Source organism: Pseudomonas sp. FW305-7 (genome assembly GCF_058786735.1).
The window spans coordinates 345,321-455,796 of sequence record NZ_JBYSZA010000001.1 but is presented as its reverse complement, the minus strand read 5'-3'; the positions used below and the strand labels follow the sequence as shown (position 1 = coordinate 455,796).

Genomic DNA, 110,476 nt, shown 5'->3' with positions numbered 1-110,476 from the left:
GCCAATTGTTCGCCACAGCCGACCGCGACAGCGCCGGCGTGCTGCTGCACAGCGTCGATCTGGCCGCGATGCGCGAAGAGCGTTTGAACTGGGGCATCTACCGCGATCGTCGCCCGGACATGTACGGGCCGCTGCTGAGTCTGGACGGTCGTCACCTCCATGCACGCTGGAACACTCAAGGGGTTTGATTATGGTTACCCACCACAAACGCTGGCTCGGCGCGATAGGCCTGGCACTGACCTGCTTCATGCCGTCACTGCATGCCGAAGACAAGACCCTGCGGCTGTACAACTGGGCCGATTATTTCGCCGAAGACACCCTGAGCCGTTTCACCGCCGAAACCGGGATCAAGGTGATCTACGACGTTCTCGATGGCAGCGAAACGCTAGAGGCGAAGATGCTGTCCGGCGGCAGCGGTTACGACCTGATCTTCCCCGGCGACACCGTGGCCGAGCGCCTCGTGCGCGCCGGCAGCCTGATGCCGCTGGATCAAGCGAAGCTGACGGCAATGGATGACATCGAGCCCGGTTTGCAGAAACTGCGCAGCCACTACGAGCACTCGCAAAAAGCCACGGTGCCGTACACCTGGGGCACCATCGGCCTGACCTACAACGAGGCGCAGATCAAACAGCGCATGGCCGATGCGCCGGTCAACAGTCTGGACATGCTGTTCAAACCGGAACTGGCGGCCAAATTCGCCAACTGCGGGATCTCGGTGATCGACTCGCCGGACGAAGTGCTCGCCGTCGTGCTCAATTACCTAGGCCGCGATCCGCGCAGCGCCAAACCGGCGGATCTGGCGGCAGCGAGTGATTTGCTGATGAAACTGCGGCCGTACATTCGCAAGTTCCAGTCGCAACCGGTGACCGATCTGGTCAATGGCAATCTGTGCCTGTCCCTCGGTTACAGCGGCGACATGACCCAGGCGCAACGCACCTCGGACAGCGCCGGCAAGCACACCAAATTTCAGTATCGAGTGCCGCGTGAGGGCACGACGATCTGGATGGACACCATGGCCATTCCCGTGGACGCCCGACACCCGGAATACGCCTATGCGTTCATCAATTTCGTCATGCGCCCGGAGAACATGGCGGCGATTAGCAATGCCACCGGTTACCCGACATCCAGCGCCAAGGCGCGGGCAAGTGTCGATGCGGTGATGCGCGACAACCCGGACATCTACCTCGACGAAGCGACCTATGCTCGGTTGATTACCGGCATGGACATTTCCCAGGCCGACATGCGAGCGCGTATGCGCACCTGGACCAAATTCAAAACCGCCACCCGCCAATGATTCACGGCCGGCGAGCAAGCGCCGGCCTTCACCGATATTCAGGAAACGTGCACATGACGACTCGTCGCGATTTCATCAAACAGGCCTCGGTGGTTGCCGGTGTCAGTGCAGTAGTGATGGGCCTCGGCCTGTCGCCACGCACCGTACTCGCGGCTGAGCAGGGCCGCTGGTTCATGCCCGACGAGGGCGATAAACACGAGCGCGCCTACATCGCCTTCGGCGCACAGGATGCAATCTGGGAGGACTTCACCGAGGATGTCCAGGAAGCCCTCGGCCGCGTCGCCCGCGCCATCGCCCGGTTTGAACCGGTCACCGTGTTCTGCCGCAAGAACGAGCGCAGCCTCGCCGAAGAATTCTGCGGCACACGCAACATCACTTATGTCACCGCTGCACTCGATGACATCTGGATGCGCGACATCAGCGCCAATTTCGTCATCGACGACAAGGGCGGGCTCGGTGCCGTGGATTTCAACTTCAGCGGCTGGGGCAACAAACAGCAGCACAGCAAAGACGCGAAAATCGCCCGACTTGTGGCCGACGATGCGCAAGCGACCTATCAGCGCAGCGAACTGGTGGCCGAGGGCGGCGGCATCGAAGTCGATGGCCACGGCACCGGGATCATGACCGAGAGCAGCTGGATCAACAGCAACCGTAACCCGGACTGGAGCAAGGCTGACGTCGAGGCTGAATTGAAGGAACGTCTGGGCCTGCGCAAAATCATCTGGCTGCCGGGGATCAAGAACAAAGACATCACCGATGCCCACGTCGATTTCTATGCGCGCTTTATAAAGCCCGGCGTGGTGCTCGCCAACCTCGACACCGACCCTGAATCCTATGATCGCAAGGTCACTGAGGCGCACCTGGAAATCCTCAAGAACGCCACCGATGCTGACGGGCGCAAATTGCAGATTCATACGATTTCGCCGCCACTCAAGCCGCGCAAAAGCAAGTTCAACAAGGACAATGCGGATTTCGCCGCCGGGTACATCAATTACTTCGTGATCAATGGCGCGATCATCGCGCCGGAATTCGGCGACAAAGCGGCGGACAAAAAGGCGTTTGACCTGTTGTCCGAGCTGTATCCGCAGCGTGAAATTGTCCAACTCAACATCGATGCAATCGCGGCTGGAGGCGGCGGAATTCACTGCGTGACCAGCCATCAACCGCAGGCGTGATTGACTCTTTGTTCGATCAGGCCAACTATCGGCGGATAACAACATGACCGATGGACCCGACCTTGATCGAACGACGCCAATTCAGCGGAGGCATGAAGGGGAAAAACCTCCGCTATCTGAATGAGCAATCCGCTGACACCCGCATGACCCGCACCGGTTTCCTGCTGCTCGAACACTTTTCGCTGCCGGCCTTTACTCAGGCGCTGGACACGATCATCACCGCCAATCTGTTGCGGGCAGAGCTGTTTGCTTCGCGTACGTTCGGATTGGGTGAGGGTGAGGTGGTCAGTGATCTGGGTTTGGTCATTCGCCCGGATGCACGGATTGATCTGGCGGCGCTGGATAATCTGGATTTGCTGGTGGTGTGCGGTGGTTATCGAACCGAGCTGAAGGCAACGGATGAGTTGACCAGCCTGTTGCGGGCGGCAGCGGAGCGGGGCGTTTCCCTCGCCGGTTTGTGGAACGGCGCGTGGTTTCTCGGACGCGCCGGATTGCTTGACGGTTACCGCTGCGCGATTCACCCGGAACATCGCCCGGCCCTGACTGAAATTGCCAAGTCCACTCAGGTCAGCAGCGAGCCTTACGTGATCGATCGCGACCGGCTCACGGCCTCGAGTCCGTCCGGGGCGTTCCACATGGCGCTCGACTGGATCAAGAGCTTGCACGGCAAGGCGTTGGTCGAAGGTATCGAAGACATTCTGGCGTTTGAAGAGTCGCGGTATCGGCGGATCAAACCGGATGAAAACATCTGCGTCAGTGCGCCGTTGCGTGAAGTGGTGAAGTTGATGGATGCCAACCTTGAGGAGCCGCTGGAGCTGGAGCAACTGGCGGTTTACGCCGGCCGATCCCGCCGGCAGTTGGAGCGTCTGTTCAAGGAGCAACTCGGCACTACACCGCAGCGCTATTACCTGGAGCTGCGCATCACTGAAGCGCGGCGGTTGCTGCAACACACTGAGCTTTCACAAGTGGAAGTGCTAGTAGCGTGCGGCTTTGTTTCTCCAAGCCATTTCAGCAAATGCTACAGCTCATATTTCGGCTACCGACCCTCCAAAGAAAAACGACTAGTCAAATAACACCAGCCGTTTTTTCTAACCTGAGTTCCACCCGATATCACACGTCGGCGTACCTCCCCCATACACCACGGTCAGTCCCCTCTCCCTCTGGGAGAGGGCTAGGGTGAGGGGCTCTCCATTACGCACCACAGAATTCAGGCTCAACCAAATAGTGGCCTCACACCAATGTGCGCAACTTCTTGCGCACTCGAATGTGGATAACCATGTGGACACATCTCTCCAGGCCACGTAATCCGTTCTGTACAGACGAGTGCGCAACTTCTTGCACACCACTGCGCAAGAAGTTGCGCACTTTTCTTTGTTTATTTTGGTTTAAACGACGTAGGAATGCGCTGGGTCTAGCTCAAAGCATTGATCCGAAAGGGGTTCGAAATATCTGGCATGAAGTTTGATAGCTCATCGCCACTCTGACCGGCAATGGTGCCTGTCGAGTAAGTCTTTTTGAGCAAGGAGAGCACCCCCATGGCAACACCAGCGTACATGTCGGTTACCGGCGAAAAACAAGGCCTGATCACTGCCGGCGCCTTCACCGCCGACTCCGTTGGCAACACCTACCAGGAAGGCCACGAAGACCAGGTCATGGTTCAGGCATTCACCCACGACGTGATCATCCCGCGTGACCCGCAATCCGGTCAGCCAACCGGTCAACGCGTGCACAAACCAGTCGTGATCACCAAAGTCTACGACAAGGCTTCGCCTCTGCTGCAAGCCGCTCTGACCTCGGGCGAGCGCATGAGCGAAATCGTTATTCAGTGGTACCGCACTTCGGCTCAAGGCACCCAAGAGCACTACTACACCACCAAACTGGAAGACGCGATCATCGTCGCCATCAACAACAAAATGCACAACTGCCAGGACCCGGGCAACTCGCACTTCACCCACCTGGAAGAAGTGCAGTTCACCTACCGCAAAATCACCTGGACCCACGAAGTATCTGGTACTTCGGGTTCCGATGACTGGCGTGCTCCAGTCGTTTAATTACGGCTGATTGTTGTACCGCCCCGGGCCGGCATGACCGGTCGGGGCGGACTCACTACTAAAGAATTTTTGCCAATAGCCCTTCAACGGGCTGTTGCGCGTCGCAGCACTGCGCGAGGGACAAGGGAATGTTCTCACCGGCCAATCAGCCTCATTTCAATCTGACCGTCGATGGCATCGACAGCGATTTTCAGGTGCTGTCCTTCACCGGTCGTGAGGCACTCAACACGCCGTTCGAATTCGAGCTGGAACTGGTCAGCGAAAAGGCTTCGATCAACCTCGAAAGCGTGCTGCACAAACTGGCGTTTCTTCAGCTGTCGCCGAGCGGCACGGGTATTCACGGGCTGGTCTACAGCATCGCCCAGGGCGAGGCGGGCAAGCGCCTGACGCGCTACAAGATCTCCCTGCGCCCGCAACTGGCGTACCTCGCGCACCGGGTCAACCAGCGCATTTTCCAGCAGATGACCGTGCAGCAGATCATCAGTCAGGTGCTGGAAGAGCACGGCATCCTCGCCAGCGATTACCATTTCCAGCTGAGCGCGATTTACCCCGAGCGTATCTACTGCGTGCAATACGACGAGTCGGACCTCGACTTCATCCAGCGTCTGTGCGAGGAGGAGGGGATTCACTACCACTTCCAGCACACCGCCAGCGGCCACAAACTGACCTTCGGCGATGACCAGACGGTGTTCCCGAAACTGGCGCCGGTGGCTTATCAGCAGGACTCCGGACTGGTCGCCGACAAACCGGTGGTCAAGCGTTTCGGGCTGCGTCTGGCGACCCGTACCAGTCGCACCACGCGGCGCGATTACGACTTCGTCAAACCGAAGATCGAGCTGGAAAGCGACGCCAAAAGCAGCGCCCAACCGGACCTCGAAGATTACGATTACCCGGGCCGTTTCGTCGACCGCGAGCGTGGCAAGCACCTGGCCAATCGCGCACTGGAACGCCATCGCAGCGACTATCGTCTGGCCGAGGGCAACAGCGACCAGCCGATCCTCGTCAGCGGGCATTTCCTCGCCCTGACCGAGCACGCCAACCCGACGTGGAACGACCTCTGGCTGCTCACCGAAATCTTCCACGAAGGCAAACAGCCGCAGGTGCTGGAAGAGTCGGTGACCAGCGACACCACCGACAACAAGGACGATTTCCACCAGGGCTACCGCAACCGTTTCAGCGCGATCCCGTGGGACGTGCCTTACCGTCCGCCGCTCGATCACCCGAAACCGAAAGTCCTCGGCACGCAAAGCGCCGTGGTCTGCGGCCCCGAAGGTGAAGAGATCTACTGCGACCAGTATGGCCGGGTGAAGGTGCAGTTCTTCTGGGACCGCGAAGGCAAGCACGACGACATGACCAGTTGCTGGATGCGCGTGGCGTCGAGCTGGGCGGCCGAGACCTTCGGTTCCATCAACATTCCGCGAGTCGGCATGGAAGTGTTGATCACCTTCCTGGAAGGAGATCCCGACCAGCCGCTGATCACCGGTTGCCTGTACCACGGCGCCAACCTGCCGCCGTACAAACTGCCGGACTTCAAGACCTTGGCCACGGTCAAGAGCAAGGAATACAAGGGCAGCCGCGCCAACGAATTACGCATCGACGACACCACCAGCGAGATCAGTATTGCGCTGCGCAGTGACCACGGTGCGAGCGCGATCAACCTTGGTTACCTGACCCATCCGCGCCCGAGCGGTGGTCAGCCGCGCGGCGAGGGGTTTGAGTTAAGAACCGACCGCCATGGTGCGGTGCGTGCCGGTGCCGGTCTGCTGATCACCACCGAGCCGCGCCCGAACGAATCCAAACACCACAAGGACTTGCCGGAAACCGCAGAGCGTCTCGCCACGGCCAGCGATCAGCAGGACGGTTTTGCGGTGCAAGCCAAGGAGCTTCAAGCTCAGGAAGCCGGCGATCAGGACGACGTGGCCAAGGCGCTGCACGCCCAGCATCAAGGCGTGCTCGGCTCAGGTCCTGCGAACATGACCGCCAACGAATTCCCCGAATTCACCGAGCCGCATCTAGTCCTCGCCAGCCCGGCCGGCATCGCCCTGACCACGCCGCGTTCCAGCCACATCGCCACCGGCGAACACTTGGCGCTGAGCAGCACCGGCCACACCAGTCTGTCGATCGGCAAACGCCTGCTCGCCAGTGCCAGCCGTGGCATGCGCCTGTTCGTGCAGAGCATGGGCTGGCGGCTGGTCGCAGCCTCCGGCGACATCGATGTGCGGGCACTCAAGGACAGCATCAACCTGCTGGCCAAGCTCAACATCACCGCTAACGCCGACCGCATCACCATCACCGCGAAAACCGAACTGGTGATTCAGGGCGGCGGCAGCGCCACGACCTACAACGCCGGCGGCATCACCCACGCCACCAGCGGTCCGTACACCGCGCATGCGGCGAACTTCGCCTACACCGGGGCGAAAAGTCTGGCCGGGGTATTCCCGGAACCGCCGAAACCGGGCAAGGGCAATCTGGAGTTATTCAACCAGTACGCCGGGCGTCAGGGCATCAAGGAAGGCGATTACGAAGTCATCGACGCACTGGGCAAAAGCATCAAGGGCAAGCTCGACGGCAAAGGTTTCGCCAGCGTCGCCGGTGCCGCACCGGGACCGGCGCGCGTGCTGTTCGGCAAGGACCCGGCGGACACCTGGAGCGATGGCAGCTACATCGGCAAGCCGGAATGGCCGTTGAACCCGCTGGGGCCTGAAGAGGTGCCGAGTCAGGTCCAGGCGATGGTCGCGCAAGTGTTGCCGAGCAAGAGTTGGGACCTGTTGGAGAAGGGCAAAGACATGGCGCAAACAGGGATGAGCGCAATGCAGACGGCGCAAGGTGCGATGCAAACGGCACAGCAAGTGAAAGGTGCGGTGCAGGGCGGGGTGGCGGGGTTGCCGAAACTGGCAAGCGCTGCCATGCCGAGCGCTTCGGGGATTTTGGGGGCGGCGAGCAAGGCGGGCAAGTTGCCGAGTCTGCCATCGGTATCGTTACCCAAAACCTCGATAAAAACGCCGGACCTGGGCTCGGTCTCCAGTCTGCTGCCAGGTGAGGTGCTGTCATGACCACACCCACGCCTGCTGTCGAGAAAAAGCGCGAACCGCAAGTGGCGGTGGTACCGCTCAACACCATCGATATCAAGGATGTCGGGCGTGGTGCGGCAAAATTCGATGCCTGGCTGCAATCCATCAGTGGCGGCGTCGTGACGCTTGATCGAGTCAAGAATGTTGCGGGTGCCTTGCCGGTGGTGGGCAACATCATGGCGTTGGTCGATGCGCTCGGCGACATTGTCACTTTGGCCAAAAGCAAACAGCGTCAGGTACTGGACTGGGTCAGTCTGGGCATTAACCTGATCGGTGTGCTACCGGCACCGCCGACGATGGCTTCAGCGCGAATGACCTTGCGCCCGACACTGTCCCTGGTCCGTCAGGAGTTGCGTAACAGCGCCAAGATGTTGCTGGGGGACTCGCTGATTGAAGTCCTGATCGGGCACTTGAATGCGACCATCGTTGGTACGATCGATGACTTCGTGGAAAAGGCCAAGCCCAAGCTGGCGAGCATACTTGACGACGCCGGCGAGCTTGGCCAAAGAGCCGTAAACGAGATTGCCAAGGGTCTGGAAACCGTGGTCAACGGCAAGCTCGATGCCAAAGGCGACATGAAGGCTGCGAGTGCCAAAATGAGTGCCGCCGGTGGACAATTGCTGCATGACCCGAAGGCCGCCATCGGCAATATATTTGGTGCGGCGTTCAGCGCCTATAAGGCCGCGGGTAAAGGCGTCGCCAACAGTGCCGCGAAGAATCTGCTGCCGGACAGTGCCAAGGCTTTAGTACTGAGCAACACCTCCATGCTGCGCACGCTGGGCGTGGAGTTGCGCACGCAAATGAAAAAGCTCGGTGATCCCGGCGTCCAGCATTCCATCGGCTGGTTGCTGCAGATGTTGGCGGGCGCCGTGGTCACCTGGCGCAAGCGTCGAGCTCACGGTCAGGGCACTTCAGTCAAACCGAACGCGACCAGTCAGGCGCGGCATCAGGCGGGTGAGGGGCGACTGGAGTCGACCAGCCTTCAGGCGCCCGCCACCGCGCACTGCAACGCCTGTAAGAATGGCGTCGCCGCGACCACCACTCGCAGTATCAGTTTTGCCTTGGGTTCGGAAACGTTCAGTCATACCGATTTCAGCCTGCCTGGCCCATTCCCGATTGAATGGATTCGCACCTATAGCTCCCGACTCGACGCTTACGATCAAAGCGAGTTGGGCGCGCGCTGGGTCACCGAGTTCACTGCGCGTTTCGATTGTGTCGATGACGGCCTTGCCTACCACGCCGCTGACGGTCGGATTCACGCATACCCGCTCCCCAAACCGGGGGAATTTCACCATGACGCCATCGAAGACGTTACCGTCGTTCGCGCGTCTGAAAACCAGATCGTCTTGTGCCGTGGTATCGAACGCCGGGAAACCTACGTGCGGCGAGGTCAGCGATACCTGTTGAGCGGTGTGGTGTTGCGCAACGGCGCGGGGATCATGCTGCACTACGAACACCGGCACGGCGACTTGTCAGTGTTGTCGGACCTGATCACTTATCAAGATGACATCACCAAAGTCCATCGGCATCTGGGCACCATGATCGATGACCAGGGCCGTTTGTCCGGGCTATGGGAAATTTGTGAGGGTGTGCCGCAGCGTCAGCTTTGCGCCTACCAATATGACGCCAATGGCGATCTTACTCAGGCGCAGGACGAGAACGGCGCGATCAGATCGTACGAGTACCAGTCTCACCTCATTACACGATATGCCGACCGCACCGGTCGCGGCATGAATCTGCAGTGGAACGGCCACGGTGCGGACGCCAAAGCAATTCGCGAGTGGGCGGATGACGGTAGCTTCGATACACGCCTTGAGTGGGACGAAAACATTCGTCTGACCTATGTGACCGATGCGCTTGGCAACGAGACGTGGCACTACTACGACATTCTTGGCTACACGTATCGCATTCGCCATCCGGACGAGCGTTCGGAGTGGTTCTTCCGTGATGAAGCCAAGAATGTCTTGCGCCACGTTCACCCTGACGGAACCGCCGATCTTTACAGTTACGACGAGCGTGGCAACCGGGTTGAACATATCCGCCCGGATGATTCGGTGGAGCATTACGCCTACGACGATCAAGACCAACTGATCAAGATCATGGACGCGGAAGGCGGAGTCTGGCTGCGTGCCTATGACGATCGCGGCAATCTTGTCGAAGCGGTCGATCCGCTGGGTAACAAGACGGAATACGCCTACAGCCCGTCCGGCCAACCCGTTGCCATCAAGGACGCAATCGGCAATGAAAAAACCCTTGAATACAACGACGCCGATCAACTGATCAAGTACACCGACTGCTCCGGGAAAACCAGTACCTGGGATTACAACGAGCGCGGTCAGATGTGCTGCTTTACCGATGCGGCCGGACAAAGCACCGAGTATTTCTACCAGGCCGGGCAGTTGGTGCTGATCAAGCATCCGGACCAGACCGAAGAGCGTTTTGAGCGTGATGCCGAAGGGCGCTTGCTGGCCCATGTCGATGCGCTGGAGCGTTGCACAACCTGGCAATACACCGCCGCCGGCCTGATTGCGCAAAGAGTGGATGCGGCCGAGCAGACGTTACGATATCGCTGGGATCGCATGGGCCGCTTGCTGACCCTGGAAAACGAGAATGAGCGGGGCGCCCATTTTCGCTATGACCCGATCGGTCGGCTGCTTGAGGAAAGCGGCTTTGACGGGCGCGTGACGCGCTACCGCTATGACCCGGAAACGGGGCGGCTGGCGGACATCATCAACGGCAGTCGACGCATTGGTGTCAGTTTCGACCCGATGGGGCGTCTGATCGAGCGCAGTGCCTATCTGGGGGATCAGTCTCAGAGCGAATCGTACGCGTATGACGGTAACGGCAATTTGACCATGGCCTGTAATGACCAGAGTCGCTTGCAGTGGTTCTACGACCCGGCTACCAATCTGGTGCGTGAGCACCAGCATTACCTGGGGCTGGAAACTTCGGCGGTTGCGCTCTGGCAGCATGAATACGATGCCCTCAACCAGCGTATTGCCACGGTTCGCCCGGACGGGCATCGGGTCAGTTGGTTAACCTACGGCAGCGGCCATCTGCTCGGGATGCGGGTGGATGAGCAGGAACTGGTCGGGTACGAACGCGACGACTTGCATCGCGAGGTCGCCCGTCATCAGGGCAACCGGCTGCTGCAAACGCAGAAATGGGACCCGGTCGGACGGTTGCAGGAGCAATTGCTCGTGCGCTCTGATGACAAGTCCACGCTGCTCAAGCGCCAGTACACCTTTGATGCCGTCGGCCAACTGACCGACATCAATGACAGTCGCCGTGGTGCGTTGAGCTACCGATATGACCCTGTCGGCAGACTGCTGGTCGCTGCCAGTCGTCTGGGCATCGAAACCTTTGCCTTTGATCCGGCCGGTAACCTGCTGGACGAACAGGTCAACGAAATACGCCGGCCGCTTGATCAGGACGCCTCGCGCCACAAGGTGCTGGATAACCTGCTGCGCGAATACGCCGGAACGCATTATGAATACGACGAGCGTGGTAACCAGACAGTGCGCTGGCACGATGGCAATCGCGCCTGTTTGCAATGGGACCTCTTCGACCGGTTAGTGCATTTCGAAGATAAACATCTGGCGGTGGATTTCGCCTATGACGCATTGGGAAGGCGTCTGCATAAAAACTCCCGGGCGCATTACACCGCGCGTCCGGAAGCCGGCTCGCAGTGGAACCGTCACGAACAGGCGCGTAAACAACGCGAGTTCGACTGTGGATTCACGCTTTACGGCTGGGACGGTGACAACCTCGCCTGGGAAAGCAGCCCCGCCGACCTTGAGGGCGGCACCGGGCGCACGGTGCACTATATCTACGAGCCGGGCTCCTTTGTTCCAGTGGCACAGGCCCTTCGACACGCCCCCATCAACCTCATGGAGGTGCCTGAGTACCATGGCGATTACAGCCTAGACGAGGATCCGTTGTGGAATCATCAGCCGCGCGTAGAACCCTTCGATGCGGTGCTCTGGTACCAGTGTGATCACTTGGGTACACCGCAGGAGTTGACCGACGAGAGCGGCAATATTGCCTGGAGTGCTCAGTACAAAGCGTGGGGTGTGGCAAGCGAAGAGTACTCGCCATGGGCGCAGCGGCAAGGTGTGCGCAATCCCATTCGTTTTCAAGGGCAGTACCACGACGTTGAAACCGGGCTGCATTACAACCGCTATCGATATTACGATCCGGGCATTGGACGGTTCATCAGTCAGGATCCGATCGGCTATCGCGGTGGGGTCAATCTCTATTGCTACGCGCCGAACCCGGTGGGATGGACGGACCCTTTCGGGCTCAAGAAACAACCGATACGAGTCGTTAACGGTTGTCCAATCGTCGGCACTGGGCAAAAGACCGGCGGCGTCGGTCATGCCGAACAATCCGAGGCCATTGCCGAGGAGATGGCGAAAAGCGGTGACTATCAGAAAGTCGGTGTTGATGTCGCCGTTAAAACGGTGACGGGTGTGCCGACAGATCCTCGAACACGTCCTGACGTGACGGGCTTGCGTCATGACGGTACGGTGGACATAGTTGAAGTGCCGTCACCAACTGACAACTCCGACAAACTCAAAGCCAAAGGTCAAAAGACCCTGGCTGCGCTGGGATCTCGTGCCGGTGGATACTCAGCAACTCCAAAAACCAAGAGAGCCTCGAAATGAGTCAACCGTACAACTTCCTCGTAGCCCATCTGAAAAAGGATGGTCTGGTACAACTGCCTGCCGTCAGCGCCTCGTTAAGGGAGTGGTTTGGGCAGTTGGGAGTGGACGTTGATCGCTTCGGCAGCAACAAGTCCGGGAAGGTCGTCAAGTTCTCCGAGAAAAGTTATGAAAAGAGCCTGCTGGCCTCCGAGTCCGGAGGAGTAATGCTTTATTCCGAGCGAATCTGGCCAAAGGATGAATGCGACGAATCGATGAATTGTAATGTCAGTGCCATTTTCCTGCGCAGCAATGGTTTGCTCTTGAGCGTCGCTGACGAGGTCATGAGTCTCGATCAACTGATCGAATCGTTCTGGCGACTGGAGGGCTTTGCCGAGCTCTTTGAATACCTGTATGCCTATCAGGAAACCCAGGGTTACGGAACCGGGTTTGGCCTGGGTTTTTACACCCCGGACGAGTCGCATCCTTTGATGTGGAAGGGACGCAGCCAGGTCGGCAAATGGGCAGCGGCCACTCGAAACGCAGTCGATGTTCACTACATCAGGGATGTTTTTGAATACAACGCGTTCAGTGAGGAAAAACTCAATGCCTTGCCGGCGCAAAAGCAAAGCGCACTGGAATCGGTGATGGATCGATTCGGTGAGCGCCAACTGCAAAACGGTTGGAATGTGTGGCGCGTGACTGGCGCCGATCAGCAAGACGCCAGAAAAGAGCTGATTGCCAGCGATGTACTTGCCGCCTTCGTTTCTTGATGTTGATGTCGCAGTAGCGGCAACCAGCTTGCCCGTCAAAGGAGTGACACCATGAAAGACGCAATTCGCCTCGGCGACTCCACCACCCACGGTGGCAAAGTCCTCGAAGCCTTCTCCCGGACCGACCTCAACGGCAAGCCGATTGCCGGGGTCGGTCACAAGGTCAGTTGCCCGTTGTGCAAAGGGATATTCCCGATTGCCGAGGGCAGCAGCACCTACACCGTCGATGGCACGCCCATCGCCCTCGACGGCATGAAAACCGCTTGCGGGGCCGCGTTGATTGCCAGTGGCCCGAAAGGGGCTGTCGTCAGCTAATCCGGATTTTTTCTTTGATGCGTGCCTCAGAGAGGCGGCTTTTTGTCGCCTCTCGTTGAAGCCTTGACCTTGTTTCCTCCAGACCCGGGCCTTTTTTTTTTGGCGGGTGAGATGCTGTGAATGACCACTGAAACTGCTGTCGCAAAACGTGAGCCCCAAGTCGCCATCGTTCCACTCAATGCCATCGATATTCAGGACGTCGCCAGCAGTGCGGCGACCTTCGATGCCTGGCTGCAATCGGCCACGGATGGTGTGGTCACGCTTGACCGAATCAAAAATTACGCGGGCTTCGTGCCGGTGGTGGGCAACATCATGGCGCTGGTCGATGCGCTGGGTGACATCGTCACCTTGTCGAACGCCAAGCAACGCGACTTGCTCGCGTGGGCCAGCCTTGGCATCAACCTGATCGGCGTTTTGCCGTTGCCGCCGGCGATGGCAGCGGCGCGCATGACCCTGCGCCCGACGCTGTTTCTGGTACGCCAGGAGATGAAGGCCACCAGCAAATTGTTGCTCAGCACCTCCGTCATTGAGGTGCTTGTCGGACACCTTAACGCTTCGATTGTCGGCACGCTGGACGATTTTGTTGAACAGGCCAAAGGCAAGTTGCCCGGCATCCTCGCGGACGCTGGCAAGCTCGGTGAAGACGTCATCAACGAGATTGCCAAAGGCATCGAAGCGGTGGCTTTCGGCAATCTGGATGCCAAAGGTGATTTGAATGCGGCGAGCGCTCAGGCGAGCGCTGCAGTCGACCAATTCAAGAATGATCCGCTGGCCTCATTCAGCAATGTATTCGGGGCTGCCGCGAGTGCTTATAAAGCGGCTGGCAAGGGCCTGGCCAACAGCGTGGCGCAGAACCTGGTGCCCGACGACTTCAAAAAAACCGTTTCCGACGAAACCAAAAAACTGCGTGCGATGGGGCCTGAGCTGCGCACCCAACTGAGCAAGCTCGACGATGAATCGGTGCAGAACTCCATCGGCTGGCTGCTGCTGATCCTCTCCAGTGCCGTGACCCTGTGGCGCAAGCGCAATGCTCATGGCCAGAGCACCGCGGTCCATCCAGATAAAACCGGTCAGGCAAAGCACACGGCGTCCGATGGTCAATTGGGATCCAGTGGTCAACAGGCTCCGGCGAAAGGCGCGCCCGAGCCGAAGAAAAACTGCGCCTGTTCCAGTACCGATCACAGCATTAATTTCGCCTTGGGTTCGGAAAGCCTCAGCCATACCGATTTCAGCCTGCCCGGCCCATTTCCGGTCGAGTGGACACGCACTTACAACTCACGCCTCGATGCCTACGATCAGAGCGAACTCGGCGCTCGCTGGATCAACGAATTCACCACGCGTTTCGACTGCGTGGACGATGGCCTGACGTTCTACGGCGCCGATGGTCGCGACCACAGCTATCCGCTGCCAAAGGTCGGTCTGTTCCATTACGACGCCATTGAAAACATCACCCTGGTTCGCAGTAGTGAAGACCAGCTGCTGTTATGCCGTGGTTTCGAGCGCAAGGAAACCTACGTCCGCCGTGGCCAGCGTTATGTGCTGACCAACATTTCCCTGCGAAACGGCGCCGGGATCATGTTGCATTACGAGCATCGCCACGGCGAACACTCGGTGCTCTCTGACCTGATCACCTATCAGGAAAACGACTTCAGCAAAGTGCATCTGCACCTCGGCACGATGATCGACGATCACGGCCGGCTGATCGGCTTGTGGGAAATCGTTGACGGCGAGCCGCTGCGACAGCTTTGCGCCTACCAGTACGACGCCTATGGCGATCTGATTCAGGCACAAGACGAGAACGGCGCAGTCTGGTCGTATCAGTACCAACATCACCTGATCACCCGTTACACCGACCGCACCGGACGCGGCATGAATCTGCAGTGGGATGGCTCGGGCGCCAAGGCCAAAGCCGTGCGCGAATGGGCGGACGACGGCAGCTTCGACACGCGTCTGGAATGGGATGAAAACATTCGTCTGACCTACGTCACCGATGCGCTCGGTAACGAGACCTGGCACTACTACGACATCCTTGGCTACACCTATCGCATTCGCTACGCCGATGAACGTTCGGAATGGTTCTTCCGCGACGACGCGAAAAACATCGTGCGCCGCGTCAATGCCGACGGCAGCACCGATCGTTACAGCTACGACGAGCGCAGCAACCTGCTCGAGCACATCCGCGCCGATCACACGGCGATGCACTACGCCTACGACGATCAGGATCTGCTGATCAAAATCCGCGATGCCGAGGGTGGTCAGTGGCAGCGTGCCTATGACGACCAGGGCAATCTGGTCGAAGCGCTCGATCCGCTCGGCAACAAAACCGAATACGCCTACAACAAATCCGGCCAGCCCACCGCGATCAAGGACGCCAACGGCAACGAAAAAACTCTCGACTACAACGACGCTGGGCAACTGGTCGAGTACGTCGATTGCTCGGGCAAGACCAGCGCCTGGCAATACAACGAACTGGGGCAGATGGTCTGCTTCACCGACGCTGCCGGCAACGCCACCGAATACGAATACAAGGCTGGCCACCTGGTGCTGATCAAGCACCCGGACAAGACCGAAGAGCGCTTTGATCGTGACGCCGAAGGTCGCTTGTTGGCCCATGTCGATGGTCTTGATCGCTGCACCACGTGGAGCTACAGCGCAGCCGGCATGATCGCCGAACGCGTCGATGCCGCCGAGCAGACCCTGCGCTATCGCTGGGACCGCCTCGGGCGGTTAACAGCCCTGGAAAACGAAAACGAACAACGCGCGCACTTCCACTACGACCCGGTCGGACGCCTGCTGGAAGAAAGCGGCTTTGATGGTCGCAGCACACGTTATCAGTACGACCCTTTAACGGGGCGCTTGGCCCAATCGATCAATGGCCAGCGCGTCATCTCGGTAAGTTTCGACCCGATGGGCCGTTTGACTGAGCGTCGCGCCACCTTGGGCGACCAGTCGCAAAGCGAAACCTTCGCTTACGACGGCAACGGCAACATGGTGCTCGCGGACAACGCCGACAGCCGCCTGCAATGGTTCCACGACCCGGCCGGCAATCTGCTGCGCGAACACCAGCATTACCTCGGACTGGAAAAACCTACGGTCGCGATCTGGCAGCACGAGTACGACGTGCTCAACCAACGAGTTGCCACCGTGCGCCCCGACGGCCACCGCGTCAGTTGGCTAACCTACGGCAGCGGTCACCTGCTCGGCCTGCGCCTGGACGACCACGAACTGATCGGCTACGAACGCGATGACCTGCACCGCGAGGTCGCCCGCCATCAAGGCAACCACCTGCTGCAAACTCAAAGCTGGGACCCGGCCGGGCGCCTCCAAGAGCAACTGCTGGGCCGCAGCGACGACAAATCCACACTGCTCAAACGCGAATACACCTACGACGCCGCGGGCCAACTCACCGACATCAACGACAGCCGTCGTGGCCCACTCGCCTATCGCTACGATCCCGTCGGCCGATTGCTCAGCGCCACCACACGCCAAGGCGTGGAAACCTTCGCCTTCGACCCGGCCGGCAACCTGCTCGACGACAAAGCGACAGAGATTCGCCGCCCACTGGACCTGACCCCACCGCGCAGCAAACTGGTCGACAACCTGCTGCGCGAATACGCCGGCACGCATTACGACTACGACGAACGCGGCAATCAGATCCAGCGCTGGCACAACGGCCAACGCAGCGATCTGCGTTGGGACCTGTTTGATCGACTGGTGCATTTCGAAGACCCGCGCCTGAGCGTGGATTTCGCCTACGACGCACTGGGACGCCGCCTGCACAAAAACTCCCGTGCGCACTACAAACAGCGGCCTGAAGCAGGTTCCCTCTGGAACAGAAACGAACACGCGCGCAAACAGCGGGAGCTGGGCTGCGGCTTCACCTTATACGGCTGGGATGGCGATAAACTCGCCTGGGAAAGCAGCCCGGCGCAGAGCGATGGCGAGCCGGGCCGCACGGTGCACTACGTCTTCGAATCGGGGACTTTTGTCCCTGTCGCTCAGGCTGTACGGCATGCGCCGATCAATCTGATTGGGCTGCCGGATTACAGCGGTGAATACAGTCTTGATGAAGATCCAGTCTGGAATCACAAGGCAACGGCATTACCGTTTGATGCGTTGGCCTGGTATCAGTGCGATCACCTCGGCACGCCGCAGGAACTGACGGATTCACAAGGCAATATGGCGTGGACCGCGCAGTACAAGGCGTGGGGGCGGGTGACGGAGCGGCACTCTGAATGGGCGCGGCAGCATGGGGTGGTGAACCCGATCAGATTCCAGGGGCAGTATCACGATCATGAGACAGGGCTGCATTACAACCGGTATCGGTACTATGATCCGGCTGTGGGGCGGTTTATCAGCCACGACCCGATACGTTATGAGGGCGGGCTAAACCTTTATCGATATGCACCTAATCCGGTAGAGTGGATCGATCCGCTCGGTTTGAATACAGTCATTGCTACGAATAACCGTAGGAGTGCAATGAAGAAAGCACAACAACATGCTCAGGTTCCTAGAGTGAGTAAGGGCGGAGAAGATATTCCAATTAGTCGGCTAAATGATGATAGTCGTGGAGTGAATTACGCCTGCCTGAAAAAACGAGGTGTTACTACTCTCGGTCGCGTGAGTAGCGATGGGAAGTCAGAGGTGTTTGACCACCCAGATGGTCACCCTGAGATGATCGGAGATGGTCACCCGGAGCATCATGAGAGCCCGCATGTTCATGCTACGAACAAAAAGGGAGAAAAAATAGTATTTACCTATCCAGCAGGACGTTCAGGACGCTAGCATGAAGCACTATAAAATTTTATGTTACAAATCAGAATTTCATGAATTTAAAAAGAAATCAAATGATTACATAAGAGAAATGCCTGCAAAAGAGCATGATCAGTTTTCGCTATTGATGGCCATCGGCCCAGAAGGTGCTGTTGGTTTTGATACAACGCCCCAAGGTTGTACTGCGATAAGCTCTCTTGTCTCCAAATGCTATATGGTTGACCTGTGCAGGCTAAATATCCAGGCACCACAAGAAAAATATACAGGCCACATGCCTCGACTCCTATTTCGAGATAAGAATGGCGAGTTTGAGAAGCTGCGTAACGAACACATAAAATATGAAAATGACGTCAAGAAATATAAAATACTTTCAAGACATGGGTGCGCGGACAAACCTACCGCTTCGACACTAGCCAGTCTTTTACAAGACAAGAGCCTATCGATAATAAATAAGGACCTATACGACGCCTTACAAGAAGCCTGCCATTATATACTGACCCCGGTTGTATCTGGCGAGCATGGGCGTGACGCATTCATTGTTTTTTCAAACAATCTAGATTTTTTCTTCAACGAATTCCAATCAATAGTTGGTGATTCTGGCGAAATCACTTTCGTTGACAGCACATCTAAGCTTGTATATGACTAAAAACTACCGTAAGACTTAGACGTTTGAGGCAGGCGCGTGTCTGACATTTCAGATTCAGTCTCGGCGGAGCGAGGTGTTGACGTTCATATATGATCCAACGCCTGATACTTCTCTCTTGATTCATGTCGTCAAGTCTCTTGCTTGATTTGCTGTTGCAAGAAAGACTTTCTTCAAGGCACTGAAGTGAAAGTTTTTCGGAACGTTGGGCTAAACCACAACCTCATTCGTGCGATTGTTAATCGGAGCGTTTAATGTCACCTAGTGAGCGATTACAAGATTTTCTTCTGAAGATGTATGAGTGGGAGGTTGGGTTTCATGCCGAGAAGCGAAGCGATGCATATAGGGCTGATTCGGAATACCGAACTAATGCGAATGAAGTAGCAAGGAAGCGGCTAGTAGCGATATTCTCCAAAAGTCTGAGTATGAAAGCTTCAGTCGCGCTTGGATCAGCAAGGCTCGATACATTAGGTGCCGGACAGCCTCCGGAGTATGAGCAGACCATTTTGACCGATACCGAAGAACAGCTGGATAAGGCAACGAATATTCAGGCAGTCAGGAAAAAAGGACTGAAACAACGTTATCGATACACGGTGATTGTAGAGCGTGATGAACCGAAAATTGATGAGGTTAGCGTTTGGCGCGCTAGCAGTGAAAAGTGGGAACGTCGCCATGCGATTTAGCAATCATCCCGTATCCGAAGAAAATCACTTGTACACGAGATGAAGTAGGTTGGTGCTTGGTGAAAATAGGATCTTCGTTAACCAGGTAGTTGCCGAAACATATATATTTTAGGTCGCCAACCCTCTATTGCGCTTTCTCGGGCTAGAGCAAAGAATAAAGGTAAAAGGTTTCTTTGCTGGCTGTCCTTGTCCATGCAATTAAAGAAGAATTATCGATGTTCAATGAGCTGGTTTTTTCGAATGGTAACACTGACAAAATGTGTCCATTTTTTGGCGGTAACCCTTACCTGCCCGAGTCGATCGCTTGGCCGACCGACTCAACTGGCGCACCTTTGTTACATTTAGCGAGTCTTCCGGCAGTGTTTATCAACCGCTACATTCCGCAGGTGCAAATAAGCAAAGAAATCGTGATTTCGATTTTTACACCGTACTCGGTATCCTCGGACTCCTACATCAACATGGCGATGAACGAAGGCGGCAGAGTTCTAGCGTACAGACCTTCCGATCGCCAAGTGGATGGTTATGGGAAACCAATTTCTCCCTCACTACTAATTACTGCAATCGAAAATGCAGGTGAAGATAGCGATGAAAATGGAGTCGCTAAGATCGCCGGCATTCCTGCATGGATTCAAGATGATGAGAGTCGAGATAACTTGACTTATGTTCTTCAGATCAATAATTCTCGGCTTAATAAAGCGGCACCTAGCCATAAGAGTATTTTTGTCGGTGGTGTGGGGTATCTTTTATTGAAGAGCAATATTGTCGGTGAAGATTTGTTGGCGGGAGAGTTTGTAATTCAAACCTCGTGAAAGGACTGTCTCTGTTAGCTTTTAAATGGCGTCGTATTTATTGTTGACGTTATTAGTGGATTAGGCTTTTCAGGTTCTGTCTTGAGTTCGGATGGTCCGCTGATGGTCATGGGCTTACCATCCCGAACTTTTAATATAATGGGTTTCCCGGACCGCGCGAGTCGAAAAGAGGTTCTCGACAATTATTCGGCGGGCGTCATTCTAAAATGCCCATTCTGCAACCGCAGAGAAGGAAATCGAAAATGAGCATTGTTGAGCACATTGAGAAAAATTTTGGAAAAATTTCAAAAGGATGGAGTTTTTCTGAAGATGCGCATCCCTATCAAATCGTTGAGTGTCGGGATGGGAGTGTAGAGGGTGTCGTATCATTCTGCACATTAGGACTTTCGAATGTAGGACTTAAGTCCGCCGTTTCCCCACAAATAATATTTCATGAGCTATTGCTATCTGTTGATCAGCATGAGGTTCCAAAGAACGCGGTAGCAATAGTGAAACAGTTTGCAGACGATGCACTTGCTTCGAATTATGCATTATTGAATAATCAATTGGTCCAAAGGGAAGGAGTTGTTTTTGAGAATCACCTTTTTTCCGCCGTATGGGTCAAGCCCCCAGTTTTTTTTGGAGATGAATCTTTTTCTCATGAAGGTGTTGGCAGGGATGATGTCAGCTGTATTTTTGCGTGGCTTGTTCCGATATTTGATTCTGAGCTTGGTTATATAAAAGATAACGGGGCTGATGCCTTTGAGGCGCTACTTGAGAATTCGTCTGTCGATGTGTTTTCTCTAAGTCGAAAAAGTGTTGTGGATTAGCTCTGCGAGGGAGGTGTGAATGCTTTATCAGTTGTTATCAACACCAGGAAGGCTCGGCTCCTATGTGTTCAGCAGGTCGCTAAATGAATTTTGATCACGTTATATTTATTGCAAGCACGGACTGTTTTTCTGGAGAACTACTTGGTGAACGGTTTGCTGCAAATCTAGATGATATAAAATATGCCGCAAGAGCAGAAACCCTTGAGATAATGAAGGGAGGGTCAGATTATTATTATGATGCAGACTTTTCTGAAGTTAGAGTCGCCAAGACGAAAAACGATTTTCTTCAGAGGCTTGCAGTTCTGAAGGATTCCGGTTTTATCCTCAGTAAATTTTCCGAGCTTTACGAAGTTACCAGTAAACAAATATTAAACGAAAACGCCAATTCGATTAGGCTTATAAAGAATGTATCTATTCGGCTGTATTGGTTGAACGTCGATGAATTTCAGATTGAAGTATCTGACGCTCTGATCGAAGCAGTGATGCAGGTCCAAAATCTGGAGTTGCCTCTCGAGGCAGAAACAGATCTTGATTGGGACGACATTGATGAGTTGTGGAAGGAGGCTTCAACTGATTGGGATAAGTATATGAAGGGCATAATGTCGGATGTTCCTGATGCGCTTTGTGGGAGTTTCAATGAGCTTTATAACTCTCCGCTGTCTTTAAGTCATTTATATCTGTGGAGGGATAAATTGCCGTCAAATCAATTCTTGACCTTGATTCAGGCTATTGAAGATGAAGCTTTTCTGGAAATGGAGAAAATAAACAAGGATTACGCACTGCTGGTCAGGCCTGCCATGAAGCAATTTTACGAATGATGTATCTGGTGGAGTTTTTAAGGGGCAGATCACGTTTTTAATACTATTTAAATCCAGTCTGTCTTTGATAGATTCCAGTATTCCACATGTTCATGCAAAGAACAGAAAAAGTGAGTTGAGAATATTCATTTGTCCGGGGGGTAGTGTGAAGAACTACAAAATTATTTGTTATCGGGCAAAATTCGATACTTTCAAAAAGTTCACTAGCAGTCGTATTAGGAGTATCCCGGGAGGAATTGATGACGATTTCGCACTGCTAGCCTCTGTAGATCAAAATGGTTCCATTGGTTTCGATAAAACTACACAGGGCGTCGCGGCGATTAAGTCGTTAATTGCCAAATGTTACTACATTGATATTAATGGAAAACTGCAATCGCCATCAAATAAAGAGCTTCCTTATATGCCGCTCTTTATGTTTAGAGATAAAGAAGGGGAGCTCGAGCGCGCAGTGAATGCGCATAGACGATACGAAATAGATGTCAAAAAATATGAAATACTCTCAAGGCATCGAAGCGTGGAAAAACCTACGCCTCCTATACTGACTGTTTTTTTGCAGAATGATGAGTTGTCCATATGCCAAGATGTATACAGTTTTTTCAAAAATACCTGCCAATATGTCGCGATCGCGAAAATTTCAGGCGAATATGGACATGGCGCGTTTGATGTTTTTTCTGGTGACTTAAGTTGTTTTTTTGACGAGTTTGGCGGTATTGCTGGAGAGTTCGCAGAGTGGATAATGGTTGATGATCCATCTAAACTTCCAATTTATTAATTTGAAAAAAATCTTTTTCTCGAAGTCGCCTTCTGAAATTCGGGCAAGTAGTCGCAGAATACGATTTTTGCTTCCTGTCCTTTTTATTTTTGCATCATTTTTCATTATATAAATCTGTCACCTTTAACGAAGTGGAAGAGCTGGAGTGAAGGTAAAAACAGACGGCGCAGGACATATATTTCATGAGTAAGAATAAATATCAAATAGATGAAGATGTCTATCCGATCGCCTGGCGTTTCAATGCTCTGGACTGCCTATTATCTGATAGTGATAAGAAAAGGATAGTCTTGTTTGGGACTCTGGAATCACAACGACTGTGGGATACGTTCATTCCAGTTAAAGACTTGATGGGGCTGGATAACAATGCTTTCAAACTGCAAGAGAAGGTTGCTTTGGACTTTGAATGTAAGTCTGAGCCTTTAAAATTCTTTGTGGAACGACTGAGCTTTCCTGATTTCATATGGTTTTTTTGGGGGCGGTCCTCGGCAGGAATTGTCCCGCGTGAAGTTTTTTTAAAATCCTGGAATGATTTTTTTTACCCTTCTGATGAAAATTCATTACTGCTAATTCCCAAGAGTTCGAAAGTCATTTTCTCATTTGATGATATGTTTTTTTACGGTGACCTACTCAAAATCTGATCAGCTATGGTGCTGCCCCTCGTGTAGATCTAGCCGAGCCTACAGTTCCAAAGTCATGCAAGGGAAAAGGAGAAAAGGTTGATCCCGACTCTAAACTGAAAGAGTGGGCGAGTACCAGAGAGAATCCCCCACTGACCAATGGCGTACTGAAATCGATTATCCACAGGGTGACAAAATAATGAGTGAGCGACAGGAAATACTTGACGTTCTTGATAAGTTTTTAGGCGATATTCACGAAGAGGCTTCGAGACGTCTAGGCATAGTACTAAAAAGAAATTATGGTCACTACGAGTATTCGGGCGATAAATTCAGCGCCTATGTCACGTTTCTTCCTGGTGAAGTAGAACTTGTATTCGATGGAGAGGAGATTGATGCCGGGAATTTTATTGTTTACTTGGATTTGTGTACTTCCGGTGGAGAAGTGCTTGGTAGGGGCATAGTGTCTGCTAGTGGAAGTTCTGCCGAGATTAGGGTGGTATTGGCCTCTTCTCGTGAATCCGTGATTACACAGTTACTAACGTTCTTGGATAACTGACGTTAATGCTGCAACGGATAAACCCTCTAAACGGCAAATGGACGTTTGGCAACGAGCCGTCCGTCAGTCTCGAATGTCGGCTTCGCAGGCCAGGCGCCTGCGCAAACGCTCTGGCCAATATGTAAATTCGCTTAACTGCTGCTGTGATCAATAAATTAGCGGAGAGATACAGATGTTTAATGAGTTGTTTTTTACCCAAGAAGTGCCTACGAAAGCCGACGCCTATGCTGGCGGAGGAGTCTATCTGCCGAGCGATGTAGTTTGGCCTCACTCGACAGATGGACAGCCACTTACACATCTAATCTCCTTTCCTGGTTCATGGTTTGCAGATGCGCTAATGAATGAAGGTTATTGGATCTCGATTTTTATACCGTACCTGCCGGGAGAGGTGGGCCATTACAGGAAGCTAAGAGCTCTGAATGGAGTGTCTGAAGCTGTTGTTATAGGATATGTCCGATCCAGCGAAGAACGAAAAGGAGCGTCCAATAATTTATTGGATTGTGGAAGAGTTCTACTTTCGTCGAATCCTGACTCTGATGATGATGAAAATTTGGCGTCTAAACTTGATGGCATAGACGCGTGGTTGCAGCCATCCATGTCATCAAATATAGGACGCAGACGGTTATCTATTTATGGTGGGGATATAGACATCTCTCTGCCCAATAACAAAGGTATATTGTCCGATGGTATGGGATATCTTTTTCTGGATGATAATTTTTCAGATAAGAAAGGAACCGGGTGTGGTGCGTTTTTTCTCCAGTTAGGTTAGTTGAAAAGTTTTTAATACAACCATAACGGGTAGCCGTTGCTGCACAACGAGTAACCCGGACTCGGTGAAGCAGGCTGATGATAGCCTGAGCGAGTTGTCGCAGGTGGCAGTGTTGGTTGCATGCGGGTTCGTTTCGCCAAGCCATTTCAGCAAATGCCACAGCTCTTACTTCGGCTATCGCCCATCAAAAGAAAAACGCCTCGTCAAATAACCCTCGCCGTTGCCAGCCCGAGCTCACTTCGGTATTTCCAGGCGGTCGACTGATCTGATGCGAATTGGGTGGCTTGCCTGACATTCGGTAAAGAAATAGTCCAAACTTGACGCCTTCCAAGGGAAGATAATCCCGGGCTCAGATCCCTCCCCAAAATGGTTGTAAGAATTCATGCTGACCGCTTTTTTGCAGTACCCGATTTCATTTGGTGACCCAGCCGCAAATTTCAATAAAATTCGCGATGCGGTTGGCTCGGCACAATTTGATCTCTTGGTAATGCCCGAGCTTTGCACCATCGGCTACTTTCACGACTCGCGTGAGGCATTGTTTCTTCATTCTGAATCGCCGCTCGATGGGCCGACGGCGCAATTCTTACTGCAACTTTCGGCGGAGAAGAATGCAACGCTGATTGCGGGTATCGCCGAGCGTGACGGCGATCAAATCTACAATACGGCGATTGTCGTATCGCGAGGACGCTGGCTGGGCAAGCAACGCAAGTGCCACCTGTCTCGTATAGAAAAGCTGATCTTCACCCCAGGCGATTCATTGGAGTGTTTCGATGACGGATTCTGCCGTTTCGGTGTTCTGACCTGTTTCGACCTTTGGATGCCAGAAGCCGCTCGCCTGTTGGTACGTCAGGGCGCGCAGTTACTGTGTTGTCCAGCCAACTATGGTGGGCCTTGGACAACTCAGCTTGCGCGCATTCGCGCCATGGAAAACGCCACTCCGCTTATCTGTGCCAATCGTACGGGTGTGGAAATGTATGCGGGCGCAGAGGCGACATTCCGAGGTGAAAGCCAGATTGTCGGGCCTATGGGAGAAGTCTGGACTTGCGCCACAGAAGAGACGTCGCTGGGTTTGTCGATAATCGACCCGGCTGCACACGTCCTCAAGGCGAATCCTATGTGCGATGACTTGATGGCAGAGGCAAGCCGCTACGCTTTATCAGGCCCACACTTAAAATGAACTGATGGCAATAACGCGCTCTGGCCCAACTCTGCCAAGGCATCCCAGCACCAGGGCATGCAGGCAGCTTAAACACCATTTCGCGCAGACGTTTAACTTACACGCACTGTTACGCCATAACGGCTACAACACCTTGCGCCGTTGCCTACGCGTACGCCAGAATCCGCCGGCTTACGCGCCTTGAGGCGGGCTGTATCGTTTCCCTGTCACTGCAAAAAAACAGTGATCGGGTTTGGTAGCCCGTTTTCTTGATAGTTGTACCGCGTCACCTTATTGCAGTCTCTTTTTTGAGGCGCAGTTTTATATGGTGGCCATGCGTGGGGCCCTTTCGAGGGCGCCGGGGTTCTCTCTATCTTGACCGGTCTACCAACCCACTCGTGGCCGCCACCCTTCGTTTGGTAGCGAAAGTGACGGCTCCTCAATCTTTAAAGATGGAATGCCAGCTATGTTCAAAGTCACGCCAAACCCGCCAGAAACCGATCCAATCCCCTACGACGCCGCGCTCGAACCTCAAAACATCAAAGAGGCCACAGAACGCGCCATCAACTTCTACCTCAATCCCTCAGCACTGAAGACCTCAATCCCCACCCGCAAAACCGGCAGGATCTACCTCATCGACCCGACGGTGGATGACGAAACGCTGCTCGTCGAGGCGACTGAAACCTTGTCCTCCGCCAGTGACATGGCGCGTGAACTTGCCGACTCGATCGACAGTTCGCAACGCCGAAAGATGCTGATCCTGCAACAGGTGATCATGCTCAGCGAACTGGTGGTCGGTCGAGTCCTGGATAACCAGAGCTTGCCGAACTAGTCGCAACGCAGATGGGTGAGGGGGCTTGCGCCCTCATTGCACAGAAGCGTCCGCGATCGCGACGCTTCACGCCTTCTATCAAAGAACCTCAAACGGTTCTTGTTGGAGTTTCAGCTGATGTCCAAGACACCCGAACCACCGATCACCGATCCGGCGTCGCCGTACGCATCGCCCAATTCACGAAAGCTCCACGAAGCGGCTGAGCGTGCGCTTGATCATTACCTGTTGCCTGCCGCGATCGTGGCCACACCCTATACGCCCAATGCGCTGTTCATGGCCAACCCGCAAGCAGACACTGAGTCGTTGCTGACTAACGCGTGCGGGTCCCTGGCGTCCGCCTCGGTCATGCTCGGCAATTTTGCCGGGGTGCTAGAGGGATCAAATCGCCATACGCTGCTGGGCATTGCGCAAGTGGTCATGTTGGGGGAGCTGGCAGTGAACAAGGCGTTGGATCTTGTTGTGCCGATCGAGTGATCGCGCACGTTAGTCGGGGTTGATGGTGTCTGGCCGGGCGTCATCGCGAGCAGGCTCACTCCTACAGGGGGAACGCATTTCAAATGTAGGCCTTCGCCTGCTCGCGATAACGCTAGTTCAGGCAAAGAATCTGCAAAACGTGACCATCCCTCAGGCCTCAATCCCGCCCTCAAATAATCAAGCAGTCAGCCCTTGCGGCTGACTGCTTTTTTTCTACAGGTGATCGGCGTCGATCACAGCTTTCGCAAACGCCTGCGGATCTTCCTGCGGCAAGTTGTGGCCAATCCCACCGTTGATCAAACGGAACTGGTATTTGCCAGTAAAGCGTTTGGCGTAATCCTCGGGCGCCGGGTGCGGTGCGCCGTTGGCGTCGCCTTCAAGGGTGATGGTTGGCACGCTGATCGAGGGCGCGGTGGCCAGTTTTTGTTCCAGTGCTGCGTATTTCGCTTCGCCCTGCACCAGGCCCAGACGCCAGCGATAGTTGAACACGGTGATGTCGACGTGATCCGGGTTCTCCAGCGCTTTGGCAGAGCGGTCGAAGGTGGCGTCGTCGAATTTCCACTGCGGTGACGCCAGTTGCCAGATCAGCTTGGCGAAGTCGTGGGTGTTTTTCTTGTAGCCGTCGCGGCCACGGTCGGTGGCGAAGTAGAACTGATACCACCACTGCAATTCAGCCTTGGGCGGCAGCGGATTCTTGCCGGCGGCTTGATTGCCGATCAGATAACCACTGACCGAGACCAGCGCCTTCACGCGTTCCGGCCATAGCGCCGAGACGATGTCCGCCGAACGTGCGCCCCAGTCATAACCGCCGAGCACCGCCTGCTTGATCTTCAGTGCGTCCATGAAATCGATGACGTCACTGGCCAGCGCTGCCGGTTGACCGTTGCGCAGGGTGTCTTTGGAGAGGAACTGCGTATCGCCATAACCCCGCGCATATGGCATCAGCACGCGGTAACCCTTGGCTGCCAGCAACGGCGCGACCTCGTCGTAGCTGTGAATGTCGTAGGGCCAGCCGTGCAGCAGAATCACCACCGGGCCATCGGCCGGGCCGGTTTCGGCGTAGGCCACGTCGAGCACGCCGGCCTTCACATGTTTCAACGCGCCAAAGGGCGAGGGCGCCGAATAGCTGACCGCTGCAGGTTCAGTGGTTTGTGCCTGAGCCGTGCCAAAAGCGCCGAACAGCGACAGCGCCAGCATCGAAATTCCGAAAGCGGTTTTGCGGGTGTGCAGTACCATCTTCATGGTGACGTCTCCTGTGCGAGCCTTTGGCCAAGGGTTCTGAATGAATCCTTCAAACCTTGGTTGTATTTCAGCGCGGGGACGTATCTGGGCTGTGTCGAAGAGGGGCGTAGTTGAATGGCGATGTATCGCGGCGGGGTTCGTACACAGTGTGATACACACCGCGAAACAGGCTGATCATTGACCTGAATCGGTCAAAAATAATAAGTCGCTGTTTTAAAACAAAAAATATTTCACTTCGCGCTTCACAAAGTAAAAAAACCTTGGTAAATTGCGCCCCGTTCTCACAGCGAACCTCAACGAGGCGCTGGAAAGAGCAGTAGGGGCGTCGCCAAGCGGTAAGGCAGCAGGTTTTGATCCTGCCATGCGTTGGTTCGAATCCAGCCGCCCCTGCCATATTCGAAAAAAACGCCAACTTCGCAAGAAGTTGGCGTTTTTTTATGCCTGCGATTTGGCCAGGCAAAGCGGGGCAAGCGGGTACGGCGCCGAAGCACCGTACCCGCCAACCACTCAGTGCGGTGCGCGCGGGATGGTTTTCATCAGGTCTTCGGGGCTGATGTGGCCGACCACGCTGCCCGGTTGGGGCAGGTTGAGGATGTGGCCTTTCATCTTGCCGATGATGTGCATCTCGCACGGCTTGCAATCGAACTTCAGCGTCAGCACTTCATCGCCGTGAATCAACTGCATCGGCGCCACTTTGGTGCGCACGCCAGTCACGCCTTTGGCTTGTTTCGGGCACAGGTTGAAGGAGAAACGCAGGCAGTGCTTGGTGATCATCACCGGCACTTCGCCTGGCTCTTCGTGCGCTTCGTACGCGGCGTCGATCAGCTTCACGCCGTGACGGTGATAGAAATCGCGCGCCTTCTGGTTGTACACGTTGGCGAGGAACGTCAGGTGCGAATCCGGGTACACCGGCGGCGGGCTGGTTTCAGCTTTACGGCTGCCACGCGGATGCGCGGCAACACGGGCGGCAGTCAGGGCTTCGATCACTTCACGGCGCAGGGATTTAAGCTGCGAGTTGGGGATGAAGAACGCCTGTGGCGCATCGAGTTTGATGTCGGTGGCGTGGTACTGCGTGGTGCCGAGCTGACCAAGCAGATCGCGCAATTGCTCCAGCGCTTGCTCAGGCTTGTTGGCCACACCGAACGGACCGGCGAGGGTGACGCTGGCGCTGATGCCTTCTTCGCTCGTAGCGGTGATTTCCAGCTGTTCTTCGCGCAGACGGGCGAACCAGCTCAGGGCCACACGACGCTCGGAAGAGGTCTTTTGCAGCGCCTGTTGCCAGTTGTGGTCGAGGTTGCGATTGAGCGGGTGGCTCGGACGCAGCTTGAACAGGCCTTCGGGCATTTCGTTCGGCTCGACGCGGTAGCGATAGCGCTTCTCGCCGTCTTCCTCGAACTCGCCTTTTGGCTCGGCGATGTTGGCGCGGAAACCGACCACTTCACGCTTGACCAGCACGTTCAGGCCATCGCCGTTGGACAGCGGTTCGTGGGTCACGACCTGCATGTCACGCTTGCCGACTTTCTCGACGGTGCCCACCGGCAGACCGGTGAAGGTCGGCGAGTCGAAGGCGCCGATGTCGATCTTGCGATCAGTGACGAAGTAGTCGGTGCTGCCACGGTGGAACGTCTTTTCCGGGTCCGGCAGGAAGAAGTGTGCGGTGCGGCCGCTGGAGGCGCGGGCCAGGTCCGGACGATCTTCGAGCACGTCGTCGAGGCGCTGGCGGTAATAGGCCGTGATGTTCTTCACATAGCCCATGTCTTTGTAGCGACCTTCGATCTTGAACGAGCGCACACCGGCTTCGACCAGGGCACGGATGTTGGCGCTCTGGTTGTTGTCTTTCATCGACAGCAGGTGTTTTTCGTAGGCGATCACGCCACCCTTTTCGTCTTTGAGGGTGTACGGCAAACGGCAGGCCTGCGAGCAGTCGCCACGGTTGGCGCTGCGCCCGGTCTGCGCGTGGGAAATGTTGCACTGGCCGGAGAACGCCACGCACAACGCGCCATGAATGAAGAATTCGATGGCGGCGTCGGTTTCGTCGGCGATGGCGCGGATTTCTTGCAGGTTCAGCTCACGGGCCAAAACCAACTGCGAGAAACCGGCCTGATCGAGGAACTTCGCTCGCTCCAGAGTGCGGATGTCGGTCTGCGTCGAGGCGTGCAGCTCGATCGGCGGAATGTCCAGCTCCATCACGCCCAGGTCCTGGACGATCAGCGCGTCGACCCCGGCGTCGTACAACTGATGGATCAGCTTGCGCGCCGGCTCCAGTTCGTTGTCGTGGAGGATGGTATTGATGGTGGTGAAGATGCGCGCGTGATACTTGCGGGCGAATTCCACCAGATCGGCTATCTCGCTCACTTCGTTGCAGGCGTTGTGGCGGGCGCCGAAGCTCGGGCCACCGATGTACACGGCGTCGGCGCCGTGCAGGATCGCCTCACGGGCGATGGCGACATCGCGGGCAGGGCTGAGCAATTCCAGATGATGCTTGGGCAAGGACATAGTTTTTTTAGTCAGGCTGTCACGGTTAGGCGCGCATTGTAGCCGCGAAACGCGCGCCCGGCACGCCTGCGCTGCCCGATGGCCATTGCAGGCCTGATCCTGCTGCTCCTGCCGTGTCTTGTGCCAAGCACAGATGCAATGGACGACACCAAAACCTGTGGGAGCTGGCTTGCCAGCGAAAGCGGAGTATCAGGCGACATCAATGTGTGATGTGCCGACGCCATCGCTGGCAAGCCAGCTCCCACAATGTTTGTACCGCCACAAAACCTTGCGTACGACACCAAAACCTGTGGGAGCTGGCTTGCCAGCGATAGCGGAGTATCAGGCGACATCAATGTGTGATGTGCCTACGCCGTCGCTGGCAAGCCAGCTCCCACAGCGGTTTACAACATCGGGTCAGGCCTTGGCGGCCATTGCGGTGACTTCCACGCGCATGCCGTCAACGGCCAGGGAGGCAACGCCGACCGCCGCACGCACAGGCCACGGCTTGGCGAAGAAGCGCTTGTACACCTCGTTGAATGCCGCGCGGTCAGCCATGTCGGTCAGGTAGATGGTCAGATGCATGACCCGATCCATCGAACTGCCGGCGCGTTCCAGCGCAACCTTCAGTGCTTGCAGGGTGCATTCGCTTTGCTCGGTGATGCCGCCCAGTTCCAGGCTGCCATCAGCCCGGGTCGGGATCTGGGTGGAGACCATGATCCCACCGAAGGTCGCGACGTCGGAGGAAATGGAGTCGGCGTCCGGATCGGGGGTAAAGGTGATGTCTTGGTTAGCCATGCTGATCTCTTGTTCGAGTGAGTAAGGATCGCGCCAGTTTACAGATTCACGGGCGACATGGCCCGTTAAGGCAAACGGCACAGATCAGATCGGCAGTGTGGCTTCTTCTGCTGCAATGGCCGCGCGCACGCTCGGGCGTTCGGCAATGCGCTTGATGTAGGCAGCGAGCGTCGGCCACTGCTCGATGTTGATCTTGAACACCGGCAGCCATTGCAGCACGGTAAACAGATAAGCATCGGCGACACCGAATGTGCCCATCAGGTAATCCTGCGTCGCAAGCGTCTGGCTCAGGTAGTCCAGACGCTTGAACAGGGTGTGTTTGAAGATCGCCTTGACCGCCTGCGGGATCTCGCTGTTAAACAGCGGCGCGCTGCCGCCATGGATTTCACTACTGATGAAATTCAGGTGTTCCTGCAAACGAGTGCGCTCCCAAGTGCCCTGAGCCGGCGCCAATGCGTTCCCGGGAACCTGGTCGGCGAGAAACTGCACAATCGCCGGCCCCTCCGTCAGCACCTCACCGTTATCCAGCGCCAGCGCAGCAACATAGCCCTTGGGATTGATCTCGCGAAAATCGCGGCCATCGGCTGTGCGTTTGCTCTGGTTGTTCACGCGAATCAGTTCAAAGGGCAGGTCGAGTTCCCGCAGCACAATGTGCGGTGACAACGAGCAGGTCATCGGCGCGAAATACAGTTTCATGGCGGTTCCTTGCTGAAAGAAGGCGCCAGAATCCACCGTCGCCGAAGCTTTCGCAAAGGTCATTTCGAGTGGTAGCGTATGACAAAATCTCATGAGCATGGAGCGTCACATGGTGGTCAGGTTGCCTTCTCTCAATGGTTTGAGAGCCTTCGAATGTGCCGCTCGCCATATGAGCTTTACCAAGGCTGCGCAAGAGCTGAACGTCACCCAGACCGCCATCAGTCACCAGATCCGCCGCCTCGAAGAAGAGCTGGGTGTGCCGCTGTTTCTGCGACTCAAGGACGGCCTGGCGCTGAGTGAAAGCGGGCACGCCTACTTGCCGGGTGTACGCTCGGCGTTCCATGAATTGCGCTATTCGACGGAGCAGTTGCTGGCGTCGCGCAACAACGATGTGCTGACCATCAGTACGTTGGTGTCAGTGGCGTCCAAATGGCTATTGCCGCGCCTGCCGGCGTTTCAAAAAGCCTTCCCGGATATCGATGTGCGGGTCAGTGCATCCACCGATCTGGTGGATTTTCGTCAAGGCGGTATTGATGCGGCGATTCGCTATGGTCGAGGTGACTGGAAGGGCTTGCGCGCTGATTTCCTGATGTCCGATGAGGTCTTTCCGGTGTGCAGTCCGGCATTGCTCAGCGGCGCGAAGGCACTGAACACACCCACCGACTTGATCAACCACACGATGCTGCAAGTCAGTGGCATGACCGCCGGCGACTGGAACCTCTGGTTGCGCGCGGCAGGGCAGCCACCTCGACTGGCCGAAGCACCACGGCTGACCTTCGATCTGGCAATGATGGCGGTGCAGGCCGCCGTCGACGGGCAGGGCGTATGCATCGGGCGCTCAACCTATGTGGATGATGATCTGCGGGCGGGCCGACTGGTGGCGCCGTTTGATCTGCGTCTGCAAGACGATCTGGGTTTCTATCTGGTGACGCCGCATGAAACAGCGGACTCGAAGAAAATCGTCGCCCTGAGAACATGGCTGCTGGCAATGCAGCAAAGCAGCGAAACGTTTGTATAAGCGTGTATCAATCCCGGCCGGGGACACACGCCAATAACAAACGGCAGGTTTACGACACATAACCCTTACATGCCTTGCGCAAAGTAGCGGTCACACCACCACTACGTTCGAGAGGGCAACATCATGCGCCGTCCATTATTTCTGGCAACCGCTGCAATACTCGCGTCCCTTACCGGCGTCGCACATGCCGCTCACACACCACCCAAGAGTTGGCAGCAAGGCCTGAGCCGTACGGATCTGGTACGCCAGGACCTCGGCGCCGCCGATCGCGAAGTGATTCAGGCACGGGTCGATTTCGAACCGGGCGTGACCTCGCCACGGCATGCGCATCCCGGTGTCGAGGTGGCGTTCGTGATCAACGGCACCTTCGAATATCAACTGGAGGGCAGGGCGCCCGTGACACTGAAGGCTGGGGATTCGTTGTTTATCCCGGAGGGTGTTGCGCATATCGCCAGAAACATAGGCACTGACAAGGGCTCAGAGTTGGCGACGTATATTGTGAAGAAAGGCGAGCCGTTGTTGATTCTCAAGCCGTAGCACTGCGCTTTTGCGGCGTTTCAATGGAGTGTCGCTGCTCGGCGGCTTTCGCCAATTCTGATCCGGTCGAGCGCCCGGTTTAACGCATCAAGCGCGTCGAGCAGCGCTTTGGCTTCCGCTTCTCGACCATCGCCCCACAGGCGTTCGGCCATTTTGTTCAAGGCCTGGATAGAACGCTCGATGTCAGCGGCGCTTGCGGCCTCTCGGGTGGCTGGCTGTTTCTTGGGCATTCAGAGACTTTCCTGTACGACTGGAGGCTGGCGTTTTAGCACGATGGCGGATTGCGGTGCAGTTGAAAGCATAGTTGCACCATCCGCTATTTAACTTTTTCAACGCTATTTTTAACAAAGGTTTACTTCAGTCTTACAGGGCGCCGCATATAGTTTGTTGTAACGAATGTCCTGTAGAGAATCGCCAATGCCGTCGACTTGTAATCGGGTAGACCCTCAACTGATAAAGATTCGTCGACTGTTCACAACGCCGCTGGCAAGTATTCAGTATCCGGATGCAGAAAAGCTCAACGACGAGCTGAAAACCCTGATCACCCGTCGAATGGCCAAAGATCGCAACGGTGCACAGCGCAGCAATGACGGCGGCTGGCAATCCTCGAGTGATTTCCCGGCGTGGGGTGGGGATGCTTGCAATGCTCTGGTCAGATTTGCCACGGAGTTTGCCGTTCAACTGACAGCGGTGCACAGCGATCAATACGGACTGACCGAGCCCGCTTTTGAATGGAAGCTCAATGCCTGGGCCAACGTCAACGAGGCTGGCCACAGCAATGCACTCCACGGCCATCCCGGTGCGTTCTGGTCAGGGGTGTACTGGGTCGACGATGGCGGCCGCGAGGACGATCCGGACGTTGGCGGTGATCTTGAGTTTATAGATCCACGCGGCATGGTTGCATCGACTTACAATCCTGCGTTGCGCATGAGAGTCGAAGGCTGCATCACTGCGGGTTTCAGCACGACATGTGCGGCCAAAAGCGGGACATTCCTCATGTTCCCGTCGTGGCTGATGCATTCGGTCCAGCGATTTCAAGGGGCCAGACCGCGAATCTCCATTGCGTTCAACTTCGGCGCCTGAGCGGTCAGCCAAAAGTCACGAACACACTCCAGTGGTCTCTCATCAGACGCTTTGAACCTATTTCGAGATCGCTCGCTCAACCGGGAAATATCAGGGGTGAGTGAAATGAATGCCTTCAAGAATCAACTGACGCCAGCGCAAGCCTCACGGTTGCTCGCCTTCGATGCCTGGCATCGTGCGCTGGAGAACAGGCAGCTGCGCATGGACTGCCCGGACGCCTATCACGACGAACTGCTGCGTCAGTCAGATGAGATGGATCGGCTGGGCATGGTGAGTTGGGCTGAATGGCGCGATCTGCGCAGGGAGGCCGATGATGCCTACCAGCGCGCAGTCGCCGGAGAGGATTACCACTGACGCATGTTCATCTGGCCACCTCGATCCCTTGGATTTTCAGTGGTTTCTATTGCGGCTGACCCGAAAAGTACCGACTCGGAACCTCGCCCAGTACCTGTTTGAAAACCGTCGCAAATGCACTTGAGCTGCTGTAACCCAAGACCATGGCGACCTCTGTGATCGACTGACCTTCCCCCAACAAAATGATCGCCGCGAGCAGGCACGCCTGTTGGCGCCATTCGACGTAACTGATACCGGTGTGCAGCCGAAAATGGCGGGTGAAGCTGCGGCGGCTCATTCCCGTGCGTCGCGCCATGTCATCGATCCCCACCTCCAGCGAAGGCCGGGCGAGGAACTCGCGGCAGACCAACGCCAGACGTGGCTCGGCCGGCAGCGGGGCATTGAGTGACAGGGCGGGCATTGCGGCAATTTCATGCAGCAACAATCCCATCAGAAAGCCATCTCGGCCCTTGGCGGAGTATCCCGCAGGGACTTCGATTGCCTTCAACAGCAACTGCCGCAGCAACGGCGACACCTCCAAGACCTGACAATGCGCCGACAAACCGAGTCGCTGTGCGGCAGCAGTGTCGATATAGGTATTGTGCAGGGTCACTGGGCCACGCATCTGCATCGCGTGCGACAGTTGCGCCGGAACCCATATGCCGCGTTGGGGCGGTACCACCCAGTTGCCCTGCTCGGTGAACACGGTGATGACTCCCTTAGCCGCGTACGCGAACTGCCCACGCGGATGATCGTGGGTCGGGAACAGTGTTCCGTCGGCATATTCCCGCGCAGTCACGACTGCATCGTGCGATGTGTTTTCGTAGGGAGGCAGGGTTATTTTGCGCATGGCCCGATTCTAATGAAGTCTGGCCCGCAGTTGAAAGCGGGCCAGGCTGATTGTCGGCATATTTCTTCAGGCACGAGCAATGACGCTCGACTCTGGAAATGCCTGACCATGCAGAAGAAACATCTTTTACTCGCCGTGCTGGTGACGGCCGTTTGGGGAATTAACTTCCCCGTGACCCGCCTCGGTCTTGCCGACATCGACCCACTGTTGCTGACGGCATTGCGTTTCGCACTGGCTGCCTTGCCTTGGGTTTTTATCGTCGAGCGACCCCGTGTAGCCTTTCGTTGGGTGGCCGCTTACGGACTGATTTTTGGCGTCGCCATGTGGGCCATGATCAACCAGGGGATTGCATGGGGCGTGCCGCCCGGTACGGCATCGCTGCTGATCCAGCTCAGTGCATTTTTCACTCTGGGCTGGGGTGTTCTGTTGTTCGGCGAGCGCGTGGGACGACTGCAATGGCTGGCGAGTGGGCTGGCTGCCGCAGGGTTGATGGGGATTGTGCTGTGCAGGCCCGGCGACGCATCGACGGCAGGTTTTGCGCTGGTCATTGGCAGCGCCGTGGCATGGAGCATCGGCAACATCATTATCAAAGTGTCGAAGGTGCGTGAGATCTTCGCCTTCGTGGTCTGGGCGAGTCTGTTTCCACCCATTCCCCTGTTGCTGATGACATGGCTGTTACATGGCTCAGCGCCGTTTACCGCGTTACCCGCGCAGCTCAATGCGATGACGCTGTTTTCACTGGCGTTCCAGGTCTATGCCGCGACGCACTTCAGTTACTGGGGCTGGAATCTGTTGTTGCGGGAATATCCGGTGTCACGGGTGGCACCACTGTCATTGTTGATTCCGGTATTTGGCATCGCCAGTTCAATGGTCATTCTTGGTCAAAAACCGAGTCCGTCCAATTGGGCCTTGATCTGGGTGGTCCTGCTGGCACTTGCCTTGGGTTCCGGCAGCGCTCAGGCAGTGTGGGGACGTCTCCGCACACACGGGCGCACGTTGAACGATCAGATCAGGGGCGTGCACAAATAGGCAAAATCACCCGGAAGATCGTGCCTTGCTCCAATCGTGTCCATAGTCGAAGCGAAACCCAATGACTAGAGTGTTTAGAACCCTTATTCAGGAGCCGGGCGAACTTTTGGGTATCACTCGATTTCCGGATCATTGGTTCGTGTCGACCTTTGAAGGTTGGTCTTCGTGATTGGATATGTGCGGCGTGATGTCAAATTGGTTACACTTCGGTTACAACGGAAATGTTTTAATTTTTTCGGTTAAAACGGACTCAATCGGAGCTGGCGCAGTGGAATTCATGCAGGACCCTAGTTTCTTTCTTCGTAACATCTCAACCGTTAACAGGGATTGGACTCGTGCTTCCGCTCATATCCTTGATCAGGTTGGGCATTGGCAAGATTTGTCGACTCATCATTTTATGGGCATGACTTCTGTCATTGCGAAAGAACGCAGCATCGAGGGTGAGGTGCTGGGCAAACAGTTTTCGATTGAGCTCAATCCGATTTCTTGCGAGAAAGCCGGGCTGGCGGAAGCTGTTTTGTTTTTGTGTCAAGGAGGAGAAAGATCGCAGCTTGGAAGATTCAGCATTCGTCATGACGGGGCAGTATTGAACGCTGACGGGGCGGTTCTCGTCAGTCCGGAGGAAGATCGTTACAGCTATAAGATTTTCGCAACGATCTTGCAGTCCGTCATTGATGCGCCTACTCCGAAGCGCGCAGTTTAAGCATCAGTTGTCATCACTGCATCCTCTTCACTCTTCGTGCGCCAAATGAAACTTTTGCGGTATCCCGTAATTGTGGTGCGCTGGAGTGAATGAGGGCAGGGGCGGACAGGGCGAGGCTCATGTAGTTTCCTGAGTTATGAGCGTTGCCGCTCCGCCCTGATTCTCGATTCCACCGAAAAATCCATTCCCCCCTGTTATCTTCCGTCGACGGAGGATTACGCGACCAAGTCGCTGCTCGGTCGCGACACTATCAATCTCAGTCTGCGCTTGTCAGAAACCGTACCAGTTCAGTTGCTGGAACAAAACCGAATCCAACTGTCAGTTCCTGACCTTAGTGAAAGAAAGCCCTTTCCGAGAGCTGGCGCAATGTCGGATCGCTGCGTCGAAAAGATCGACCGCTCGTTCATCCAGGAAATTGCCGCCGACTGTCACGATGCAGCGATCGACCAAGGCATTATTGCCATGGCCCATCACCTCAGTCTGACGGTGGTCGCCGAAGGTGTCGAAGCCACGTCTCAAGCGGATTTCTTCAAAGGTTGCCACATACCATCAAGCGTGCAGGGGAGTGTGGGTAAACTCAGTCTTGAAGATGGATTTGATCCGGTGTCATTGTGCCGCCAGAAGTCGCCTTACAGTGGCAAGGATCGAATCGATGTTGAATGGCTTTTCCAGGACAGCATCGAACAGATCAGACCTCTCCATGCCCAGGTGCGCTTGCGCGCCGCTAATCAGAATGATCGGCAAGAGGTTGGCCGACGGCAAGGCGCGAACGGCCTTGGCAAATTCGAGTCCGTCCATGACAGGCATCATGAAGTCGGTAATGATCAGGTCAGGCCGCTCTCGCTCAAGCACCTCGAGCCCTTTTTTGCCATTGCTGGCTTTCACTACCATGAAGCCGTCATCCTCCAGCGCAAAGCCGAGAATATCAGCAATCAAATATTCGTCGTCGACGACCAAGATGGTGGTCATGGGAATTCAGCCTGAATCAAAAACCTAGGAAGATGAACCTGGCAGCGCTGTAGGAATAGAAACTGGCGGTTCATTTCTTGAAGCCTTTTTCAGATCAACGTCTTGGTCACGGATGACCACTTCAAATCGCGAAGGGTCATAAGAGCTATCTCTTACTTTCAGAATGGAAATAGTCCTGCTTAGTTCAGAATGATTCTCGTAGAAGCGCATCAGCATCAGATTATCGACGATGCTGGAAAGATCAGAGTTCGGCGCGCTGACCTCGGACCCGAACAGATCACGCATTTCCCAGGAAGCAAAAACTGTCACGCCCCTGGAGCGCAGTTCGTTCATGAGTGCACTGTAGAAGTCAGTAATTCGGGCCGGATTCGTCGAGACCCGTGTCATACCGCTCAGGCTGTCGATGAATAACCGCTTGATGCCCTTTTCTTCAACGAGGCTCAACAGTCTTGCGCCCAGGCCGTCCAGGAGACCTTCGGTGGTTGGTTGCCAGGCGATGCTCAACGCACCGCTTTCTTCCATGCTTTTGATGTCGATCCCGAGTGATTGACCCTTCAGGCGTAACCGCTCCGGGCTTTCATAAAAACCAAAATGCAGGCCCGGTGCCTCCACCGTCGACTCACTCAGGAACTTGAGACCCAGCGTCGTCTTGCCGATTCCTGACGGGCCTATGACCAAGGTCACACTGGAACTGTGCAACCCGCCACCCAATATGGCATCGAGTGAACGAATGCCACTGGGGATACGCGTCATGTTGGCGCTATCGGGCGAAGTAGGGTGGCTGTAGAGGCTTTCCAGGCGCGGATAAACCACCAGACCGTTCTCGGTGATCTCGCACTCGTGCAGTCCGGTCAGTGCAGGACTACCACGAGTTTTACGCAGTTGAATACGACGCACCGAGCGTGTGCCATAAAGCTCTTCTCCCATTTCGATCACACCATCAACCATGGTGTGTTCGGGGCTGCCGTCATCCAGTCGGGAACTGGTGAGAAACAATACGGTGCACCCGGCAAATGCGGCGTGGCCTTGCAGTTCAGAGATGAACTTCTTGGTGTCGATTGGCGAGTCGGCTTTGGAGCGCGCGTTGAGCAAGCCGTCCACGACCATGACCGTGGCCTTCTGTCGGCTGATCTCACGCCTCAGCAGTTTAACCACTTCATCCAGGCCTTCGTTTTCCAGGGTATCGAATGCGCTGACGAACTGGATTTCAGCGCCAACTTTAGACGAGTCGAAAAAACTCAAGGTGGACAGAAATTGAAAAAGTCGGTCATGGGATTCGGCAAGGAGTGTCGCTACCAGAACACGGCCGCCGTTGCGCGCATGATGGAATCCAAGTTGGTTGGCGAGGATGGTTTTGCCAGACCCTGGGCGCCCCTGAATAATGTAGGAAGCACCTGAGACCAGCCCCCCCTTGAGCAGAGCATCCAGGCCTTCGATTCCACTCTGAAGGCGATTCAACTTTTCCACAATGCGACCCTGATCTGAAAAACATGCTGTTAAACCGAATGCGTAGGATGCTAACGCCATTTCTGCGCTGGGGCTATCGACACTTCACTGACGTTTCACGCAGCAGTGCCGGTAAAGCTATTCGTTCTCTTAAATCTGCAGCCCAAAAACCTCAATATGGTCGATAAATTACAGGAATTGAAAGTAAAGAAGGCTCTCTGGCCAATTGAGTCTCTGCGATGCGATATAGGGTGTACTATCGAGACCTGCCCATCAGAAATCAGCTAGCCATGTCCGCGCTAAACGAAGAGAGCCGCCAGATCGTAGCTGCTCTGGCGCACCGGGTTGGCCCCAATGCTGATACTGCGTGCATCGCGCTGGCGACTGTCTCGATTTTGGAGGCTATGCACACAGCACTTACCCCCATCATTGGTCAGCAGGGGGTTGCAGCTCTGTATCGACGCAGCCTTCATCTCTGCGCCTCACGTCAGCCGCGCTTGGCCGACATATCTGAACGTGTGCAAACAGCGTTGGATCTGAGCGCTCTTAATTCTGAACTCGTTACAGAAAGCGAAGCAGATGCCTTGTTGTTTGGTGAAGTGATTCTGACCACCTTCTACGAACTGCTCACTACCCTGATCGGGCCCTCGCTCACCGCACGCTTGCTTCGTGACGTGTGGAAACCTTCTTTGAGCGACACATCTGCGCAGGAAAACTCGCCATGAACACCAAAGTGACTATCAAGCGCTTGGCCACCGGAGTGCCAGGACTGGACGAGGTGCTGGGCGGGGGGTTGCCGGAGTTCTCGTTCAACCTGATCGCCGGCCCGCCTGGCTGTGGCAAAACAACCCTGGCGCATCAAATGATGTTCGCCCTGGCGACTCCCGAGCGCCCGGCATTGTTCTTCACCGTGCTTGGCGAACCGCCGTTGAAAATGCTGCGGTATCAACAGCAATTCGACTTTTTCGACGACGAAGCCATCAATCAGTCGATCCGTTACATCAACCTGGCCAGTGACACCCTGGCAGGGGATTTGGATGAGGTGTTACGCCGAATCGTCGCTGAGGTCGAGGCACACTCTCCGGCGCTGGTGTTCGTCGACTCGTTTCGTTCAGTTGTGCTTGCGAGCCAGACACAGGACAACCCGAACAACAATCTGCCGCAGTTCGTTCAGCAACTGGGCATGCTGATGACCACTTGGCAGGCAACAACCTTCCTGATTGGCGAGTACTTCAGCGAAACCGACACCAATCCGATTTTCACTGTCGCCGATGGCCTTATCTGGTTGCGTCAGAGCGTTCAGCGCAATTCCATGGTGCGCAAGATGGAAATCATGAAGATGCGCGGCCAGCCGACGCTGCCGGGGCTGCACACCTTCCGCATCGCCACGTCGGGCATCAAGGTTTTTGCGCCTGCCCAACTCAACCCGATCGAAGCCCCTCTGACCTTTCCGGTCCAGCGCCTGAAAATGGGTGTGCCCAAACTCGATGAGATGCTCGGCGGCGGCTTGCCCCGTGGTTATTCCTTACTGGTGGCCGGGCCATCGGGCTCGGGCAAAAGCATTCTTGCTGCGACCTTTCTCGCAGAGGGTGCGCGCAATGGCGAGACCGGCGTGATCGCGGTATTTGAGCAGCGCCCCAATCACTCTCAGAACGCCACCCTCGCCGGGTTGATTGAGAGCGGGAAGGTCGGTTTGGTCGATAGCCGCGCGCCGGACTTATCCATCGACGAAATCGTCCATTTGCTATTGAGTGAGATCAATCGGCTGAAGGCTACACGGGTAGTGATTGACTCCCTGTCAGGCTTCGAACTGGCGTTGGCCCCGACATTTCGAGAAGACTTTCGTGAGTCGCTGTCTCGCATGGTGACCGCTCTTACTAGTGCAGGTGTCAGTGTATTGATGACCTCCGAGTTGGAGGATCGCTACACCGATCTGCGTTTCAGTCCTTACGGCACGGCGTTTCTCACCGACGCCATCATCGTCCAGCGCTACATAGAAGTGCAGAGCCGCTTGTTGCGCATCATGGCCGTGGTCAAGGTTCGGGCCAGCGCTCATTCTGATGAGCTGAGGTTGTACCAGATAGATGATGATGGCTTGCAGATCGGTGAAATGTTGCCGGACAGGGAAGGCTTGTTAGGGGGGCGACCTACCCAGCAGCGTACGGTCACATTCGAAGGATGAGCGAAATATCATGAGCGAGGGTCACGGCAAGAATGAGCAAGCCATAGCTACTGCAGCACGCGAACTGTTCCTTCTCGGCCAGAAAACGGTCGCGGCGCGTGCGGTGCTGGCAGCGGTTCATAAGGAACTCAACCAGGCCAATGCCCAACTCGTCGATAGTCACCATGTTGAGCAATTGATTGAAGCCAATCAGCAGTTGGTGCTGTCAATTCTGTCGGCGCAGTCGGATGCGGAAAATCCGACAATGGCCCAGGCAGAGCAGCAAATGTACCTCGAGATGCGCGAGGCAAACGAGCAGTTGGTGATAGCCGCACTGAGTGCCCAGGAACTGCAGGCGGCCGCTGAACATGCGCTGGAACAGCAACGCAACTTCCTCAACCTGGTTGCACACGAACTTCGCAACCCTCTGACCCCCATCAGCATGATTGCTGGCCGGCTGGTACGTGTGCCTAGCGAAGAACTACCGCGCATGCAGATGCTGATAGAGGGGCAGGTGAAGCAGATGTCCCGGTTGGTCGAAGACTTGCTCGACATCGCCCGCGCCAGCACCGGTAAGTTTCGCCTTGATTGCCAACGTGTCGATATGGCTCAAATCATTCATGAGGCGATAGATGCCTGTGCCCCGGTCATGGTTGCTCACGGTTTGACTTTCAGCTCGGAACTGCCGGAACGCGCATTGATGGTTAATGGCGATCCAGCGCGCCTCGCTCAAATTCTTGGCAATCTACTGGGAAACGCCGCCAAATATACGCCTGCTGATGGCACGGTCTCCCTTACTGCGACGATTGAAGTCGAACATCTGGAGATACGCATTCGTGATACCGGGATAGGTATAACTCCGAAAGCACTGCCGTTCATTTTCGAGCCATTTGTACAGGATGTTCACGCGGTTGGTTTCAATGGGGCAGGGCTGGGTATTGGTTTGACCGTAGTGCGTGAGTTGATCGAAGCCCACGGCGGAACGGTGATTGGTACTAGTGCGGGAGAGGGGCAGGGAAGTGAGTTCGTAATGAGACTCCCCCGAGTGAACCACTGACGGCGTCTAGGAGAAAGAGGGTTTCCAGAGGTCTTACACGGCTGTGATGCATCTGCACCAACAGCTATCCGTCTGGCTGACTTCGCTTTCTCGACTTGTGGCAATTTCACCCCCCCTTTTACGGCCCTTCACGGCACCGCAGGTGGCCAGATTGAACGCTGCGATTTTCAAGCCCGATTGTTTACCCATAGCTACGACGCGGGTGATGCCAAGCCGATCCTGTCTTTTTTGTTGGATCTGGGTCTGTTTTTAACGGGTCAACGCTCAATAGAGTGTATATCCGACGCACAAGTGGACAGTGATCGGCCCGCCACTGTTTCTGGCTCTCTGAAGAGCGGACGAATCGAGAGTCTTCAGGAATCACCATGAATACTCGTCCAGGCTTTCAAAGCAAGACCTTCCCCCAATCGCAACGAGCGTTCTTGGTGGGCGCTTCGGATCTTTTGCTGGGTCCAGAAGCGTTTGGGGAACTGAGCGCTTTAAACCCAAGCTCCGCTCAACACGCCTGGCCGTGGCCGCATTACCGATCCTGATGTGGGATGAGGGTCAATGCCATGGTCGCTGAAGGCAATGCAGGACAAGTGTTGAGTGTCGTCACTTCGCTTGCCGCCGCCGTGGTGGCAGTGCCTTTGCTCAAACGCATGGGTCTCGGCTCAGTGGTCGGCTACCTGGCGGCGGAGGGGGGACGCAGCGGTGGCAGAAGAGCAGGGTTGCGGAAATGACCGAAAAGATGCGGAAACGATCCATAAAGAGAGGAGCAAAATTCCTGAACGCCAGAAACGACAAAGCCCTGAATAATCAGGGCTTTTTCGTACATAAGATGGCGGAGGCGATGGGATTCGAACTCATGGACCTGTTACAGTCGACGGTTTTCAAGACCGATATGCAAAGCCAATGAAACCGGGGCCTGTAGCCGCTTTTCGTTACGATACGTTTATTTTTTTACACCTCTACAGCCCGCATTCTACAAGGGGCGGATTTTGAGTTTTGTAACGGTTTTTGGGGCTATTTCGATGGCTTGGCAATGGCGCCAATTCGTCGATAGACGCGCTCGGTAATGTCTCCTTTAGTGTGCCCCAAGAGTAGGCTCGCATCGCCGACGTCGAGGATTTCCGACGCCGCTTTCGGCCTGATGTCTCTGAACTGGAAGCCTCCGATTTTCTCCGCCAGCTGAACATCCCCTTTTTCTTTAGCTTCTTTCTTGGCCTTTTCTCTGGCGTCGTCCCATCGATCGCGAAGCATCTTCGCCGTCATCCGCTTGCCGCGTGCGCTCACAATCAAATAGCTGCAAATGTGCTGAGCATTGCGCTCGGCCATTTTCCCGATTAACAGGCCCAGGCTGTTTGGTTCATCACCGTCAGTCATCTGGATACGCAGCTTTTTGTGTGTCTTGTTCTGCTGCACTCCCAAGTAATTTCCCTCGACATCGTCCTTCCTCATGACCAGGACATCTGCCGGTCGTTGCCCGGTCAGATAGGCCAAGTCCATCGCGTCTTTCAGCTCTTGAGCTGCCTTCCTGTAAACCGCCTCCCAAACCACGTCGTTCGCGTAGTAATCCCTCGGTGTCTCTTTGTTTTTGCGTACTCCTTGACAAGGATTTTCCTTCGTCGTCAGGCCCCACTCCCGAGCAATGTTGAAAATATGGGAGAGGGTGGCTATTTCCCGGTTCGCCCGTACCTTTGCTGATCGGGCGTCGCGGTAACCAGCGATCGTCGCCGGCGTGATCGAGTCAATCGGTGCGCTATCGAACATCGTCCGTAGCTGCTTGATTTCTGCCAAGTTGTCCTTTTGCGTGCGCGGGGCTTTCTTCGGCACGATGTCGCGGATGTACCTATCGAAAATCCCCTTCATCGTGCGCAGGTCGAGTGGTTTTTCCTTGGCTTCCAGCTCTGCCCATTTGATTCTGGCCTGGTCCAGGTCTTTGCCCAGCGGTATCGCTTTTCCGGTGAGGTCCAGATAAAAATAGGAGATCCAGACCTTTCCGCTTTTCCGTGTTCGCGTCCACTGGTACATCCGGGGTGGCAAGTTGCGTGTGTCGGCCTTGCGGGGTCGCATATCAGTTCACCTGCGAATAGTCTGGCGTCCATACCGGTGCGGCCAGCGGCGGGTTCGGATCGGCAATGGCGGGGCTGATCATGCCCAGCTTCATGCGGGCGTACATTCGACCAACCAGTGGGCGCTTACCGCGGCTTTCGACGAACACCCACTGGCGATCAATAAGCCAGCGGCGCTGGTAGGCGCGGGCCTTGTAGCCGGTGAGTTCGGCCAGCTCCTCGTCGGAGAGAATTTCAGTTTCCATTGTGTTGCTCCATGCCGCGCGTGGCGGCAGAAGGTGGTGATGGGTTATGCCGGCAGCAAGCCTTTTGCTTTGGCTTCCGTCCGGCACTGCTCGCGAAACTCGCGAGCCTTTTCGATTGCTTGCTGTTTGGTGGCTGCCTTCCAGGTGGGGCCGACCTGGATGAATTTGCCGCGCAGCTTGCCGCACCAGTGCTTCACGAAGTCGCCGTTCTCGATCTGGCAGATGGTGCCGGCCGATGCTTTCGGCGCCGTCGCGTACTCCACCAGCTTCTGGTCGTGCGTTAATTCGGGCATACGAATTCCTCGCCCGCCGTACACCGGCAGGCTGTTGAGTTGTCAATTTTGGGTTTACAACTGGATGAGTTCGGCGGGGACGTTCACGGCCATGCCGAGCTTGTCGGCGACGATGGCGCGGCAGATCGCCACCAGTGGCTCGTCAGCGGTGAGCCAGTCGGTGGGCGCATTCGGACGATGCGGATGAGCCACCCAGCCGCCAAGAGCCGGGCCGAAACCGATTTTGATTTTCGAGATCAGCGGTCCGCACTGGCTCCAGTCCGTAGATGGGCAAAATTTTCCGGTTGTTGCCTTGCAGGGAATGCCCTCCGGGAAAATCCACGCCTGATCAAGCGGGCCGTTTTCGGAGAATCGATATTGACCACGGTAGGCGCCGATGGCTTGCGAGACAGCCCAGTCCAACGCATCGCCCGACAGCTCCTGCGTGTTCACTTCGGTCATGTTCATCGCCACGGCCCCTTGTAGATGAGGTAGGCCATGTAGAGCGGGGCGAAGATCATGGCTGAACCCTCTTGAACTCGACGACCCAGACCCACGGGTTGGCGTCCCAGTCGCCGCCCGTGGATTTCCAGAGATTGCGAAAAGCGGAAATTGCGTCAGTACCAGACACGCCGAACTGTTGATGAGAACCTGGCGGGTAAGTCTTCGGGGCGTGTGTGTAGAACGTCTTGCCGTTTATCTCGCCTTCCCACGACAGCCCCTCGTCAATTGCCTGCTCTTCGCTGATGTCCTGCAACCGCTCGACGCGCACGTCGGTGATCTCCAGCAGGATGCGGCTTGCCCAGCGCGGCATGTGGATGGACGGGCGACCTCGGCCCCGCGCCATCATGGAACAACCGGTTTGCCGAATTGCCCCATCTGCTGAGTACAGGATCGGTTCGCCTTGGCTCAGATCTCGCGGGGCTACTGCGTCAACCTGAGCGTCAGCTGTCCAGGTCTCGCGTACCCACAGTCGTTCACCGGGCCGTCCGTAAGGGCAGGGCGCGAACTCTTCCAGCTCTTTGGCGCACTCCGCCTCAGTCGCTCCGAACACGCAGAAGCCGTAACGCGGGTCGCGCTGGGCGGTTGCACTCCATCGATGGCGCTCACCCTCAGGAATGGATGTGTCCTCGGTGGGAATCTGAAATCCCCTCACCGGCCTCCGCGTGACGGTCTTCCGGCCATCCAGAATGGCGCGCACCATCGGGGCCGAGAACAGGATCGGCCGTTCCTTGATAGCGGTCATGGTGTCACCTCGCGGCGTGCCCACCAGCAGACCGGGCCATTGTCAGTGTCGTGAATCGAAAGACAGAACCAGTCTTCGCCGTCCGGCTTATCCGGATCCCAGTAGCTGCAATCTGAATCGCCCGCATCGAAGTAGCGGTCGGATATCGCTTGGTCACTGCAGTACTCGAGTTCGACCATTTTCACTTGCAGGCCCTGCTCGGTGATCCAGGCTTTGCATTTTTCCCCATCACCCTCATCAAAATCGGGCAGGTCGGGATGCTGGAACATGCCGTCCTCATCGCGCACGACCGGGGCTGGCTGGATCAATTTGATTTCTTCAGGCATGACTTCGTCCTTGCCGCTATAGCGGCTGACTTTGAAGGGGGAGGGAGTGGCCTTTTGCCTCAATAGTGCAATCGACCGGGATAGTTGAAACTGATAGCCCTGCGCAGGGCAGCCCACAGGAAAGGGTCATGTCACACAGTCTGGATAGGCCTATCACACATGAATATCGCGGGCACCAGCTGTTCGTGAAATTCGACTGGGACAGGCCTAACGACGAAACGCCGGTTGCAGCGCATGTAGTCGAGAGCAGTGAAATTCCTGGATTCGCCAACACGGTCGCCGATCTATCTGGACCATGGCCGGATTATCAGGCTGCGCTCGCCGAGGCGGTGGCCATCGCCGAGCGTTGGATCGACAGTCAATTGCCTTAATTCAACCAGCCAACTGCTGCGGTTGTTCTTGGCGCAACGCTTCCTGAACTGCCTCGACAACGCGCTGCAGGTACGTGAATTTATGATTTTCCTCGACAGCCTTGTCGCCGACGGGGTAGTGCCATTCCTCGCCGAACAGTTCTGTCAGTAACCTGCTTTGATGCCAGCACTCGTTAGCGCTCTCTATGCCGCGCAGCTCGTCGATGTCGCGCCAAAGCTCTCGGGCTTCATCTTTACTCAGCTCGCCCAGCTCCCACTCATGGCGCCCTGTCTGTTGCCGGCGGCGCTGAACGATGCACTTCTTGGCTAGCGCGTGGAGGGCGTCCCCGCTGAACACGGTGGAGCTGATCCCGCGATCTAGGCAGTTGAGGATGTAATGCCAGTCGCAGTCGGCGACAAACTCCGCGACAGTGCGCGGGCCCATGCCACCCCAGTAGGCGTTCCAGCTGTTGTCCCAGCAGTTGATCGTGATCTTGCCCTGGGCGGTCTGATAGCTCGGGTCAGATTCAGTAGGGCAGTCGCGGCGGCCGAAGTCCTCGAGGAACACCGTGATCGGGTCAAGCCGCGGTGCGCCGGTGATTACCAGCTTCGTGACAGTTGAGCGCTCAATCTTCAGCGGCTCAGCCGGTTTGTTTTCTGTGGGCATGGTGCGTCCTATGCCGGGGCATGCCCGGGTCGTTGAGTACAAACATGGGATCGTTTAGATTTTTGCAAAAAAGGGGATGCAACAGCTATGAGCTGCTTTATCTGCGGGGACGAGGCTCAACTGAGCGTGAGGCCAGATAGCGAGGAGTATCAGTGCCCAAAGTGCGGGCACTACAGGATTTCCCGAACGGCGATAGAGCTGTACAGGCTGGGCCTATGGAAATTCGATATCTACTTGGCCCGTCGCTGGATTGCAGACCAGCAGGACAGTGATGCAATTCCTTTTATCGACTCGGATCTCGCGGTAAGGCTTCTGGGCGCTTAGGTCGCTTTTTTCAACGCTGCAATGGCTCGCTGTCTATGCGGGGGCATGCCCGGGCGGTGGAGGGTGGTGAGGAAGAGCGAAAATTTGCGCTGGCTTTCGATGCCTAGGCCCACCTTGTTAAGGCTCGTTTTCGTTCGAGCAAAATGTTTCGCGCTGCTGACCGCCAGCTTCGTACTAAACCCACCGCTAAGGGTAAGTGCTTTTTAAGAATCGCCTGATGCCCAAGACCATTCAGCATGGCTAACGTACGCCACTCATTGACCGATACGTAGTGCCCTCTCCATGAAGCGTTTCAAATTCCATCGCCCTGTCCCGCTAACGAAAGCGATTCATACGCTATGTCTGACGCTGCTCTTCGCTTCAAACTACGCGGTCGCGGCAACTTGCTCCTTCTACCCCAATCATCATCAAACAACTATCACTATGCAAGTACCCGCTACACTTTCGATTCCTCGTGATACACCCAACGGCACCGTAGTATATGAAAGCCCTCCACTCACAATGGGACCAACGCCCAGCTCGTATAAATGTACTAACGAGTTTTCATATGGTGTTCAGAACAATGTCGGTGTGTCTAAATCGGGTGACCTTGTTTACGCAATCGGAAACACCGGGCTCGCATGGCAGTGGTCCTTCAAAGACAATGTAACCATACCCATCTATCCGGGTATTCGTCGAGAGGCGGGCGGATACGGATGGGACACCACAAGACACGTGCTACGACTAATCAAAATAGCGGATGTATTCGATGCACAGAAAATCCCGGCAGGAACACTCGGGGTTTTTCATGCAGACGGTGTATCACCACTAGCAATGGCGACCAATGGCACAACGATTGTGCCTCAATCCTGTGAAACGCCTGACATCAGAGTCGACATGGGTTCGCATGACATAAGTATCTTTGCCAATAACGGATCGTATTCCGAGCCCGTCAAATTTGACATCAGTCTCAACAATTGCCCGGCAGGCATAAAAAAAGTGACTTACACCCTCAAGCCCACATCAGATTCCCCCTCTCAAAACTCCACGCGGGGTATCGTGAAGCTGAGTGCCGATTCGACTGCTCAGGGTGTGGCCTTGCAAATACTCAACAGTGACGGAAACCCGATCGTTTTACATCAAAGCCATGTATTCACGGACTATTCTTCGGCTGGAGGCAACTTAAAAATCCCTCTGAGCGCTCGGTACTTTCGCACTGCTACAACAGGTGGAAATGGTGGGTTTGACAAGGGAATGCGCGCCGGATCAGCTAACGCAAATATCGCGTTTGTCATGAGTTACCTTTGAATCCATTGATGCGCTGGCATAGCCAGCTGCCTGCGCACACTCTTTAATAGTTGTCTGATTTTCGCCACCCCCGGCCGCCTCTACCGTGCGGGCATTCGATTGAAGAATTACCTGCGTCAGATCGGCCCTTTCCTGTCCACACCCCATGCGGCGCGACACCTGTTGCGCATTTTTGCGTGGGTGCTGCTGGTGGGCATCCTCGGCGCTGTGTACAGCTTTCTGCTGTTCACCTTCAAGAATGAAATTTCTCAACGGCGCCAAGGGCGGCGCAACACACGACCTGTGCGATATCGCGCAGCGAGCGTGGCGTTATTGGATTGATTACCGCCATGAAAGGTAAAGCAAACTAAGGTGCCTCCCTCCGTGACCGGTGGTGGCATAATTTGATAACGATGGTGTCTGCGGTGTAAGATCGCGACCACTACAGTGATCGCTTAGCGGCGATTTCTCATGAGCACGGGCTAACAGCTCGCGTGAAAGAAAAACTCTTAAGCTATTTTTTTATTGCATCGAGCCTAGTGACGTTGTGCGGTTTTCCATTACCTGATGGAATTCCACTCATTTACCATATCGATCTAGGAGTAATTTTGATGGCTATAACAGCAGCATTTGGATGGGGCGGGGCGGCGCTGGGAGCGATCGATATTCAATTGTTAAGAGTCGGACGAGTAATGCAGCTGCCGGACAGTTCCGCAGAGGGTTAAAATCCTTCCGCTCCCTCCAAATTTAAATCCGGCGTGATGACTTCGTCGCCCGGATCACGCTTCAGTCCCACCAAGCTTTGATTGCGAAAGTCACGCGCCACGTTTTCGCTAATTACGATTTCGTGGCGCGCTTTCAAAGCATCCCGCGCACCATCTGGCCCAAGCGAATGTACATAGCGTAGACAGCCTTCAATCACCGAAGCTTGTTCGGTATCCTCGTTCCAGGCCATGAGCTCTTCCAGCTTCTGCCGCGTGCCGAGCCTGCAACGGTGCCGCAAGTCCTTCTCGTCGAACTCGATCCGCTTCAGCACGGCCTTCGCCGATCGCTCTTGCCCAGTCTTGGCCATGGCCTACCTCTTCAATTTCGCTGGCCGGCAAGTCACCAGATGTTGTATCTATTCTCCCAGCTCACACTGGCAGGAGGCCGACATGAGGTTGAAGAGCGATGTAGATGCCCTGGCGGCGATCGAAGAGGACGCTAAAGCGATGCTGAGACGTATAGGGCTACCGGACGACGCAGTGAAGCTGGAGGTGGTCGTGTTCCTTCGCGAGGTGATCGACCTGGCCAGCTACATGGAGTCGAAGCATCGGCTGGTTGAGGCGCCCAGCTTTGTCTGAGCTGGCATGTTGCTGACCGTTGCGGTATTTGTGTTCGGCCCGGCATGGAGTTGGTCAACGAACAAAATCAGAAATCTCAGCAAGCGCTGAGTCGATAGCTTCCGCTGCCTCGCCGGCAGTCATATCACCGTGATTTTTTAAGAGGTCGTGAACTCGCTGCATGCACTCCTGCATGTCGTCGGCGGCAGATCCTTCTTCTGCCGCTTCCTCCAACTGCTCTTCAAGTCCGGCGACTTCTTGCTTCAGCGTTTCGATCTCGCTGAGATACGTCCCTCGAAACGATATCGACCTCCTCGCCATCTCAGCCTGGGCGTCTTCGTCGATTCCAGCGTAATGAATGAGCTCTTCATCGGTGAGAGCTGAGACAGGGAGACCCATGGACTTTCTCCAGTCAGGCGCCGCCCTCCGTGACCGGTGGTGGCAATTTGGTTTGGGTTGGGGTATTACGGGGGACCGGCATGGGGCCGGATCAAGGAGCGAAAATGCTGGAACGTCACGAAGTCTTTTTTGAATTCTTTGAGCGCTATCCCGATGCGGAGCGTCGTGAGCACACTCATGAAAACGGCAAACATTCGACAGTCAGCGTTGGCCTGTTTCAAGGGCATGTCGATGCAGCATTCATCGGGTTTTATAAGCCTGACGGAAAAATGCAGAGTGAGGAGCAGTTGCCTCTCGACGTGATCGAATCGAATTTTGGCCAGGCTTCGGTTGGAAATGCCGAGATGCTTTCCCGACTGACAGATCTGGCTGTTCAGAAAGCCGCTTCGCCCATCAAAACTACGAATCGTCCGTAATCCGTAAAGCCTCGCGGTTGTAGGCCAGCTTCAACTTCCGCGACACGTTTTCGGGTATCACGTATTCGTGTCGCGGCGGAGTGAGCAAGGGCAGGGCGCTTCCCGGGCCAAGTCCGTGCAGGTGGTGAATCATCAGCGTGATTGCCTCGCCCTGTTCCTCAATGCCGCCCCAGGCCATCAGTTCAGCAAGGGCTTGGCGCGTTCCGGGCAGGCAATGCAGCCTGATTTCCTCTTCGCCGCGCTCCTTCCTCTTCGCCGCGGCTTTCGCTGAGCGATCTGCATTGCTCTTGGCCATGGCCTACCTCTTCAATTCCGCTGGCCGGCAAGTCCAGCCAGGTCTGTCGGCGACGCGTGGCCACCCGGTTGATAGTTCGTTTCATCGAAATGCGAACTTCAGCTTTGGATATTCAATCTTGTGGTCGCGGACGATCCGGTCGAGCATGTTGTAACTGATCGCCAGTGCCTTGCAGCACTGACTCCGGTTCATGCCGCCGGCGATGCAGTCCTTAATCTGATCGACCAATCGTGCTTCCACATCTGGCGGCACCTTGTTCGGCGCCGTTCCGATTTTCTGCCGCACTTGGAACCTGATGGCGTGCTTGGACGCGATCGCCTTCAGTGTGGCCAAAGCTATTCCTTCCCGCTCGCAGATCTCGTTCCGGGTCAGCGTCTTTGCCATTTCACGGATTCGCGCAACGCGTGCAGTTGTTTCGTCCTTCACCTTCGGGCGATGGAAGCTCGGTGGATGCCTCCGCTCGGAGGTGCTGGTGAACTTGATCGGCGTCGGTTCTGGCACGTCGATCTTTCCGCCAGCGGCCAGGAACTCGGCAATCTGAGTGGAAAGATCTTTTGCGTCCTGGCGCCGCCGCTCAACGTCGTTGAGGTGGTTGCTGATCATGCTGGCCTCACTTGATCCGGATCGAGCTTTCGCCGCGCTCAAGGTGAGCCCAGACCGGTTCCGGTAGCAGTTCATGCTCCGCGTCTTCGCCGGCTTCGATGCGTTTGCGCACTGCTTCGTTGTGATCCCGGATTTCCTTGAGCTTCGCGGCGATGGTCTTCTTGTCAGGAGTGATTACGCTTCTGAGCGTTACAAACTCATCAGGAACGGCTTGTTCGTTGTCGACGTTCACCTTCTCCGGCGAGAGCGCGAGTGTGATGGTGAACAGTGGTCGCTTGATCGACTTGATGTCAGCGGCCTCCATGTTCCGGCGCAGGTAGTCGCTGAGCTGGCCCACGGTGTTTTTCTTGATGCGCTTGAGCTCGTTGAGGCGGTCGACTTCCTTATCGATTGCGTCAATGTCACCTTCGATGTTCCGGCGCAGCATGACGACGCTGTCGGCCTTTACTTCGAACTCACCTGTTATGCCGTCCATGGTGTCTTGGATGGCTTGGCGCAGACCTTCGTCGTCAGTGTCAGCCAGTGCCGCGAGTTCTGCCATCTGCCGATTCAGCTTGTAGAGATCAGTCATGCTGCACCCTCCATAGCGTCCTCAAGATCCGCTTTGCGGGCGTCCTTGGCGCGGGTGAATTTGATTTTGTGGGCTTCGCGTTCTGGATCGTTCTGGCGCAGTGCCATTTTGCGCATCGCCGATTTGTAGAGCTGCTCCAACTCGTTGAGTGATTGCGCGGTACCGATCAAGTGGAGTGTTTCAGCCAGCCATTCGCGATACTCAGCTGCCAGACGCTCCTTCGCTTCGATTTTGTCCTCGGCGCGCTCGATTTCGGCTTCACCCAAGCGCTCGTTAACGTAGTGAATGTCGTCGTAAAGACCCAGGCGAACGTCGGCGGAGAAGCCAAGCTGACTCAGGCACTTGCCGATCGCATCAGTGAGGGATTTCTTTGGGGCATCGAAGTCAGTGCTGATGCTTCCGAATTTGTTCTGAGTGATGAAAGGTGTGTGCCCGTAGTGCGTAATTGTCTTGCGCTCACCATCGCCGCCCAAGTACCAAAGCGCGACCTTGAGGGTGTGCACCTGGGCATGTGCTAGCACCGAACCCTCTTTGTTCAAAAGTGGGCCGCCGATATCGAAGCGTTCCTCGATGACGTCGTAACCCCAGCCGGTACCGCATGGGCCGAACTGTTCAGTAGCGCGTTTAGCCAGATACTGGGCATTCACTGCAGTACCCGTGAAGCCACCGAGACCGGTGTATTCCTTGGTGAACTTGGGGTCGGTCTTTTCGACCTCTTCCCAGAGGGCGAGGTTTGGTGCAGGCATGACGATCTCCTGCCGCGGATGTGCGCAGCTTTGAAAGATGGGTTTATTGAGTGATACGGTCGGCGAGTGCGCTGAGCAGCATCAGGAAGGTGAAAACGCCGAGGGAAGAGAACGCGCCGCGCCAGATGATCAGGCGACGCGCCCATTGGCGACCGGTCACTTGCGAACTCTCACTGCAATTCGTTTGCCCTGCATGGAGGGAGCCAGTCGCTGTGGGAGACTCGCAACCAGATCCTCGCGCTTGCGGCCGATCACCTCATTGAAGGGAAGGCCGAAGCCGAGCAGAGCGATCTTGTGTTCAATGTCATCGAGCTGCTCGTCGATGAGCGATTTAACCGGTGCCGTACTCATGCGTCCTCCTTGCGCCGCTGACATGTGTCACGCAGGCGTTTGCAGTAGTGGTTGAACTCGTCGGTGGTGATTGCGCCGTCGGTGAAGAGGCGGGTGATCAGGCCCTGCACCAGCAGGCTGATGTCTTCTTCGCCGGCGGGCGCCGACACACCATCAAGGGCTTGGTCGATCAGGATGTGAGGGCTCAAAACCCACACTCCCGCTCTACGCGATCGCTTTCGCGCTTGGCGTCGCGATATTCGTTGGCGTGCACCGCGATCAGGTCGCCGGCGAGTGCCCGGATAATTTGCGGATCACCGCCAACGGCTTCGATTGCCCAAGTGTGCAAAATCCCGCCGTCTTTCCGCCTGATCAGTTCGATCAGGATCTTCTCGATGTATCGGTCGGGATCTGGATTAGCGGCCATGTGATCCGCCAGCGCCTCCGGCAGGTGGTCTGCATTGACCAGCACCTTGCTTCGCCCAACTGGGTTCGGCGCTTCGACGTGGTGCCGAGAAAGCAGATCATCGACCGACTCGGTCAACCATTCCTGACCTGCCTCCGTGTCGAGAAAGTCGTCTTCCGGGATGGGCTTGCGTAGAGCTGACATGGTCGTCTCCAGAGTGGCGAGGTGTTGATCCAACAAAACTCGGATGCACTCGTCCGCTCCGCTGGTTGCCGTTGGGCGCGGAGGTGAGTGCATTCGGGTGGTGTCGGGTGAAAGTGGAAGCCGCTTACGGCGGCAAGTCGGCTTGCTTTGGCTCACTGCAAGCGGGTGATTGAGAGCCCTGTTACAGCAGGGATGCCTTTCCTTGCTGCCGATACCCGGCAAGGCAGGTGTGGAGATACCGGCCAGCGCTACCAAACTGGCTTCGCAGATCGGCTCTGCGCGTTGATGCAGGTGGGCGGTTATAGGCCGCAGTTTCGTCCGCATCGGGGTGTGATCTGGCCGGGGCTCAACCGGCATTGAGCAGATGGGGCAACCCTTAAGGCTACCTGTTGGCACATCCGCCGCCCGAGGCTTGGCCTCAGATCACACCCCGATGCGCTCTCATAGAGAGGATCGGGCAGTTAACGACAGGCTGTCGTGGCGCTGGTTGTTAGGCTGCTGCAGGGATTACCACCAGCACGGTGTTGACCATCGTTCCGGCCTGTTTGAATGAGGCTTCAGGCAGGGTTTCGATGCTGCCGCCGCGCTGCTCGACGATGCCGCGGAAGTCCCGGGTCAGTGCGTCGTCGCGGAAGGTAACGCCGGAAGGCATGATTGCCACCAGCCGACCGCCAGGCTTGAGGAACTTCAGGGCGTGGACGACGTGGTGAATATCGCTGCGTTTCTTGTCGAAGGGCGGGTTCATCAGCACGCGGTCATAGATGGGCTTCGGCTCGACCTGCAGGAAGTCGCCGGGTTCGGAAACTCCCGACAGTGGCAGCTTCAGTTCGATCAGCGCTTTATGGTTGTCTGGCAGCAGTTCGTGCATGTCGACCATAACGCCTACCGCGGCGGAGTTGGCGGCTACCGCCAGAGCCCCACGGCCCGCGCTCGGCTCCAGCACCATCATCCCGTCACCGATCATGGCGAGATCCGCAGCCTGTTTCGCAACGTGCAGCGGAGTAGGGAAGAAGCCGAAGTCCTGCGGCACGGTGACTTCACCGGTCATCAGGATGTTTTCAATTGCGTCGGCGGCGTCACCGGTGAACAGGTGAGCTTTTGCCTTGGTGTTCCACTTACCGCCCGCAGCTTTTAGCGTCCTGTCTAGGCGCTGGTAGAGGTTTTTGTCGAGCTGGCCGCCGGTGATGAACAGCTTGTTGCCTTCGGTACGAGACGCGCTGAGCAGCGCCATCACTTCGTTATCGACTTTCATTTGTGGCTCCCGGTTGTTTTCCCAATGCACCCGTCACCAGGTGCATCAGTGAAAAATTCCGCGTTGCTCGCGCCTCCTACCAGGTCATTCGCCAGTTCGGTCAACACCTCGTCCGCCGTCGCAGTTCTGCGCGTTGGTAGCCTTTCGGGGCTATCGGATCGCCGGTCGCCAGTAGTGGCAGCGCGATTTTGTTCACCTGACTTCATCTCGCCCCACAGGTGTGGCCGGGGCTGACCTCCCAGCGTGAGCCGGGTAATCGTTTATGGCGCGGGTTGTTAAAGAGCGGCGGGTCTCTTGAGGCCCTTCGCAGTGGCTGTGTGTCGCTGCGATGGGTGAACAATACCGCCGGTATTGCATGTGGTCAATACCGCCGGTCATGTATTTTTCAAAAGGCATGAAAAAGCCCGCTCAGTGGCGGGCAGCGGATCAAATCGGGAAGGGCAGAAACAAGAAGCCCGGCGCTGGGCCGGGCTTGGTGTCAACAGCTAAGTCAGTGGATGAACTTTGCCGCTGTGAAAGCGAGCCCCGCCAAAACACCGGCGAGACCGATAAATTTCCAAGTTTGCTCGTTGATCGTCTTTTGTACGTCCGTGATCGATTTCTGAAAGGTGACAGCCAAGTCCTGCACATCTTTTCCGCTGGCTCTGACAAAACCCGTGAAATCGTCCTTCGAGGCGAGCAGAGCAACATCTGTCTTGTTTGCCATGTTGGATTCAATGGCATCAAGGCGAGACTCCACGCGCACAAGTTTCTCCCGAATATCTTGGGATACTTTCTCCAGTGCCGTTACCCGCGCTTCCATTGAGCCACCTCCATCGTTGCCCCCAGTATTGCCCGGTCCGCCTCTTTTGTCATCCGATGATGGAAATGCCAGAACATTTTTGCCATTAGAGTCGATGATGGAATTATTGCTCACCTGCCACTCTCCTGGCCTCGGCCTGGGCAATCATGCGGATTAATGTTTCAGAAAGATGCTTGGCGGTATCCAGGGGCATCGATACGGCGCCGACATCTAATCTGAAAATTTCAACCTCTCCGGATTGTCTCTCCATTCCATCTGGAACAGGGACAAATTTTGAGTTCTTAACGTTGATTGAGGTTCTGCCGAACGTGAGGTGTATCGCCTCCTGTCCGTTCCAAGAAATCGCAAACGCATCGAACTGGTCAACCTGCTCATCCATGTAGCTGCCGGCTTTGATGTGGTTGATCATTACCCCGGGCTGGTCGCTCAAACTTGCCTCCTTGCGCTAAGCGCAGATGAATTTGTCACAGCATCCCGCCGCGCCACACGACGCGTCCGATGATCCGCACTTCGTTTATTTCGCCATCACGCAAAACCTCATCGCCATAGCGCGCCTTATCCGAGTTATCGCTTCGGATTATCCAGCCATCGATGTCTGACTTCACAAGGCGTTTGACGATCGTGCCTTTGGTGGCGCTCTGCATGGCGAAGATCTGGCCGTCTTTCGGTTCGATCTTTGACTCATCCACCAGCAGCACGTCTCCATCGTTGATGGTCGGCTCCATGCTGTGGCCGTTCGCGTAAATGACGTCCAGGTGTCGCTGATTGAGGTTATTCGCGCGCAGCCAAGACGACTTGAACGCCATGACGCCACGAATCTCTACGTGAGGGTTGTCGTCGCCTTCACCGGTCGAACCGCGTGCGGTGAGTTGCAATACGCCTGTGTAGGCCGGCTCATTTCGGAGATCGAAGCTCCTCGCCGGTACGCGAATGTCGTCTGTCTCTCGATGAGAGGGGCGCATATCTGGGAGCGAAGCCGCCATCTTCTCGATCTGAGCGGCAAGTGTTGGACTGATATCCGACACAGGGACCTGCAGCGCTTTCGCAAAAACTACAGCAGCATTAACGCTCAAGGCTGTGCGCCCATTCATAAAGTGGCTAACAGCGCCTTGCGTCACGCCATCGCCCAGTTCTGCGGCGAGTTTTTCTTGGGTGAGCTTCAGCTCCCCGCGCTTTGCCTGGAAGAGGGATTTCAGACGAGCGCTGTCTTGCAGCTGCCAGTCAGATAACGGAAGCCGTCGGGAGTCTTTTTTCATGGAGTGATGTTATTACCCACGGTATTTACTTAACCAATATCGCCGGTATTGACTGTTAACAATACCGGCGGTCATACTTGTGGTGAAATCTACGCAGAGGACGCCGCAATGCGCCGAATCCCACTCACCGAATTTGCCAAAGAACACGGCCATACAAAGGCCGCGCAGCTGCTCGGCTGTACGCAGGGCGCCCTCAGCAAGGCGATCCGCGTAGGCCGTGATGTGTACGTGACCCTCGAAGACGACGGCAGCTTGTCGGCGCAAGAGCAGCGTCCGTTCCCGTCCCAGAAATCCGCCGCATAACCAATTTCAACAGCCAGGAGCATCGAAGCATGTACATGGATCCCAACCAAAAGCGCGCCATCCCGGTGAAGGTTCGATTTGAACCAGTGCTTGACCGGATTCTGCGCAAAGCCGCCACGAAGACCCGCATGCAGCATGCGACCTATCTGTACGAAATCATCGAGTGGGCTGTGGCCAATGGTGTGATCGAGGAACTGATGCAGGACAAACAAGAAGATATCGCGGGCTGAAGGGCCTATGGAGGCCTAAATGCATTTCGACATCGACAGGCTGTCGCCGGAGGCTCGACGACAGGTGTTGGCGCTTATGGAGGCCAACGGTTTGACCCTGGGTGAAAGCCTCAACCAGATCGTGGAAGGGGCCGTAGCCGAGGGAGCAACTTCAGCAGTAGGGCGGAGGAAGGCAAAAGTCCTCCAGTTGGTGGTGACCCCAATGAGGGCCTCCGGCAGGGACTCTTCAGGGTAATCCAGAGGGCCTCTGCCAAATTCGAGACGAAAAAAAGCCGGGGTAGTGACCCGGCTCTCTTAAAACACGCTGTGGGAAGGATTATATGCAAACCACGCCACTTATCAATACCCCCAACAATGTCGCGACACGTTTTTCGAATTCTGAAAACGTGTCGCGTACCTCTATGTCGTCGCAAGAGATTGCGGAGCTGGTGGGTTCGCGCCACGACAAGGTCAAGCAATCCATCGAGCGACTTGCCGAGCGTGGCACCATTCAACTTCCCCCAATGGGGGAAGTTAGAAACCACCTCGGTCAGACCGTAAGCGTTTACCAGGTCTGCAAGCGAGACAGCTTCGTCGTGGTTGCCCAGCTCAGCCCTGAGTTCACTGCGGCGCTGGTAGACCGCTGGCAGGAACTGGAAGGGCGGCTCGCACAACCTCGCGAACTCTCCCGGATGGATCTCATCCAGATCGCCTTTGAGGCTGAGCAGCAGCGTCTGCAACTGACAATTCAGGTCGAAGCACAAGCCTCGAAAATCCACTCCATGGAGAACCTGTTCAAGGAGGGGATGACCCACACCCAATTCTGCAAGGGCCTCAATGGGGTCAACGTCATGCAGGTGGGCAAATACCTCGAAGGCCGGAGTTGGCTCTACAACGAGAGCAAATCCGGCCTGCGATTCCGTGTGGCGTCCTACGCCCGCGACAAGTACATGACCGAGCATCAGAACGAAGTCACTCCCCATGGCAAAGAACCTTTCATTGCCTTCACACCGGTTCTGCTGAAGAAGGGCGCCGTGCGCCTGTACGACCTGTACCTGGACGGCGAGCTGCCAATGAAGAAGACCTGGGACGGGCTGTTCACCCATGACAAAGCACTCAAGGGGGCCGCGTGATGGCTCGCATTCGTACCGTCAAGCCGGAGTTCTGGTCGAGCGAGCAGGTTATGTCCTGCCGCCCGATGGCTCGGCTGCTGTTCATTGGTCTGTGGAATTTCTGCGATGACGGCGGCAATCACCCGCTGGCGCCGCGCACCATCAAGGCGTTGGTATTCCCCGGTGACGACATCACCACCGAAGAGGTCAGCAATCTGCTGGGTGAGCTGGAAGGTGCCGAGCTGATCCAGAGCTACTGGGTGAACGGGAAGAACTACTTCCACGTTCGCGGCTGGAAGCACCAGAAGATTGAGAAAAAGAACTTCAAATACCCCGGCCCACCGTCTGAATTCGACGACCAGTCAGAGAACATTCGCCAACAATTCGCCGAGAAGTCGTCGACTGATCGTCGACCGGTAGACCCCGGAAGGGAAGGGAAGGGAATAGGAGAAGATCAACACAACTCACTACACGCGAGCGGTGAAAATTCGACTGGTCCAGCCAGTGCAGAATTTGCACCAGTTGATCCGGAGCCGGTTGATCCAAAGTCACCACGGGAAATGACCCTCGACTGGAAACCTGATCACAAGACCTTGAAGGCCTACGCCTTTCGCATGGCAATCCCCGTCGACACGTTCACCGATGAAGCAACCGCTGCTTTCGTATGCCACTACTCGGCATCCGGCCGCATCGAAACAGAGGCTTCCTGGGTCAGCTTGCTGGTGAAGTGGGTGAAGCGCGATACGGCCACTGCCAGCAATGTTCACCGCTTTCCTGAGCGGCGCCCATCCGCTGAGCCTGACTTCGACAGCAGCGCATGGGCCACTGGGCTTGTGGTGAGCCCATGAAGCCAGCCAACCAACTGATGGCGACCATGGGCAACCTGCCGCCAGCCCTTCAAAGCCAGCCGCTCCACGTGACGACTGAGACGGTCGATGTCGTGAACGATCTGTTCCGCCGCCTCCGTGGGATCTTCCCGGCATGGCGCCAAGCGTGGCCGTCCACTGAAGCGCTGGACGCAGCCAAGGCCGAGTGGATCAAGGAGTTTGCCGACGCTGGCATCCGAACCTTGGAGCAGATCGAGTTTGGTATCCAGAAGTGCCGCAAGCTCAAGAAGCCTTTTGCGCCGAGCGTTGGTGAGTTCATCGCCATGTGCGTGCCAAGCCCTGAAGACTTCGGCATGCCTGCGCCGGCCGAAGCCTGGCTCGAAGCGCTGATGGGCACCTACAGCCATGAAGCCGTAAAGCTCGCGGCGAAAGCGACGGGCCTGTTCGACCTGCGAGCGGCAAAGCAGGAAGACAAGGGTCTGCGCGCCAGATTCGACCGCTACTACGAAGTGATCCTACGTCGCGCTCAGGCCGGGCAGGCACTCGACGGAAAGATCGCCGCAGGCATTGGCCACGACAGCCAGAAGAGCGAACTGGAACTGGCTGAGGAGTTCGCCAGCCAGCGCCAAGCCCGACTGCTGTCCACTCAAGGCGTTCCAATCACTGGCGCATCAGCACGGGCGCAGCTGCTGGCCAAGTTCGGCAGGAAGAACACGGAGCAAAGGACATGACCGACTACACCGGACTGAAGCGGCTGTGCGCTGCTTTGATTTCAGCGAACGAAGCCTATCTGGAAGATAGCTGCAGCATCGAAAATCAGGAGCGGTTCCATGCAGCTGATGATGCGCTGCAAGACGCTCTCCCTCCTGAGGTTGTGCTGGCCATCATTGCCGAGAACGAGCAATTGCGTGAATCCCCGGGCATGGGGGCCATCCGCTCGCTGCGTGGTGACTGCGCTGACTTGATGGCCAGGTGCAACCAGCTCCAGGAAGAAAACGAGGCGCTGCGCAGGGAGATGAAATCATGAAGTCCTTACTGCAATGGTTCGTCTTCTGGAGGCCGGCCAAGCACATTCCTATGGCCGTTTTTCAGGGAGTGCTTGCAGGTCTGGCGTTTTCGCTGATTGTGTTTTCACCGCTCTGGATTGCATTGCTTGAGGTGCTGCCATGAATCCCGAATACACGATCCGCGACCGCAGCGATATCAACCGCCTCGCCGGCGCCTTGCACGCCATTGATCTGACCAAGCCAAAGGTGGTGGTGATCCGCGACGAGAAGCGCCCGGACGTATGCAACCGCAAGATGTGGGCAATGCTCAAGGACGTATCCGAGCAGGTGATCTGGCACGGCAAGAAGCTGACCAGTGAAGACTGGAAGTGCCTTTTCAGTGCCTCGCTGGAGAAGCAGCGTGCGGAGCCAGGTCTCGACGGTGGATTCGTCGTGATGGCCGTGTCGACCCGCAAGCAGTCGCAGAAGTGGTTTAGCGATCTGTTCGAGCTGATGCATGCCTTCGGCGCAGAGCATGACGTGCGCTGGACTGAGCAGGATAAATGGGGGGGAAGGTACTGATGCGAACTGCCCTCAAGGATGTGAAGCAGAAAACCTGCAAAGCCTGCGGCGAGAAGTTCGCGCCGATGTTCAACACCACGCAGGTGGTGTGCAGCCCGAAATGCGCGCTGGCCCATGCGCCGGCGAACAGCGAGAAAGCCCGTAAAGCCATCGGTCAATGCGAGCGCCATGAGATCAAAGTCCGCAAGGAGAAGTTGAAGAGCAGGGCGGATCACTTGCGCGAAGCCCAGGCCGCGTTCAACGAGTGGATCCGCCTGCGTGATGCCGATCGCCCATGCGTGAGCTGCGGTCGTCACCACGAAGGCCAATATCACGCCGGGCACTACCGCTCTGTGGGAGCGAACCCCGAGCTGCGATTCGAACCGCTCAACGTGTGGAAGCAATGTGCGCCATGCAACACGCACCTGTCCGGCAACCTGGTGAATTACCGAATCTCACTCCTACAGGGAATCGGCGCCGAAAAGGTCGAATGGCTCGAAGGGCCTCATGAGCCCCGCAAGTACACCGTCGAAGAAATCAAAACCATCAAGGCCGAATACCGGGCCAAGACCCGAGAACTGAAAAAGGGGCAGGCAGCATGAATTACCACAACGTGATCTCAGCAGTAGTTCGGGCCTTGGCCGCCGAGACGATCAACAGTTCCGGCGGATGCAACGTAGAGCCCCGAGTGCAGGCCAGCAAGCTCAAGGGCGAGATATCCGGCAAGGATGCCGCTCTGCTGGCTGACTGCATCGTGCATAAGTTACTGCACGCCCAGCTTACCCCTCGGCATTGGAACGCCCTGGTGGCAAAGTACAGCACGCACCGTGGACGCAAGATCGACTCCATCGGCCGGCTTGTCGCCGTTGTGAAGAGCCCGGCGCCGCAGCGCTTCACTCAGCAGGCCGTCTTGGTGTGGGCGGTGCCGCAGCAGGTGAAGGGCATTCAGCGAGTTGCGACCCAGATCAAGGCGCCGAAGCACCGGGAGAACAAGGAGAAAAGCCAGTGGGATTGGCGCAACGCGGCAGCAGACGCTGATGTTGCCCGGGCCAACAAGCATGCGCGCGCCGTCGCAGAGGAAAAGCCTGGCGAGATGATCGTCCTGGCCGACTCGAACTACGACATGACGAATTGGGATTCCCAAGGACTTACAGAGCGCACTTACCAGCGTTGGAACAAGTCCATCAAGGAGGGTTTGGAGTCGCTTGTGAACGAGGCTCTGATCGAGGCGCAACATATGCTTGAAGCGGTCGGGGTGCTGGAAAGCGAGGCGGCATGAAATAGTCCCTCAAAAGGGCTTGCAATGTCATGTCGCCATGTCGCATTATTACCCCATCCTGTCATTCCTGCGCGTATCGAGGAGTGGCAAACCTTCTCCCAGGAGCAGCGGCACCACTTGTTGTGGCTGGAGTCGTAGCGGGCACCGTAGGTTTGTTAGCGTTGGTAGCTGTAAACCTGCTGTATCTCAAGGTGCAAGAGCCGACCGTAGCGGCCTCGACTACGAAGGAGGATAACGAGATGGTGAAAAAAACCGATTTGGCGTTTCTGAACACGATTCACGCTACCGGTGCCGGTCTCGTCTCCAGCCTTATCATTGCCGGTCTGATTCGAGCCTAACGGCTCACCAAGCCCCGCCTAGTGCGGGGTTATTTTTTAAACCCGCCCTGTGCGGGTTTTTTATCGCCTCGAATTTACCTGTAGCCAGGACAGCCCTCGGGAAGGCCTGGACGTCGATAGCCGGATAGTGCGACGTACGGAATCAACACCGGCAGCCCGCGCACTCTTACCTCACATGCTGTCGGGGTGGCGCGAGACTGGATCAGCGAGATCGATGCAGAGGGGCGTCGACGTTGAGATGGACTTTGGCCGACAGCTCGGAAAGACGAGCGCACCTATTCAGGGCCTCTGCACTCGCAGGGGCTTTTTCGTTTATGGAGCATTCGATGCAAAGCCACGACTATGTGCCGGGTGTTTCCGGCTGGAAGCTCGATAAGGTTTCGGGCGAGTTCGAGTTCAACTCCTGCACTCTCGGTTGCGCGCGCAAAGCGCCTCAGCGCCAGATGGTGTCAGTAGAGGTAGCCAGCTACAGCAAGTACGACTTACCCAAGAACGCCGCTAACCTGGTCCAGTTCATGGAGGCCGAGCTGCAAAAGGTGCCAGAGGAATACCGGCATGCCGCAGAGTTTGAAGAGTTCGATGCGAGCTACGGCGATGATTCGTTCAGCCCGCGCCTGTTCCTCAGCTACTCGCGCCTCGAAACCGAAGAGGAGTTGGCCGATCGCCTTGAGAAGGCGAAGAGTGCTGGCACCCAAATCAAGTACGAAGGCGGAGTCACCTCCGTTTTCCATAACGGAATTCTTCGGTACCGGCTTGGCAACCTCAACGCTCCAGAGCCTGAGCTTGGCACTGCTGATCAGTCTGCGAAGCCTTTCGTCGTTGTCGATGGTACGACCTATCTGAACGCGGCGCTCATCAAGGAGAGCACGATCGCCCGCGCCAAGATCGCCAGTAATTGGTCGGTGAAGATGCAGGTCACCGCCGACGGACAGTACGTCGCGGCCGGTATCGGCCTCGGTTTTCCCTCGCAGTTCTTGGTCAGCGCTGATCGCTTCGCCATCAAGGAGCTATCTGAGTTCGAGCGGGCTCAGGCTAAAGGTGCCAGCGCCGTGCTTGATTTGCTGGCCGGCATCATCGGCGACATCAATCTGGGCAATGTGGCGAAACAGGGTAGCGACGATACTGATCGGCTGGCACTGGATCGCCGTCTCGCTTCGATTGATCACCGCCTGGCCAGCCTTGAATCGAACCGCTTCCGCCGGCCGTACGCCAACTGATCCCAAGACGGGACAACAACCAATTCCTTCACTCCCTAATTGGGGAGGAACCGAGATGCCAAACATGCCAGACAAACCAGACACATGGGCGATAGCGCTTGCGTGGTTGAGCCAGCATTCGCCAATCCTCTATGCGGCTGCGCTGTCGTGCGCCATGGCCGTCTTGAGGATCACCTACGGTGGCGGCACGCGTCGCCAGATGCTAGTCGAAGGCGCGATCTGCGGCGGCCTGACCTTGACCATCATCAGCGGCCTGGACTTCTTCGGCCTGCCCCAGAGCATGGCCACCTTCGCCGGCGGCTGGGTTGGATTTTTGGGGGTGGAGAAGATCCGGAACATTGCGGATCGGGTGACTGATTTCAAGCTACCAGCGCGCAAGGCTGAGTAGATCGCGGGTTCACGGGTGCAGGGCGATCCACGACTGGCAAGCAGCTTCGAGTTCGGATGACAGCTCGCTCAATTGATCCTGGTTGATCGCGCCTGAGAGTAGTAGTGACTGGTTATATCCGATCGCGCCGGTTTTCAGGCGATTGAGCTGACTCGAGTCTTTGGCTTCCGAAATGTGCCTTAAGTTGGCACGTGCGTGGGCCATCGCTGTAATCGCATCAATTGGCATGAGGTTCTCAATAGGTAAATTCAACTTAAGTCTTTCACCTCTGTACTTACTGACCAAGCTTTTTTTGCCAATCACTTTGTTCGCGACACCTTTTCGCGTACAGCAAATTGTGTCGCGACACGCGACGAGGAGAGCAGCATGGATAACCAGCACAAGAAGATCACCGGCTACCGCGACCTGACCCAGTCCGAAATCGACGGTATGAACTCGATCAAGGCTCTGGAAGCCGACGCCGGCGAGCTGTTCAAGCAGATTGGCCAGATTGAAGGGGTTGATCCGCGCCTGTTGGCGTTGGCCAAGACCAATTTGCAGCAGGGCTTCATGTGGTTCGTGCGCTCGATCGCCAAGCCCGTTGATCCTTTCAGCTGATGAGTGACGTAACCCGCCTGCGCCACGCGCTCCCGCTGAGCCAAGACATCAACAAGGCTCTGATCGATCTGGATAGCGCGATCGCCAAGGCCATCGACACCGCCAAGGCTGCCGGACTGCCTCAGGGCCTGATCGTCGCTGAGTTGCACGGGCACGCTCACGCGCAAACCCACAACATGGTGAAGGCATGACTGCAGACATTCATGACATCGGCGACCAGCGCCCACACCTGACGGTAGCGGCGGTTGACGGCGTCCACGTGCTGCCCTGTGACCTAATGCGCTCAGTGATCGCCGGCGACAAACCATCAGCCATCCTGAGCGAACCGGTTCTGCGCCGTATCATTGAAGAGTGGCTCCACGGGGTGACGGCATGACCGCGAAGCTTGTTGAGTTCAAGCGTGAGGGCTGGTGCGATGCCGCCAAGACGCTGCGCAAGATTGCTGATGACCTCGATGCCGGTGTGCACCCGGAGTGCACTGTAGGCGCGCTGACCCTCATGGGGCCGAAAGGCGAAGTGACGGTGTTCGGGCTTGGTCCCAAGTGCGACGACCTGCAGTGCCTGGGTGCCATGCGCCTGGGTGAGCAGAAGCTGATTGATGTGCTGCTCGATGGCGGAGAAGGGTAGATCGTGGTGAGTTACATCGAACTGGTGGCATACTGCCCATCCAATTAGGATGGGAGTTGATCATGATTTTTCAGCACGTAGACTTGGCCAAGCAAAGATTGATCGAAAGCACTTCAGATGACTGCGGGACAGTTCAAGCTTACTGCGGATACCTACTCACAGAGCTATCTAAGTTCTTCGCCTTAAGCCACATCCAAGCTAAGTATGGTGTGGTTCTCACGGCTGATGATAATTTGGTTTCTACTATCTCCACGCCATACGGCGTTGCTAGAGGCCGATTAACTATCCAGCTTGTAGATGGGGTTGTTGCCGGCCGGTACGTATTTGAAAAAAGTGTGGTATCCGGTGAGGGGGCCGAAATCTGGGTACCCGTTTGGGCGATCAGAATAAGTCGACTTGGCAATGTTTTGCTTGGTGATGAGGGCGACATTGAAATCGATGTGTCGAATGTCGGACCTCATAGCAACGCAATCAGCGCGCCGGCGAAATCTTTGCTGTATTCCATTGCAAGCACACCAATTTTTAATCAGTAACGGCAGTCTGATCAGCCCCGCCAAGCGCGGGGCTTTTTATTGAGTGAAATTCGACATGACAACTAAGCAGCCCGACTGGGAGGCGATCGAACGAGCCTACCGGGCGGGTTCGCTTTCCATCAGAACCATCGCTGAGCGCCAGGGCGTGAGCGACACCGCTATCAGGAAGAAAGCCAAAGCCCTTGGATGGGCAAGAGACCTTTCTGACCAGGTACGTAAAGAGGTTCGCAGCAAGCTGGTTCGCGGAGAGGTTCGCAACGACCAAGGCGCGAACTGCGAACTCGACGCCGAGATCATCGAAGAGGCCGCAGAGCAAGGCGCCCGGGTGGTTCGCAGTCACCGTCGCGACATTCGCAAGGCGACGATCCTTGCGAACCTGTTGATGGATGATTTGATGACCACCATCCAGCGCCGCGAAGACATCGAAGACGCGATCGAGGATGAAACCTCCGAAGACAACAACGGCATGCGCCGGGCCTCGATGCTCGCCGCCGTAGCGCTGCCCAGCAATTCCAAAACATTGTTCCAGCTTTCCTCTGCAATGAAGAATCTGCAGGTTCTGGAGCGTCAGGCATACAGCCTGGACGAGAAGGAGAAGACGGACGAAGCCGACGAACTCTCGAAGATGATGGACGAACTATCGAAGGACGCCTGACATGAAGCCCGAGCACATGAAGCTGCTCCGGGACAAGCGTTGGAGGCTCAATAATCTCTACTTCATAACTGACAAAGGCGGGAAGAAAGTCCGCTTCAGGATGACGGACGAGCAGATCGAATACTTCGACGGTATGCACACCCGGAACATCATCCTGAAGGCTCGTCAGCTCGGCTTTACCACCGAGTGCTGCATCATCCAGCTGGACGCCGCTCTGTTTGAGTCGGCCAAGTGCGCGCTGATCGCCCACACCCTGAACGATGCCAAGCGCCTGTTTCGGGAAAAGGTGAAGTATGCCTACGACAACCTGCCGAAAGAGATCCGCGCCGCAAACCCTGCGAGCAACGATGCCGCCGGCGAACTGGTGTTCAGCAAGGGCGGTTCGCTCTACGTCAGCACCTCGTTCAGGGGCGGCACGCTGCGTTATCTGCACGTCTCCGAGTTCGGGAAGATCTGCGCCAAGTTTCCGCACAAGGCCCGCGAGATCGTCACCGGTGCCTTTGAGGCGGTGGCCACTGACTGTTTTGTCACGATCGAATCCACGGCGGAAGGCCGGGCGGGCTACTTCTTCGACTACTCACAGAGCGCCGAGAAGCAACTGCTGTCCGGCACGCCGCTGGGCAAGCTGGACTGGAAGTTCTTTTTCTTCAGCTGGTGGAAGAACCAGGCCTACTGGCTTGACCCGGCCGAGGCGGTCATCCCGCAGCGCCTGACCGACTACTTCAACGAGCTGTTCGCCAAGCACGGCATCGACACGAACCCGGGCCAGCGCGCCTGGTACGCCGCCAAGGAGAAGACCCTCGGCGACGACATGAAGCGGGAATACCCGTCGATCCCTGCCGAAGCCTTCCAGCAGTCGATCGAGGGCGCCTACTACGCCCAGCAGTTCACCAAGCTTTACGCCGCTCAGCGCATCGGCACGCTGCCAGACAACAGCCACCTGCCGGTGATGACCTTCTGGGACATCGGCGTCGGCGACTCCACGGCCATCTGGTTCGTGCGTCAGGTCGGCAACGAATACCACGTCATCGACTTCTACCAGAACAGCGGGGAAGGCTTGCGGCACTACATGAAGGTGCTCAAGGACAGGGGCTACACCTACTCCGAGCACTGGGGGCCGCACGACATCGACAACCGCGAGTTTGGCAGCGATGCCAAGACCCGCCGGGAAATGGCGCGCGAAGGCTACGAGATCGACGGCCAGCACTACCGCATGACGTTCCAGGTCGTGCCGAAGATCGGCGTCGACGACGGTATCGATCAGGCGCGAGAGATCCTCGCCCACTGCGCCTTTGACGAGGCGAAGTGCGAAGAGGGCATCACCGCGCTGGAGAACTACCGCAAAGAGTGGGACGACAAGAAGGGCTGCTGGAAAGACCGGCCGCTTCACGACTGGGCGTCTCACCCTGCTGACGCATGGCGCTACTTCGCTGTAGCCAAAACCAAGCGCGCCACCATGACCCACATACCTGTCACATTCAGCTTCTGAGGCCATCCATGGCGAATTTCAGCACTCCCCGGGCAGAGTACGCACAAGCCCTGCCTAGCTGGCAGTTGGTGAAACGCTGCGTAGCCGGTGCGCGAGAGGTGCGCAAGCACGACGAGTATTTGCCGATGCCAGACCCGGAAAACAAAACCCCGGAGAACCTGGCTCGCTACAAGCAGTACAAGAAGCGGGCGATGTTTCTCAACATCACCGGTCGCACTCGCACCGGTCTGATGGGGGCGGTGTTTCGCAAGACGGCGGAGCTGTCACTGCCAACCGCGGTGGAGTATCTGAAGGAGAACGCCAGCGGAGACGGCACCAGTCTTGAACAGTTGTCGAAGGAATCGGTCGGCGAGTGCCTGGACAGCGGGAGAGGTGGCTTTCTGGCCGATTTTCCGACAGTTGCTACAGAAAGCGGTGTTAGCTCTATGGCTGATCTGGCCACCAAGCGCGCCCTGATACATCACTACGATGCTCTATCGATTATCGACTGGGATGAGCAGGTGATCGACGGTGTAAAGCGTCTGGTGTACGTGAACCTGCGGGAATGCGTGTCTGAGTTCAACGCTACCGATCTGTCCCGCGAGACGTATACGCAGAACCGGGTCCTGCTGCTGGTCGATGGGAAATATATACAGCGCGTCTACAAGGAAGGCGAGGCAAGTGTCGAGGAGACGCAGCCTACTGACAAGGCTGGCCAGCCATTCGATCACATACCTTTCAGCTTCTACGGCGCCCAGAACAACGACGCCAGTATCGACAAGTCGCCGCTGGAAGACCTGGCCGACGTCAACATCCTCCACTACGGCAACAGCGCCACGGTGGAGGAGAGCAGCTTCATCAGCAGCCAACCGACACTGTTCATCACCACCAGCATTGACGCCGACGAGTTCGCGAAACTCAACCCGAACGGGATGCACATCGGCTCTCGGCGCGGCCACAACCTCGGGAAGTCGGGGTCGGCAGTCATGCTGCAGGCCACGGAGACCCAGCTGGCCCGCGAGCTGATGAAGGACAAGGAAGAGCAGATGCTGATGATCGGCGCCCGCGTCGTCCAAAAGGGCAGCGGCGCCGAAACGGCAGAGGCTGTTCGAATCCGGTACAGCTCGGACAACAGCGTGCTGGGCACCATCGCCGGCAACGTATCCGAGGCCCTGAAGCGAGCCATCCTCGACACCGAACGCTTCATGATGGACGCGCCGGACGAGAAGGGCACGGTGTTCTGGCTCAATCAGTCGTTCTTCGACGAGACGATGACAGCGCAAGACATACTTGCCCAGGTACAGCTCTGGCAACAGGGCTTCATTGCCAAGTCCGATGTCCGAGTGAACCTGCGTCAGGGCGGCGTTCTTGAAGCTGATCGTACCGACGAGAAGATTGATGAAGAGCTGGCCAGCGCGCCACCGGTAGGCGGAAACGATGAGTAACGAAGGCTACCTGACGGACGCCACCACTCGGCATCAGGTCTATGTCCAGCGATATGCCGGCGGGAACATGAAGCGGGTGGCTGTATTCATCAGCAAGGCCATCAGGACAGCCAAGGCGCGCGTAGCAGAGGGGCTAAGTTCATACGGTACCCGCCGGTACATTTCGCAGATTGAAACGCTTCAGGGTGATCTGCGGAGCATCTACGACGACATGAAAGGCCGTACGCAGCTCGATCTTAGCGAGTTTGCCGTCTATGAGGCCGCCTTCAATGCCAAGCTGCTCGGCACTGCTATCAAAGCCATTGTGCAGCTCAATGCACCTGCCGCGGAGATGGTCGCCGCATCAGCACTGGCCGATCCAATGCTGCTAGAGGCAAGGAAGGGCGTGCAGCGCATCAGCATCGCCGGCGCTCTGGACCAGTTCGGAACGAAGAAGGCGGCCGAGATCATCAGCGAGATTCAGATTGGTTCGTCAATTGGCGAAACCAGTCAGCAGATTGCGAAACGCCTCACCAGCATTCACCAACTGCACCGCGATCAGGCCGACTCGCTGGTCCGAACGATCACGAACCATGTGGCCAGCTCGGCGCGAATGGCAACGCTCAATGCTAACGCGGACATCATCGAGGGCAAGCGTCGAATTGCCACGCTCGATGGGCGCACATCACCGTTCTGCCGCTCGGTCGATAACCAGATCGTGCCTCTCGATGCGCCGTCGCCGCCCTTCCACTGGCGGTGTAGGACTTCGGAGATTCCGGTGATCAAAGCTGAGTACCGACGGGAGATATCGGGCTCGACCAGGCCCTCTGTGGGGGCAGAAGGTATTCAGCAGGTATCCAGCAATGTCACGTATCAAGAATGGTTGTCCCGACAGCCGGCATCGTTTCAACGCGATGCGCTCGGGCCTGGCCGATATGCGCTCTTCTCCAAAGGAGATCTGCAACTCGACAAGTTCGTCGACGACAGTGGCAAGACGCTGACTCTGAAGGAGCTGCGAGATCGTGAACCTATGGCTTTCGAGCGGGCTAATCGCTAGTGTCGTTGGTCCAGCAACCAAGGGATAAATGCATGGCGAACACAACAATGATTACCAGAAAGCTGGATAGGCTTTCTGGAATGGGATTGGCATTTGCTTTGGCGAACCATGTAGGTGATGAAGTCATCCACACAATGCGGCCAGGTCATTTCGGAATTGTCACCGTCGAAACTGTCGTGAAGAAAGGGAAGGAAGGGGAATCCGACACTACCTACGAAAAAACACACATCAGGCCTTTTTCCGATCGCGACTACAGAAAAATTCTCGCCTCGCATGAGCTGCCATGCAGGGAGGACGGTGTCTATTACGTGTACGAGGTAAAAGGCGTTGCCGAGTTTCGGAGCATCTTTCAAGACGATGCGAAAGCAAGAGCCCTTATTGCTTCACGGATAAATAATGCTGAGGTTGATGTTCCTGATCACCTCTGATGCCAAGAAAAAAACGAACCGCCCATGTGGCGGTTTTTTTATGCCCGCAGGCAGGGCCTGCACCAAGTCTCTGGGAGACAGCAATGACCTTGAAATTCCAACTGGACAGCCTCGAAGGCATCGACGAATCCATTCATGCCCTGTACGTCGAGAAGGACGGCAAATTCGTTCTCGGCATTGAAGGGCTGCCGCAGCCGGAAGATGTTTCCGGACTGAAGTCGAAAGTCCAAGAGCTTCTGGACGAGAAGAAAGCCGAGGCTGACAAGCGCAAGGCTGCTGAAGAGCAGGCTCGACTGGATCGAGAAGAAGCGCTGCGCAAATCCGGCAACGTCGAAGAGCTCGAAAAGTCCTGGTCCGAGAAGTATGCACGCCGTGAAGCTGAGCTGACCGGCCAACTCGAAAGCACAAATAGCACCCTGCAAGGCCAGATCCGGGATCTGACCGTGGGCCGCACTGCTACCGAGATCGCGACCACTCTGGCCATCCCCGGCAGCGCCAAGGCATTGCTCCCCCACATCGAACGCCGGCTCAGCGTTGAGCAACGTGACGGAAAACCTACCGTCGTCGTGCTGGACGCGGCCGGCAAGCTCTCCGCGGCAACGCTGGACGAGCTGAAAGCAGAATTCACCAACGATCCGGCCTTTGGTCCGCTGATCGCTGGTAGCAAGGCATCGGGCGGCGGGGCCGGCGGTGCTGGGAAAGGCGGCGGGGCCGCAAAAGGAAACATCGGCGGCACCAAAGAGGAACGACAGGCCGCAATCGCGAGCCGGTTCCCAGACCTCCCTCAGAAATAAGGAAAATCACTCATGTCCCTGTCGCAAATGCAGGTCTTCAACGAATACGTAATGCCGGCGACCATCGAAACTCTGGATCAGATGCTGGTGGCGTTCAACGCTGCCAGCCGCGGCGCCATCCTGCTGTCGCCTGACGGCTTCACCGGCGACTTCCTCCAGGAGTCGTTCTTCCAGACCCTGGCTGCCGCCCAGCGCCGCGTTGATCGCTACGCCGCCAACGGTGCCGCGCCGATCACCGACCTGACGGAACTGAAGAACTCCTCGGTGAAAGTGGCTGGCGGTTTCGGCCCGATCCGCTACGAGCCATCGCAAATGACCTGGCTGGAGCGCCCAACCGCGCAGGGCATCGAAGTCGCATCGCGCGCGTTTGCCGAGATTCTGCTGAAGGATCAGTTGAACACTGCGATCGCTGCTCTGGTGGCGGCCATCACCGCTCAGGCAGCTGCCGTGAACGACGTGTCTGCAACCGCCGGGATCAGCCAGGCTGCACTGAACAACGCTCACGCGAAGTTCGGCGATGCGAGTCAGTCGTTGGTCACCCAAATCATGCAGGGCACCACGTACCACAAATTGGTCGGCCAGGCGCTCACCAACAGCGAGCAACTGTTCCAGGCGGGCAACGTCCGCGTAGTGGACATCCTCGGCAAGATCTCGGTTGTCACCGACGCTCCGGCGCTCATGCAGACCGGTACGCCGAACAAGGAAATCGTTCTGTCCCTCGTGCAGGGCGCGGCAATGGTGCACGACGGCCGCGACATCATCAGCAACGTCCAGACCACCAACGGCAAGGAACGCATCGAGACCACGCTGCAGACCGATTACACCTTCGGTCTGGGTCTGAAGGGTTACACCTGGGATACCACCGCCGGCGGCAAGTCGCCAACCGACGCCGAACTGGCAACCGGCACCAACTGGGACAAGACCGCTACCAGCATCAAGCACACCGCCGGTGTTGCTCTGATCGGTGACGCCTCCAAGTAACCCTGACTGCTGAGCCGGGCTTCGTGCCCGGTTCCGCGAGGACATGATCATGAGCAACAAAATCTGGTATCTGCCCGGTCCGTTTCACCAGTACCGGGAAAACGTAAAAGCGCTGGCCAAGGAACGTGGTTTGCGGATTGTCGACGCGAACGTCACTGAAGATCGCGAGGGTGAGGCTGTCGATGTGCCCGAGGTGACACTGAGGCAGGCGGCTCCGGCTCCGGCACCGGTGCTGCTGATCGACGGCCAAGGTGGTGTTGATGGCGCTGCGCTGCAGGAGCTAATCGACAAGTTGAACGCGGAGCGCGACGGCATCGTGCTGCTGATCGAAGCTGCCGAAGGTCTTGCTCCGCTGGAACATCCTGGCGCCGGCGAACTGCCGATTCGCCTGTTCGATGCACTGACCGCCATTCACGAAGGTATCGCCTCTCTGAAGAACAAGCGTGATGAACTGCTGAGTGAAGTTGAATCGCTCCGCGCAGACGTCGCGCGGCTGACTCCTGCACCGCAGAGTAACGGCTCAGTTCTCGATGATCTTACCGTTATGCAGATCAAAGAACAGCTCGACGCCAAGGGTGTTGGCTACAAGGTCAACGACTCGAAGCCCGAGCTGCTCGCTCTGCTGAAGACCAACCAGTAATACCCGGGGCTTTCGGCCCCATTCATTCAAGCGGAGGCCTGATGGCTACCTACATCACCGTGGCGGACGTTGACGCCGAACTCGGGCCTTCATGGGCACCAGATGAAAAGAAGGCTCGGGCAGTGTTGCAGGCGAATGCCTACATGACCTCGCTCAACCTGGTTGGTGTCGACATGGACGCCATCCCTGAAGGGGTGAAGCAGGCCGGCGCCGAACTGGCGGTGGTCGCTTCCGAGGGCAAGCTGTACCAGCAGCAAACGGAAGGATCGCTTGAGGCAAAGACGGTGAAAGCCGGATCGGTGACCACCAGCAAGACGTTCGCATCGATCGACACCAGCAAATCAACCGCGCTTCCCGATGGCGTCCAGTTCGCGCTGGGGTTGCTCGCGCCATGGCGCGCCAGCAGCTTCAGCTTCAAAGTGTACAGGTAACCCATGGGATTACGTGACGAGATCCAGACTGATTTGGCCGAGGCCTTCGACACTGACCTGGCCGATGCGGTGCAGCCGTTCACCGGCGAGTACTTGGGCCCCGGCGTATACGACCCGGTGACCGAGGAGACGACCGCCCAGCCGGTGACCTACACCGGGCGCGGCGTTCTGGACAATTACGACAGCCGGCGCATCGACAACGTGAATATCAAGGTCGGCGACGTGCTGTTGATCTGCCTGGTCAACGAGACGACGGATATACCTGCTGTCGGGCACAAGATAACCGCAGCGGATTTGCTGACTGGTGATCAAACGGTCTATCAGGTCGTCAGTCCTGGCACTGACCCTGCGAAAGCACACTACGAAATCCAGTTGAGGAAATGACCATGGCGGGAGGATGGAGTACTTCGCCTGTGTTGTTCGCTGATGTCGTCGAGGAGAACATTACTCGACGCGTGCGCGTGATCGCCTTGGCCATGCTGAGCGAGGTGGTTCTGCGATCGCCAGTGGACACTGGTCGGTTTCGCGGTAGCCATGTGATCAGCATCGGTGCGCCGGTATACGTGCAGCCAGCCAAGTTTGACCGCAACGGCGGAGGCACGATTAACGCAGGGGCTTCGGCGCTGACTGGTCTTGAGCCGTTCACCCAAGTGTTCCTGCAAACCAATCTCCCTTACGCCGAGAAGCTGGAGCAGGGCCATTCAAAGCAGGCGCCCGCCGGTGTCTACAGCGTGGCGTTTCATGGCGTCTCGCAGGCTTACAGATCATGACCTTCGAACAGATCCGCAGCATCGTCATCGGTCGCATGACGCAGTGGGCGGGCATTCCCGCCGCCGATGTCGATTATCCGAACGCTCCAGTGCCCTTTGACCCAGCAGGGCGACCGATCTGGGCGCGACTTGCCGACGTGCCAGGCCTTTCAAGTACGCCAGAAATTGGGCTGGGCCCATCTGTACGGCGCACAGGCATTCTTGTCATTCAGCTTTTTGTGCCGTCCTACAAAGGCACCCTGGCGATCACGAAGGCAGCGGACACACTGGTTCAGCATTTCGAGTACTACAGCGACCCGACCGGGCCATTTGACTGCTTTGCCGCATCCGCTCAGGTGATCGGCGACGATGGCCTAGGCTGGTATCAGGTCAACCTGCAGATTCCATACCGGGCCTACTGAGCCCACCACACCCACCGCCACATGGCGGTTTTTTTACGCCTTTTGATAGGAGAAACACCCCATGTCCAGTGGTGCCAAGGTCTCAACCGCGTGGAAGCGCGAGATCACCCCCGGAATCACCCCGCCCGGCGACTGGAATGTCCTGACCCGGGTCAGCTTCGGCCTGGTGCCGACTTACAACTCGGAAGAGAACAACGAGATTGGTGCCGACCGAATGGCGCAGGGCACCGCCCAGACCACCGTGGACGTCGGCGGCGACGTGGAAACCAAGCTGCGCTACGGCGCGCTTGATGACTTCATGGCGTCCTGCTTCGGTCGTGACTGGGTCGGCAACGTGCTAACCATGGGTAACGATCGCATTTCGTTCTCGATCGGCTCCTACGCAAGTGACGTGGGTATTGCTGCTGTCGCTCGCGGCGCTCAAGTGGCGACGATGAATTTCGATGTCCCAAACGACAACGAGATCAACGTAACCACCACTTTCGCCGCCATTGCCTGGGACGACAAGGCCGACAACACCTCGTTCATCGTCAATCCGCAATCCGAAGCGCACCAGCGCCGGTACGGCTTCAAGGACGTCAACGGTCTGAAGATCAACGGCATCCAGCTCGGCGAGGACAATGCCTGCATCGACAGCTTCAATCTGCAGTTCGACAACGCCGTGCAGACGCAGCGCTGCATCGGTAATGGCAATCCGTTCCCGGGCAACATCATCCCGACCACATTTACGCCATCCGGCTCGATCACCATGAGCTGGTCGAAAGCGGCCTACAACTTCTGGAAGTCGCAGCAGACTGGGGATGCGCTCAGCTTTGAGTTCACCCTTAACAACGGCGACGGTGGCTATACCTTCCTGCTGCCGGAGATGGAAGTGAGCGGTGACTGGCCGGATGGCGGATCGACCGACATCATTCAGGTAGAGCTCAGCTATACCGGGCGCCGCGTACCGCCGACCATCACTCGTCTGCCTGCGCCGATTGTCATTGCTGCAGTGAGCGTCACTCCGGCCACGGCCAGCATTGCAGAAGACGAGACCGTTGACCTCGAAGCCGTAGTCACGCCAGTTGGCTCCAGTCAGCTTGTCACCTGGACATCTTCGGCACCGGCCGTTGCCAGCGTAAGCGCAACAGGGCTTGTAACTGGCCTCTCGGCGGGCAGCGCAACTATCACGGCGACCAGCAAAGCAGACGGCACCAAGACCGACACTGCTGCGATCACCGTCACTGTTTAACCCTTTGCCTGGTGCGCCCTGCGGTGCGCGCCGGGCCTTTTACCGCAGAGGATTCTATGGCTCTCGTCATTACTCAGGCCCCAAAGCTGGATCTGGACGGCACGCGCTGGGTCGATATCGACAAAGGAGTGCGGCTCAAGATTGGATCGGCCGGCAATCCGAAATTTAAATCCCACCACGCACTGATTTTGCGTCATCAGGCAGCCGTGGATTCGCGCTATGGCGTCGGCACGGAAGGCTTCGATCCGTCGAACACCGAGATTGCAGAGATCGAAAGCATGGACGACATGCTGGTCGACCTGGTCTGCAAGCATCTGATCCTCGACTGGGAAGGGGTGGAAGAGGCGGATGCACCTGGTGTCGATGCTGAATACACGCAAGAGCGGGGCAAGCTGCTCATCGCTGTGCGTCCTGATGTCTACTTCCTCGCCCTGAAAACCGGCAGCGATATCGCCATGCGAGCCGAGGAGAAAACTAAGGAAACGGTGGGAAAGCCATCGCGGCGTACCAATGGAGCAGGGACTGGGCAGGCGCGGAAAACGAGAAAAAGCGCTGGAAGCACGAACGCCTAGGGAAAGGCGTTCCGCCGGTGCCTGTGGTTGATGGCATAACCGCCGAAATACTTCAGGCCTACTCGATGATTGGCCGCTCGCGCCAGTATGTCGGAATGATGGGCGCGCCGGCGCCGATAACGCTTGGCATCATCACGGATTACTTGGCGATTTATCCCACCTCGCTGGGTAGGGCAGAATTTGACGCTGCGATCCTCGCCCTTGATGACGAGTTCCGCACCAATTGGGCTGAGCATCAGGAAAGAACGAACCCCGAAAAAATAGGCTTTGTTGGTCGCACCCAGGGATGATGGTAAATTGCTGCAATCCAACAGGGAGGCGCTGGACATGCTGCTCATTCGAACGTTTTTTATTTCAGCGATGCTCGCTTCATCAATGGTTCAAGCTGCGGAAGAGGACCCATGCAAGGTTTACGACACGGCTGCGAAGGGTGCGATGGAGTACAGACAAAAGGGAAGGAACTTGTCAGAGGCGCTGGCAGTTCTCGATAAGCAAGTCTCAAAGACTTCCGACCCAGTGGAAGTCCAGGTCAATTCAACGCTCCGCTTGGCATATATCGAAGCCTTCAAGCAGCCGAGATACAGCACAGAACAGATGAAAGTGTCAGCGATCAGCGACTTCAGAAACGACTTCTACAGCGGTTGCCTGAAAGCAATGACAGAAAAAAGGTCACCGTAAATTGGCCATCACATAACGACCCGCTACGGCGGGTTTTTTTTCGCTTGGAGAAAGATATGGCGCAAGAATCACGACTCGCGATAATCATCGATTCGCGTAACGCGCGCCAACAAGTTGATGACTTGAGGAATAGCTTGAACGGCCTGCAAGGCGCAGGTGGGCAGGCTTCGGTAAGCGTTAGCGGCCTTGGTAATGCCGCGCGAGCTGCGGCGAGCGTATTGGCGGGGCTCGGCATTGGGCGCTTGGCTAGCGGGTTGCTGGAAATGTCTGATCGGTTCAAGACAATGGCCGGACAGATCAACCTTGTCAGCAGCTCAACAGCAGAAGCATCCAGAACCTTTGAAATCCTCAAAGCTATGGCTAATTCAACCGGATCTAGCCTTGAAAGCACGGTTACCTTATTCACGCGCATGTCTAACGCCACTCGGGGCGCAGGCTTTTCGCAAGAGCAGCTCCTGAAAGCCACTGACGCCGTCAATAAAGCTTTCTTGGTGTCGAGCGCAACCCAGCAGGAAGCGACCTCCGCAAGCATACAACTCTCACAGGCAATGGCTTCTGGGGTGCTGCGCGGCGAGGAGCTCAATAGTGTCATGGAGCAGGCTCCTCGCATCACACGCGCCCTCTCCGATTATTTGGGGGTTACCAACGGCCAGATTCGAGCAATGGCTGCGGAAGGGAAAATCACATCTGAGATCGTAATGAATGCCTTGCTGCGCTCGCTTTCATCGCTGAACAAGGAAGTGGCCACTATGCCGCCTCTCTTTGAGCGAGCTTCTCAGGTGCTGAAGAACAATTTTCTGGCGGCAGTTGGTCAAGTCGACACCCAGCCGGCAATCGATTCGGTAAAGGCGTTGGGTGAGGCTTTCGCCTCCCCGGAAATTATCGGCAACATCAAAACTCTTTCCTCTACTTTATCGAGTATCGCAGGAGTTGGCGTTGAAGGTTTCCAGTCATTGGTATCGAACATTGATGCCCTGATTGCTATCAGTGGTGCATATGCTGCCAAGGTTGGCACTGGCGTTGTGGTGTCGATGGCTGCTTGGGTCAAGGCGCGCTATGACTCGATCATTGCTACTCAGGCTCAGATTGTTGCTGAAAGGCAAGCCACTCTTTCGGCCGCAGATGCGGCCGCTCAAGCAACACGCAGCGCTGTTGCCGATCAGGCAGCAGCTTTGGCCTCTGCCCAGCGCACACTTGCAGAAACAACAGCGGCGCGAGCATATCAAGCAAACTCCGCAGCGCAACTCCAGGCCGTTCAAGCTCAACTCGTTGCAGATCGTGTGCTTGAGCAGCAGCGACTCAAGGCGCAAATCACCGATATCGGTCGCCAGCAGTCTATCGCGCGACTTGTAGAGATTCGTCGGCAGGAATTAGCGATTACCGCCCAGCAATCAGCAGCACAGGCGGCGCATAACCGGCTCCTCGGTGCAGAGGTTATTGCTCAGTCCAACGTAACGGCAGCGAATGCCAGGCTAACTACCTCGCGCGAGGCTGATGCCGCTGCGACTAATGCCCAGAGCACAGCTCAGCTTCGTCTGAACGCTGCAAATGGGGCGGGTTCTCGAATTGGGTCTGGTCTGCTTGCGCTGACTGGCGGACCTATCGGTCTATTAACTGCGGCAATCACGCTTGCGGCAGGCGCAGCTCTGTATTTCTCCACAAGCAGTAAGGCCGCAACACAGACGCTTATAGACCAGAACCTAACGATTGACGACTCGATCGCGAAGTTCAAAGCACTCAATGACGAACAGCGTCAATTCCAGTCATCAAACTGGATGGCAAAACAAAAAGAAGAAACTGAGGCGGCCGCCGACGCTATTGAGCAGTACCGGGACAGAGCTACCCAAGCTTTGATTTACTCGGGAGAATACGCGGGCTCAACACGCGAAGAATTCGAAAAGTTTTACTCGGAAGTGAAGTCAGGCCAACAGACTCTTGGGTCGCTGACTAAGTGGCTGTCCGCAAACACGAAAATCACCAACGAATACAAGACCGTTTTGATCGGTCTCGCCAATACGTACTCGTCGAGCAATGAAAATGCCAATAGATACACTGAGCTGGTAGCTCGGGGTAAACAAGCAACGGATGGGGCCACGACATCTTCGCGTGGACTAGCTGGTGCGCAAGGTGCCGTCGCATCAGCAGTCTCTGGAGGAGCGCAGGCGTGGGATAAATACATCTCGCAGTTGACGCAAACCAGAGATCTTATAGGGGCTAACGCTGCGCAAGAAGCGGCCTATAGCGCGACGAAAGCAGGATTCAATTCCCAGCAGGTCGAATATGCGCGCCTGATCGGTCAGCAAACTGATCTTTTAAAGGCATACGAGCAAGCTATAAGGGACGGCAAGAAAGAGGAGCAAGACCGACTCAGGCTCCAACTGACAGCGTCAATTACCGCATCGGATGCCATCCAAACTCAGCAAGAGAACCAAGCGAAGGCCATGCGTCAAATGGCCGAAAATGCAGAAGAGAGTTCAAGACGTCAAATAACTGCAATTGAACTTGCCGCAAATTTCGCCGTTACATCTTCAGCAAGGATGGTGTCCGCAACTAACTCGCCATCTCAGAATGCACAAGGGAAGTCACTTCTAACGTTCGGACAAGTGCAGCCTCCAAATGCACAAGCTCCGGCGCAAACGAAAACTGCGGCTCAAAAGGCGCAGGATTTGATAGATCAGGTTTTCGGAAACACCGATCAAAAAACCAAAAAGCCAAAAACTGAAAATGGCCTTGCAAGCAAGCTGAGCGCGGCACAAACCGCGTTCGATGGGCTGTACAAGGCCGCTCAACCTGCGAAGTTCGCGCTTCAGGACTACGTTGAGAAACAAGGTCAGTTGTCCCTGCTGCTGTCTAAAGGGAAGATCACCCAAGACGAATACAATGAGGCGCTGGCACAGGTGTCGATCAACTACGCCGCAGCGATCAAGGGTGCGCAAGGTCTGACCCAGGCCGAGCAGTACCGGGCGCAGCTGGAAAAGCAGCTTTCCACCCAGCGCACGCAGTACGACCTTGAGGCCGGCGCTGTCGGCATGGGAGATAAGGAGGCCGCTCGACTCGAACAACGTGTCCAGCTTGAGCAGCAAACAAACGATCGCATCCTTCAGTTGCGCACCGAACTGGCCAACGCAACAACAGAGAAGCAGCGCCAAGACCTGCAGGCTCAGATCGACCTGACCAACGAATACCTGCCGAAGCAGGTGGCCGCCATGGAAAATGGATTCAGGAAGATCGACGCCGCCCAGGGCGATTGGACAAACGGGGCGCGATCGGCCTTTCAAAACTACGCCGATCAGGCCGCCGATGTGGCTGGCCAGACCCGAACGCTGTTCACCAACGCCTTCAGCAACATGGAAGACGGCATCATCCAGTTCGTGAAAACCGGGAAGCTTTCCTTCAAGGATTTTGCCGACGGGATCATCGCGGACCTGATCCGGATTCAAATTCGCCAGGCTGCGGTGGGTATTTTCGGATCGCTGTTCAGTGGTTTTGCGGGGGCGGGTGCGTCGGCGGCAGGTAACGGCTTCGCTGCCGGATCTTCTGCTGCAACCTCGTCGAGCCTCGGCGCGTCGGCGGCAGGGTACACCTCGAAGTTCGGCTTCTCCGATGGCGGCTACACCGGCGACGGTGGGAAGTACGAGCCGAAGGGCGTGGTGCACGGCGGCGAGTTCGTAGTCCGAAAGGACGTGGTCGCGCAACCTGGTGCCCGGGAATTCCTCGAGCGCATGAACGCATCCACTAAAGGATACGCAGACGGCGGTTTCGTCGGTTCAACCTCGGGCGCTAAAGCCTCCAACGCTGCGCCGGCTTCTTCAACCTCCGGTGCCGGTCCTGTCATCGAGCAACACTTCAGCTTTCAAGGAACGCCTGACGACGCAACCATCAGCATGGTCAAGGAGGCAGCGATGCAGGGTGCGAAAGGTGGATATGAGCTGGTCGTCCGCGACTTGAAACAGAACGGAACCATCCGCCAGCTGATCGCGCGGCGCTAAGCCTTTAAGGAGTACTACATGGCTCTCACGTGGCCGGCTTCGCTGTGCCCGTCAGAAATGACGTGGGGCATCGTCAATAACAATAGGGCGTTCACCTCGACGCTCTCAAATGCCCAACAGATCGTTGGCTACCCGGGCGCCTACTGGCAATGCACGGTGACCTTTGGCGTGTTGAGCAGGGCCCAAGAGCGCGAGCTGTCGTCGTTTCTTGGGCGCCTTGATGGAATGTTTGGAACGTTCAACCTGCCGGCGTTTACTCGCCGTCGTACCAACAATGTCGGCGCTCTATCCGTGGTCACCGGCAACGCGCAGGCGCGATCGATGGTCATCGGCGGCGCCCCGGCGAATGCTGCTGTGTTCACAGCCGGCGACTACATCACCATCGCGGGCGAGATGTTTGAGGTTACCGATCCGGCATCGGCGAATGCGCAGGGGAGGGTGACGGTGTCGCTCAACAAGCGCATCCGCAAGACGCTCACGGCCGGCACCGCTATCGAGTACCTCAATCCGTACTCGGAAATGCGCATGACTTCCGATACCTGGGCCATGTCGATCAAGCCGGTCGTTTCCAACGGCTCATATCAATTCAGGGAGGCTTTCTGATGCCCTCAGCATTTCCGTTCAGCCAAAGCGTGGTGAACATCATAGCCACCGGGCGGTTCATGCCGGTCTATGCCGTGCAGCTCGACTTCGTCGACGGCATGGTCTTCGCGCACACCGGTACCGGAGACTTGGTGGTCGACGGCATCACTTATCTGGGTGTGGGCAATTTCGGCCAAGTGAGCCAGTCGCAGGAAAGCGACAACTCTGGCTCGCCGATGTCGGTTGAGCTGACGCTCAGCGGCTTGGATGCCTACATCTTGTCCGAGACCAACGTGCGCGGCTGTCGCGGTCGAATGGCGAAAGTGTTGTTCATCGTGTTCGACGAGGCCGGCAACTACGCGGCGGACATTCTTTTCTCTGGTCGCATGGACGCGGCGAAGTTCTCGTTCGCTGGCAATGGCGAGGACGGCAACAGCATCACTGTCCCGGTCATCGATCGTATGGCCGAGTGGAGCCGTACCGGCACCGAACGATTCACCGATGAAAACCACCGCGCGCGCCATCAGGGCGACCGGTTCTTCTACGCCATCGCCCAGATGTCCGAGTGGCCCATTTACTGGGGCTCGAAGAAGGACGCACCAACATTCACCTATGGAAGCTAGCCATGCGCTACCGAGACTGGACAACCCGTCTGAACGAAACGATCAAGGCCGCCCAAGAGCGGCCTTTTTCATGGGGTGAATTTGACTGCTGCCTGTTCGCTGCCGACTGCACAGCCTCGGTTTGTGGTGTCGATCCGGCGGAGAACTACCGCGGTAAGTACACGACGGAAACCGGTGCGAAGCGGCAGCTGAAGAAACAGCACGGCAGCCTTGAGGCCGCTTGGGATGTCCACTTCGCCAGGGTGCCGCTGGGCTTCATACAGCGCGGCGACGTCGTGCTGTACGACGCGCCTGGCGGCCGAAGCATGGCTGTTTTCTGGGCTGGCGATTATTGGGCAACAACCGATGACGGCGTAGCCCGTGTCGTATGCGAGCCACTGGCCGCGTGGAGGGTTGAATGAGCGGCGGCGTCAGAAAACTTGCCTCGGTTGTTGTCGGTGCGGTTGTTGGTTTTGCCCAAGGCGGGCCGTGGGGCGCCGTTGCCGGTGCAGCACTGGCCTTCTATGCGTCTGAGCAGCAGGAAAAGCTCAACACCAAGTCGCCGTTGCGCGACAACGAGCCGTCGGCGCAGACCGTGCGCTCATCAAAGGCACCGGTGCGCTACATCCTTGGACGCGTTTCCACTGGTGGCGTGCTTGTGTGGGCGCAGGAGCAGGCTGGCGCTCAGGGGGAGGGCGAATGGCTGCACCTGGTGTACGTGCTTTGCGAAGGGGCGATCGATGCCCTCGAAAACATCTACCTCGGCGAGGAAGAAATCGGCTCGTTCGGCGCCTATGCCACCTACGAGCTGGTCGTCGATCCGACTCAGGTGAATGCATTCCTCAAGGCAAACTGTCCGGACTGGAAGGACTCACAGATCGGTCGTGGTTTGTCCTTTGTCCGCATCTCTCTTTTTTACAGCGCCGAAAAATTCCCGTCCGGCATCCCCGACACTCGTTTCGTCGTGCGCGGTCGCAACGATATTTACGACCCGCGTAGCAACACGGCGGGCTACAGCGCAAACACTGCGCTGCATCTGCTGTGGTATCTCCGCGCCCGCTGCGGTGTGCCTGACGACGAAATCGTTTTCGAAACTTTCGCGAGTGCTGCGAACGTCTGCGACGAGGCCGTCACCAATGCGGACGGCTCTACCAGCCAGCGCTACCGCAGCGGTTGCGTGATCGGTGCAGACGAGCAGCGCACTGGCGTCTTGCAGAAGCTCGAGGCCGCTGCTGGTGGCCACCTGATCCGAGTTGGTGGTCGCTGGATGTTCCAGGCCGGCGCCTACTACGGGCCGTACGACTTCGAAATCACTGAAGACATGGTGATCGGCACCGTCACCGGCAGCACCGAGCCGACCAACGACTCGGCAATCAACACCGTTCGAGGTACGTTCATTGACCCGTCCCAATCGTGGACAGAGACCGATTACCCCGAGGTCAGTGTTGCCGAATGGATTGTCGAAGACGGTGGCGAGGCAGCGGAAACGCTGACCTACTCCTATGTCACTGACCCCTATCAGGCCCAGCGGCTGGCGAACATGGAGCTGCGCCGGCGCCGTGCGGGTGGTGCGATCAGCATTCCGATGAACTTTGCCGGCTATAACTGCCGTCCGGGCCGCGTTGTGCGGGTCAACCTGCCGTCGCTGAACATCCTGGGCGAGTTCATCGTTTCGGACTGGTCTATGGGCGATAGCGAAGGCTGCACCGTCCAGGTCAAGCAATACGAGCCGGCAATCTTTGATGATGCGGTGGGGCAGCCATATAACCCTATCGGGTTTATCAACCTGCCTTCCGGCGGGCTTGGCAGCCCTACCAATCTCACGTGGACACAGGACAACACCGCCGAGGTAATTCAGGGTGTCCTGTCCTGGCTGCCGCCTAGCGGCATCGTGAAGGAATACATCGTAATCGTGCGCCAGGGCACGACAGCGATTCAGTCGCACAACGTGCCGGCCACCTCGACGGAGATCGCCATCAATGGCCTGCCGTCTGGCAATTACACGATGAGCGTGGCGGCTGTCGGGCCAATGGCGCGATCGGGTGAGGTGACTATCACCGTCAGCATCAATGGCCCTCCGATCCCGGAAAGCTGCGTGGTGCAGTCGTCTATCGACAACATCGTGCTGATCCCGAGTAACTCGCAAAACGGCTTGAATGGCGGGACGTACGAGTACTTCTTTAGCACCTCGCCGACGGCAACGTCTGCTGATGCCGAATATCTTGGGCAGGGCTTGACGTTTACGCACACTGGGCTGGGGTTCTGGAAGAACTATTATTACTTCATCCGCTCATCAAACGCTTATGGCAAGAGCGCGTTCCTCTACGTTCCGGCACAGACCTCAAACGACGTCTCTGCATATCTTGCAGCGATGGCAGGAAAAGTCGGCCGTACCGAACTGGGGCAAGACATTGTCAGTGAAATCGACAAGATCCCTGGACTTCAGGATCAGATCGACAATATTGCCGACGCACTCGAGTACGACCCTGCGTCAACCTATCTGAAAGGCGACACGGTGCGAGTGGGTCGGCGCCTGTATCAGGCTTCTCAGGCGGTACCGATCAACACGCCTCCGCCGAACCCTATGTATTGGGAAGACATCGGCCAGGTCTTGGAGGAGGCCAATGCGCTGGCGGCACAGGTCTCTAAAAACACACTGGATATCGAGCATCAGGGAGACAAGCTGACTGCGCAGGCGTCAAAGCTTGATGGCGTCTACGTGCAGGTGAATCCCGCGCTCGCCGGCGACACCGGCGGCTTCGCCGGCTCTGATCAGGTTTATGTAGGGGTCTGGTCGGAACAGTCAGCGCGGCTTGAGGACGGAATTGCCACTGCCAAGAGCATCGAAACCATAAAGGCAGAGGTGAATAAGAACAGCGCCACAGTGCAGACGGTCAGCCAGGCAGTGGCCACGCTGGATGGCAAGGCCTCAACGATGTGGTCCGTGAAGATGCAGGTGACTGCTGGCGGGCAATACGTCGCCGCCGGTATTGGCCTCGGTATCGAAAACACAGGCGCCGGTCTGCAGAGCCAGTTCCTGGTTAGTGCTGATCGCTTTGCCATCGTCAACACCATCGCCGGCGGCGCTATATCTGTGCCGTTTTCGGTGCAGGGCGGCCAGGTGTTCATGAACTCAGCATTTATCCAGGACGGCAGCATCACGATGCTGAAGATCGGCCAAGCGTTGCAGTCGGACAACTACATACCCGGCGTGCAAGGTTGGCGCCTTGATAAGGCCGGCAACCTTGAGTTCAACGGCCCGGCGCCGGGAGGCGGACGACTGACGATGACCAACCGGGCAATCAAGGTCTTTGATCAAAACGGTATTAAGCGAGTCCAGTTGGGAGACCTAACCGCATGAGTTTCGGGATAAATGTGTGGAATGAAAATGGATCGCTTACTTTGGATATGGGGGACTTCACATTACAAAAGCTTGCGGTCATGGTTCTGCCGGCCAACCCCTCCGGGGGAGGTGCCAGGCCCGCGCCGCGAAGCGATTACATATTGATGGATGTGATCGGCTACGACCCGTCTACATGTTTTGTGACGATAACACCTCGTAACTATAGTACGGGGGCGGCGTTCGGTAGGTCTGTTATTCCGACTTATAAGGATTTGGGCGGGACGCAGATTGCAATATATACATACGCGAATTACAGGGCGCCAAACGGCACTGGTAAATGGTTAGAGCGGTGGGTAGAAAGCACTGTGGAATGCGTTATTGAAGTGGTTAAGGTGATTTAATGACTGATTTCGGATTGTCTGTCGCCAATGATTATGGATCCGTCATAATTTCGAGTGACTATAAAATAATGGTATTCTCAGAAAGAGGCACCTTTAAAATCACGTCTAAATACACGGATGTGGAAGGCAACGGTTCTGTGATGTTCAATAAGCCCATCAGAACCCAGGAGCCACCTCAGATATTCGTGCGGCTTGTCTCGGGCGTGCACAACGATCTTTCCATCTACACGGGCCTTTTCGGTGGCCCGGGTAATTGGACCGGCTTTCTGGTGGTGTCGGCTGTAAGGGGTAATCCCAATCTACAAAACTATACACTTGAGTATGTCTCATGCATGTATTCCAACCTCAAGAGTACATCGGATTATGGTTTGGAGCTGTTTGACTATCAAGGCAACACCATCTACACATCCAGCGATAACGTCGTCAAGTTTAGCAAGTTCAGTAAAAACTGGAAGCTGACGCAAGGTGACTGGGTTGATTACTATGATAGCGGCTTAACCATTGATGCGGATGATTTTGTATCCATTTCAAGCATTGATAGGGGAGTGAATTGGTTTACAGGTCATGCTCAGTATGCCGGCTTAACTTTACTATCGGATGGTGTAAGGATGCTGAGGATTAACAATAATGTCGTTAGGGGAGATTGGTACTATCAGGGAACAAATAATACGTGTCTGGCTATACCGGTTTGTAAGTTCCCGGCCTCGCGATATTTGAATACTTAAAGTTTTGGGGCGAACTGTCGCCCGGCCTTTCCTCACCCCGTAACGATTTGGTGGCACGACGACCCGGAGATCCGGGTTTTTTATTGACCAGAATTTGAGTAATCGCATGGCCAAACAAACGATCAATCTCGGCACCGCTCCCACGGGTGTCGGCGGCGATACGCCGCGTAGCGCGTTTACCAAAGCGCAAAGCAACTTCGACGAGCTTTATGCAGCCGATGCCGTCAATTACAAGCGAGCGAACATCATTGGCACCGTCTCTCAGGCGTCCGGTGTTCCTACCGGCGCGATACTCGAAAGGGGCGCGAACGCGCAAGGCAGCTACATCAAATACGCTGACGGAACTCTTCATTGCTGGACGCGTATGTCAACAACTGCCGTGAGTAACTTGAACGGCAGTGTTTTCAACAGTGCGGCGATTTACCCGGGAAACTTCCCGGCAGCCTTTGTCGGCCTGCCTGTAGTCATCCCATCGGCGAGCGGCGTAGCTTTTTCGTGGGCTGGCAATTACGTGGAGCAGACGCAGAGCGCGTGGGGCGGATGGGTAGCCTTCTCCCCGACGGCTACAGGCGGCTTTGCATGGCTTAATTTTTTCGCATCCGGACGGTGGTACTAATGATCATTAACCTGTCTCCTTGCCGTATGGACGGTACGCTCGAAGTATCCAAGGCTGGCGATACGCTGACCATCAACGGCGAGCAATTCAACTTTTCGCGAATGTCCGACGGGGACACGCTGCCCGTTGGGGCCTTCAGCACAATGTGGATCGCCGGCGATGTAGAGAAGCAGAACGGCGAGCTGACGCTGAACCTGCTTCTTCCTCTTCCACAGAATTACAGCCAAGCTCAGGCTTTTCCCGTGCCGCTCGTGAATGTTGCCGACGGGCCCGTGGTCTTGCCTGAGCCGCTCCCGAGCGATGAGCCGCCATCTGCGCAAGTACCCTGGCCTGCGCGGGAAGGCGTTATCGATTGGGGAAAATTGATAACCCTTGCCCAGAAGGACGCGCAAGCCGCTGCCGCGCGCTTGGCCGCTGCAAGGGCGGAGCTTGCCACCCGCAACTCTTCCGCCGTCGTGCAGATTGATCGGATCGCTGATCGAGTCGCCACTCTGGGGTACGGCATGGAGGCTGGGGAGGCCACTTCGGAAGACGAGGCAGAGCACGCCACACTGACGCTCAGCCTGAAAGCGTGGAAAGCCTACAAGTACGCACTGGGAAAGGTCACTACCAAAGAGGGCTGGTTTGAGTCCCCGGCCTGGCCAGCCGAGCCTGCTACGCCCGACATCATTGCCGCCCCAATGCTGGCCGCCGAAGAAACGATCTGACGCCGACTGAACGAGAACAACCCGCCATCGAGCGGGTATTTTTTTGCCTGGAGAAAAGTGATGACTGCAACCGAAAAAGACCGCGACATCCTCGCCCGCACGCTATGGGGTGAGGCGCGCGGCGAAGGTACGGCCGGCCAGGTCGCCGTGGCCTGGGCGATCCGCAACCGCGTAAACGACGGCAAGACCAACTCGTGGTGGGGGGAGGGCTACGCCGGTGTGTGCCAGAAGCCATACCAGTTCAGCTGCTGGAACAAGGCCGACCCGAACTATCAGTTCCTGATCGGCGTGAAGCAGATCCCGTTCCGCGAACTGGCGCAATGTCGGATCGCCGCCGAACAGGTGATCGACGGCAAGGTGTCTGATCCCACCAGCGGCGCTACCCACTATTACGCCACCAGCATCAAGGCGCCGGGTTGGGCGGCGAAGGCTAAGCAGACCTTGCGGCTGGGCAATCACATCTTCTTCAAGGACGTGCCGTGATGGTCGTTCCGTGGAAATTGGTCGGCGTGCTGGCGCTGGTGCTCGCCGGCTTCGGCAGCGCCTGGCAGTTTCAGGACTGGCGCTACGGCAGGCAGCTTGCCGAGCAGGCGCGACTGCACGCCGACGCCATGAATCAACTGACCCAGGCCGCCGCCACCGCGCAGCAGGTAGAGCAGGACAAGCGACTCGCGCTCGAGCAGCGCCTGGCAGCCAGCGAGCAAACCCACTTCGAGAAAATGAGCAATGCCCAACGTGACCAAAATCGCCTGCGCGATCGCCTTGCCACTGCTGATGTCCGGTTGTCAGTCCTCCTCGACGCAACCGACGTTGCCAAAGGCTGTGGCGTGCCAGCCACCTCCGGCGCCGGCGGCGTGGATCATGCAGCCGTACGAGCCCGACTTGACCCAACGCATGCTCAACGAATTATCGCCATCACCGACACCGGCGACCGGGGGCTGATTGCTCTGCAGGCGTGCCAGGAGTATGTACGGAACCTGGTGCAGTGATGGCGCCGAGCCATTCTTGCGATGCCACCGGTCGTAAACCATCATTCAGATTCGAACTGGAGGACTGGTGGAATGGACAAACAAATGGCTGGTTACTCAATCGTGATGACGATTATCTGGGTTTCAGTAGTTCTTACAGTCATTTATTGGATGTCGTAGTGAAGGTAATGGGGGATGACGTGGAAGGCGTGGTGCTAAGCCAGAAGATGCAGCGAGAGGCGGATCGCCTACTGGCGCAGATTGTCCGGGCTGATTCGATGATCATCGCTGTGAAGGCGGGAGCACGGGCAGATGGCTTCGTGCTTGGCTTGGAAACCGGCGGTGCTTTGCGCCCCGGCGATGCTGAAAATCTGTACATCATTTTTGAAGCCGCGTTGGTGGAGCGCCTGAAAACGCTGACGAAGGGCTGATTCAGTCGACTGGTTTTATCAGCTCCGGGCCTTGGTTCCGTACATTCCCCACGGCCCGGTCAACCTTGAACCACTCAAATACCTCCGTTGGTTCACCCTGTTGCAATAGCATTTGCTCGGCGCGCTCTTTCGGCGTTGCCGGGTCCAACCATTCCGGAGCCAGCTCCGGTGACAATGCAACCGGCCGTCGGTCGTGGATGTCGACCATGCCACCGGCGCTATCGGCGGTGATAATTACGAAGCCATCATACCCGCCGGGGCCATGCTCTTCATTTGGGTATTGGCCGATGGCGGCGCACAGTATCGGCGACTGATCCCGGTGTCTGATCAGGTAGGGCTGCTTCTTCGGACCGCCTTCGTCGACCCATTCAAACCAGTTGTTGATTGCGATGATCGCTCTGTGTGGCCAGATCGCGCGGAAGAATGGGCCGTGGGCAACTTTCTCTACCCTGGCATTGATCGGTGCAGCGCGATCCTTGGCCCAGTGCGGTCGCCACCCCCAACGAACCATGTCGGCGTGCAGGAACTGGCCTTCCTGGTGGAAGAGGGCGAGTTGAGCGGTCGGTGCGGCGTTGTACCGCTCGAAAGGTTGCTCGCCGGTCGAATTGACCAGCGCGTTCGGCATGCTGAGCGCCGCCACGAAATCGTGAATGCCGCTGTACTGGGAGAGTCGTCCGCACATTGCCCGTTCCTCGCATGGTTCCTTCAGCGTAGACCCGCTGGCGCCGGCTTCATCACAAAACCTTTTCCGGTGCATGTGGTGCAGTCGTCACGCGTACCAAAGCGATCGAGGCAGGCAGGGCAGATGCAGAAGGCGGCTGACTCGATGTGAGGTCGCACCTTTTCAATGACGCGCAGATCCCGGTCCTCTTGGGCAATCTGAGCCGCATCAACCAGCGCTCGGTAAGTATCCGGGTCGTCGATGGGGGTGTGGCAAATGCCGCGGATCATCCGCTGCGTCTCGATCAATTGGTACCGCCGCCCGTGCATCTCCAAAATCAGCCCCGTGATCGTGCCGACATTCCGGGAAAGTCCTAGATTCAGGTGTATCCCCTCGGGGCCCGAGTAAACCTTGCCGTCATAAGAAGATGAAGCGCCGCGCGGTTCGGTCGTTGCGAAGTCGAAGATTGAGCGGCTGATCGTGCCAAACAACTCTCCGTTGTCGATCCGCACGACGTCATAGGTCGACGCTCCGCGGTACTGGGGCGGCGAGTTCTGCAACTCCTCGACTGCGTGCCAGTAAGCGGCGTCTGCCATTTCGCCCATGTCGAATTGCTCAAGCTGATCAATCAGTCCTTCGCCATGCAGCGCCGCAGCCATCGCATGGAGTGTTTCCCGGTGGCCTTCAGGGTTTTGCATACGGAAGTCTTGGTCGTCGAGTGTGGCGCGCCATTGCTTAAGCCGGAGGGATTTGGCCTGGTCGAAATTCATGAAAGCGATCGCTGTACAGGAGCTGTATGCATGTACAGTAATCGAGGTGTGGCTTGTCGGCGAGGATGAAGCGACGAGCTGCAGCCATGAGACTGCTTTCGGCCAAAAGCGGACGGTCTACTAGAGCTCGTGCGGTCAAAAAATAGTCGTCGGCTACCCAGGAAGTCCGAGGAGAATCGTTGAGTTTCGTCTTGGAAGGACAATATTTAGCTTCGCTCAACAAGATCGACAAGGCGTAGATAACGCGAGTCTGATTTCAGGTCAGGTTTGGTTTCCGCGATCAGAGCTAGTACCTTCGGCAACTCATATGGAGGACGTATGAGAACCAAGGGTGTAACTCTGTTAATTAAATCCAGCGTTGTCTCAGGAAACAAAACGGTGATCGGCTTTTCATCGTTTAAATCTCGAGTGAACCGGTAGAACGGATGGTCATTTGTCTCCACCGCTACCAAAAACTTCTTTACCGCTTCGTAAACTGCGGGAAAGTTATCCCCGGTGTCATCAAGCAAGCCTATCCATGCTCTCATCGATTTTGAGGTTCTGTATCGGCGTTCTCTGGGCCAGTCTTTGTTGATTACAGGAATGACGTGCTTGATCCAGCCGTTTTCGTTTTTCTGCCCAACTTGACCCAACCAAAAAATGAATCGGTTTCGAGTGTCATCGGACATAGCTCGTAAGACTAAACGAAGTTCTCCCTCGGAGAGCCCGCTAGGCTCACTTGTGTCAAATATGCGCATGTAGCCTAGCCAGTGCGCGGCTCCGACTGAGAGATCTCGATCCCATGAAAATCCTTCAACCCACGGGAATAGGTTGAGCAGGAGCGGTTTGATGATCTCTCGCAACGATCGTCTAGGCACTTGGTTACTGTAGAGAAATCCGTTCCATGCGGGCTCCGACGCTGGATGTTCGAACGCCAACATTGGAACAAATCGTTCCTCAGCCCATACCGGGTCTATAAACGCGAGCCAGTTCAGCATCCTGCTTACTATTGATACGGCATGATCCGAGCCTTCACCGGGCGCAGCTAAGAGACGTTCAATTCGAGACTTGATGTGGTCTGGAATTAGTGAACCCGCCACCTCCTGCAGCTCTCTAGGCACTGCGTTTAAAAGGGCCTCAGTACACATGCCGACCGGGCCATTGATTGCATGGCCATATGTGCGCGTAGACTGTTCAATCAGTTTTCCACCTTGATGGGTTTTACCAAGACCACTCTTCGCTGCCTCTGCTCCACCGCTCAAGATACCTTCGACGATATGATCGTATACTCGCCAACTGAGATCAGCATCAAACTCAAGCATTGTCACCAGGTTCTGCTGGAGCCATCGGCCCAAGGTATGGTTCAGTTTGGCGATAAATGCTTGTGGGAGCTGTGCAACTCGGGTCAGGAATACCCGCCTCAGCCTGGGAGTGGTTTCTGCCGGGAATTCATTGATCATGGAAGACCAGAGTGCCTCTGGATAGTCGCCAGCCTTTCCAGCAATCGTCAGCGCAGACAATGCCTTTCGCGGTTTGACTTTTACCAAGCCAGTGAAGGGTCGCCTCTCAGTAAAGCTGCCAAAATCACGCTTCAACTCTTCCTTTGCCTTCGAAACAACCTCGTTTATGGGGAGATCCAAGACTGCATCTGGTTTTTCGTCCGTGCCGACCCAGCCGGTGTATGAGCCGTGCTCGATGACCGTTGAAGTCGCCCAACCGTCGTTCCAATCAGCAATACCTTCAGTCATCACGGCAAGCCGTTCACTGTGAGCAGCTGCAAGTTCGCAACCTTGAAGTTCGAGATATCTCGCGTATCTAGCCGCGAACTCGCCTCGCAGCCGATGGAACTCCTCGTCAGACCAGTGGGCCTGCTGATCGGGGCCTGTCAAGATGCGGTCGATGAGTTGATTACGACTCGTCTCAGAGAGTTCTTTCCATCGGTCAACGATCAGAAAAAGCAGCTCTCGGGCCACATCAATGTCCCAAAAAGCTTCTTGATCTAAAAGTAACACTTGCTCGGCAATCGAGTCGGCCTCGAAGAGGTCGACTTTATTGAAGGCATAAAGCTTGAGCTTTCGGAAAAAGTACCGCTCCGTAGCGGGCCAAGTCATCGCATGCGCTATTGCAAGTACCGGCCATTTAGCAATCATTTGATCGAAAAGTTGAACAAACCAAACCACCGCCTCCGCGGGTTTCGTGATGTACTTTTCCCCGTCGACTTCGCGTACCGGATAGCAGGTCGGTGTACGGAAGTACATGGTCTCGATATCCCCCAATAGCCCTGAGGCGAAAGTAAGCTGCTCCTGAAGGATGCCAAATACCTGCGGTAGTAGGTCGTCGGGAATGTCTAAATCTTCGTCGTGCTTATCAAGGAACATGACTTCATACTGACCGAGGTCGCCGAGGTGAATGTCCATCCAGGATGCTGAGGGAGGCTTGGACTGCCCCAGACCAATCGGTCGCTTGATCTCCAAACGCGGAGTCGTAACCTTCCGGAATTCTCTTAGGACACTAGCCGTCCATCCTTCCACATTGATCCGTTCCCTCAGGCTAAACCATTCGCCATCCCACTGACGATTGCGAGGATCTCGATGGTGTTCGAGGATGAGATTCCAGATATGGCGCGCTCGTTTTTCGAGAGTTTTTGAGTGATCCAATTGCCACTCGATTTGTTGAAGAAGTCGCGGATGCAGACCGTTCTGTCGGATCGCCCACCAAGCCAGCACAGGGCTTACAATGGCCTTGCTGATCCAGGTGATAAGGTGAGCAAGCCTTATTGGCGTCGCCTCGAAACCTTCTGCTTGGCGACCACCGAGCCGATGAAACTCGTGTGGATTGTCGTCTTCATCTCTCCAAATTAATAGATTGTCGTTGCTTACGCCCTGCTTGCGATCTTCATCAGAGATATCGCTCAGATCGTCATCAAGTCCGTATGCGACCAGAGGATCAAAGGTCTCTGCATCAACGCCATAGTCACGTACTGGTTCAGCCGATCGCACATACGCATCCATCACACATATCCATTCAGGATGTGGAGTCGGATTAGCTTCCGAGAATAATCTAGCGCCCTGTATCGTGCGAAGGGCATGAGCAACTTGGCCGCGCACATGAGGGGCAAGTACTTTCGGATCCTGCTGGGATTGAGCGATTACGGATGCACGCCATCTACGAGGATCATCAGCTCGCTCTGCCCAAGCTTCCATGCTCGTCCACAAGTCCGAGTGATCGGAATAGGCTATGGCTGTAACCCCTCGGTCACGCCATTTCGCTTCGATGTCCTCAGGAAGCCCACGGTCAAAGGCATAGAGTCGAGATCGATCATACTGGCCGTCATGGTTAAGGCCCTGAAGAAGATATTTGACGGGCGGGTCTTCTGCCTGATAACCAACTAAAACGACGGTATGTCGTTCTAGGAGGTGCCTGATAAAGTTGGTAGCCCATCCTTCTGATAGGTACGCACGTCCGAAGTCCGCGCTGCTAAGCACGTAGGGATGAGTTTCAGAGGCCGCCTCCACCAATCGCCCGTGAAGATAAGTGATCCCCTCAATTTTCGATCCGAAGTTCAGATCGGGAAAAGCAGGCGGCACGTGCCGGACCAGATGCCCTCCCACATGCCCGACTTCGAACAATCGGTCGAAGTTCGTCGTGACAATCTGCGGCACGCCGTTTTGACTTGAAGAAATCCGCTTAATCAGATCGTGTTCACGTCCCACATCTTTGATTTGTAGAGGAGCACTTAGTCGCTCCGTGACCAGTGCGTTAACTTCATCCTTACCGTATTCCAGGTGGAGGAGGTTGAAGATTTGGTCGAGTGGGACATTCGCAGCAGATTGATCATCCAGCCATGGCCGAAACGCGGCCATAATTTCTGAATCGGCTGGCGGATCAAAAAAATCAATGACGTGCCGAGTAAGACCGACGAAAGTAGGCATTCCAGATGGTAACGAAACTCCGGCGCCGCACAGAAATACGACGCGGCCAGCATCACAGCGCTCGAGGAGGATATCTGGTATCGCAGGGCCATCGGGATGGAATCTCATAAGTTCAACTCATCAATGCGTTAAAGTGGTCATACCGGAGCGGCAAATACGCTTTCGACGGTAGGGCTACACATGCTGAGTCGCACAGTATAGGCGTGCATCGACAGTAACTGCCGTCTCCATCCCCATGTACTATGTTCATAGCTAATTTCTCATCCTGAAGGGTATCGGCAAGGGACCGCTTTTGGCCGATAGCGGTCAGTCGGGCGTCATCAAAACCGCAAGCGTCATCTTGATGAACTCCTCATTTTTGTCGATTGCCCAGAGGGCGGCGCGGACGTTCTCGGCGACGTCGGCCGATCCGCGCTGCTCGACCCAGTTCGTAAGCTCCATGATGGCGGCTTCGAGAGCGAGTTGGTTCTCATTGATTTTGTAAAGCAGGGAAGGGAGCAGATCGGAATTTGGCATGGGCGTTCCTCCGTGAAAGAGCCCAGCGTAGCACCGTGTTACATGAAGAGTGTTTTACGTTTGGCAGGACGCCAGAGAAGGGAGAAAAGCCAGAAAGTTTTGTAACGCGTATCAAAAAGTTTTGTAACGCTTCCGTGAGCTCAGCGAAAATCTCAACAGCCAGAAACGACAAAGCCCCGAATAATCAGGGCTTTGTCGTACATAAGATGGCGGAGGCGATGGGATTCGAACTCATGGACCTGTTACAGTCGACGGTTTTCAAGACCGTTGCCTTAAACCACTCGGCCACACCTCCGTTGCGTTGCGGGCGCCATAATACCTGAATGAAACACACTGTCAAACTCTCTGCATGGCTTGTTACAGAGCGTCTGTTATGATCTTTGCGACTGAACGTTTCAAACCAACAGGAGTGTCGCCATGCGCGAACAGGATTACGCAGTTAATAACAGCGTGCAGGCTGAGCAGCTAGAGGTTAGCCGCGTCCTGCGCAACACTTACGGCCTACTGGCTCTGACCCTCGCATTCAGCGGCGTCATGGCTTTCGTCGCACAGCAGATGCGTGTTGGCTACCCGAATATTTTCGTGGTGCTGATCGGCTTCTACGGGCTGTTCTTCCTCACCAACAAACTCCGTGATTCCGCGTGGGGCCTGGTGTCCGCGTTTGCGTTGACCGGTTTCATGGGTTTCCTGCTCGGCCCGATTCTCAATCGTTATCTGGGCATGCAGGGCGGCGCTGAAGTGGTCAGCTCCGCATTCGCGATGACTGCACTGGTGTTTGGTGGTCTGTCGGCTTACGTGCTGATCACCCGCAAGGACATGAGTTTCCTCGGTGGTTTCATCACCGCCGGTTTCTTCGTCCTGCTGGGTGCAACGCTGGCAAGCTTCTTCTTCCAGATCAGCGGTCTGCAACTGGCGATCAGCGCAGGTTTCGTGCTGTTCTCGTCGGTCTGCATTCTGTTCCAGACCAGCGCCATCATTCATGGCGGCGAGCGGAACTACATCATGGCGACCATCAGCCTGTATGTATCGATCTACAACCTGTTCATCAGCTTGTTGCAGATCTTCGGCATCATGAGCCGCGACGACTGATTCAGGTCTGCGTTTCAACAAAAAACCCGCTTCGGCGGGTTTTTTGTTGCCTGCAGAAAAGCCACATGCGGAGGCTTTTTATCAGTTGATCACGATGCTGCCATCGGCCTGTTGCTTGTAGATCGTGTAAGGCAACAGCAACGTGTCGAGTACCCCCGAGGCCACGGCATCAATCGCCCAGCCCGGAAGTGCCGCGTTGTAAGCGTTACCTTCGCTTATCGGCGCATGCAGCGTACAAAAATCGTACATCACACCGCTGTAGATCCGAGGGACCGCCCCGCAATAGGACTTGTTCCGCTTTAAATCGTCCACGGCCACCTGATCGCTACGCGCGACGGTCTGCACCGTCCCGCATCCGCCCAGCATCGCCGCCATCAGCATCATTGCCAGAACTTTCATACCGCCAATCCTTCGCCGGAAAACCCTCAATTTACGCCGAACGTCAGGAAAAAGCACTTAAGCCATCGGCGGCAAACGGCGCTTGACCGGAGTTTTCTTGACGATCGCCGTGTTGGTCTCGGCCAGCGTATTGAGACGGTCTAGCAGGGTGTCCAGCTGCTCCATCGAGCGCACGTGCAGACGGGCGATAAAGCAGTCCTCGCCGGTGACCTTGTCGCACTCGGTGAATTCCGGGATCGACAGAATCTGCCGCTCAACCTCCTGCAACTGCCCCGGCAACGGCCGTACCCGCACGATCGCCTGCAATTGATAACCAAAGCATTTGGGGTCGATCTCGACGGTGTAGCCCTTGAGCACGCCGCGCTCTTCCAACCTACGCAAACGCTCGGCCACGCTGGGCGAAGACAGACCACTGATCTGTGCCAGTGCCTTGAGCGAACGTCGCGAATCCTCCATCAAGGCACTGATTAGAACCTGGTCGATGTCATCGGTCATGTCGAATTCCCGTATTAGGCGATTGATGAAAATCACCCTCAATAAAAAAGGCAGAAAGCCAGTTTAGCCTGCTTTTTACGCTGGAGCGCTCCTGCGTTGGCTTGGCATACTTTTGCCATGCTTTCGACAAATGCAGAGGAGATTGATGATGGACAAAACACTCCGTCGCGGCTCATTTGAAATGACCGCTGCGATGCTGATATCCGGGACGATCGGCTGGTTCGTGCTGGTTTCCGGGCAACCGGTGCTGGACGTGGTGTTCTGGCGCTGTGTGTTCGGCGCTGGCACCTTGCTGTTGATCTGCGCAGCATTCGGCTTTCTGCGGCCGGCCATTCTGACCCGCACGACATTCCTGCTCGCCGTGCTCAGCGGCGTGGCGATTGTCGGCAACTGGGTATTGTTGTTCGCCTCGTACTCCCGGGCCTCAATAGCCATCGGCACGGCGGTGTACAACGTGCAGCCGTTCATGCTGGTCGGCCTGGCGGCGCTGTTTCTCGGCGAAAAAATCACCCTGCAGAAAATGTTCTGGCTGGCGATTTCCTTCATGGGGATGCTGGCGATCGTCAGTGCCCATGGCCAGCAAGGCGAGGGTGGTAGCGACTATCTGGTGGGCATCGCACTGGCGCTGGGTGCGGCGTTCCTGTACGCGATTGCAGCATTGATCATCAAGCGTCTGACCGGCACGCCACCGCACTTGATTGCACTGATTCAAGTGTGCACTGGAGTGCTGTTGCTCGCACCGTTCGCACACTTTTCCGCAATGCCGCAAGTATCGAGCGCGTGGGCCAGTCTGATTACATTGGGCATCGTGCACACCGGCCTGATGTACGTGCTGTTGTACGGTGCGATTCAGAAATTGCCGACCGCTTTGACCGGCGCACTGTCATTCATCTACCCGATCGCCGCAATCTTCGTTGACTGGTTCGCGTTCGGCCATCGCCTGGAGACCCTGCAATGGGTGGGTGTGGCGGCAATATTGCTGGCCGCTGCCGGCATGCAACAGGGTTGGGGCTTCAGGGCTCGGCGACTGGCTGCGCAGTAACCCTCAGATGTTCCAGCGTGGCGCAGTTTTCGCCAGGCGCTGGCGCATCTCGGCGATGTTCGCCGCCAGTTGCCGGGTCAACAATCGATAGCCATCGAGGGCGCTGTAGACCGGTGCATCGAGACTGGCGTCCGGCAATTCCAGCGGCCGCCCCAGGCGTTGCGTTGCGCCGGACTTCAACGCGCGCGCCATGCCGATCAGTTGCACGCGAATGACTCTGTGCTCAGCCTTCAACGCTGATTGCAGATGGGTCATGGCCTGGGGGTCGTTGGCATCGGGGCGGGTATTGCCGAGGATTTCCAGGGTGCTGATGCACATGCGCAGGTTGCGCTGGATCGCATCGAGTTCGGTCATGGAAATCTTCACTTCCTTGGACACCGACGGCATCAGGGAACGCAATTGCACCATCACCGCGCTCAGGCGGCTCATCAGTTTCAGGTGCTCGTCAGCACTGACCGGCTGACCGTTGATGATCCGTCCGTACACCGTGGCGCAGTCGCGCAAGGCATCTGCCAGGTTGTAGCGCCACGAGTACACCGCGTACAGCGGCAGGGCGAAAGAGAAAGCCAGGGCGAGGGCAATGCCGATCAGAATATCGACTCCACGCCACAAGCCATCGGTGATCGGGTTGTCGCCATGCCCGGCGACAATAAACACGGTGATCGCCGAGAGCAGGGCGGTATAACCGCCCTTGCCAATGGCGTGATAGGAGAAAAAGCCGCAAACCACGGCCATGGCGAAGTAGGTGAGCCACGGCATGCCCAGCCACGCCTGCTGCGCCACCAGCAGCAAACCGACGCCGGCGCCGATCAAGGTGCCGGTGGCGCGTTCGGCGGCTTTCTTGCCGATGTTGCCGTGGTGCTGCAAACCGCCGATCACCACCAGCATGGTCACCGATGCCCATTCACCGTGGGGCAGGTTGATGCCGGTGGTCAGCAGAATCGTCGCCAGCAACCCCAATGCCACCCGCACCGCGTGGATCAGTCGGGCGTTTCGGTAGCGCCGGTACGGGTCCAGCAGCGGACGCAGGATTCGGCGCAACAGCGGTGGCAGTCGGTGGGTGCTGAACGTACTCAGTGCAAGGCCCTCGTCAGAATATGTAGTCGGTAGTCAGGAAGCTCGAGTCGCGTCCGCGAATGATCTCGCTGATCAGGTCCTTGTTGCTGTCTTGGAACTTGGTTGCCACCAGCGTGCGGATCGAGAAAACCCGTAGTGCATCGTGTACCGACAGCGTGCCCTCGGCGGAGTTCTTGCGGCCGTTGAACGGGTAAGTATCCGGGCCACGCTGGCACTGCGCGTTGAGATTGATCCGCCCGACCTGGTTGGCAAAGGTGTCGACCAGCCGGCCGACCGCCACCGGGTTGGTGCCGAAGATGCTCAACTGCTGGCCGAAATCCGACTCCAGTACGTAGTCGATCACCGTATCGAGGTGACGGTACGGCACGATCGGTACCACTGGGCCGAACTGTTCTTCCTGGTACACGCGCATCTGCGGGTTCACCGGGTACAGCACCGCCGGGTAGAAGAACGACTCGCGGGATTCGCCGCCATTCGGGTTGACCACTTCAGCGCCCTTGCTGCGCGCATCCGCCACCAGACCGTGCAGATAATCGACTTTGCCTGACTCCGGCAGCGGCGTCAGCGACACACCGCTGTCCCACGGCATGCCCGGTTTCAGGGTGGCCAGTTTCGCGTTGAATTTCTCGATGAAACTGTCGACCACATCTTCATGCACAAAGAGAATTTTCAGCGCGGTGCAGCGCTGGCCGTTGAACGACAGCGAGCCGGTAACCGCTTCGCTGACGGCGTTGTCGAGATCGACTTCCGGCAAGACGATGCCGGGGTTCTTCGCATCGAGACCCAGCGCGGCACGCAAGCGGTGCGGTTTCGGGTGCAGCTTTTTCAGGTCGCTGGCGGCTTTGTTGGTGCCGATGAAGGCGAAGATGTCGATCTTGCCACTGGCCATCAGCGCGCTGACGGTTTCGCGGCCGCTGCCGTAGATCACGTTGATCACCCCGGTCGGGAAGCTGTCGCGGAACGCTTCCAGCAGCGGACGAATCAGCAGCACGCCGAGCTTGGCCGGTTTGAACACCACGGTGTTGCCCATGATCAACGCCGGGATCAGCGTGGTGAAGGTTTCGTTCAGCGGATAGTTGTAAGGCCCCATGCACAGCGCGACGCCGAGCGGCACGCGGCGGATCTGCCCGAGCGTGTCCTGTTCCAGCTCGAAACGGCTGGAGCGGCGGTCGAGTTCTTTAAGCGCATTGATGGTATCGACGATGTAGTCGCAGGTGCGATCGAACTCTTTTTCCGAGTCCTTGAGGTTCTTGCCGATTTCCCACATCAACAACTTCACCACAGCATCGCGTTGCTGGCGCATGCGGCCGAGGAAGGCTTCGACATGCTGGATACGTTCGGCCACGCGCATGGTCGGCCACAGGCCCTGACCACGGTCGTAGGCACGCACGGCGGCGTCGAGGGCGGTGAGGGCGGTGTCGGCATCGAGCAGCGGTGTGCTGCCGAGGATGACTTGTTCGTCGCCATTCTCACCTTTTAGATAGACCGGGCTGCGCACGGTGGCGAGCGGGCCGTCCCAGCGGCGCAACTGGCCGTCGACCAGATATTCGCGTTGCTCGACCTGAGCGTCGAGGCGGTATTTTTCCGGGATGTCGCTGACAGAAGGGAACAGGTTGCCAAGGATGTTTGCTGTGGTCATGTCGCTACCCCGTGTTGATGTCTGCGTGCAGATCAAAAGTCTCTACAGGTTATACGCCTGAATGCGCCGAAATTTAAACCCGCAAATGTCACCCGAATGTCACGCAAAGGCGCACAACAGAGCGGGCTGGCTTGAAGATCGTTCCCACGCTCCGCGTGGGAACGCCTCAAGGGACGCTCCGCGTTCCAATGGGACGCAGAGCGTCCCGGGCTGTATTCCCACGCGGAGCGTGGGAACGATCTTCATCATCGGGGGAGAGGGCTGGCCCCGTTTGCCCCCCTCGCTGTCCCGCAATGCCCTCAACCGTTGTCTGCCGCTGTCTTAAGGTGTGATCACAACAATAAGCGAGGCCTTTATGCGGGCAATCCAACTCACTGTACTGCTGGCGTTGGCCATGGCGTTGCCTGGCTGCGGCGATGACGCCAGACCGACGACCACTTCCAGCATCGCCGGCAACGCCATTCCCAAAGACCCGGCACTGGCACAGATCTACGCCAACAGCTGCCAGCTCTGCCACGCCAACCCTGCCGCCAACGCTCCGCTCACCGGTGATCGCCAAGCCTGGGAGCCGCGTATCCAGCAGGGCGCCGACACGCTGCTCGACCATGCGATCAACGGCTACAACGGCATGCCGCCGATGGGCCAGTGTGTCGAGTGCTCGGAAGAGCAATTTCTGCAATTGATCGGCTTCATGGCCGACCAGCCTCTCCCACAATAAGGGTGCGCGCATGACCATGGATCTGACGCGGCGTCAGTTGTTGCAACGGGCAAGTATCGTCGGCGCGTTCGGCGCGTTGGCCAGCACCCCGGCATTGGGCCAATTGCTGCGTGCGCCTCGCTTGATTCCGTGGCGCAACTGGTCGGGCGGGCAGAGTTGTCTGCCGGCAGCGCGACTGGCGCCAAAGAGCCTCGATGAGCTGACGACCGTCATCAGGCAGGCGCAAGGCAAGATCCGTCCGGTTGGCTCCGCGCATTCTTTCAGCGCCTTGGTGCCCACCGACGGCACACTGTTGTCGCTGAGCTATTTCAACGGTCTGCTCGATCACGATGCGAAAACCCTGCAAGCCGAATTCGCCGCCGGCACGCCGATGTCACGTATGGGTGCGCCACTGAAAGACATTGGCCAGGCCCTGCAGAACATGGCCGACATCGATTACCAGACGCTTGCCGGGGCGATCTCGACCTCGACCCATGGCACCGGGAAAAACTTCCAGTCCTATTCCGCTCACGTCTGCGGCATGCAATTGGTGACCGCCAGCGGCGAGGTGCTCGACTGCGATAGCCAGCGCCATCCCGAAGTGTTCAACGCTGCGCGCGTGTCCCTTGGTGCCCTCGGCGTGGCGACAAAAATCCGCCTGCAAAACCGCCCGGCCTATCGCCTGCGCGAACGCCAGTGGATCGCCAAGACCGAAGAGCTGCTCGAAGACCTCGACAAGAACACCCGTGAAAACCAGCACTGGGAAATGCTCGTCGTCACCCATTCCGACTACGCCTTGTCCATTGCCCTCAACGAAACCGACGAACCGGCCACGCCGCCGATCCCGCCCGAAGAGGAGGGCGGCAACGAGTTCGTCACCCTGATCGAAAAGATCGACAAGTACGCCAGTGACTTTCCGGAGTTGCGCCGCACGATGCTCAACAGCCTGCGCCATCTGGCCAGTTTCGATGACCGCGTCGGCGACTCGTTCGACATCTACGCCAACGTGCGCACCGTGCGCTTCAACGAAATGGAATATTCCGTGCCAGCCGAACACGGCCCGGCGTGCCTGCGCGAAATTCTCAAGTTGATTCAGGACAAGGACCTGCGCACCTGGTTTCCCATCGAGTATCGCTACGTCAGGGCTGACGATATTCCGTTGAGCATGTTCGAGGGCCGCGACAGCTGTTCAATCTCGGTGCACCAGCATTATCAGATGGACCATCACAACTTCTTCGCCGCCGTCGAGCCAATCTTCTGGAAGTACAACGGCCGGCCACACTGGGGCAAGTTGCACACGCTGAATGCGCGAACCTTGCAGCCGTTGTACCCGCGCTGGCGCGAATTTATCGATGTGCGCCAAGCGCTGGACCCCAGTGGCCGGTTTCTCAACGCGCATCTGTCGTCAATTCTGGGGGTGAGCTAATGGCGGTCAATCGTCGTCATTTTCTGCTCGGCACACTGGGTGTCGGCGCTTTGTTGATCGGTGTAGGCGCCTGGTTGCGTCCGGGCGACCGGGGCGCGCCGTACAGCGAATATTTCCGTGCGCTGAATCAAGAGTTGAAGGACAAAGGCCCGATGCGCCCGGTGTTGCTGATCGATCTGGATCGCCTCGATCACAACATCGATGTGGTCATGCAGTCGGTCAAGCGCGGCGGCAAGCAACTGCGGCTGGTGGAGAAATCCCTGCCGGCGCCAGGGCTGCTGAACTATATCGGCCAGCGTGCCGGGACGCAGCGCCTGATGTCGTTTCATCAGCCGTTTCTCAATCACGATGCGGTCGCGTTCCCGCAGTCGGACATTCTGCTCGGCAAGCCACTGCCGGTGCGCTCGGCCGAACTGTTTTATCAGAATCACAAAGGCCCATTCGATCCGAGCAAGCAACTGCAATGGCTGCTCGACGGCCCTGAGCGTTTGCGGCAGTACCTCGCGCTGGCCCAAGGATTGGGCACGCGGATGCGCATCAACATCGAACTGGACGTCGGTCTGCATCGCGGCGGGGTCAGTGATGTGAATGTGCTGGGGCAGATGCTCACGCTGATCGGCGCCAACCCGCAGAATCTGGAATTCGCCGGGTTCATGGGCTACGACCCGTTCGTGGGCATGGGGGTGCCGGGGATTCTGGGTTCGCCCGAAGAACTGTTTGCCAAGGTCATGGTGATTTATCAGCGTTGCGTGGACTTCACTCGCCAGCAATTTCCGGCGTTGTGGCACGACGGCTTGTGCCTGAATACCGCCGGCAGCCCGAGTTACCGCATCCATGAAAACGAAAAGCTCAGCAGCGAAGTGTCCGTCGGCACGGCGATGCTCAAACCGACGCACTACGACTTGCCGTCGCTGGTCGAGCACGTGCCGGCAGCCTACATCGCCACGCCGGTGTTGAAGAGCACGGGCGCGGTGAATATTCCGGCGCTGGATGACAAGTCGAAACTGTTCTCGTGGTGGGATCAGAACCAGCGCCAGACCTTTTTCATTTACGGCGGTAACTGGATGGCCGAGTTCGAATCGCCGCCCGGATTACAAAGCAACAGTGTCTACGGCCGCAGTTCGAATCAGGAGATGGTCAACGGCTCGAATGCCGTCGGCCTGACGTTCGAAGATCAAGTCTTCCTGCGCCCGACCCAGACTGAAGCCGTCCTTCTGCAATTCGGTGATTTGCTGGCCGTGCGCGGCGGCAAAATCATCGACAACTGGCCTGTCTACACCTGAAAACCCAATAGTCCAAACACCACGTCCCCCTGTGGGAGCTGGCTTGCCAGCGATGGCGTCACATCAGCAACCCTTTACTTCGCTGACAGACCGCTATCGCTGGCAAGCCAGCTCCCACAGGGTTTTGTGTTGTCTGTTAAATCCCGAGCAATTCTGTAATGAAGCTTTTATGACAAAAGTTCGGTAGCACATCGCCAGTCCGGTCATGCCTATGTAACGCGCTTGAGGGGCCCAACGGGGCGCTTTTCACAAGCCGAGGCGGGACGCCGGGAGTGAGGCAATGGGGACTATGGAACGCTACTCGAAAGTGGGCATGCAGGAACTCGATCAACGCTTGTCGAAGATCGTCGAAGCCGCGCGCAAGAAGCCGGTTTCGGTGTATCGCTACGGCGCGCCGTGGGTCTGGATTGTTTCGCAGGATGACTGGCAGGGCGCTTTGAAAGAAGTGTCCAGCTACATTCCGCCGGGCCATTCGCTGGTTCTGTTGCGCCCACAGATCGACGATTTGCTCGACACCCATCGCGAACTCTTGCACGACCTCAATGCCGAGCCCGGCATGTTGATCCCCGCGCAAACGGTCATGCACATCCTGCTGCTGCAACTGCTGTATTCGGTGCCCAGCGAGCAGCAGCTGTATGAACAGCTCAATTACAACCTGCTGTTCCGCTGGTTCGTCGGCCTCGGCCTGAACCAGAAAGTCTGGAGTTTCAACGTCCTCAGTCGCGACATCGCCACGTTGCTCAACAACCCGCAGGCGGTGCAACTCATTCAGAAAATCATTGGCGAAGTGTTCTGCGGTGCCTTGCTGCAAATGCCCGAGTTCTCGTTGAACTTCGCGCTGCTGCACACCTGGCTCGGCAAGCACGCCTGCGCCCCGCACGTCAGCAATTGACAGCGGCAACACACAAGGCGCTGAGGCGCCAACAGGTCATCGCGAATTCAGGGGGTAGTGTGGAACCGATTTTCAAGTCACGGCTGGCGCTGTGGGGCTGGCTGCTGGTGACGGCGGGCGTGCAGCCGGCATTGGCCGAGGAGGCTGTCGAAAACGCAGCGCCGCAGCGTCTGGTCGACGTCAACGAGTACTTCGTGCGTGGCAATACCGTGCTTGATGCGCGGGCGATTGAAGAAGCGGTGTACCCGTTTCTCGGCCCGCAGAAAGGCATGAACGATATCGAAGGCGCGCGGGATGCCTTGCAGAAGGCTTATCAGGAGCGCGGCTATCAATCGGTGTTCGTCGAGCTGCCGGAGCAAGCTGTCGCCGACGGCATCGTCTATCTGCAAGTCAGCGAAACCAAGGTCGGCCGGGTCCGCGTGGTCGGCGCCAAACATTATTCGCCACTGGACATCCGCGACAATGTCCCTGCGCTGAAGGAGGGTGAGGTGCCGGACTTCGCCAAGGTCCAGGGCGAACTGGCGCAGCTCAACAAGACGCCGGGCCGGCAGGTCATGCCAATGGTTCGCGAAGGCCAGCGCCCGGGCACCATGGACGTCGATCTGCAAGTCGAAGATCAGAACCCGTGGACCGCCAGCGTCGGCCTCAACAACGATTACAGCGCTGACACTGAAAAGCTGCGCACTGTCACCAGCCTCGGCTACAACAACCTTTGGCAACTCGGCCATAGCATCAACCTGACGTTCTTCACGGCGCCACAGGAAACCGACAACGCCAAGGTCTGGTCGGGGTCGTACACCGCGCCGCTGACCGAGCGCTGGAGCGTGCAGTTCTCCGGTTATCAGTCCGACAGTAACGTCGCCACCATCGGTGGCAGCAACGTGTTGGGCAAGGGCCATTCCTATGGCGTCTCGGCGATCTACACGCTGCCCTCCAGCGGCAACTGGTCGAACTCGCTGTCGGCCGGCATCGACTTCAAGGACTTCGACGAGCGCCTGACCTTATCCGGCGAAAGCGACAAAGTCCCACTGCAATACGCGCCGTTCACCTTCGCCTACAACGGTTATCGCTACAGCGAAAAGAGCCAGCTTGGCCTTGGCCTGAGCCTGGTAGCCGCCACCCGCAGCATTTTCGGTTACGGCAGCTCCGACGAAGACTTCGACTACAAACGCTATCGCGCCAAGCCGAGTTTCGCCGTGCTCAAGGGCGATACCAATTACACCTGGACCTTCGACAGCGACTGGCAGAGCGCGAGCAAAGCCGCGTTCCAGTTGGCGTCCGGGCCACTGGTTTCCAACGAACAATTTTCTGCCGGCGGCGCCACTTCGGTACGCGGCTATCTGGCGGCCGAACGCACCGGTGATGACGGCTTGCTGCTCAGTCAGGAAGTCCGCACGCCATCACTCGCCAAGTACGCCGGCACGTGGATGCAGGACTGGCGTTTCTACGCCTTTGCCGAAGGCGCACAACTTTACCTGCGCGATGAGCTACCGGATCAGGACGCCAATTACGCCCTGGCCAGCGTCGGCCTCGGCACCCGCGCCAGCCTGAGCAAATGGCTGTCCGGCAGCCTCGACTGGGGCTACCCGCTACTCGAAGGGCCGAACACCTCGAAACAGGAATCGCGCCTGCACTTCAACCTTCAAGCCACTTTTTAAAGGAGCACGTTCATGCAGCGCCTCATTCTTTCGTTGTTGATCTGCCTGGGCTTCGTGCTCCCGGCCACGGCTCAGGCCTGGTGGCAGGACGACTGGCATTACCGCAAACAGATTGCCGTCGACACCACGCCGCAGGGCGCGGCGATCAATCAGGCCCTCGGCCGCACCGCGCTGCTGGTGCGCCTGCACACCGGCAACTTCACCTTTGACGGGGTGAAAGAGGACGGTTCGGATCTGCGCTTCGTCGCGGCTGACGACAAGACTGTGCTCAATCACCAGATCGAAAGCTTCGATGCGCTGATGGGCATGGCGTTGATCTGGGTCGACGTGCCGAATGTCGAGGGCGGCCAGCGCCAGGACATCTGGATGTATTACGGCAATCAGAAGGCCCCGGCGACGGGCAACGGCCAACTGACCTTCGATCCGAATTACACCGCGCTTTATCACTTCGATGGCGCCACCGGTACTCCGGCCAAAGACACCACCGCCTACGGCAACACCGCGCAAAGCGCGACTGGCGCGGCGATTGACGGCGTAGTAGGGCGGGCCTTGCAGTTCAGCGGTCAGCCGTTGTTGCTGCCGGCCAGTCCGTCGTTGCAGCACAATGCTGGCAGCGCGTTCACCTTTAGTGCCTGGCTGCGTCTGGATCAGGCCAGTGGCGAGCAACTGATTCTGGCCCGTCGTGAAGGCGCCAACAGTCTGCTGATCGGTGCCAACCAAGGCGTACCGTTTGTGGAGATCGACGGCCAACGTGCGGTCGCCACCCAAGCGCTGAATCCGGGCCAATGGCAGCACGTCGCGCTGACCGCTGAAGGCTCGAAAGTCACCCTGTACATCAACGGCCGCGAAGGCGCGACCTTGGCGCTGGCGATGCCGGCATTCAACTCGGTCATGGCCATCGGCGCTGATCTTTCAGCGAGTGCCTTCCAGCCGTTCGTAGGCGCCATCGACGAACTGCGTCTGTCGAAAGTCGCGCGTCCGGCGCCGTTGTTACTGGCCGACGCCACCTCGCAGGGCGCCGAATCGAAACTGGTCGCTTACGGCGTCGATGAAGAGCAATCCGGTTTTGGTTTCGGCAGCCTCGGCTTCCTGCTCAACGCGGTGCCAATCGATGCCTGGGTGATCATCGCCGTGCTGGTGCTGATGATGTTCCAGTCTTGGATCATCATGCTGCGCAAGAACCGCACCTTGAGCCGCGTGACCGCAGCCAACGAAGACTTCCGCGTGCAATTCGCCAAGGTCGGCACGCGTCTGGAGATGTTTGCGGA

128 protein-coding genes, 2 tRNA genes and 2 pseudogenes (2 of these 132 only partly in view) are annotated in these 110,476 nt (G+C 56.8%); 94 read left to right on the top strand and 38 right to left on the bottom strand.

Translation table 11 applies throughout. The features are described from left to right. The 23 genes and pseudogenes from aguB to AC3WMT_RS02060 form a co-directional block, all read left to right on the top strand. On the top strand, positions 1-188 hold the 3' end of the coding sequence (gene aguB / locus AC3WMT_RS02170) for an N-carbamoylputrescine amidase (RefSeq protein WP_103302282.1). The gene continues 721 nt to the left of window position 1, outside the view; only the last 188 of its 909 coding nucleotides appear in the window; the start codon falls outside the window, past its left edge; it ends in the stop codon at positions 186-188. A gap of 2 nt (positions 189-190) precedes the next feature. Continuing rightward, positions 191-1,294 (top strand): extracellular solute-binding protein, encoded by a 1,104-nt coding sequence (locus tag AC3WMT_RS02165; RefSeq protein ID WP_103302281.1) that lies wholly within the window; start codon positions 191-193, stop codon positions 1,292-1,294. A gap of 53 nt (positions 1,295-1,347) precedes the next feature. Beyond that, positions 1,348-2,469 carry an agmatine deiminase family protein gene (locus AC3WMT_RS02160; protein ID WP_103302280.1) on the top strand — a complete coding sequence of 374 codons (1,122 nt, stop codon included), beginning with the start codon at positions 1,348-1,350 and terminating at the stop codon, positions 2,467-2,469. Between the two features lie 50 nt (positions 2,470-2,519). Continuing rightward, on the top strand, positions 2,520-3,542 hold the full coding sequence (locus tag AC3WMT_RS02155; protein ID WP_103302279.1) for a GlxA family transcriptional regulator: 1,023 nt from the start codon (positions 2,520-2,522) through the stop codon (positions 3,540-3,542). Between the two features lie 462 nt (positions 3,543-4,004). Then, a complete protein-coding gene (locus tag AC3WMT_RS02150) occupies positions 4,005-4,520 on the top strand; it encodes an Hcp family type VI secretion system effector (RefSeq protein ID WP_007918282.1) in 516 nt (171 codons plus the stop codon). Between the two features lie 128 nt (positions 4,521-4,648). Next, positions 4,649-7,573, top strand: coding sequence for a type VI secretion system Vgr family protein (locus AC3WMT_RS02145; RefSeq protein WP_103302278.1), 2,925 nt, complete (start codon positions 4,649-4,651; stop codon positions 7,571-7,573). Further along, positions 7,570-12,258 (top strand): RHS repeat-associated core domain-containing protein, encoded by a 4,689-nt coding sequence (locus AC3WMT_RS02140; protein ID WP_103302277.1) that lies wholly within the window; start codon positions 7,570-7,572, stop codon positions 12,256-12,258. Before AC3WMT_RS02145 ends, AC3WMT_RS02140 begins: the two co-directional genes overlap by 4 nt. After that, positions 12,255-13,007 carry a hypothetical protein gene (locus AC3WMT_RS02135; RefSeq protein WP_103302276.1) on the top strand — a complete coding sequence of 251 codons (753 nt, stop codon included), beginning with the start codon at positions 12,255-12,257 and terminating at the stop codon, positions 13,005-13,007. Before AC3WMT_RS02140 ends, AC3WMT_RS02135 begins: the two co-directional genes overlap by 4 nt. Positions 13,008-13,058: 51 nt before the next feature. Further along, positions 13,059-13,322, top strand: a complete 264-nt coding sequence (locus AC3WMT_RS02130; RefSeq protein WP_011333757.1) for a PAAR domain-containing protein — start codon at positions 13,059-13,061, stop codon at positions 13,320-13,322. 120 nt (positions 13,323-13,442) lie between these two features. Beyond that, a complete protein-coding gene (locus AC3WMT_RS02125) occupies positions 13,443-18,107 on the top strand; it encodes an RHS repeat-associated core domain-containing protein (RefSeq protein WP_256583445.1) in 4,665 nt (1,554 codons plus the stop codon). 1 nt (position 18,108) lies between these two features. After that, positions 18,109-18,741 carry a hypothetical protein gene (locus tag AC3WMT_RS02120; RefSeq protein WP_103302275.1) on the top strand — a complete coding sequence of 211 codons (633 nt, stop codon included), beginning with the start codon at positions 18,109-18,111 and terminating at the stop codon, positions 18,739-18,741. A gap of 251 nt (positions 18,742-18,992) precedes the next feature. Further along, positions 18,993-19,421 (top strand): NTF2 fold immunity protein, encoded by a 429-nt coding sequence (locus AC3WMT_RS02115; RefSeq protein ID WP_103302274.1) that lies wholly within the window; start codon positions 18,993-18,995, stop codon positions 19,419-19,421. Positions 19,422-19,636: 215 nt separating this feature from the next. Beyond that, positions 19,637-20,230 (top strand): DUF1963 domain-containing protein, encoded by a 594-nt coding sequence (locus tag AC3WMT_RS02110; protein ID WP_146041213.1) that lies wholly within the window; start codon positions 19,637-19,639, stop codon positions 20,228-20,230. 242 nt (positions 20,231-20,472) lie between these two features. Then, complete coding sequence (locus tag AC3WMT_RS02105) at positions 20,473-21,039, top strand: suppressor of fused domain protein (RefSeq protein ID WP_158249161.1); 567 nt, start codon at positions 20,473-20,475, stop codon at positions 21,037-21,039. Positions 21,040-21,122: 83 nt separating this feature from the next. After that, the gene (locus tag AC3WMT_RS02100) at positions 21,123-21,857 is read left to right on the top strand and encodes a hypothetical protein (protein WP_103302272.1); all 735 of its coding nucleotides are present in this window, start codon (positions 21,123-21,125) and stop codon (positions 21,855-21,857) included. A gap of 145 nt (positions 21,858-22,002) precedes the next feature. Further along, entirely contained in the window at positions 22,003-22,629 is a 627-nt protein-coding gene (locus tag AC3WMT_RS02095; protein WP_146041212.1) for a hypothetical protein, read from the top strand. Positions 22,630-22,811: 182 nt separating this feature from the next. After that, the gene (locus AC3WMT_RS02090; RefSeq protein ID WP_103302270.1) at positions 22,812-23,267 is read left to right on the top strand and encodes a hypothetical protein; all 456 of its coding nucleotides are present in this window, start codon (positions 22,812-22,814) and stop codon (positions 23,265-23,267) included. 178 nt (positions 23,268-23,445) lie between these two features. Then, positions 23,446-23,802, top strand: a complete 357-nt coding sequence (locus AC3WMT_RS02085; RefSeq protein WP_103302465.1) for a hypothetical protein — start codon at positions 23,446-23,448, stop codon at positions 23,800-23,802. Positions 23,803-23,974: 172 nt separating this feature from the next. Next, positions 23,975-24,571, top strand: coding sequence for a hypothetical protein (locus AC3WMT_RS02080; protein WP_103302269.1), 597 nt, complete (start codon positions 23,975-23,977; stop codon positions 24,569-24,571). A gap of 88 nt (positions 24,572-24,659) precedes the next feature. Next, positions 24,660-24,782: pseudogene (locus tag AC3WMT_RS02075) on the top strand (GlxA family transcriptional regulator); the annotation flags it as partial. Between the two features lie 171 nt (positions 24,783-24,953). Continuing rightward, positions 24,954-25,748 carry a nitrilase-related carbon-nitrogen hydrolase gene (locus AC3WMT_RS02070; RefSeq protein WP_103302268.1) on the top strand — a complete coding sequence of 265 codons (795 nt, stop codon included), beginning with the start codon at positions 24,954-24,956 and terminating at the stop codon, positions 25,746-25,748. A 445-nt stretch (positions 25,749-26,193) separates the two neighbouring features. Then, entirely contained in the window at positions 26,194-26,559 is a 366-nt protein-coding gene (locus AC3WMT_RS02065; protein ID WP_103302267.1) for a DUF6124 family protein, read from the top strand. A 117-nt stretch (positions 26,560-26,676) separates the two neighbouring features. Further along, positions 26,677-27,033, top strand: coding sequence for a DUF6124 family protein (locus AC3WMT_RS02060; RefSeq protein ID WP_103302266.1), 357 nt, complete (start codon positions 26,677-26,679; stop codon positions 27,031-27,033). Positions 27,034-27,246: 213 nt separating this feature from the next. On the opposite strand, the gene AC3WMT_RS02055 is transcribed toward AC3WMT_RS02060, so the two are convergent. Beyond that, positions 27,247-28,275, bottom strand: coding sequence for an alpha/beta fold hydrolase (locus AC3WMT_RS02055; protein ID WP_103302265.1), 1,029 nt, complete (start codon positions 28,273-28,275; stop codon positions 27,247-27,249). A gap of 318 nt (positions 28,276-28,593) precedes the next feature. Here AC3WMT_RS02055 and AC3WMT_RS02050 point away from each other — a divergent pair. Beyond that, positions 28,594-28,668 (top strand) — tRNA-Gln (locus AC3WMT_RS02050). A gap of 114 nt (positions 28,669-28,782) precedes the next feature. On the opposite strand, the gene AC3WMT_RS02045 is transcribed toward AC3WMT_RS02050, so the two are convergent. The 3 genes from AC3WMT_RS02045 to gstA form a co-directional block, all read right to left on the bottom strand. After that, the gene (locus AC3WMT_RS02045; RefSeq protein WP_103302264.1) at positions 28,783-30,771 is read right to left on the bottom strand and encodes a peptidase U32 family protein; all 1,989 of its coding nucleotides are present in this window, start codon (positions 30,769-30,771) and stop codon (positions 28,783-28,785) included. A gap of 396 nt (positions 30,772-31,167) precedes the next feature. Next, on the bottom strand, positions 31,168-31,548 hold the full coding sequence (locus AC3WMT_RS02040) for a RidA family protein (protein WP_103302263.1): 381 nt from the start codon (positions 31,546-31,548) through the stop codon (positions 31,168-31,170). Between the two features lie 84 nt (positions 31,549-31,632). Further along, positions 31,633-32,244 (bottom strand): glutathione transferase GstA, encoded by a 612-nt coding sequence (gstA, locus tag AC3WMT_RS02035; RefSeq protein ID WP_103302464.1) that lies wholly within the window; start codon positions 32,242-32,244, stop codon positions 31,633-31,635. A 109-nt stretch (positions 32,245-32,353) separates the two neighbouring features. Between gstA and AC3WMT_RS02030 the strand changes: the two genes are divergently transcribed. Next, on the top strand, positions 32,354-33,262 hold the full coding sequence (locus AC3WMT_RS02030; protein WP_177431345.1) for a transcriptional regulator GcvA: 909 nt from the start codon (positions 32,354-32,356) through the stop codon (positions 33,260-33,262). 123 nt (positions 33,263-33,385) lie between these two features. Beyond that, a complete protein-coding gene (locus AC3WMT_RS02025) occupies positions 33,386-33,799 on the top strand; it encodes a cupin domain-containing protein (RefSeq protein WP_103302261.1) in 414 nt (137 codons plus the stop codon). A 20-nt stretch (positions 33,800-33,819) separates the two neighbouring features. Here AC3WMT_RS02025 and AC3WMT_RS02020 read toward each other — a convergent pair whose 3' ends face one another. After that, positions 33,820-34,029, bottom strand: a complete 210-nt coding sequence (locus AC3WMT_RS02020; protein ID WP_103302260.1) for a hypothetical protein — start codon at positions 34,027-34,029, stop codon at positions 33,820-33,822. Positions 34,030-34,216: 187 nt separating this feature from the next. Here AC3WMT_RS02020 and AC3WMT_RS02015 point away from each other — a divergent pair, with 187 nt between their 5' ends. Both AC3WMT_RS02015 and AC3WMT_RS02010 read left to right on the top strand, forming a co-directional pair. Continuing rightward, complete coding sequence (locus tag AC3WMT_RS02015; RefSeq protein ID WP_103302259.1) at positions 34,217-34,882, top strand: TIGR02466 family protein; 666 nt, start codon at positions 34,217-34,219, stop codon at positions 34,880-34,882. A gap of 105 nt (positions 34,883-34,987) precedes the next feature. Then, on the top strand, positions 34,988-35,236 hold the full coding sequence (locus tag AC3WMT_RS02010; RefSeq protein WP_177431344.1) for a hypothetical protein: 249 nt from the start codon (positions 34,988-34,990) through the stop codon (positions 35,234-35,236). A gap of 46 nt (positions 35,237-35,282) precedes the next feature. Here AC3WMT_RS02010 and AC3WMT_RS02005 read toward each other — a convergent pair whose 3' ends face one another. Then, positions 35,283-36,065, bottom strand: a complete 783-nt coding sequence (locus AC3WMT_RS02005) for an AraC family transcriptional regulator (protein ID WP_103302258.1) — start codon at positions 36,063-36,065, stop codon at positions 35,283-35,285. 108 nt (positions 36,066-36,173) lie between these two features. Here AC3WMT_RS02005 and AC3WMT_RS02000 point away from each other — a divergent pair, with 108 nt between their 5' ends. The 3 genes and pseudogenes from AC3WMT_RS02000 to AC3WMT_RS01990 all read left to right on the top strand — a co-directional run. Further along, positions 36,174-37,094, top strand: coding sequence for an EamA family transporter (locus AC3WMT_RS02000; protein ID WP_103302257.1), 921 nt, complete (start codon positions 36,174-36,176; stop codon positions 37,092-37,094). A gap of 268 nt (positions 37,095-37,362) precedes the next feature. Beyond that, positions 37,363-37,797, top strand: a complete 435-nt coding sequence (locus AC3WMT_RS01995) for a hypothetical protein (RefSeq protein ID WP_146041211.1) — start codon at positions 37,363-37,365, stop codon at positions 37,795-37,797. A 387-nt stretch (positions 37,798-38,184) separates the two neighbouring features. Beyond that, positions 38,185-38,334 (top strand): annotated as a pseudogene (locus tag AC3WMT_RS01990) (EAL domain-containing protein); the annotation flags it as partial. A gap of 69 nt (positions 38,335-38,403) precedes the next feature. Here AC3WMT_RS01990 and AC3WMT_RS01985 read toward each other — a convergent pair. Both AC3WMT_RS01985 and AC3WMT_RS01980 read right to left on the bottom strand, forming a co-directional pair. Next, positions 38,404-38,766 (bottom strand): response regulator, encoded by a 363-nt coding sequence (locus tag AC3WMT_RS01985; protein ID WP_103302255.1) that lies wholly within the window; start codon positions 38,764-38,766, stop codon positions 38,404-38,406. A gap of 24 nt (positions 38,767-38,790) precedes the next feature. Next, the gene (locus AC3WMT_RS01980) at positions 38,791-40,236 is read right to left on the bottom strand and encodes an ATPase domain-containing protein (RefSeq protein ID WP_177431356.1); all 1,446 of its coding nucleotides are present in this window, start codon (positions 40,234-40,236) and stop codon (positions 38,791-38,793) included. 266 nt (positions 40,237-40,502) lie between these two features. Between AC3WMT_RS01980 and AC3WMT_RS01975 the strand changes: the two genes are divergently transcribed. The 5 genes from AC3WMT_RS01975 to AC3WMT_RS01955 all read left to right on the top strand — a co-directional run bounded on the left by AC3WMT_RS01975 (position 40,503) and on the right by AC3WMT_RS01955 (position 44,328). Next, positions 40,503-40,937 (top strand): hypothetical protein, encoded by a 435-nt coding sequence (locus AC3WMT_RS01975; protein ID WP_103302462.1) that lies wholly within the window; start codon positions 40,503-40,505, stop codon positions 40,935-40,937. Next, positions 40,934-42,394, top strand: coding sequence for an ATPase domain-containing protein (locus tag AC3WMT_RS01970; protein WP_103302253.1), 1,461 nt, complete (start codon positions 40,934-40,936; stop codon positions 42,392-42,394). The genes AC3WMT_RS01975 and AC3WMT_RS01970 overlap by 4 nt, the downstream gene beginning before the upstream one ends. Before the next feature lie 10 nt (positions 42,395-42,404). Continuing rightward, on the top strand, positions 42,405-43,430 hold the full coding sequence (locus AC3WMT_RS01965) for a sensor histidine kinase (RefSeq protein ID WP_103302252.1): 1,026 nt from the start codon (positions 42,405-42,407) through the stop codon (positions 43,428-43,430). A gap of 539 nt (positions 43,431-43,969) precedes the next feature. Then, positions 43,970-44,152, top strand: coding sequence for a hypothetical protein (locus AC3WMT_RS01960; RefSeq protein WP_177431336.1), 183 nt, complete (start codon positions 43,970-43,972; stop codon positions 44,150-44,152). Beyond that, complete coding sequence (locus AC3WMT_RS01955; protein WP_103302251.1) at positions 44,149-44,328, top strand: hypothetical protein; 180 nt, start codon at positions 44,149-44,151, stop codon at positions 44,326-44,328. Before AC3WMT_RS01960 ends, AC3WMT_RS01955 begins: the two co-directional genes overlap by 4 nt. A 107-nt stretch (positions 44,329-44,435) precedes the next feature. Here AC3WMT_RS01955 and AC3WMT_RS01950 read toward each other — a convergent pair whose 3' ends face one another. The 6 genes from AC3WMT_RS01950 to AC3WMT_RS01925 are packed head-to-tail and all read right to left on the bottom strand — an operon-like array spanning position 44,436 to position 47,573. After that, a complete protein-coding gene (locus tag AC3WMT_RS01950) occupies positions 44,436-45,485 on the bottom strand; it encodes a tyrosine-type recombinase/integrase (RefSeq protein WP_103302250.1) in 1,050 nt (349 codons plus the stop codon). Between the two features lies 1 nt (position 45,486). Beyond that, positions 45,487-45,729, bottom strand: coding sequence for a DUF4224 domain-containing protein (locus tag AC3WMT_RS01945; protein ID WP_103302249.1), 243 nt, complete (start codon positions 45,727-45,729; stop codon positions 45,487-45,489). A 44-nt stretch (positions 45,730-45,773) separates the two neighbouring features. Continuing rightward, complete coding sequence (locus AC3WMT_RS01940; RefSeq protein ID WP_103302248.1) at positions 45,774-46,022, bottom strand: hypothetical protein; 249 nt, start codon at positions 46,020-46,022, stop codon at positions 45,774-45,776. Between the two features lie 54 nt (positions 46,023-46,076). Further along, a complete protein-coding gene (locus tag AC3WMT_RS01935) occupies positions 46,077-46,469 on the bottom strand; it encodes a phage protein NinX family protein (protein ID WP_103302247.1) in 393 nt (130 codons plus the stop codon). 49 nt (positions 46,470-46,518) lie between these two features. Next, the gene (locus AC3WMT_RS01930) at positions 46,519-47,247 is read right to left on the bottom strand and encodes a hypothetical protein (protein ID WP_103302246.1); all 729 of its coding nucleotides are present in this window, start codon (positions 47,245-47,247) and stop codon (positions 46,519-46,521) included. Further along, complete coding sequence (locus tag AC3WMT_RS01925) at positions 47,244-47,573, bottom strand: hypothetical protein (RefSeq protein ID WP_103302245.1); 330 nt, start codon at positions 47,571-47,573, stop codon at positions 47,244-47,246. Before AC3WMT_RS01925 ends, AC3WMT_RS01930 begins: the two co-directional genes overlap by 4 nt. A 128-nt stretch (positions 47,574-47,701) precedes the next feature. On the opposite strand from AC3WMT_RS01925, the gene AC3WMT_RS01920 reads away from it, so the two are divergent. Further along, the gene (locus AC3WMT_RS01920) at positions 47,702-47,944 is read left to right on the top strand and encodes a hypothetical protein (protein WP_103302244.1); all 243 of its coding nucleotides are present in this window, start codon (positions 47,702-47,704) and stop codon (positions 47,942-47,944) included. 1 nt (position 47,945) lies between these two features. Here the strand turns inward: AC3WMT_RS01920 and AC3WMT_RS01915 are convergent, their stop codons facing one another. Beyond that, the gene (locus tag AC3WMT_RS01915; protein ID WP_103302243.1) at positions 47,946-48,590 is read right to left on the bottom strand and encodes a phiTE_072 family protein; all 645 of its coding nucleotides are present in this window, start codon (positions 48,588-48,590) and stop codon (positions 47,946-47,948) included. Between the two features lie 606 nt (positions 48,591-49,196). Here AC3WMT_RS01915 and AC3WMT_RS01910 point away from each other — a divergent pair. The 3 genes from AC3WMT_RS01910 to AC3WMT_RS01900 all read left to right on the top strand — a co-directional run bounded on the left by AC3WMT_RS01910 (position 49,197) and on the right by AC3WMT_RS01900 (position 50,905). Beyond that, positions 49,197-50,201 carry a fimbrial protein gene (locus tag AC3WMT_RS01910; protein WP_103302241.1) on the top strand — a complete coding sequence of 335 codons (1,005 nt, stop codon included), beginning with the start codon at positions 49,197-49,199 and terminating at the stop codon, positions 50,199-50,201. 99 nt (positions 50,202-50,300) lie between these two features. After that, positions 50,301-50,522, top strand: a complete 222-nt coding sequence (locus tag AC3WMT_RS01905; RefSeq protein WP_177431343.1) for a hypothetical protein — start codon at positions 50,301-50,303, stop codon at positions 50,520-50,522. 152 nt (positions 50,523-50,674) lie between these two features. Further along, complete coding sequence (locus tag AC3WMT_RS01900) at positions 50,675-50,905, top strand: hypothetical protein (RefSeq protein ID WP_146041210.1); 231 nt, start codon at positions 50,675-50,677, stop codon at positions 50,903-50,905. Here the strand turns inward: AC3WMT_RS01900 and AC3WMT_RS01895 are convergent. Beyond that, complete coding sequence (locus AC3WMT_RS01895) at positions 50,902-51,252, bottom strand: hypothetical protein (protein WP_103302240.1); 351 nt, start codon at positions 51,250-51,252, stop codon at positions 50,902-50,904. The two genes, AC3WMT_RS01900 and AC3WMT_RS01895, sit on opposite strands and share 4 nt — an antisense overlap. Before the next feature lie 82 nt (positions 51,253-51,334). On the opposite strand from AC3WMT_RS01895, the gene AC3WMT_RS01890 reads away from it, so the two are divergent. Further along, complete coding sequence (locus AC3WMT_RS01890) at positions 51,335-51,523, top strand: hypothetical protein (protein WP_103302239.1); 189 nt, start codon at positions 51,335-51,337, stop codon at positions 51,521-51,523. 54 nt (positions 51,524-51,577) lie between these two features. Here the strand turns inward: AC3WMT_RS01890 and AC3WMT_RS01885 are convergent, their stop codons facing one another. Next, the gene (locus AC3WMT_RS01885) at positions 51,578-51,901 is read right to left on the bottom strand and encodes a hypothetical protein (RefSeq protein ID WP_103302238.1); all 324 of its coding nucleotides are present in this window, start codon (positions 51,899-51,901) and stop codon (positions 51,578-51,580) included. A 104-nt stretch (positions 51,902-52,005) separates the two neighbouring features. Between AC3WMT_RS01885 and AC3WMT_RS01880 the strand changes: the two genes are divergently transcribed. Beyond that, complete coding sequence (locus tag AC3WMT_RS01880) at positions 52,006-52,317, top strand: hypothetical protein (RefSeq protein ID WP_103302237.1); 312 nt, start codon at positions 52,006-52,008, stop codon at positions 52,315-52,317. Here AC3WMT_RS01880 and AC3WMT_RS01875 read toward each other — a convergent pair. The 11 genes from AC3WMT_RS01875 to AC3WMT_RS01825 all read right to left on the bottom strand — a co-directional run bounded on the left by AC3WMT_RS01875 (position 52,301) and on the right by AC3WMT_RS01825 (position 58,782). Next, positions 52,301-52,612: a hypothetical protein gene (locus AC3WMT_RS01875; RefSeq protein WP_103302236.1), complete on the bottom strand. Its 312-nt coding sequence runs from the start codon at positions 52,610-52,612 to the stop codon at positions 52,301-52,303. The two genes, AC3WMT_RS01880 and AC3WMT_RS01875, sit on opposite strands and share 17 nt — an antisense overlap. An 81-nt stretch (positions 52,613-52,693) precedes the next feature. Further along, positions 52,694-53,215: a hypothetical protein gene (locus AC3WMT_RS01870; RefSeq protein ID WP_103302235.1), complete on the bottom strand. Its 522-nt coding sequence runs from the start codon at positions 53,213-53,215 to the stop codon at positions 52,694-52,696. Positions 53,216-53,222: 7 nt separating this feature from the next. Beyond that, complete coding sequence (locus AC3WMT_RS01865) at positions 53,223-53,786, bottom strand: siphovirus Gp157 family protein (protein ID WP_103302234.1); 564 nt, start codon at positions 53,784-53,786, stop codon at positions 53,223-53,225. Then, complete coding sequence (locus AC3WMT_RS01860; protein ID WP_103302233.1) at positions 53,783-54,532, bottom strand: hypothetical protein; 750 nt, start codon at positions 54,530-54,532, stop codon at positions 53,783-53,785. Before AC3WMT_RS01860 ends, AC3WMT_RS01865 begins: the two co-directional genes overlap by 4 nt. Positions 54,533-54,688: 156 nt before the next feature. Next, complete coding sequence (locus tag AC3WMT_RS01855) at positions 54,689-54,883, bottom strand: hypothetical protein (RefSeq protein WP_103302232.1); 195 nt, start codon at positions 54,881-54,883, stop codon at positions 54,689-54,691. Continuing rightward, positions 54,880-55,071: a hypothetical protein gene (locus AC3WMT_RS01850; protein ID WP_103302231.1), complete on the bottom strand. Its 192-nt coding sequence runs from the start codon at positions 55,069-55,071 to the stop codon at positions 54,880-54,882. Before AC3WMT_RS01850 ends, AC3WMT_RS01855 begins: the two co-directional genes overlap by 4 nt. Then, the gene (locus AC3WMT_RS01845) at positions 55,068-55,472 is read right to left on the bottom strand and encodes a hypothetical protein (RefSeq protein ID WP_103302230.1); all 405 of its coding nucleotides are present in this window, start codon (positions 55,470-55,472) and stop codon (positions 55,068-55,070) included. The genes AC3WMT_RS01850 and AC3WMT_RS01845 overlap by 4 nt, the downstream gene beginning before the upstream one ends. 490 nt (positions 55,473-55,962) lie before the next feature. Continuing rightward, positions 55,963-56,724, bottom strand: coding sequence for a DNA methyltransferase family protein (locus tag AC3WMT_RS01840; protein ID WP_103302229.1), 762 nt, complete (start codon positions 56,722-56,724; stop codon positions 55,963-55,965). Positions 56,725-57,214: 490 nt separating this feature from the next. Further along, positions 57,215-57,640: a hypothetical protein gene (locus AC3WMT_RS01835; RefSeq protein ID WP_218276671.1), complete on the bottom strand. Its 426-nt coding sequence runs from the start codon at positions 57,638-57,640 to the stop codon at positions 57,215-57,217. Next, positions 57,630-57,956: a hypothetical protein gene (locus AC3WMT_RS01830; protein WP_103302227.1), complete on the bottom strand. Its 327-nt coding sequence runs from the start codon at positions 57,954-57,956 to the stop codon at positions 57,630-57,632. Before AC3WMT_RS01830 ends, AC3WMT_RS01835 begins: the two co-directional genes overlap by 11 nt. Positions 57,957-57,990: 34 nt before the next feature. Next, positions 57,991-58,782 (bottom strand): LexA family transcriptional regulator, encoded by a 792-nt coding sequence (locus AC3WMT_RS01825; protein WP_103302226.1) that lies wholly within the window; start codon positions 58,780-58,782, stop codon positions 57,991-57,993. A gap of 108 nt (positions 58,783-58,890) precedes the next feature. Here AC3WMT_RS01825 and AC3WMT_RS01820 point away from each other — a divergent pair, with 108 nt between their 5' ends. The 12 genes from AC3WMT_RS01820 (at position 58,891) to AC3WMT_RS01765 (ending at position 66,002) form a co-directional block, all read left to right on the top strand. After that, on the top strand, positions 58,891-59,085 hold the full coding sequence (locus AC3WMT_RS01820; RefSeq protein WP_028236757.1) for a Cro/CI family transcriptional regulator: 195 nt from the start codon (positions 58,891-58,893) through the stop codon (positions 59,083-59,085). 29 nt (positions 59,086-59,114) lie between these two features. Continuing rightward, complete coding sequence (locus tag AC3WMT_RS01815) at positions 59,115-59,315, top strand: hypothetical protein (RefSeq protein ID WP_039012569.1); 201 nt, start codon at positions 59,115-59,117, stop codon at positions 59,313-59,315. Between the two features lie 320 nt (positions 59,316-59,635). Further along, positions 59,636-60,427 (top strand): Rha family transcriptional regulator, encoded by a 792-nt coding sequence (locus tag AC3WMT_RS01810; RefSeq protein ID WP_103302224.1) that lies wholly within the window; start codon positions 59,636-59,638, stop codon positions 60,425-60,427. After that, positions 60,427-61,254, top strand: a complete 828-nt coding sequence (locus AC3WMT_RS01805) for a DnaT-like ssDNA-binding domain-containing protein (RefSeq protein WP_103302223.1) — start codon at positions 60,427-60,429, stop codon at positions 61,252-61,254. Before AC3WMT_RS01810 ends, AC3WMT_RS01805 begins: the two co-directional genes overlap by 1 nt. Continuing rightward, positions 61,251-61,964: a replication protein P gene (locus AC3WMT_RS01800; protein ID WP_103302222.1), complete on the top strand. Its 714-nt coding sequence runs from the start codon at positions 61,251-61,253 to the stop codon at positions 61,962-61,964. The genes AC3WMT_RS01805 and AC3WMT_RS01800 overlap by 4 nt, the downstream gene beginning before the upstream one ends. Next, a complete protein-coding gene (locus AC3WMT_RS01795) occupies positions 61,961-62,260 on the top strand; it encodes a hypothetical protein (protein ID WP_103302221.1) in 300 nt (99 codons plus the stop codon). The genes AC3WMT_RS01800 and AC3WMT_RS01795 overlap by 4 nt, the downstream gene beginning before the upstream one ends. Then, entirely contained in the window at positions 62,257-62,403 is a 147-nt protein-coding gene (locus AC3WMT_RS01790) for a hypothetical protein (protein WP_158249160.1), read from the top strand. The genes AC3WMT_RS01795 and AC3WMT_RS01790 overlap by 4 nt, the downstream gene beginning before the upstream one ends. Then, positions 62,400-62,801: a recombination protein NinB gene (locus AC3WMT_RS01785; protein WP_103302220.1), complete on the top strand. Its 402-nt coding sequence runs from the start codon at positions 62,400-62,402 to the stop codon at positions 62,799-62,801. The genes AC3WMT_RS01790 and AC3WMT_RS01785 overlap by 4 nt, the downstream gene beginning before the upstream one ends. Next, on the top strand, positions 62,801-63,382 hold the full coding sequence (locus AC3WMT_RS01780) for a recombination protein NinG (protein WP_103302219.1): 582 nt from the start codon (positions 62,801-62,803) through the stop codon (positions 63,380-63,382). Before AC3WMT_RS01785 ends, AC3WMT_RS01780 begins: the two co-directional genes overlap by 1 nt. Further along, positions 63,379-64,059: a hypothetical protein gene (locus AC3WMT_RS01775; protein WP_103302218.1), complete on the top strand. Its 681-nt coding sequence runs from the start codon at positions 63,379-63,381 to the stop codon at positions 64,057-64,059. Before AC3WMT_RS01780 ends, AC3WMT_RS01775 begins: the two co-directional genes overlap by 4 nt. A 664-nt stretch (positions 64,060-64,723) precedes the next feature. Continuing rightward, on the top strand, positions 64,724-65,614 hold the full coding sequence (locus AC3WMT_RS01770; RefSeq protein WP_256583444.1) for a phage tail tip fiber protein: 891 nt from the start codon (positions 64,724-64,726) through the stop codon (positions 65,612-65,614). Between the two features lie 55 nt (positions 65,615-65,669). Further along, on the top strand, positions 65,670-66,002 hold the full coding sequence (locus AC3WMT_RS01765) for a phage holin, lambda family (protein WP_103302216.1): 333 nt from the start codon (positions 65,670-65,672) through the stop codon (positions 66,000-66,002). 9 nt (positions 66,003-66,011) lie between these two features. Here the strand turns inward: AC3WMT_RS01765 and AC3WMT_RS01760 are convergent, their stop codons facing one another. Then, on the bottom strand, positions 66,012-66,254 hold the full coding sequence (locus AC3WMT_RS01760) for a hypothetical protein (protein ID WP_146041209.1): 243 nt from the start codon (positions 66,252-66,254) through the stop codon (positions 66,012-66,014). 114 nt (positions 66,255-66,368) lie between these two features. Between AC3WMT_RS01760 and AC3WMT_RS01755 the strand changes: the two genes are divergently transcribed. From AC3WMT_RS01755 to AC3WMT_RS01600, 32 genes are all read left to right on the top strand, one after another. Then, positions 66,369-66,599, top strand: a complete 231-nt coding sequence (locus tag AC3WMT_RS01755; protein ID WP_103302214.1) for an Acb2/Tad1 domain-containing protein — start codon at positions 66,369-66,371, stop codon at positions 66,597-66,599. Continuing rightward, positions 66,599-66,790 carry an alkaline phosphatase family protein gene (locus AC3WMT_RS01750; RefSeq protein ID WP_103302213.1) on the top strand — a complete coding sequence of 64 codons (192 nt, stop codon included), beginning with the start codon at positions 66,599-66,601 and terminating at the stop codon, positions 66,788-66,790. Before AC3WMT_RS01755 ends, AC3WMT_RS01750 begins: the two co-directional genes overlap by 1 nt. Beyond that, positions 66,787-66,975, top strand: a complete 189-nt coding sequence (locus AC3WMT_RS01745; RefSeq protein WP_103302212.1) for a hypothetical protein — start codon at positions 66,787-66,789, stop codon at positions 66,973-66,975. The genes AC3WMT_RS01750 and AC3WMT_RS01745 overlap by 4 nt, the downstream gene beginning before the upstream one ends. Beyond that, positions 66,972-67,226: a hypothetical protein gene (locus AC3WMT_RS01740; RefSeq protein ID WP_103302211.1), complete on the top strand. Its 255-nt coding sequence runs from the start codon at positions 66,972-66,974 to the stop codon at positions 67,224-67,226. The genes AC3WMT_RS01745 and AC3WMT_RS01740 overlap by 4 nt, the downstream gene beginning before the upstream one ends. A 62-nt stretch (positions 67,227-67,288) precedes the next feature. After that, positions 67,289-67,759 carry a hypothetical protein gene (locus AC3WMT_RS01735; protein WP_103302210.1) on the top strand — a complete coding sequence of 157 codons (471 nt, stop codon included), beginning with the start codon at positions 67,289-67,291 and terminating at the stop codon, positions 67,757-67,759. Between the two features lie 55 nt (positions 67,760-67,814). Further along, a complete protein-coding gene (locus AC3WMT_RS01730) occupies positions 67,815-68,414 on the top strand; it encodes a hypothetical protein (protein WP_103302209.1) in 600 nt (199 codons plus the stop codon). A gap of 1 nt (position 68,415) precedes the next feature. Continuing rightward, a complete protein-coding gene (locus AC3WMT_RS01725; RefSeq protein ID WP_103302208.1) occupies positions 68,416-69,903 on the top strand; it encodes a terminase large subunit in 1,488 nt (495 codons plus the stop codon). Positions 69,904-69,911: 8 nt separating this feature from the next. Further along, positions 69,912-71,327: a DUF4055 domain-containing protein gene (locus tag AC3WMT_RS01720; RefSeq protein ID WP_103302207.1), complete on the top strand. Its 1,416-nt coding sequence runs from the start codon at positions 69,912-69,914 to the stop codon at positions 71,325-71,327. After that, a complete protein-coding gene (locus tag AC3WMT_RS01715) occupies positions 71,320-72,363 on the top strand; it encodes a phage minor head protein (RefSeq protein ID WP_103302206.1) in 1,044 nt (347 codons plus the stop codon). Before AC3WMT_RS01720 ends, AC3WMT_RS01715 begins: the two co-directional genes overlap by 8 nt. Before the next feature lie 32 nt (positions 72,364-72,395). Next, the gene (locus AC3WMT_RS01710) at positions 72,396-72,791 is read left to right on the top strand and encodes a hypothetical protein (RefSeq protein ID WP_103302205.1); all 396 of its coding nucleotides are present in this window, start codon (positions 72,396-72,398) and stop codon (positions 72,789-72,791) included. A gap of 83 nt (positions 72,792-72,874) precedes the next feature. Next, positions 72,875-73,585 carry a hypothetical protein gene (locus AC3WMT_RS01705; protein ID WP_103302204.1) on the top strand — a complete coding sequence of 237 codons (711 nt, stop codon included), beginning with the start codon at positions 72,875-72,877 and terminating at the stop codon, positions 73,583-73,585. A gap of 12 nt (positions 73,586-73,597) precedes the next feature. After that, complete coding sequence (locus tag AC3WMT_RS01700; protein WP_047297589.1) at positions 73,598-74,566, top strand: major capsid protein; 969 nt, start codon at positions 73,598-73,600, stop codon at positions 74,564-74,566. A 49-nt stretch (positions 74,567-74,615) separates the two neighbouring features. Next, positions 74,616-75,206: a hypothetical protein gene (locus AC3WMT_RS01695; RefSeq protein WP_256583443.1), complete on the top strand. Its 591-nt coding sequence runs from the start codon at positions 74,616-74,618 to the stop codon at positions 75,204-75,206. Between the two features lie 41 nt (positions 75,207-75,247). Beyond that, complete coding sequence (locus AC3WMT_RS01690) at positions 75,248-75,637, top strand: protein singed (RefSeq protein WP_103302203.1); 390 nt, start codon at positions 75,248-75,250, stop codon at positions 75,635-75,637. 3 nt (positions 75,638-75,640) lie between these two features. Then, the gene (locus AC3WMT_RS01685; protein ID WP_103302202.1) at positions 75,641-76,021 is read left to right on the top strand and encodes a glutamate 5-kinase; all 381 of its coding nucleotides are present in this window, start codon (positions 75,641-75,643) and stop codon (positions 76,019-76,021) included. Next, on the top strand, positions 76,018-76,407 hold the full coding sequence (locus AC3WMT_RS01680; protein WP_103302201.1) for a hypothetical protein: 390 nt from the start codon (positions 76,018-76,020) through the stop codon (positions 76,405-76,407). The genes AC3WMT_RS01685 and AC3WMT_RS01680 overlap by 4 nt, the downstream gene beginning before the upstream one ends. Continuing rightward, on the top strand, positions 76,404-76,808 hold the full coding sequence (locus AC3WMT_RS01675; RefSeq protein ID WP_103302200.1) for a phage tail terminator-like protein: 405 nt from the start codon (positions 76,404-76,406) through the stop codon (positions 76,806-76,808). The genes AC3WMT_RS01680 and AC3WMT_RS01675 overlap by 4 nt, the downstream gene beginning before the upstream one ends. Positions 76,809-76,869: 61 nt before the next feature. Next, on the top strand, positions 76,870-78,039 hold the full coding sequence (locus tag AC3WMT_RS01670) for a phage tail tube protein (protein WP_103302199.1): 1,170 nt from the start codon (positions 76,870-76,872) through the stop codon (positions 78,037-78,039). 56 nt (positions 78,040-78,095) lie between these two features. After that, positions 78,096-78,611: a phage-derived protein YdaY family protein gene (locus AC3WMT_RS01665; RefSeq protein ID WP_103302198.1), complete on the top strand. Its 516-nt coding sequence runs from the start codon at positions 78,096-78,098 to the stop codon at positions 78,609-78,611. A gap of 17 nt (positions 78,612-78,628) precedes the next feature. Next, positions 78,629-78,901, top strand: a complete 273-nt coding sequence (locus AC3WMT_RS01660; RefSeq protein WP_256583442.1) for a hypothetical protein — start codon at positions 78,629-78,631, stop codon at positions 78,899-78,901. 37 nt (positions 78,902-78,938) lie between these two features. Then, positions 78,939-79,289 carry a hypothetical protein gene (locus tag AC3WMT_RS01655; RefSeq protein ID WP_103302197.1) on the top strand — a complete coding sequence of 117 codons (351 nt, stop codon included), beginning with the start codon at positions 78,939-78,941 and terminating at the stop codon, positions 79,287-79,289. 44 nt (positions 79,290-79,333) lie between these two features. Beyond that, complete coding sequence (locus tag AC3WMT_RS01650) at positions 79,334-83,278, top strand: phage tail tape measure protein (RefSeq protein ID WP_146041208.1); 3,945 nt, start codon at positions 79,334-79,336, stop codon at positions 83,276-83,278. 18 nt (positions 83,279-83,296) lie between these two features. Then, complete coding sequence (locus AC3WMT_RS01645; RefSeq protein ID WP_103302195.1) at positions 83,297-83,881, top strand: hypothetical protein; 585 nt, start codon at positions 83,297-83,299, stop codon at positions 83,879-83,881. Then, positions 83,881-84,483, top strand: coding sequence for a hypothetical protein (locus tag AC3WMT_RS01640; protein WP_103302194.1), 603 nt, complete (start codon positions 83,881-83,883; stop codon positions 84,481-84,483). Before AC3WMT_RS01645 ends, AC3WMT_RS01640 begins: the two co-directional genes overlap by 1 nt. 2 nt (positions 84,484-84,485) lie before the next feature. Next, positions 84,486-84,884 (top strand): DUF6950 family protein, encoded by a 399-nt coding sequence (locus AC3WMT_RS01635; protein WP_103302193.1) that lies wholly within the window; start codon positions 84,486-84,488, stop codon positions 84,882-84,884. After that, positions 84,881-87,823, top strand: a complete 2,943-nt coding sequence (locus tag AC3WMT_RS01630; RefSeq protein WP_103302192.1) for a phage tail tip fiber protein — start codon at positions 84,881-84,883, stop codon at positions 87,821-87,823. Before AC3WMT_RS01635 ends, AC3WMT_RS01630 begins: the two co-directional genes overlap by 4 nt. Positions 87,824-88,205: 382 nt before the next feature. Beyond that, on the top strand, positions 88,206-88,931 hold the full coding sequence (locus tag AC3WMT_RS01625) for a hypothetical protein (RefSeq protein ID WP_103302190.1): 726 nt from the start codon (positions 88,206-88,208) through the stop codon (positions 88,929-88,931). A 106-nt stretch (positions 88,932-89,037) separates the two neighbouring features. Further along, entirely contained in the window at positions 89,038-89,547 is a 510-nt protein-coding gene (locus AC3WMT_RS01620) for a hypothetical protein (RefSeq protein ID WP_256583441.1), read from the top strand. A 347-nt stretch (positions 89,548-89,894) separates the two neighbouring features. Beyond that, entirely contained in the window at positions 89,895-90,254 is a 360-nt protein-coding gene (locus AC3WMT_RS01615) for a phage tail protein (protein ID WP_256583453.1), read from the top strand. A gap of 60 nt (positions 90,255-90,314) precedes the next feature. After that, complete coding sequence (locus tag AC3WMT_RS01610; protein WP_103302188.1) at positions 90,315-90,737, top strand: cell wall hydrolase; 423 nt, start codon at positions 90,315-90,317, stop codon at positions 90,735-90,737. Next, positions 90,737-91,243 carry a lysis system i-spanin subunit Rz gene (locus AC3WMT_RS01605; protein ID WP_103302187.1) on the top strand — a complete coding sequence of 169 codons (507 nt, stop codon included), beginning with the start codon at positions 90,737-90,739 and terminating at the stop codon, positions 91,241-91,243. Before AC3WMT_RS01610 ends, AC3WMT_RS01605 begins: the two co-directional genes overlap by 1 nt. After that, positions 91,243-91,653 (top strand): hypothetical protein, encoded by a 411-nt coding sequence (locus AC3WMT_RS01600; protein ID WP_256583440.1) that lies wholly within the window; start codon positions 91,243-91,245, stop codon positions 91,651-91,653. The genes AC3WMT_RS01605 and AC3WMT_RS01600 overlap by 1 nt, the downstream gene beginning before the upstream one ends. A gap of 1 nt (position 91,654) precedes the next feature. Here AC3WMT_RS01600 and AC3WMT_RS01595 read toward each other — a convergent pair whose 3' ends face one another. From AC3WMT_RS01595 to AC3WMT_RS01575, 5 genes are all read right to left on the bottom strand, one after another. After that, entirely contained in the window at positions 91,655-92,335 is a 681-nt protein-coding gene (locus tag AC3WMT_RS01595; RefSeq protein WP_103302186.1) for an SOS response-associated peptidase family protein, read from the bottom strand. A 23-nt stretch (positions 92,336-92,358) separates the two neighbouring features. Then, a complete protein-coding gene (locus AC3WMT_RS01590; protein WP_103302185.1) occupies positions 92,359-93,084 on the bottom strand; it encodes a hypothetical protein in 726 nt (241 codons plus the stop codon). 206 nt (positions 93,085-93,290) lie between these two features. After that, positions 93,291-97,103 (bottom strand): SIR2 family protein, encoded by a 3,813-nt coding sequence (locus tag AC3WMT_RS01585; RefSeq protein ID WP_103302184.1) that lies wholly within the window; start codon positions 97,101-97,103, stop codon positions 93,291-93,293. Positions 97,104-97,301: 198 nt separating this feature from the next. Further along, positions 97,302-97,511, bottom strand: coding sequence for a hypothetical protein (locus AC3WMT_RS01580; protein ID WP_103302183.1), 210 nt, complete (start codon positions 97,509-97,511; stop codon positions 97,302-97,304). A 207-nt stretch (positions 97,512-97,718) separates the two neighbouring features. Then, positions 97,719-97,806, bottom strand: a tRNA-Ser gene (locus AC3WMT_RS01575). Between the two features lie 122 nt (positions 97,807-97,928). Between AC3WMT_RS01575 and AC3WMT_RS01570 the strand changes: the two genes are divergently transcribed. After that, positions 97,929-98,600, top strand: a complete 672-nt coding sequence (locus AC3WMT_RS01570; RefSeq protein ID WP_008081508.1) for a Bax inhibitor-1/YccA family protein — start codon at positions 97,929-97,931, stop codon at positions 98,598-98,600. Between the two features lie 81 nt (positions 98,601-98,681). Here AC3WMT_RS01570 and AC3WMT_RS01565 read toward each other — a convergent pair whose 3' ends face one another. Further along, a complete protein-coding gene (locus tag AC3WMT_RS01565; protein ID WP_103302182.1) occupies positions 98,682-98,999 on the bottom strand; it encodes a YceK/YidQ family lipoprotein in 318 nt (105 codons plus the stop codon). Between the two features lie 57 nt (positions 99,000-99,056). Next, a complete protein-coding gene (locus AC3WMT_RS01560; protein WP_103302181.1) occupies positions 99,057-99,494 on the bottom strand; it encodes an Lrp/AsnC family transcriptional regulator in 438 nt (145 codons plus the stop codon). A gap of 148 nt (positions 99,495-99,642) precedes the next feature. On the opposite strand from AC3WMT_RS01560, the gene AC3WMT_RS01555 reads away from it, so the two are divergent. Beyond that, on the top strand, positions 99,643-100,536 hold the full coding sequence (locus tag AC3WMT_RS01555) for a DMT family transporter (RefSeq protein WP_103302180.1): 894 nt from the start codon (positions 99,643-99,645) through the stop codon (positions 100,534-100,536). 3 nt (positions 100,537-100,539) lie between these two features. On the opposite strand, the gene AC3WMT_RS01550 is transcribed toward AC3WMT_RS01555, so the two are convergent. Further along, positions 100,540-101,580 (bottom strand): FUSC family protein, encoded by a 1,041-nt coding sequence (locus AC3WMT_RS01550; RefSeq protein WP_177431354.1) that lies wholly within the window; start codon positions 101,578-101,580, stop codon positions 100,540-100,542. Positions 101,581-101,626: 46 nt separating this feature from the next. Further along, entirely contained in the window at positions 101,627-103,252 is a 1,626-nt protein-coding gene (locus AC3WMT_RS01545; RefSeq protein WP_103302179.1) for an NADP-dependent glyceraldehyde-3-phosphate dehydrogenase, read from the bottom strand. Positions 103,253-103,607: 355 nt separating this feature from the next. On the opposite strand from AC3WMT_RS01545, the gene AC3WMT_RS01540 reads away from it, so the two are divergent. From AC3WMT_RS01540 to AC3WMT_RS01515, 6 genes are all read left to right on the top strand, one after another. Then, positions 103,608-103,970: a c-type cytochrome gene (locus AC3WMT_RS01540; RefSeq protein ID WP_103302178.1), complete on the top strand. Its 363-nt coding sequence runs from the start codon at positions 103,608-103,610 to the stop codon at positions 103,968-103,970. 76 nt (positions 103,971-104,046) lie between these two features. Continuing rightward, positions 104,047-105,375 carry a D-arabinono-1,4-lactone oxidase gene (locus tag AC3WMT_RS01535; protein WP_177431353.1) on the top strand — a complete coding sequence of 443 codons (1,329 nt, stop codon included), beginning with the start codon at positions 104,047-104,049 and terminating at the stop codon, positions 105,373-105,375. Between the two features lie 74 nt (positions 105,376-105,449). Next, positions 105,450-106,658: a DSD1 family PLP-dependent enzyme gene (locus AC3WMT_RS01530; protein ID WP_177431352.1), complete on the top strand. Its 1,209-nt coding sequence runs from the start codon at positions 105,450-105,452 to the stop codon at positions 106,656-106,658. A 280-nt stretch (positions 106,659-106,938) separates the two neighbouring features. Continuing rightward, the gene (locus AC3WMT_RS01525) at positions 106,939-107,550 is read left to right on the top strand and encodes a transposase (RefSeq protein ID WP_103302175.1); all 612 of its coding nucleotides are present in this window, start codon (positions 106,939-106,941) and stop codon (positions 107,548-107,550) included. 59 nt (positions 107,551-107,609) lie between these two features. Further along, positions 107,610-109,208 (top strand): ShlB/FhaC/HecB family hemolysin secretion/activation protein, encoded by a 1,599-nt coding sequence (locus AC3WMT_RS01520; protein ID WP_103302174.1) that lies wholly within the window; start codon positions 107,610-107,612, stop codon positions 109,206-109,208. Between the two features lie 12 nt (positions 109,209-109,220). After that, on the top strand, positions 109,221-110,476 hold the 5' portion of the coding sequence (locus tag AC3WMT_RS01515) for a DUF2341 domain-containing protein (RefSeq protein WP_103302173.1). 544 nt of this gene lie beyond the right edge of the window; 1,256 of the gene's 1,800 nt are visible here — the first part of the coding sequence; it begins with the start codon at positions 109,221-109,223; its stop codon lies beyond the right edge, outside the window.

Coding starts and splice junctions, on each gene's coding strand:
- AC3WMT_RS02165 (WP_103302281.1), top strand. CDS start 191: ATGGTTACCCACCACAAACGCTGGCTCGGCGCGATAGGCCTGGCACTG.
- AC3WMT_RS02160 (WP_103302280.1), top strand. CDS start 1,348: ATGACGACTCGTCGCGATTTCATCAAACAGGCCTCGGTGGTTGCCGGT.
- AC3WMT_RS02155 (WP_103302279.1), top strand. CDS start 2,520: ATGGACCCGACCTTGATCGAACGACGCCAATTCAGCGGAGGCATGAAG.
- AC3WMT_RS02150 (WP_007918282.1), top strand. CDS start 4,005: ATGGCAACACCAGCGTACATGTCGGTTACCGGCGAAAAACAAGGCCTG.
- AC3WMT_RS02145 (WP_103302278.1), top strand. CDS start 4,649: ATGTTCTCACCGGCCAATCAGCCTCATTTCAATCTGACCGTCGATGGC.
- AC3WMT_RS02140 (WP_103302277.1), top strand. CDS start 7,570: ATGACCACACCCACGCCTGCTGTCGAGAAAAAGCGCGAACCGCAAGTG.
- AC3WMT_RS02135 (WP_103302276.1), top strand. CDS start 12,255: ATGAGTCAACCGTACAACTTCCTCGTAGCCCATCTGAAAAAGGATGGT.
- AC3WMT_RS02130 (WP_011333757.1), top strand. CDS start 13,059: ATGAAAGACGCAATTCGCCTCGGCGACTCCACCACCCACGGTGGCAAA.
- AC3WMT_RS02125 (WP_256583445.1), top strand. CDS start 13,443: ATGACCACTGAAACTGCTGTCGCAAAACGTGAGCCCCAAGTCGCCATC.
- AC3WMT_RS02120 (WP_103302275.1), top strand. CDS start 18,109: ATGAAGCACTATAAAATTTTATGTTACAAATCAGAATTTCATGAATTT.
- AC3WMT_RS02115 (WP_103302274.1), top strand. CDS start 18,993: ATGTCACCTAGTGAGCGATTACAAGATTTTCTTCTGAAGATGTATGAG.
- AC3WMT_RS02110 (WP_146041213.1), top strand. CDS start 19,637: ATGTTCAATGAGCTGGTTTTTTCGAATGGTAACACTGACAAAATGTGT.
- AC3WMT_RS02105 (WP_158249161.1), top strand. CDS start 20,473: ATGAGCATTGTTGAGCACATTGAGAAAAATTTTGGAAAAATTTCAAAA.
- AC3WMT_RS02100 (WP_103302272.1), top strand. CDS start 21,123: ATGAATTTTGATCACGTTATATTTATTGCAAGCACGGACTGTTTTTCT.
- AC3WMT_RS02090 (WP_103302270.1), top strand. CDS start 22,812: ATGAGTAAGAATAAATATCAAATAGATGAAGATGTCTATCCGATCGCC.
- AC3WMT_RS02085 (WP_103302465.1), top strand. CDS start 23,446: ATGAGTGAGCGACAGGAAATACTTGACGTTCTTGATAAGTTTTTAGGC.
- AC3WMT_RS02080 (WP_103302269.1), top strand. CDS start 23,975: ATGTTTAATGAGTTGTTTTTTACCCAAGAAGTGCCTACGAAAGCCGAC.
- AC3WMT_RS02070 (WP_103302268.1), top strand. CDS start 24,954: ATGCTGACCGCTTTTTTGCAGTACCCGATTTCATTTGGTGACCCAGCC.
- AC3WMT_RS02065 (WP_103302267.1), top strand. CDS start 26,194: ATGTTCAAAGTCACGCCAAACCCGCCAGAAACCGATCCAATCCCCTAC.
- AC3WMT_RS02060 (WP_103302266.1), top strand. CDS start 26,677: ATGTCCAAGACACCCGAACCACCGATCACCGATCCGGCGTCGCCGTAC.
- AC3WMT_RS02055 (WP_103302265.1), bottom strand. CDS start 28,275: ATGAAGATGGTACTGCACACCCGCAAAACCGCTTTCGGAATTTCGATG.
- AC3WMT_RS02045 (WP_103302264.1), bottom strand. CDS start 30,771: ATGTCCTTGCCCAAGCATCATCTGGAATTGCTCAGCCCTGCCCGCGAT.
- AC3WMT_RS02040 (WP_103302263.1), bottom strand. CDS start 31,548: ATGGCTAACCAAGACATCACCTTTACCCCCGATCCGGACGCCGACTCC.
- gstA (WP_103302464.1), bottom strand. CDS start 32,244: ATGAAACTGTATTTCGCGCCGATGACCTGCTCGTTGTCACCGCACATT.
- AC3WMT_RS02030 (WP_177431345.1), top strand. CDS start 32,354: ATGGTGGTCAGGTTGCCTTCTCTCAATGGTTTGAGAGCCTTCGAATGT.
- AC3WMT_RS02025 (WP_103302261.1), top strand. CDS start 33,386: ATGCGCCGTCCATTATTTCTGGCAACCGCTGCAATACTCGCGTCCCTT.
- AC3WMT_RS02020 (WP_103302260.1), bottom strand. CDS start 34,029: ATGCCCAAGAAACAGCCAGCCACCCGAGAGGCCGCAAGCGCCGCTGAC.
- AC3WMT_RS02015 (WP_103302259.1), top strand. CDS start 34,217: ATGCCGTCGACTTGTAATCGGGTAGACCCTCAACTGATAAAGATTCGT.
- AC3WMT_RS02010 (WP_177431344.1), top strand. CDS start 34,988: ATGAATGCCTTCAAGAATCAACTGACGCCAGCGCAAGCCTCACGGTTG.
- AC3WMT_RS02005 (WP_103302258.1), bottom strand. CDS start 36,065: ATGCGCAAAATAACCCTGCCTCCCTACGAAAACACATCGCACGATGCA.
- AC3WMT_RS02000 (WP_103302257.1), top strand. CDS start 36,174: ATGCAGAAGAAACATCTTTTACTCGCCGTGCTGGTGACGGCCGTTTGG.
- AC3WMT_RS01985 (WP_103302255.1), bottom strand. CDS start 38,766: ATGACCACCATCTTGGTCGTCGACGACGAATATTTGATTGCTGATATT.
- AC3WMT_RS01975 (WP_103302462.1), top strand. CDS start 40,503: ATGTCCGCGCTAAACGAAGAGAGCCGCCAGATCGTAGCTGCTCTGGCG.
- AC3WMT_RS01970 (WP_103302253.1), top strand. CDS start 40,934: ATGAACACCAAAGTGACTATCAAGCGCTTGGCCACCGGAGTGCCAGGA.
- AC3WMT_RS01965 (WP_103302252.1), top strand. CDS start 42,405: ATGAGCGAGGGTCACGGCAAGAATGAGCAAGCCATAGCTACTGCAGCA.
- AC3WMT_RS01960 (WP_177431336.1), top strand. CDS start 43,970: ATGAGGGTCAATGCCATGGTCGCTGAAGGCAATGCAGGACAAGTGTTG.
- AC3WMT_RS01955 (WP_103302251.1), top strand. CDS start 44,149: ATGACCGAAAAGATGCGGAAACGATCCATAAAGAGAGGAGCAAAATTC.
- AC3WMT_RS01950 (WP_103302250.1), bottom strand. CDS start 45,485: ATGCGACCCCGCAAGGCCGACACACGCAACTTGCCACCCCGGATGTAC.
- AC3WMT_RS01945 (WP_103302249.1), bottom strand. CDS start 45,729: ATGGAAACTGAAATTCTCTCCGACGAGGAGCTGGCCGAACTCACCGGC.
- AC3WMT_RS01940 (WP_103302248.1), bottom strand. CDS start 46,022: ATGCCCGAATTAACGCACGACCAGAAGCTGGTGGAGTACGCGACGGCG.
- AC3WMT_RS01935 (WP_103302247.1), bottom strand. CDS start 46,469: ATGAACATGACCGAAGTGAACACGCAGGAGCTGTCGGGCGATGCGTTG.
- AC3WMT_RS01930 (WP_103302246.1), bottom strand. CDS start 47,247: ATGACCGCTATCAAGGAACGGCCGATCCTGTTCTCGGCCCCGATGGTG.
- AC3WMT_RS01925 (WP_103302245.1), bottom strand. CDS start 47,573: ATGCCTGAAGAAATCAAATTGATCCAGCCAGCCCCGGTCGTGCGCGAT.
- AC3WMT_RS01920 (WP_103302244.1), top strand. CDS start 47,702: ATGTCACACAGTCTGGATAGGCCTATCACACATGAATATCGCGGGCAC.
- AC3WMT_RS01915 (WP_103302243.1), bottom strand. CDS start 48,590: ATGCCCACAGAAAACAAACCGGCTGAGCCGCTGAAGATTGAGCGCTCA.
- AC3WMT_RS01910 (WP_103302241.1), top strand. CDS start 49,197: ATGAAGCGTTTCAAATTCCATCGCCCTGTCCCGCTAACGAAAGCGATT.
- AC3WMT_RS01895 (WP_103302240.1), bottom strand. CDS start 51,252: ATGGCCAAGACTGGGCAAGAGCGATCGGCGAAGGCCGTGCTGAAGCGG.
- AC3WMT_RS01890 (WP_103302239.1), top strand. CDS start 51,335: ATGAGGTTGAAGAGCGATGTAGATGCCCTGGCGGCGATCGAAGAGGAC.
- AC3WMT_RS01885 (WP_103302238.1), bottom strand. CDS start 51,901: ATGGGTCTCCCTGTCTCAGCTCTCACCGATGAAGAGCTCATTCATTAC.
- AC3WMT_RS01880 (WP_103302237.1), top strand. CDS start 52,006: ATGCTGGAACGTCACGAAGTCTTTTTTGAATTCTTTGAGCGCTATCCC.
- AC3WMT_RS01875 (WP_103302236.1), bottom strand. CDS start 52,612: ATGGCCAAGAGCAATGCAGATCGCTCAGCGAAAGCCGCGGCGAAGAGG.
- AC3WMT_RS01870 (WP_103302235.1), bottom strand. CDS start 53,215: ATGATCAGCAACCACCTCAACGACGTTGAGCGGCGGCGCCAGGACGCA.
- AC3WMT_RS01865 (WP_103302234.1), bottom strand. CDS start 53,786: ATGACTGATCTCTACAAGCTGAATCGGCAGATGGCAGAACTCGCGGCA.
- AC3WMT_RS01860 (WP_103302233.1), bottom strand. CDS start 54,532: ATGCCTGCACCAAACCTCGCCCTCTGGGAAGAGGTCGAAAAGACCGAC.
- AC3WMT_RS01855 (WP_103302232.1), bottom strand. CDS start 54,883: ATGAGTACGGCACCGGTTAAATCGCTCATCGACGAGCAGCTCGATGAC.
- AC3WMT_RS01845 (WP_103302230.1), bottom strand. CDS start 55,472: ATGTCAGCTCTACGCAAGCCCATCCCGGAAGACGACTTTCTCGACACG.
- AC3WMT_RS01840 (WP_103302229.1), bottom strand. CDS start 56,724: ATGAAAGTCGATAACGAAGTGATGGCGCTGCTCAGCGCGTCTCGTACC.
- AC3WMT_RS01825 (WP_103302226.1), bottom strand. CDS start 58,782: ATGAAAAAAGACTCCCGACGGCTTCCGTTATCTGACTGGCAGCTGCAA.
- AC3WMT_RS01820 (WP_028236757.1), top strand. CDS start 58,891: ATGCGCCGAATCCCACTCACCGAATTTGCCAAAGAACACGGCCATACA.
- AC3WMT_RS01815 (WP_039012569.1), top strand. CDS start 59,115: ATGTACATGGATCCCAACCAAAAGCGCGCCATCCCGGTGAAGGTTCGA.
- AC3WMT_RS01810 (WP_103302224.1), top strand. CDS start 59,636: ATGCAAACCACGCCACTTATCAATACCCCCAACAATGTCGCGACACGT.
- AC3WMT_RS01805 (WP_103302223.1), top strand. CDS start 60,427: ATGGCTCGCATTCGTACCGTCAAGCCGGAGTTCTGGTCGAGCGAGCAG.
- AC3WMT_RS01800 (WP_103302222.1), top strand. CDS start 61,251: ATGAAGCCAGCCAACCAACTGATGGCGACCATGGGCAACCTGCCGCCA.
- AC3WMT_RS01795 (WP_103302221.1), top strand. CDS start 61,961: ATGACCGACTACACCGGACTGAAGCGGCTGTGCGCTGCTTTGATTTCA.
- AC3WMT_RS01790 (WP_158249160.1), top strand. CDS start 62,257: ATGAAGTCCTTACTGCAATGGTTCGTCTTCTGGAGGCCGGCCAAGCAC.
- AC3WMT_RS01785 (WP_103302220.1), top strand. CDS start 62,400: ATGAATCCCGAATACACGATCCGCGACCGCAGCGATATCAACCGCCTC.
- AC3WMT_RS01780 (WP_103302219.1), top strand. CDS start 62,801: ATGCGAACTGCCCTCAAGGATGTGAAGCAGAAAACCTGCAAAGCCTGC.
- AC3WMT_RS01775 (WP_103302218.1), top strand. CDS start 63,379: ATGAATTACCACAACGTGATCTCAGCAGTAGTTCGGGCCTTGGCCGCC.
- AC3WMT_RS01770 (WP_256583444.1), top strand. CDS start 64,724: ATGCAAAGCCACGACTATGTGCCGGGTGTTTCCGGCTGGAAGCTCGAT.
- AC3WMT_RS01765 (WP_103302216.1), top strand. CDS start 65,670: ATGCCAAACATGCCAGACAAACCAGACACATGGGCGATAGCGCTTGCG.
- AC3WMT_RS01755 (WP_103302214.1), top strand. CDS start 66,369: ATGGATAACCAGCACAAGAAGATCACCGGCTACCGCGACCTGACCCAG.
- AC3WMT_RS01750 (WP_103302213.1), top strand. CDS start 66,599: ATGAGTGACGTAACCCGCCTGCGCCACGCGCTCCCGCTGAGCCAAGAC.
- AC3WMT_RS01745 (WP_103302212.1), top strand. CDS start 66,787: ATGACTGCAGACATTCATGACATCGGCGACCAGCGCCCACACCTGACG.
- AC3WMT_RS01740 (WP_103302211.1), top strand. CDS start 66,972: ATGACCGCGAAGCTTGTTGAGTTCAAGCGTGAGGGCTGGTGCGATGCC.
- AC3WMT_RS01735 (WP_103302210.1), top strand. CDS start 67,289: ATGATTTTTCAGCACGTAGACTTGGCCAAGCAAAGATTGATCGAAAGC.
- AC3WMT_RS01730 (WP_103302209.1), top strand. CDS start 67,815: ATGACAACTAAGCAGCCCGACTGGGAGGCGATCGAACGAGCCTACCGG.
- AC3WMT_RS01725 (WP_103302208.1), top strand. CDS start 68,416: ATGAAGCCCGAGCACATGAAGCTGCTCCGGGACAAGCGTTGGAGGCTC.
- AC3WMT_RS01720 (WP_103302207.1), top strand. CDS start 69,912: ATGGCGAATTTCAGCACTCCCCGGGCAGAGTACGCACAAGCCCTGCCT.
- AC3WMT_RS01715 (WP_103302206.1), top strand. CDS start 71,320: ATGAGTAACGAAGGCTACCTGACGGACGCCACCACTCGGCATCAGGTC.
- AC3WMT_RS01710 (WP_103302205.1), top strand. CDS start 72,396: ATGGCGAACACAACAATGATTACCAGAAAGCTGGATAGGCTTTCTGGA.
- AC3WMT_RS01705 (WP_103302204.1), top strand. CDS start 72,875: ATGACCTTGAAATTCCAACTGGACAGCCTCGAAGGCATCGACGAATCC.
- AC3WMT_RS01700 (WP_047297589.1), top strand. CDS start 73,598: ATGTCCCTGTCGCAAATGCAGGTCTTCAACGAATACGTAATGCCGGCG.
- AC3WMT_RS01695 (WP_256583443.1), top strand. CDS start 74,616: ATGAGCAACAAAATCTGGTATCTGCCCGGTCCGTTTCACCAGTACCGG.
- AC3WMT_RS01690 (WP_103302203.1), top strand. CDS start 75,248: ATGGCTACCTACATCACCGTGGCGGACGTTGACGCCGAACTCGGGCCT.
- AC3WMT_RS01685 (WP_103302202.1), top strand. CDS start 75,641: ATGGGATTACGTGACGAGATCCAGACTGATTTGGCCGAGGCCTTCGAC.
- AC3WMT_RS01680 (WP_103302201.1), top strand. CDS start 76,018: ATGACCATGGCGGGAGGATGGAGTACTTCGCCTGTGTTGTTCGCTGAT.
- AC3WMT_RS01675 (WP_103302200.1), top strand. CDS start 76,404: ATGACCTTCGAACAGATCCGCAGCATCGTCATCGGTCGCATGACGCAG.
- AC3WMT_RS01670 (WP_103302199.1), top strand. CDS start 76,870: ATGTCCAGTGGTGCCAAGGTCTCAACCGCGTGGAAGCGCGAGATCACC.
- AC3WMT_RS01665 (WP_103302198.1), top strand. CDS start 78,096: ATGGCTCTCGTCATTACTCAGGCCCCAAAGCTGGATCTGGACGGCACG.
- AC3WMT_RS01655 (WP_103302197.1), top strand. CDS start 78,939: ATGCTGCTCATTCGAACGTTTTTTATTTCAGCGATGCTCGCTTCATCA.
- AC3WMT_RS01645 (WP_103302195.1), top strand. CDS start 83,297: ATGGCTCTCACGTGGCCGGCTTCGCTGTGCCCGTCAGAAATGACGTGG.
- AC3WMT_RS01640 (WP_103302194.1), top strand. CDS start 83,881: ATGCCCTCAGCATTTCCGTTCAGCCAAAGCGTGGTGAACATCATAGCC.
- AC3WMT_RS01635 (WP_103302193.1), top strand. CDS start 84,486: ATGCGCTACCGAGACTGGACAACCCGTCTGAACGAAACGATCAAGGCC.
- AC3WMT_RS01630 (WP_103302192.1), top strand. CDS start 84,881: ATGAGCGGCGGCGTCAGAAAACTTGCCTCGGTTGTTGTCGGTGCGGTT.
- AC3WMT_RS01625 (WP_103302190.1), top strand. CDS start 88,206: ATGACTGATTTCGGATTGTCTGTCGCCAATGATTATGGATCCGTCATA.
- AC3WMT_RS01620 (WP_256583441.1), top strand. CDS start 89,038: ATGGCCAAACAAACGATCAATCTCGGCACCGCTCCCACGGGTGTCGGC.
- AC3WMT_RS01610 (WP_103302188.1), top strand. CDS start 90,315: ATGACTGCAACCGAAAAAGACCGCGACATCCTCGCCCGCACGCTATGG.
- AC3WMT_RS01605 (WP_103302187.1), top strand. CDS start 90,737: ATGGTCGTTCCGTGGAAATTGGTCGGCGTGCTGGCGCTGGTGCTCGCC.
- AC3WMT_RS01600 (WP_256583440.1), top strand. CDS start 91,243: ATGGCGCCGAGCCATTCTTGCGATGCCACCGGTCGTAAACCATCATTC.
- AC3WMT_RS01595 (WP_103302186.1), bottom strand. CDS start 92,335: ATGTGCGGACGACTCTCCCAGTACAGCGGCATTCACGATTTCGTGGCG.
- AC3WMT_RS01590 (WP_103302185.1), bottom strand. CDS start 93,084: ATGAATTTCGACCAGGCCAAATCCCTCCGGCTTAAGCAATGGCGCGCC.
- AC3WMT_RS01585 (WP_103302184.1), bottom strand. CDS start 97,103: ATGAGATTCCATCCCGATGGCCCTGCGATACCAGATATCCTCCTCGAG.
- AC3WMT_RS01580 (WP_103302183.1), bottom strand. CDS start 97,511: ATGCCAAATTCCGATCTGCTCCCTTCCCTGCTTTACAAAATCAATGAG.
- AC3WMT_RS01570 (WP_008081508.1), top strand. CDS start 97,929: ATGCGCGAACAGGATTACGCAGTTAATAACAGCGTGCAGGCTGAGCAG.
- AC3WMT_RS01565 (WP_103302182.1), bottom strand. CDS start 98,999: ATGAAAGTTCTGGCAATGATGCTGATGGCGGCGATGCTGGGCGGATGC.
- AC3WMT_RS01560 (WP_103302181.1), bottom strand. CDS start 99,494: ATGACCGATGACATCGACCAGGTTCTAATCAGTGCCTTGATGGAGGAT.
- AC3WMT_RS01555 (WP_103302180.1), top strand. CDS start 99,643: ATGGACAAAACACTCCGTCGCGGCTCATTTGAAATGACCGCTGCGATG.
- AC3WMT_RS01545 (WP_103302179.1), bottom strand. CDS start 103,252: ATGACCACAGCAAACATCCTTGGCAACCTGTTCCCTTCTGTCAGCGAC.
- AC3WMT_RS01540 (WP_103302178.1), top strand. CDS start 103,608: ATGCGGGCAATCCAACTCACTGTACTGCTGGCGTTGGCCATGGCGTTG.
- AC3WMT_RS01525 (WP_103302175.1), top strand. CDS start 106,939: ATGGGGACTATGGAACGCTACTCGAAAGTGGGCATGCAGGAACTCGAT.